Origin of the sequence: Nocardioides sp. HDW12B (assembly GCF_011299595.1) — a bacterium.
In the GTDB taxonomy this organism is placed as follows: domain Bacteria; phylum Actinomycetota; class Actinomycetes; order Propionibacteriales; family Nocardioidaceae; genus Marmoricola_A.
On the sequence record NZ_CP049867.1, the window covers coordinates 2,283,634 to 2,398,334 of the forward strand.

The following is a 114,701-nucleotide window of genomic DNA, read 5'->3' on the forward strand; positions in this document are numbered from 1 at the left end:
TGCCGTTGACCATGGTGGTGTGGCTGTCGGTGCCGACGCAGGTGTCGGGGTAGGCCTGCAGCACCTTCTCGTCGGTCGCGCCTGTCGAGACCTCACGGGTGAAGACGGTGCGGGCGAGGTGCTCGATGTTGACCTGGTGCACGATGCCGGTGCCCGGGGGGACGACCTTGAAGTCGTCGAATGCGCCCTGGCCCCAGCGCAGGAACTGGTAGCGCTCCTTGTTGCGGTCGTACTCGATCTCGACGTTGCGCTCGAAGGCCTCAGGCGAGCCGAAGACGTCGGCGATGACCGAGTGGTCGATGACCATCTCGGCCGGGGCCAGCGGGTTGATGCGCGAGGCGTCGCCGCCCAGCTCCTCCATGGCCTCGCGCATGGTGGCCAGGTCGACCACGCACGGCACGCCGGTGAAGTCCTGCATGATCACGCGGGCGGGCGTGAACTGGATCTCCTTCGACGGGTCGGCGTCGGCGTCCCAGCCGGCGAGCGCCTTGATGTCGTCGGCGGTGATGTTGGACCCGTCCTCGGTGCGCAGGAGGTTCTCCAGCAGCACCTTGAGGCTGTAGGGCAGCGACGCGACGTCCAGGCCCTCACCCTCGACGGCGTCGAGCCGGAAGATCTCGTACCCCTTCCCGTCCACGTCCAACGTGGCCTTCGCCCCGAAGCTGTCCTGGCTCGCCATCAACCGTCTCCTCGTCGTCTGGTGCTGCTCGGTGGTCCATCTTGCCGCTCGTGGCCGGTCGCGGCGACCGGTCCGGGCTTTCGTATTTATCTTGACGTCAAGATACCTGACGTCGAGACGTTTTTCCAGCGTCTCCGGCCGCGTCGCTCACCCCTGGGCGAGCTCGGCGACGGGCTGCCACTCCTCCCACGTCGCCAGTCGCCGCTCGTAGTCGGCCTTCGCGATCGACAGCGGCGAGGCGCCGAAGAACACGCGCAGCGGCGGCTCGTCGGCGTCGACGACCGCGAGGATCGCCTGCGCCGAGGCGGTCGGGTCGCCCGGACCGCTGGTGGCGCGGGCCTTGCGGTCGACCTCGACCTGGTCGCGGACCCCGTCGTACGCCGGCACCGGCTCGCTGCGGCGCGCCGACAGTCCGGCCCAGTCGGTGGCGAACCCGCCCGGCTCGACGAGCGTCACGTGGATGCCCAGCGGGCCCACCTCGGCCGCCAGGGACTGGCTCAGCCCCTCGAGCGCCCACTTCGAGGCGTGGTAGGCGCCGATGCCGGCGAAGGCGGAGATGCCACCGATCGACGAGACCTGGACGAGGTGGCCGGAGCCCTGCTCGCGCAGGAGCGGCAGCGCCGCCTGGGTGACCCACAGCGCGCCGAAGAAGTTGGTCTCCATCTGGTCGCGGACCTCGCCCTCGGTCAGCTCCTCGACGAAGCCGAAGTGGCCGTAGCCGGCGTTGTTGACCACGACGTCGAGGCGGCCCAGCCGCTCGTGGGCGGCCACCACGGCGGCGTGGCAGGCGACCCGGTCGGTCACGTCGAGCTCCACCGCCAGCACCGCCTCGCCGAAGCGCTCGACGAGGTCGTCGAGCGCCGTGACGTCGCGGGCGGTCGCGGCCACCCGGTCCCCGCGCTCGAGGGCGGCGGCGGCCCACTCGCGGCCGAACCCCCGGGAGCAGCCGGTGATGAACCAGGTCTTCGCGTCGCTCATGCTGCGAGGCTGTCCGCCGCCGGGGCGGACCAAACCAGGCTCAGGCGCCGGGGACGAGCAGGCCGACGGTCTCCACGTGGTGCGTCATCGGGAACAGGTCGAAGGCCCGCACCTGCTCGAGCTCGTAGCCGCTCTCGGCGAACAGCGACACGTCGCGGGCGAACGCCGCCGGGTCGCAGCCCACGAGCACCACGGCGCGCGGCGTGCGGCCCACGACCTGCTCGACGACCGCCCGCTTGGCGCCCTCGCGCGGCGGGTCGAGCACGACCACGTCGCACCGCCCGGACACCTCGGGGCCGGCCAGCACCTGCGCCACGGACCCGGCGTGCAGGTGCGCCCACGGGTACGCCGCCACGTTCTCGCGACCGTGCGCCACCGCCCGGGCGTCGCCCTCGACACCGTCGACACGGCCCTGCGGTCCCGCCGCGTCGGCCAGGAACACCGTGAACAGCCCCACCCCGGCGTACAGGTCGAGCACGCGCTCGCCCGGCCGCACCGCGGCGTACGACGTCACGGCCGTCAGCAGCGCCTCCGGGGCGTCGCGGTGGACCTGCCAGAACCCGTCGGTGGCGACGTCGAAGGAGTGACCGCGGACCATCTCGGTCACCTCGGCGCGCTCGGGCTGCTCCCCCTCGACCACGACGACGGCCTCGGGTGCCTCGACGGGACAGTCGGGGACCGGTACGACCCGGTCCGAGCGGCTGGCGCGCAGACCGAGGCGCCCGTCGGGGAGACGGTGGTAGCGCATCCGGGTGCGCCAGTGCAGACCCGCTCCCTCGCCCGCGACGTCGGAGGGCAGGTCGGAAGGCAGGGCCTCGACGACCACCTCCCGCTCGAGGTGGGCGATGCGGCGCAGCTGCTCGGCGACGACCTCGCCCTTGAGCCGCCGCTGGGCGGCCAGGTCGACGTGCTGGAGGTCGCAGCCGCCGCAGCGGTCCGGCCCGGGCCCGGCCAGCGGGCACGGCGGGGTCACCCGGTCGGGTGAGGCGGTGAGGACCTCGACGGCGTCGCCGCGCAGGAAGCGGGAGCCGACCTCGCCCTCGGTCAGCGCCACCACCACGCGCTCGCCGGGCAGGCTGTGGCGCACGAAGACGACCGTGCCGGCGAGCTCGCCCGCGTCGTCGCCGAGCCGGGCCACGCCGAAGCCGCCGTGGCCGAAGCGGTCGACCTCGACGGTGAAGCGCTCACCGACCAGGGAGCGCCCCCGGGGAGCCTTGGGTCGCGTGTGGCGGCCGCGCGCGCGGCCGGCCCGCCCGCCCCGGCCCTGGTCGCGGCTCAATCGAGCTCCTCCTTGGGCTCGGCGTAGCCGGCGAAGCCCCGGCTCGACTTGGCCTGCTCGTCCTGGCGCATCACGCGCTCCTCGCCGATGTGGGAGGACCGCAGCTGGTAGGGCACCGAGGTGACCATCACGCCGGGGGTGAACAGCAGCCGGCCCTTGAGGCGCAGGGCGGTCTGGTTGTGCAGCAGCTGCTCCCACCACCGGCCGACGACGTACTCCGGGATGAAGACGGCGACGACGCCGCGCGGCTGGGCGTCCTTGATAGCGCGGGTGTACTGCACGATCGGGCGGATCACCTCGCGGTAGGGCGAGTCGAGGATCTTGAGCGGGATGTCGATGCCCCGGGCGTCCCACTCGTCGATGATCTTGTCGCGCTCGGCCGGCTCGGTGGCCACCATCACGCCCTCGAGCACGTTGGGGCGGCTGGCCTTGGCGTAGGCCAGCGCGCGCATCGTGGGCTTGTGCAGCTTGGACACCAGCACGATCGCGTGCACCCGGGTCGGCAGCAGCTGGTCGGTGTCCTCGATCTCCAGCTCCTCGCCCACGTTGTCGTAGTGGCGGCGGATGCTCTTCATGATCATGAAGAAGGTGCCCATGGCCAGGATCGCGATCCAGGCACCCTCGAGGAACTTGGTGACCAGCACGATGACGAGCACGACGGCGGTCATGGTCAGCCCGAAGGCGTTGATGAGCCGCGAGCGCATCATCCGGCGACGCTCGGCCGGGTCGGACTCGGTCTTCAGGTGCCGCGTCCAGTGCCGGATCATGCCGAGCTGGCTGAGGTTGAAGGAGACGAAGACGCCGACGATGTAGAGCTGGATCAGGCGCGTCACCTGGGCGTCGAAGGCCACGATGAGCACGCAGGCCATGCCGGCCAGGATCAGGATGCCGTTGCTGTAGGCGAGGCGGTCGCCACGCGAGCCCAGCTGGCGCGGCAGGAAGCCGTCCTTGGCGAGGATCGAGCCGAGCACCGGGAAGCCGTTGAAGGCGGTGTTGGCTGCCAGCACCAGGATGACGCCGGTCATCGCGACGACGAAGTAGAAGGCCGGGTCGAAGCCGTCGAAGATGCCGCGGGCGAGCTGGGAGATCACCGTGTGCTGCTCGTAGGACTCGGGCAGCGGCGAGCCGTCGGGCAGGCGGAGCCGGTCGAGCTCGCGCGGGTCGACGTACTTCAGGCCCGTCTCGCGGGCCAGGTTGATGATGCTCATGATCATCGTGATCGACAGCACGCCCAGCAGCAGCAGCGTGGTGGCGGCGTTGCGGCTCTTGGGCTTCTGGAAGGCCGGCACCCCGTTGGAGATCGCCTCGACCCCGGTCAGCGCCGCGCACCCGGAGGAGAAGGCCCGCGCCAGCAGGAACACCAGGGCGAAGGTGGTGATCGTGCCCTCGTAGCCCTCGGCCTCGATCAGGCGCAGGTCCGCCGACTCCACCTCGGGGGTGTCGCCGATCGCGATGCGCACCGCGCCCCAGGCCGCCATGCCGAAGACCGCGATCATGAAGCCGTACGTCGGGATCGCGAACCAGCTGCCCGACTCCTTGACCCCGCGGAGGTTGAGCGTGGCCAGCAGCGCGACCAGCAGGACGGCGTAGAACGCCTCGTGGCCGTTGACGAACGGGATCGCGGCGGCCGCGTTGTCGATGCCGGCCGAGATCGAGACCGCGACGGTCAGGACGTAGTCGACCAGCAGCGCGCTGGCCACGGTGACGCCGGCGGTCTGCCCGAGGTTGACCGAGGCCACCTCGTAGTCGCCGCCGCCGCTGGGGTAGGCGTGCACGTTCTGCCGGTACGACGCGATGACGGCCAGCATGACGACGGCCACCCCGATGGCGATCTGCCACGACCACGTGAAGGCGATCCCCGAGCCGGCGAGTCCCAGCATGAGGAAGACCTCGTCGGGGGCGTAGGCGACCGACGAGAGCGCGTCGCTGGCGAAGACCGGGAGGGCGATGCGCTTGGGGAGCAGCGTCTCCCCGAGCTGGGACGACCTGAGCTTCTGGCCCAAGACGATGCGCTTGGAGACGTCACCTAAACCCACGACAGGCAAGGCTAGGGCATGGCACGCACGGGACCGGCCTTCCGGGGCCTTCCACCGGTGTAGCGTTCGGCGCGTGCATGTGGTGATCATGGGATGCGGCCGCGTCGGCAGCACGCTTGCCCGCAGTCTCGAGGAGCGCGACCACACGGTCTCGGTCATCGACAGCAACGCCGACTCGTTCCGCCGCCTGGGTCCCGGGTTCGGAGGTCGCAAGGTGATGGGGGTCGGATTCGACCGCGAGGTCCTCACCGAGGCCGGCATCGACCGGGCCGATGCCTTCGCCGCGGTCTCCAGCGGCGACAACTCCAACATCATCGCCGCCCGCGTGGCCCGCGAGACCTTCGGCATCCAGCGCGTCGTGGCCCGCATCTACGACCCGGGCCGCGCCGAGGTCTACCAGCGGCTCGGCATCACCACGGTGGCCACCGTGAAGTGGACCGCCGACCAGGTGCTCCGACGGCTGCTGCCGGTCGGCGCCGAGCCCGACTTCCGCGACCCCAGCGGCACGATCCGGCTCGACGCGATCATGGTCAACGAGCGGTGGACGGGCCACCGCACCGTGCAGTTCCAGGAGCAGAGCGGCTCCCGCATCGCCTGGATCGACCGGCTCGGCGAGGGCATCCTCCCGACCCGCGAGAGCGTGATGCAGGAGGGCGACCTGCTCCACCTGGTCATGCGCGAGGAGAACGCCCAGCACGTCTTCGACGTGTTCGAGCAGGGACCGGAGGCAGACTGATGCGCGTCGCCATCGCCGGGGCGGGTGCCGTCGGGCGCTCCATCGCCCGGGAGCTCATCGAGAACGGTCACCAGGTGCTGCTCATCGACAAGGAGCCGCGCGCCATCAGCCCCGACCGGGTCGCCGACGCCGAGTGGCTGCTGGCTGACTCCTGCGAGCTGTCGTCGCTCGAGGAGGCCCGGCTCGAGACCTGCGACGTCGTGATCGCCGCCACCGGCGACGACAAGGCCAACCTCGTCACCTCGCTGCTCGCGAAGACCGAGTTCGCCGTCCCCCGCACCGTCGGCCGGGTCAACCACCCCTCCAACGAGTGGCTGTTCACCGAGGCCTGGGGCGTCGACGTCAACGTCTCGACGCCGCGCATCATGTCCGCCCTGGTCGAGGAGGCGGTGACGATCGGCGACGTGGTCCGGCTCTTCACCTTCCGCCAGGGCAACGCCAACCTCGTCGAGATGACGCTGCCCCCGGGCTCGCCGTACGTCGGGAAGCCGTGCGGCCTGATCCCCTGGCCGGAGAACTGCGCCCTGGTGACCATCCTGCGCGACGGCCAGGTCTACACCCCGACCTCGGAGCAGCCGATCGAGGACGGCGACGAGCTGCTCTTCGTCGCCTCGCCGGAGTCCGAGTCGGAGATCGAGCACCTGCTCAACCCCGACCACGAGACCAGCCGCTGACCCCTCAGGTCGCGGGGCGGGCCGGGCTGGTGCCTGGGTCCGTGACCGGCGTCCGGTCACGGGTGAGCAGCCACGCCATCAGTGCCAGCGCGGAGAGCTGCAGCGGCCAGCCCATGACCACCTTGGCCAGGCCCAGCGCGGTCACGTAGGGGTCGGCGTCGTCGGCGGCCCGGCCCCCGAGGTAGATCGGCAGCTGCACGGCGACGCGGATGACGCACGGCATCACCAGCACCCAGGTCAGGGTGCTGCACAGACGCACGATCTGCTTGTCCTTGCGCCAGGCGAGGGGGTCCTCGGAGACCGCGCCGACCATCAGGCCGACCGCGGGCGTGCGCGTGAGGATGCTCAGCACCATGAGTCCGGCGTAGACGGCGTTGTAGATGATGCCGGGCACGAAGTAGGCCAGGGCCTGCTGGGAGGCGTCCCCGCCGTTGCGCCCGCCGAGCCACACGAAGAGGCATCCGACGCCGATGCCGACGAGCGCGTTGAGCACGAACTGCACGCTGCTGCGCTGCACGAGGCGCACCACGAGCAGCGCCAGCGCGATGGTCACGCTCAGCCCGATGGCGAGGCGGAGGTCCTTGGTGGTGACGAAGGTCAGCGTGAAGGTGATGGTGGGCGCGGCGGCCTCGAGCATGCCGCGCCGTCCGCCGAGCGCCCGGGACAGCTGCTGACGCACGACCGCCTCGACGGTGCCGACGTCGACGTGGTGCTCCCCCGCGGCCGTCTCCCCCGGGCCGGTGCCGGGATCGTGCGTCGTCGCCCCGGTCGGCGTGGTCGAGGAGTCCGTCATCAGGCGCGGAGCTCGTAGCGCGGGTTGAACATGACGCGCTTGCGGTCCTGCAACCCGAGCCGGCCGATCACCTTGATCGAGCGTCCCGGCTCGACGCCCGTGATGCGTCGGCGGCCCAGCCACACCAGCGTGATGGTGCCGCTGCCGTCGTACATCTCGGCCTCGAGGGCGGGGACGCCGCCCCGGGGACGGAGCGTGACCGTGCGCAGCGTGCCCTGGAGCATCACGCGGTCGCGGTCGGTGGCGTCGGAGATCGGGCAGCAGCCGGCCTTGACCGTCGTGGTCCGCAGCTCCTTGGCGTCCTTCGACGTGGGGCTGGCCCACCGGTTCAGGGTGCTGCGCAGGCTCGCACGTGGGGTGCCCGATCGCTGGCTCATGCTGTCCACTTTACTGACCCCGTGTCAGGACGGGGAGGGCCCTGGGTCACGGTCCGAGGCTTGGTCAGCACCCTGGTCGGGCGCGCGGCGCGCGGTCGGCGGCAGCCGCAGCGGCAGGGCGTCCCCGGGGGGCATCGGGCCCGTCCCGCGGACCACGACGACCTCGCGCAGCGCACGCTCCAGGGAGCCGTCCTCGTCGAAGCGCTGGGCCGGCCGACCGAATGCCGTCACCCGCAGCAGCCACCGGGGTCCCGCGACGCCCCACACCGCCGACCGCTGGGTCACGCCCGCCCCCTGCTCGTCGGTGGTGCTCAGAACGAGCTGGAGCGCCGGGCCGAACGGTCCCTCGACCTCGGTGGCGGTGCCGCCCCGGCGGGCGGCGTCGGCCGCGAGGCGGGGGCGCAGGTCGGCCCACATGTCCTCGTTGCGCGGGGCGGCGAAGGGGCGCAACTCCATCGCGCCGTCCTGGGCCACGAGCATGACGGCGATGACCTGCTGCGAGGCCTCGTCGACCTGCAGGCGCACCTCCAGGGACGGGTCGCCCTTGACGAGCAGCCCGCCGAGGTCGATGCGGTCGGTGTCGCCCTCGACCGAGCGCTCCGAGGAGTCCCACGGTCCGTGGGCCCGGTGGTCCGGCGCCGCGGTGGGGTCCACCGGTGCGGCACCCTCTCCGGTCGTCGGGTCCAGGGCCCCCTCCGGGGTCACCTCGTTCTTGCGGCGCCGTCTCATCGGTCTCCTCGCGCGATCGGTCCAGCGGTGGGGTCGGTGCCGGACGCAGGGGTGGGTGCAGGAACAGGTGCGGGGGTGCTTGCAGGGGTGGCGGTGAAGCCGCCGGTCGAGCCGTGTCCGCCCTCGCCGCGCGCGGAGCCGGGCAGCTGGTCGGTCTCGACGAAGCGGGCCCGGTCGACGCGCTGGACGACCAACTGGGCGATGCGGTCCCCGCGGCGCAGCTCGATGGCCTCGTGGTGGTCGAGGTTGACCAGGGCGACCTTGATCTCGCCGCGGTAGCCGGCGTCCACGGTGCCGGGGGCGTTGACGATCGACAACCCCGACCGGATCGCCAGCCCCGAGCGGGGGTGCACCAGCCCGACGTACCCGTCCGGCAGCGCCAGCGCCAGGCCTGTGGGCACCAGGGCGCGCTCGCCGGGGGCGAGGCGGACGTCGATGGTGGTGGTCAGGTCGGCGCCGGCGTCGCCGGGGTGCGCGTACGTCGGCAGCGGCACGTCCGGGTCGAGGCGGCGCACCGGGACGGGCACGGCGACGCCGGCACCGTCCGGGGGTCCCTGGGGCGTCGACATGGGTCACACCCTAGGCCTGCCGAGCAGGGTGACAGACTTCGACCCATGGAGGAGGCGTACGTCGAGCGGCTGTCGGTGCCGCTGCGGTGGTGGGCCCTCGCGGTGATGTTCTGGGCCACCCTCCTGCTCGCCTTCCTCATCGCGATGCCGCCGCTGGCGGCGGTCGCCCTGGTCGCGGCGCTGACCGCGCTGAACGCCCTGTTCTTCCTGTCGTGGGGGCGCGCGGAGGTCAGCCTCCTCGACGGTGTCTTCCGCGCCGGGCGGGCCTCGATCCCCGCGCACCTGCTGGGCGGCGCCGAGCCGCTGGACGAGGAGGCCACCCGCCGGGTGGTGGGGGTCGACGCCGACGCCCGGGCCTACCTGCTGCTCCGTCCCTACGTCGGCCGCGCGGTGCGGGTGCGGGTCGAGGACCCGGCCGACCCGACGCCGTACTGGGTGGTCGCGACGCGCCACCCCGGCACCCTGGCCGCCTGCCTCAACGGCACGGCCTGACCCCTGGCCGGTCCGGTGGGGCGCGGTTCGTACCAGCGCACCCGGGGCAGGGTCACAGGACGGGACGGAGTGGCAGACTCGTCGCCGTTCCCCCGTCACGACCGCGACGTACCGCGGCCCCCACCCCTCAGCCCTCGGGCGACTGAAAGGAACTCGATGTCCGGCAAGAGTCAGAACGCGGCAGCACTGGTCATGACCCTCGGCGCGACCGCGGCGGCGAAGAAGGTCGCCGACAGCGTCTGGAAGGCGGGGTCCAAGGGCAAGACGCCCCCGACCGACCCGACCGATCCCGACGTCGAGCTGCGCGAGGCCATCCTGTTCGCCGTCATCAGCGGCGTCGTGGTGAGCGTCGCCCGCACCTTCCTGGCGCGCAAGCTGGCGGCGCGTGAGCGTCGCGAGCTCCGCGCGGAGCGCTCGGCCCTGCCCCAGCGCTGACGGGCCCCGAGAAGCGTGGAGCCCGGGTCCGTCACGGACCCGGGCTCGCGTGCGTGGATCAGGCGCAGTCCTTGCAGATCATCTTCTTCTCGTCCGCGAGCTGGCTGCGGTGGTGCACCAGGAAGCAGCTCATGCAGGTGAACTCGTCCTCCTGGCGCGGGCGGACCTCGACGGCCAGCTCCTCGTGGGACAGGTCGGCGCCGGGCAGCTCGAAGGCCTCGGCGGCCTCCGTCTCGTCCTCGTCGACCTTGCCCGAGTTCTTGTCGTGCCGGCGTGCCTTGAGCTCCTCGATGCTCTCCTCGCTCGACTCGTCGTCGGTCTTGCGGGGGGCGTCGTAGTCGGTTGCCATGACGGTGTCTCCTGACCCGGGTCACCGGGTTCTCGAACGTGGGTGGTTCCTGGGGGCTGCGCGAGGCCCGGGTGCAGGCCCTGGTGGGTGGCGCGGTGTCACCCTAGAGCATCGGGCAAGCCCTCCGGACCACCCTCAGGGCGGCGGTCGTCCACCGGCGCCAGGAAGCCGCACTCGGTGATCACCGCCAGGGTGTCGTCGTGGCCGTCGGCAGGCGTGCAGAGCACCGCCTCCATGCCCCCGACCCCCGTGTGCAGGCTCACACGGGCGCCGGCCTCCTCGGCCACCAGCGAGGCGGCGGCGCGGTCCCACAGGTGCAGCCCCTCCTCGATGTAGGCGTCGGCCCGGCCGGCGGCGACGGTGCACAGGTCGAGGGCGGCCGAGCCCTGCCGGCGGACGTCGCGGACCCGGCTCAGCAGCTGCCGCACGGCGTCGCCCTGGAGCTCGCGGATGCGCTGCTGGTACTGGAAGCCGGTGACCACGAGGCGCTCGTTCATCGGGGCGACCTCCCGGACCGCGAGCGGGACGCCGTCCAGGGTGGCGCCCTGCCCCCGGGCCGCCGCGTAGAGCTGGTCGCGGGTCACGTCGAGCACGGCGCCGGCCAGGGAGACCTCGTCGTCGTCGACCGCGGCCACGCACACGGCGTACTGCGGGATGCCGTAGAGGAAGTTGACGGTGCCGTCGATGGGGTCGACGACCCAGGTGATGCCGGTGGCCGACGCGCGCTGGCCACCCTCCTCGCCGAGGAACCCGTCGTCGGGCCGCAGCTCGCGCAGACGTCGTCCGAGCAGCTCCTCCGCAGCGTGGTCCGCCGCGGTCACCACGTCGGTGCGGCTGGTCTTGCGGTCCGCGACGCTGACCGGCTGGGCGGCGTGCTCGCGCACGAGCGCGCCGGCCTCGCGGGCGACGGTCTCGGCCACGCGACGCAGCTCGGCCAGCAGGGCCGGGTCGGTGAGGTCGGGCCGGGCGTTCACCGGGTCGCTCCGGCGTCGGAGCCGCACAGTGCCGGCCGTCCGGGCTGGCGGGCGTTGGCGCAGCAGCCCGGCGGGCAGGTGTCCCAGGAGGGACCCAGGGTGCCGAGCGCGGGGCGCTCGGGCTCCTCCCCCCGCTCGACGGCCGCCCGCTCGAGGACGAGGCGGCGCACCATCGTGACGAAGCGGGGGTCGACGCCCGCGGTGGCGGCCCGGACGAACGCGACGCCGGCCTCCTCGGCCGCCTCGGCGGCCTCCACGTCGAGGTCGTAGATGACCTCCATGTGGTCGGCGACGAAGCCGATCGGCACGACGACCACGGCCTTGACGCCCTCGGCGGCCAGCTCGTGGATGCGGTCGCCGACGTCGGGCTCGAGCCACGGGACACTCGGCGGACCGGAGCGGGAGCAGTAGGTCAGCTCGGCCGGGTAGCGGTGGCCGCTGGCGCTGCGGAGCCGCTCCACGACGAGGTCGACCACGCTCTGGTGCTGCTGGACGTAGGCGGCGCCCCCGAGGCCGGCGCCGGGCTGCTCGGAGCGGCCGCTGGCGTCGTTCATCGAGGTCGGGATGGAGTGGGTGACGAACAGGAGGTGGGCCTCGTTGCGGTCGGCGGCCGCCAGGTTGGACAGCGCGTTGAGGGTGGCGTCGACCATGGTCTCGACGAAGCCGGGGTGGTTGAAGTAGTGCCGCAGCCGGTCCAGCTGCGGTCCCGCGCCCCCCGTGTCAGGACGGGTGTCGGGGAGCGCGGCGACGGCGTCGGCGAGGTTCTCGCGGTACTGCCGGCAGCCGGAGTAGCTGGAGTAGGCGCTCGTCAGCAGGCAGGCTGCCCGCTGGACGCCGTCGGCGCGCATCTGCGCCAGGGTCTCGGTGAGGTAGGGGTCCCAGTTGCGGTTGCCCCAGTAGACGGGCAGGTCGAGGCCGGCCCCGGCGAAGTCCTCCCGGACGGCGGCGAGGAACTCGCGGTTCAGGTCGTTGAGCGGGCTGCGTCCGCCGAAGCGGTAGTAGTGCTCGCCCACCTCCTCCAGCCGCTCCCGCGGGATGCCGCGGCCGCGGGTGACGTTCTCCAGGAAGGGCACCACGTCCTCGGGCTTCTCGGGGCCGCCGAAGGAGACCAGCAGCAGCGCGTCGTACGGCGAGGGATCGGGCATGGGGCTCATCCTAGGGAGACCTACCATGGTCTCTCGTGCCGGCAATGCTCTCGACCTACCGTCGCGCCCTCGCGACCCCCGGCGCACTGCGCTTCAGCGCGAGCGGTGCCCTGGCCCGCATGCCGATCTCGATGACCGCCCTCGGCATCGTCATCCTGGTCTCCGACCGGACCGGCTCGTACGGCGTGGCTGCCGGGGTCTCCGCGGCCTACGTGGTCGCCAACGCGGTCGGAGGCATTCCGCTCGCCCGCCTCGTCGACCGGCGGGGGCAGCGTCGCGTCCTGGCGCCGACCGTGGCGCTGTCCGTGGTCGCGCTGGTTCTCGTCGTGGTCGCCGTCGAGGCCGACGCCGCCGCCCCGGTGCCCCACCTGCTGGCGGCGCTGTCGGGGGTGACGATGCCCAACATCGGCGCCGCGGTGCGGGCCCGGTGGTCGTTCGTGGCCGCCGACCGGCGGGTGCTCGACACGGCCTTCGCGCTGGAGGCCGTCAACGACGAGATCGTCTTCATCGTCGGTCCGACCCTCGTCGCGCTGCTGTCGGCGGCCTGGCACCCGTGGGCCGGACTGGCCACCGCGGCGGTGTTCGCATCCGTCGGGACCGCCCTGCTGGTGGCGCAGCGCAGGACCGAGCCGCCGTTGACGCGGGCCGAGAGCGTCCACCGGTCCCCGATGCCCTGGCGCGCCGTCGCCCCGCTGGCGGTGAGTGCCCTCTCCCTGGGCGCCCTGCTCGGTGCCTGCGAGATCGCGACCGTGGCCTTCACGGAGGAGCAGGGCCGCAAGGCGCTGGCCGGAGTCCTGCTCGCGGTCTGGGCGCTCGGCAGCCTGCTCGCCGGCCTGGTCGTGGGTGCGATGACCTTCCGGCGCAGCCCGGCCCAGCGCTATCGGGCGGGCAGCCTCGCCCTCGTCGCGCTCGTGCTGCCGCTGCCGTTCGTGGACAGCCTGCTGATGCTCGGGTTCTTCCTCCTGCTGTGCGGCTTCGCGATCTCCCCCACGCTGATCGCGGCGATCTCGTGGACCGAGTCGCTGGTGCCGACGGACCGGCTCAACGAGGGCATCGCGGCGGTCACGACCGGGCTCGTGGCCGGCATCGCCCCCGGCGCGGCGCTGGTCGGCGTCGTGGTGGACGCCCACGGGGCGTCGGCGTCGTACTGGGTGCCGGTGGGGATCGCCGCGCTCGGGGTGCTGGTGGGGTGGTCGGCGCAGCGGTTGTCCCCGCCCCCGGGCCCGCGTGTGTCGGCCCCGGGGCCGGTGTCGGCCTGAAGTACGGTGGGGGCTCGGCGACCGATTCTGCTGTGTTGGAGATGTGAGAGATGGACAGCGTCCTCCGCCCGCGCGACATCCAGGCCCGGATCCGTTCCGGCGAGAGCCCGGAGACCGTGGCCGCGGCTGCACAGACCTCGATCGAGAGGATCATGACGTTCGCCTCCCCGGTCCTGGCCGAGCGGGCGTTCGTGGCCCAGCAGGCGCTCAAGGCCTCGGTACGCCGACGCACCGGCGACGGTGCGCCCGGCCAGCTCGGGGCCGCGGTCGCCGAGCGGCTCTCCGGTGAGCACCTCGACGCCGACGACGTGGAGTGGGACGCCTGGCGCCGTGAGGACGGCCGCTGGACCCTGGTCGCGGAGTACGACGCCCCGTCCGGCGCCGAGCGCGCCGAGTTCGTCTACGACACCGCCGGCCGCTACGTCACCGCCACCGACGAGCAGGCCCGCTGGCTCGTGGGCGAGCGCGTGACCGCCAACCCGGCCGGCCCGGGGCCCGCCCAGATGCACCTCGGCGACGACGCCATCGAGCTGGTCACCGGCCGCCGTCCGGCTCCGCCCGCCGACCTCGAGCCCTCGCAGGACCACCCTGCAGCCGCGTCCGGGCCGACCGGTCAGCGCGTCACGTCCCTGCGACCGGTGCCGCACCCCGTCGACGCGCTCGTCGACCGGGCCGACGCCGCACCCGCCGAGCCCGCTGGGCCCGCTGGGCCCGCTGGGCCCGCTGGGCCCGCTGGGCCCGCTGAGCCCGCTGAGCCCGCTGAGCCCGTCGCTCCGGCAGCCCGGGCCTCCGAGCCCGACGAGATCACCGTCGACCTGACCGAGTCCGCCGACGCGGCCCGTGCCGGCCGACCCGGCCATCCCGGCCGAGGGCCGCGGCCCGCCCGACCGGCTCGACCGATGGCCGACGCCGACTGGATGGCCACCCAGGCCAGCGAGCGCCCGGCCCGTGCTGCCGCACCCGCTGCCGCACCCCCTGCCGCACCCGCGGTCGAGACTGCTCCCGAGCCTCCGCCGGAGGCCGAGGGCCTGTTCGAGGTGCCGGCGGACGACGGCTCCACGACGCCCGAGGGCACCGAGGACGTCCCCGCCGACGAACCGGGTGCGAGCGCGCGCCCGGCGAAGCCGACCAAGAAGCCCGCCAAGGGCAAGTCGGCGAAGGGTCGCGCGGCGATCCCGAGCTGGGACGAGATCATGTTCGGCTCGTCGAACGACTGATCTTCGCCCGGTCCTCGGTCCTGCCTCGCTCGGCAGCCTGAGGTCCTAGGCTGACCGCCATGTCGTACTTCGTGACCGGCGCCACGGGATTCATCGGCCGCTACCTCGTGCAGGAGCTGCTCGACAACCGCGAGGGGCAGGTGTTCGTGCTCGTGCGCGGGCCCTCACGCCCCCGCATGGAGCGGCTGGTCCAGCAGTGGGGCCACGGTGACCGCGTCACCATGGTCACCGGCGACCTCTCCGAGGCGGCCCTCGGCGTCGATCCGGCGTGGGTCGAGGAGAACCGCGGCTCGATCGACCACTTCGTGCACCTGGCGGCGATCTACGACATGACCGCCAGCGACGAGCAGAACGAGACCCTCAACGTCGGCGGCACCCGCAACGCCATCGAGCTGGCGGCCGACCTCGACGCGGGGGTGTTCCACCAGGTCTCCTCCATCGCGGCCTCGGGCGACTACCAGGGCTTCTGGGACGAGACGATGTTCGACGTCGGGCAGCGGCTGCCGTCGCCGTACCACCGGACGAAGTTCGAGTCCGAGCGCATCGTGCGCGAGGAGTCAGCCGTGCCGTGGCGGATCTACCGTCCCTCGATGGTGATCGGCCACTCCGAGACCGGGGCGATGGACAAGGTCGACGGGCCCTACTACTTCTTCCCGATCCTCAAGCTGCTGCGCGACTTCCTGCCGACCTGGACGCCGCTGGTGGGCGTCGACCTCGGCGACACCAACGTGGTGCCGGTCGACTACGTCGCCTCGGCCATGGACCACCTCATGCACCTCGAGGAGCGCGACGGCGAGGCCTTCCACCTGGTCAACCCCGAGCCCCAGCGCACCGTCGACGTCATCAACCTGTTCGCCGACGCGGCCAAGGCGCCGCAGTTCGCGACCCCGATCGACCGCGACGTCACCGGGCTGGTGCCCACCGGTCTGCTGCCGCGCGCGGTGCGTCCGGGCACGCTGTTCAAGGGCGCGCTGCGGACCCCGCCGGGCAAGCTGGCCCTGCGCGAGACCGTGGGCCGGCTCGGCCTGCCCTCCGAGGTGGTCGAGCACGCCGGCTTCCCGACCGTCTACGGCAGCTCCATCACCGAGCAGGCACTCGCCGGGTCCGGGCTGTCGGTGCCGGACCTGGAGTCCTACGCCCCGGCGATCTGGAACTTCTGGGAGGAGCAGCTCGACGACTCCCTGGCCAACGACAAGAAGACCGTCGAGGCGCTGCGCGGCAAGACGGTGGTCATCACCGGGGCCTCCTCCGGCATCGGCATGGTGACGGCCTTCAAGGTCGCCCAGGCCGGTGGCATCCCGGTGCTGGTCGCCCGCGGCAAGGAGAAGCTCGAGGGGGCGAAGGCCGCCATCGAGCACCGCGGCGGCACCGCGCACGTCTTCCCGTGCGACCTGTCCGACCTCGAGGCCATCGACGACCTCGCCCGCCGGCTGACCGAGGAGCTGGACTCGGTCGATTACCTGGTCAACAACGCCGGCCGCTCGATCCGCCGCTCGGTCAAGCTCAGCCACGACCGCTTCCACGACTTCGAGCGCACCATGCAGCTCAACTACTTCGGCGCGATCCGCCTGGTCATGGGGCTGCTGCCGGCGATGCGCGCGCAGCGCAGCGGCCACATCGTCAACATCAGCTCGATCGGCGTGCAGACCAACCCGCCGCGGTTCAGCGCCTACGTCGCCTCCAAGGCGGCCCTCGACGCGTGGAGCAACGTGGTCAGCTCCGAGGTGGTCGGCGACGGCATCAGCTTCACCAACATCCACATGCCGCTGGTCAAGACGCCGATGATCGCCCCCACCAAGATCTACGACAAGTTCCCCACGATCAGTCCGGCCCAGGCCGCCGACATGGTGGTGCGCGCCCTGGTGGACCAGCCCCACGAGATCAACACCACCCTCGGCACGGTCGGCGCGCTGGCCCACACGCTCGTGCCCCGCACCGCCTTCAAGGTGTTGCACCTGGCCTACCGGGTCTTCCCGGACTCGACCGCGGCCAAGAGCGGCGGCAAGCCGAGCGAGCCGCAGCCGACGAGCCAGCAGCAGCAGATCCTGGCCCGCCTCACCAAGGGCGTGCACTGGTAGGAGACGCGGGACCATCGGCGCAACCTTTCCGCGTCGTACGGCGTCATAGTGGTGACACGTCCGTCATCACAGGGGAGGGGGACGCCATGGGCGCCCTGCCAGGTCACACCCGTCCGTCGCGGCTGCTCGGGGCCGCGCTCAGCATCGGGCTGCTGGCCAGCCCGGCCGCGCTGCTCACGACCTCGTCGGCCGTGGCCGAGGCAGCGGCCGAGACCCCGACACCGTCGATCCGGCTCTTCAGCAGCAACGACCGGGTCATCGAGTACACCCGGCCCGCCGGGCGCCGGGCCTGGCTGCCGGTGCCGGTGTGGGCGACCCCGACCGGTGAGGGCGCCTTCGACCTGAGGGTCCGCCGACCGAACTTCGCCACCGCGATCACGGCCACCCAGCTCGTGCACCACGCCGACGGCTCGACCACCCAGGTCGCGCGGCCCGACCTGCCGATCGACGGCTGGCGCGGGCTCCCCGGGTTCTTCGACCTCACGGTCACCAACGGCGCCGGCCAGGTCGTGAAGCGCGCGTCCCAGCGCTACTGCCCCAACGCCGGGCAGCAGCAGCGGCTGGACCCCGCCGGCCCGGACACCGCGACCTTCCCCGAGGGCTGCGGGGGCATGCCGTTCACCTACGGCACCCGGTGGGGCATCGACGACGGCTGGGCCAACGGCGTGGGCGAGGGCCTGGTCCTCAACGTCCCGGCCGGGCGCTACACCGCCACGATCCGGGTCACCGAGGCCTACCGCTCGGCGCTCGGCATCGCCCCCGCGGACGCCACCGCCACGGTCCGCTACCGCCTGGTCGACGGCCCGTACGGCGAGCACGCGCGTGCGGCGAACCGGACCTCGGACGAGCCCGCTCCGGTGCAGGCCCGTGCCTCGGCCCCGATCGTGACCCAGCCCGACGCGGCGTACCTGCCGGACCTGCGGAGCCTGCCGGCCTTCGGCATGGAGACCAGCCGCCAGGGCGGCAAGGACTGGCTGTCCTTCGGGGCGAACGTGTGGATCGGCGGCAACTCGCTGCTCGACATCGAGGGCTTCCGCCGCCAGGACGAGGAGGTCATGGACGCCTGGCAGTACTTCTACGACGGCGACGAGCCGGTGGGCCGCGCCCCCGTCGGGACCATGGAGTACGACACCCGGGACGGCCACTTCCACTGGCACCTCCAGCAGTTCGCGCGCTACCGCCTGCTGACCCAGGACAAGCAGCGGGTCGTGGTCAGCAGCAAGCAGTCGTTCTGCATCGTGCCCACGGACCCGGTCGACCTGTCCCTCGCCAACGCCGAGATGCGGCCCTACGCCACCGGGCTGGACTCCGCCTGCGGCGAGCGCGACGCGCTGTGGATCCGCGAGACGCTGCCGGTCGGCTGGGGTGACACCTACTACCAGGGCAAGGGCGGCCAGGCCTTCGACATCACCGGGGTCCCGAACGGCACCTACCTCGTGGCCGTCGAGGCGAACCCCGAGCGCACGCTCTTCGAGACCAACCGTGCCAACAACGCCTCCTACCGCACGGTGATCCTCAAGGGCCGCCCCGGCGCCCGCAAGGTCTGCGTGCCTGCCCTGCACGGCATCGACGCCCACGGGACCTGCTGAGCCCGATCGGCCCGCGCCGTCCTGTCAGTCCCCCGTGCCCGGGGCGCCGGTCTCCACCGGTCGCCCCGGGTCACGGATCCACGCGCTCCACGAGCCGGGGTAGAGGGCGGCGCGGACCCCGAGCAGCTCGAGCGCGAGCAGGTCGTGGGCGGCGGTGACCCCCGAGCCGCAGTACGCCGCCACCGGTCGGCCCTCGCGGTCGGCGGCCACGGCCGCGGCGTACACCTCGGCGAGGCGGTCGAGGTCGGCGAAGCGGCCGGTGCCGGGGTCGAGGTTCAGCGAGGTCGGGACGTTCAGCGCCCCGGGGACGTGGCCGGCCACCGGGTCGACCGGCTCGACCTCGCCGCGGAACCGCTCCGGAGCGCGGGCGTCGAGGAGCGCGCCGTCGCGCGCGACCCGGGCGGCGGTATCGGCGTCGACCACCGGGCGCCGGCCCGGAACGGGCACGAAGTCGCCGGCCTCGGGGCACACGGGCCCGCTCTCGGTGGGCAGTCCCGCCTCCCGCCAGGCCGGCCAGCCGCCGTCGAGCAGCCGCACGTCCGGGTGGCCGGCGTCGGCGAGCAGCCACCACGCCCGGGCCGCCGCGACGCCCCCGACGGCGTCGTAGACCACGACCGGGCGGTCGCCGCGCACCCCGGCCGCCCGCAGCGCCGTACCGAGGACCGCGGGGTCGGGCAGCGGGTGGCGCCCGCCGTCCCCGGGCGGGCCGGCGAGCGCCTCGTCGAGGGAGACGTACGCCGCGCCCGGGACGTGACCGGCGGCGTGCTGCTCGGCGCCGTCGGTGCGCCCGAGCTGCCACCGGACGTCGAGGAGCGTGACGCGCGCGCCGCCGGCGAGGAGGTCGGCGAGCTCCGCGACGGACACGAGGGGGCGGGGCGGCGAGGAGGGGGTCGGCATGCCGCCGAGGATAGGGGCCGGCAGCCACCCGGCCGGACTCGTGGCAGGATGCCTGACCGTGGCGGAGCTGACCTTCTGGACCGGGACGATGGACGCCGGCAAGTCGACCCTCGCGCTGCAGACGAACCACAACCACGCCTCGCGGGGCCGGGTCGGGCTGATCTTCACCTCCCACGACCGGGCCGGCGAGGCCGTGGTGTCCTCGCGGCTGGGGCTGACGCACGACGCCCTCGAGGTGACCGACGACTTCAGCTTCTGGCGCTTCGTCGTCGACCGGCTCACCCAGGGCGGCCGGATCGACTACCTGGTGTGCGACGAGGCGCAGTTCTACACCCCGACCCAGGTCGACGACCTCGCCAAGATCACCGACGAGCTGCAGATCGACGTCTTCTGCTTCGGCATCCTCACCGACTTCCGCACCTCGCTCTTCCCCGGCTCGGCCCGGCTCGTGGAGCTGGCCGACCGCACCGAGGTGCTGCAGGTCGAGGCGCTGTGCTGGTGCGGGCGCCGCGCCACCCACAACGCGCGCACCGAGAACGGCGTGATGGTCACCGAGGGCGACGTCGTGGTCGTGGGCGACGTGGAGGAGGAGCCGGTGCCCCTCGACGCCGCGGCCGCGGAGCCCGTCGTGGCCTACGAGGTGCTCTGCCGCCAGCACCACCGCCGCCGGATGACCGCGGCCCGCGCTCGCGCGGTCTCCCTGGTCTCCGAGCCGCTGCCCTTCGGATGACGGGCGCTCCGCATCCCGCCCCGCCGCTGAGGATGCCGGTGGCGGAGCAGGAGGTGGACCGCGACCGGGCGGCGCGGGTCCTGGAGGCCTACCCGGAGATCGCGGGTGAGGACCTGCGGCTGCTGGGCGTCGGCTGGGACAACACGGTGTGGCTCGTCGACGAGCGGTGGACGCTCCGGCTCCCCCGGCGCGCCGCCGCCCTGCCGCTGCTGGAGCGGGAGCTGACGGTGCTGCGCGCACTGGCGGGCCGGCTGCCGCTCCCCGTCCCGGAGCCGGCGTACGTCGTCGGGCCGGCGGCCGACTTCCCCTGGCCGTCCTGGGCCGCCCCGGTGGTGCCCGGGGTTGAGCTCGCGCACGCCGGGATCGCCGACGAGGACCGGGTCGACCTCGGCGCGCAGGTGGGCGGGTTCCTCGCCGTGCTGCACGCCCAGACACCGCCCCCCGGGCTCCCCCACGACCCCAACCGGCGCGCCGACATGGCCGTCCGGGTGCCGTGGGCGCGCGAGGCGGTCGCGCGGGCCGTCGGGCAGGGGCTGGTCGGTGCCGCACCCGACGGCTTCGAGGCGCTCGCCACCGAGGCCGACGCACTCCCTCCGACCGAGCGGACGGTCCTCTGCCACGGCGACCTGCACCTGCGCCACGTCCTCGTCGCCCTGAGAAGCGGCGGGCGCGGCACAGCCGACACAGCCGACACAGCCGCCGCGCCCGGCGGATGGGCGGCGGCCGGGGTCATCGACTGGGGCGACGCCTGCCTGGCCGACCCGGCCCTCGACCTCTCGTTCGCCTACGCGGCCTTGACCGGTGCGGCGCGGGAAGCCTTCCTCACGGGCTACGTCGACGGCGGCGGGACGGCTCCAGACCGGCCCACCGAGGTCCGGGCCCGCCTGGTCGCCGCCGGGCTGTGCGCCATGCTCGCGACCACCGGTGCCGAGGGCGGCGACCCTGCTCTGGTCTCCGAGAACGTCCGCGGCATCGCGCGCGCCCTGGCCTGACCCACCCTGCGGCCGCCCTCCCGGACCGCGAGCCCGTCAGCCAGTCAGCCGGTCAGCCGACGAGGACCGGCACCAGCATCTCGGCGGCGGTCAGCGACCCGTGCATGCCGACCAGGCGGGGCTCGACCGGGAAGTCGGCGCGCGACAGGATCGCGTGGTCGCCGGTGCAGGCGACGACGACGTCACCGACCCGGGGACGCGCCAGCGCGGTCTCGCGCCCGAACCAGCCGCGGGCGAAGGCCTCGTCTCGGGTGAGCACCTCGGCCCGCTCACCGAGCACGGATCGCCAGGTGGCGGCGACGTCGTCCACGGCGCCGCCGCGGCAGTAGAGGTGGCGGAAGCGGGCCTCGCCGCCGAGAAGCGCCACCCCGTCCCGCAGGCCGGGGACGTCGTCGACCTCGAGGCGGTGCTCCTCCGGCGGGTCGACCATGCCGTGGTCGGCGACCACGACGAGACGCGTCGCGGGGTCGAGCATCTCGCGCAGCTGCAGGGTGCTGGTGTCGATCGCCTCCAGCTCGGCCCGCCACTGCGCGGAGTCGACGCCGTAGCGGTGGCCGGTCCAGTCGAGGTCGGGGTCGTAGAGGTAGGTCAGCGACGGGCCGGACCCGGCGCTGCCCTCGACCGCGGCGACGAGCCGCTCCCCGACCCGGTCGGCGCCGACGTACTCCGCGCCGCGGGTGCTGGCCCGCGTGAGGCCGGAGTCGGCGAACTCGCGCTTGTTCACCGCCCGGGCGTCGACCCCGGCGGCGGCCAACCGGGCGAAGGCGGTGGTGTGCGGCTGCCACTCCACCGGGTCGACGGACTTCGACCACTGCAGGGCGTTGAGCAGACGGTCGGTGCCCGGCACCCGGGTGGTGTAGCCGAGCACGCCGTGGTGACCGGGCGTCAGCGCCGTGCCGAGGCTGGTCAGGCTGGTCGCGGTCGTCGACGGCACCCCGGCGGTCGCCGGCGTCGAGGCGAGCAGCAGCTCGTGGAGGAAGGGGGCGTCCTCGGGGTGCTCGCGGAGCAGCTCGTGACCGAGCCCGTCGACGAGCAGCACGACGTACGCCGGTGCCTCCGGCAGGACGAGGTCGGTGGGCCGGTCGTCGACGAAGGCGTGGCCGGCCCCGAGGGCGTGGGCGACGGCAGGCAGCACGTCGCCGAGCGAGCGGACGCCGTACGCCGGCTCGACGAACCCCGTGGCCGCAGGGGCGACGCTCACCGACCGGTGCGGGCCGAGAGCGCCCCGGCGAAGGTCAGCAGCTGGGCCACCGCGTCGGGGCCCTCGGCCGCGGCCGAGACCCGGATGGAGAAGTCGCCGGGGCCGACCATGCCGGTGTAGCCGTGGTCGGCGTCGCACTCGGGGTCACCGCAGCCGGCGGGCTCCAGGTCGATGCGGCTGACGCCGTTCCACCCGAGGGACAGCACCACCTCGTTGGCGCCGGGGGCGGGCACGCGCTTGCCGGCGTACGACGCGGGGTTGGCGACCATGCGCGTCACCGCGACCGTGACGATCGCGCTCAGGGCGACGGCCTCGGTGCTCGTGGAGGTGTACGGCGCCGGCAGCACCTCGTCGGCGGCGTGCTCGTCGGTGTGGGCGACGATGAGCCGGCTCGGGGTGAGCACCAGCACGGTCACGTGGCGCACGACCTCGTCGCGCTCGTCGAGCGTGGGCTCGTGGTGGACCAGGTGGGCCTCGACGGGCTCACCGGCCACCGCGGCGAAGACGCCGTCGGCGACCACGTCGGGGTAGTAGCCCGAGGCCTCGATGGCCGAGCGGAGGTCGGAGGAGCGGTCGATCACGTCGCGCATGCCGGTCAGTGTGTCACGGGCGCACGGAGGGGCCGGTCGGTCAGGCCCTCAGTCGGGCATGGTCTCGGCGAGCGAGGCCATGCGCCGGGCGAACCAGTCCGAGCGGGCGTCCACGGCGGGCTCGACCCGGGCCGAGGCGGTCAGCACGGTGACGCCGACGCTGCCGACGATGACCAGCGACAGGTCGAGCTCGCGGACCTCGGCGAAGTCGTTCTTGAGCTGCGCGACGGTCAGCAGCAGCCGCTCGACGGCCGCGATGTCGACCGGCTCGCTGCCGCGGTAGCCCAGCAGCAGCGGCGCGGCCTTGATGTCGCGGGCCATCTCGGTGGCGTCGAGGGCGGTCATCGGCGGGATCCGGTAGGCGCGGTCGCCGAGCAGCTCGGTCGCCGGGCCGGAGACGCCGTACGACACCACGGGGCCGAAGAGCGGGTCCTCGACGCCGCGCACGGAGACGGGGACGCCGACGGGGGCGACCCGCTGCACCACGAAGCCGGGCTCCTCCCGGGTCTCGACGAGGCGCTCCATGGTGGTCTCCCAGGCGTCGCGCATCTCCTCCTCGTCGTCGATGTTGCGCCACACGTGCGTCATGTCGGCGCGGTGGCGGACGTGGTCGGCGGTCGCCTTGAGCACCACGTCCCAGCCGAGCCGCTCCCCCGCGGCGACGGCCTCCTCCTCGGTGGTGACCGGGATCCGCTCCCAGAGCTTCACGCCGTACGCCGCCAGCAGCTCGCCGAGCTCGTCGTCGCTGAGGGGCCGGCCCTCCGGCTGCCCGACGAGGGCGCCGGTGACGACCGCGCGGGCGCGCGCCCGGTCGGGCTCCTCCCCGACTGCGTCGGCGTCGTTGGGGCGGTCCAGCCAGGCGGCGTACTCGACCGCGCGGCCCAGCGCCCGCATCGCGGAGTCGGGCGACTGGTAGCTGGGCACCGAGCCGCGGCCGGCGGTGCTGCCGGCGGCGTCGGGCACCCGCAGCAGCTCGGGCACGCCCTCGGCGGCCAGGAACGTCGAGAGCACCGGCTTGTCCGACTGCTCCCCCACCACGGCGAGCACGTCGGCGACCTCGGCCCCGCTGGTGTTGACCGGCGGGATGAACACCGCCAGCACCGCGTCGACGTCGGGGTCGTCGAGGGCGGTGTCCAGCGCGGTCTCGAAGTCCTCGCCGCTGGCCTCGGCGCCCAGGCCGGGCGCGGGGCGGGTCTCCAGGCCGGCGGCGACCGCGGCGTCGGAGGCCATGAGGGCCAGGGCGTCGGAGTTGCTGACGATCGCGACCCGGTTGCCGCGCGGCAGCGGCTGGTGCGCGAGCAGCTGGGCGACGTCGAACATCTCGTCGAGGGTGTCGACCTGGATGACGCCGGCCTGGCGGAACATCGCGTCGACCGCGGCCTGCCCCGACTCGCTGGCCCGCACCGAGTGGCCCATCGGGACGCCCTGGGTGGCGCGGCCGGACTTCACCGCGATGACCGGCTTGCGCCGCGAGACGCGGCGCGCGATCCGGCTGAACTTGCGCGGGTTGCCGATCGACTCCAGGTAGAGCAGCACGACCCCGGTGGTCTCGTCGTCCTCCCAGTACTGCAGCAGGTCGTTGCCGGAGACGTCGGCGCGGTTGCCGGCGGACACGAAGGTCGAGAGCCCGAGACCGCGGCGGGCGACGTTCTCGAGGATGGCGAGGCCGAGCGCGCCGGACTGGCAGAAGAACCCGGCCCGCCCGCGCGGCGGCATGACCGGCGACAGGGACGCGTTGAGCGCGTGGTCGGCGGCGGTGTTGATGATCCCCAGGGCGTTGGGGCCGATGAGGCGCAGCCCGTAGGTGCGGCACATCCGGACCAGCTGGCGCTGCAGCCGCCGACCCTCGTCGCCGGTCTCGGCGAAGCCGGCGGAGACCACGACGAGCCCGTGGACGCCCTTGTGGGCGCAGTCGAGCACCACGTCGGCCACGGCGTCGGCCGGCACGGCGACCACGGCGATGTCCACGTCGTCGGGGATGTCGCTGACCCGGTCGTAGGCCGGCATGCCGGCCACCGCGTCGGCCGCCGGGTTCACGACGTACACCCGGCCCTGGAAGTCGCCCATGACGAGGTTGCGGACCAGCCGCTGCCCGACGGTGGTGGTGCGGCGGCTGGCGCCGACGACGGCAACGCTGCGGGCGTCGAAGAAGCGGTGGATCGAGGCGGTCTCGGCGCGGTGCTCGCGGGCCGACATCACCTCCTGCGAGGTCACGGTCGGGTCGATGGAGAACTGCAGCTCGACGACGCCGTCGGCGAAGCCGCCACCGACGCTGTAGCCGGCGTCGCGGAAGACCTGCTGCATGCCGGTGTTCTCCGGCAGGATCTCGGCCACGAACCGCTTGACGCCCAGCTCACGGCCGATCTGGGCGAGGTGCTCGAGCAGCAGCTGGCCGATGCCGCGGTGCTGGTGGGCGTCCTGGACGAGGAACGCGACCTCCGCCTCGGTGCCGAGGTCGTCGGGACCGCCCGGGCCAGGCAGCCGCTCGAACTGGCCCAGCGCGATGATCTTCTCGGCCAGCATCAGCACCAGGCCGACCCGGCGGTGGTTGTCGACCCCGACGGTGCGCTCGATCTCGCGCTCGGTGAGCTGCGGCATCGCGGAGAAGAAGCGGTAGTACTTCGAGCGCGACGACGCGCCCTCGTAGAACTCGACGAGCGCCTCGGCGTCGCCGCGCCGGATCGGGCGCAGGTGGCCCGAGCCGCCGTCGCGCAGCAGCACGTCGGCCTCCCAGTGCCCGGGCGAGGCCTGAGGGTCCGTTGCCGAGGTCACGGAGGGAATCTATCTCCTCGCGCCGACCGGCGAGCCCGCCCGCTCCCGGAGGCGTCCGTCGGGAGAGAATGCCGCCGTGGCACCCCCGAGCAGACGATCCAGCAGCCGACGCGGCTCCCGCGAGCCTCTCCCCGAGGACTTCGAGGAGCACATCGTCGACATCGACGTCGGCGAGGAGATGCGCACCAGCTTCCTCGAGTACGCCTACTCCGTCATCTACAGCCGCGCCCTGCCCGACGCGCGCGACGGCCTGAAGCCGGTCCAGCGCCGCATCCTGCACACCATGGCCGAGATGGGCCTGCGCCCCGACCGCGGCCACGTGAAGTCGGCGCGCGTGGTCGGCGAGGTCATGGGTCGCCTGCACCCGCACGGCGACGGCGCGATCTACGACGCGCTGGTCCGCATGGTGCAGCCGTGGTCGCTGCGGCTGCCGATGGTCGACGGGCACGGCAACTTCGGCTCGCCCGACGAGGGCCCGGCCGCCATGCGCTACACCGAGTGCCGGCTGGCGGCCGCGGCGATGCCGATGACGACCTCGATCGACGAGGACACCGTCGACTTCAAGCCCAACTACGACTCCCGGGAGATGGAGCCGACCGTCCTGCCGGCGGCGATCCCCAACCTGCTGGTCAACGGCGCGGCCGGCATCGCGGTCGGCATGGCCACCAACATGGCGCCCCACAACCTCGTCGAGGTCGTGCAGGCGCTGCGGCACCTCATCACCCACCCGACGGCCGACCTCGACGCGCTCATGCGCTTCGTGCCGGGTCCGGACCTGCCCACCGGCGGCAAGATCATCGGGCTGTCGGGCATCCGCGACGCCTACGAGACCGGACGCGGCACGTTCAAGATGCGCGCCACCGTCCGCGTCGAGAACGTCACCCCGCGCCGCAAGGGCCTCGTCGTCACCGAGCTGCCGTACGGCGTCGGGCCCGAGAAGGTGATCGAGCGCATCAAGACGCTGGTCCTGGCCAAGAAGCTGCAGGGCATCTCCGACGTCAAGGACCTCACCGACCTCGCGAACGGGCTGAACCTCGTCATCGAGGTCAAGAACGGCTTCAACCCCGAGGCGATCCTGGAGCAGCTCTATCGGCTGACCCCGATGGAGGACTCCTTCGGCATCAACGCCGTCACGCTGGTCGACGGCCAGCCCCGGACGCTGGGGCTCAAGCAGCTGCTCGAGGTCTACCTCCAGCACCGGTACGACGTGGTGCGGCGGCGCTCGTCGTACCGGCGCGCCCGGGCGGCCGAGCGGCTGCACCTGGTCGAGGGCCTGCTCGTCGCGATCCTCGACATCGACGAGGTCATCCAGCTCATCCGCTCCAGCGACGACGGGTCGGAGGCCAAGGCGCGCCTGATGAGCGTCTTCGACCTCGACGACCCGCAGGCGACGTACATCCTCGACCTGCAGCTGCGTCGGCTGACGAAGTTCTCCCGCATCGAGCTGGAGAAGGAGAAGGACGAGCTCGAGCAGCGCATCGCCGCGCTCGACGAGATCCTCAACGACGAGAGCAAGCTGCGCGCCGTGGTCTCCGACGAGCTCGCCGAGATCGCCAAGGCGCACGGGACGCCCCGGCGGACCGTGCTGCTGCAGTCGGCGGGGCAGCCGTCTGCCGCCGCGATGTCCCTCGAGGTCACCGACGACCCGTGCTTCGTCTTCCTGTCCTCCGCCGGGCTGCTCGCGCGCTCGCAGAGCGACGAGACACCGGGCTCCGGCGAGGGTCGCAGCGGTCACGACGTGATCGTCAGCGCGGTCCGCGCCACGGCCCGCGGCCAGGTCGGCGTGGTCACCACCGGCGGGCGCGTGGTGCGCCTCGAGGTCGTCGACCTGCCGGCTCTGCCGCCGACGGCGAACGCCCCCCACCTGCAGGGCGGCGCCCCGCTGAGCACCTTCCTGCAGCTCGAGGGCGACGAGCGCGCGCTGGCGCTGACGACGCTGACCGACCAGGGGCCGGGGCTGGCGCTCGGCACCCGGCAAGGCGTCGTCAAACGGGTCAACCCCGAGCTGCTCGCGCGCGACGCCTGGGAGGTCGTCCGCCTCGCCGACGGCGACGAGGTCGTGGGGGCGGTGGAGCTGACCACCGGTGAGGAGGAGCTCTGCTTCGTCACCAGCGACGCCCAGCTGCTGCACTTCGGCGCGTCCGCGGTGCGCCCACAGGGCCGCAGCGGCGGCGGCATCGCCGGCGTCCGGCTGGCCGCGGGCGCCCACGCGGTGTTCTTCGGTGCGTTCACCGCGGACGAGGACGCCGTGGTCGTCACCGTCTCCGGCTCGAGCACGGCGCTGCCCGGCACCGAGCCGGGCTCGGTCAAGGTCACGCCGTTCGCCGAGTACCCGGCGAAGGGGCGCGCTACCGGCGGCGTCCGGTGCCACCGCTTCCTCAAGGGCGAGGACACGATCGTGCTCGCCTGGGTCGGTCGCGGACCGGCGATGGCCGCGGCCGAGTCGGGCTCCCCCGTTGACCTGCCGCCCGCCGAGGGGCGCCGCGACGGCTCGGGCACACCGGCTCCGCAGGCGGTCGTCGGTGTCGCCTCACCGGTCCATGACAGGCTGGTGCCATGACGACGTACGTGACGCGGGCCCGGGGGCGCCGCGGTCTGGTCCCGGCGCTCGCCGTACCGCTCGCCCTGCTGCTGACCACCACCGCCTGCAGCGGTGACTCCGGCGGGGAGTCCGGCGACGACCCGGCCGCCCAGCTGGCCGAGGCGAAGGCGGCCCTGGACGAGACGCCCGGGGTGACGCTGAGCCTGACCACCGACGAGCTGCCCAAGGGCGTGGACGGCGTGCTGTCCGCGACCGGGATCGGCACCCACGCGCCGGCCTTCGAGGGCGACATCAAGGTCGTGGTCAACAGCATCACCGTCGACGTGCCCGTGGTCGCCGTCGAGGGCGACGTCTACGCCACGCTGCCCTTCACGAACCAGTTCGTGCCGATCGACGCCGAGGACTACGGCGCCCCGGACCCGGCCGACCTGCTCGCCACCGACGGCGGCGTGTCCTCCTGGCTGACCGAGGTCACCGACGTCACGGTGGGCGACGAGGTCCGCGACGGCGACCAGGTGCTCACCAGCTACGCCGGCACGCTGCCCGGCTCCGCGGTGGACTCGGTGATCCCGTCGGCCGACGAGAAGGCCGACTTCCCCGTCACGTTCACGATCGACGACGACGGCCGGCTCGCCGCCGCAGACCTCACGGGGCCGTTCTACGGCAGCGAGGGCGACGTCGACTACCGCCTCGAGATCTCCGACTACGGCACGGAGAAGGACATCCAGGCCCCGTGATCGCCCCATGAGCCCGGCCGACCCGGTCGCGCCGGCGGGTCCTGCGCCCGACCGCGCCAGCCGGGCCCTGCTGGGACTGGCCGCGGTCGCGGTCGCGTTCGCGGCCGCCGACACCTACGTGGTGGTGCTGGCGCTGCCCGACATGATGGCCTCGGCCGGGCTGTCGGCCGACGAGCTGCAGCGCGCGGCCCCGATCGTCTCGGGCTTCCTGCTCGGCTACGTCGCCGTGCTGCCGCTCATCGGTCGCATCGCCGACGTGCGCGGCCGGGTGCCGGTGCTCGTCGGCTCGCTGCTGGTGTTCGCGCTGGGGTCGCTGGTGACCGCGGCGGCCTACGACCTGCCCTCGATGGTGGCCGGCCGCTTCCTCCAGGGCGTCGGCGGCGGCGGCCTGGTGCCGGCCACGCTCGCGCTGGTCGCCGACCTCTACCCGCCGCACCGCCGCGGGATGCCGCTGGGCGTGGTCGGCGCCGTGCAGGAGATCGGCAGCGTGCTCGGCCCGTTGTACGGCGCGGTGGTGCTCGCGCTGGGCTCCTGGCGGGCCATCTTCTGGGTCAACCTCGCCGTCGGGCTGGTGCTGGCGGCCGTGCTGCACCACCGCCGGCCGCGCTCGGGCGCGCTACCGGCGTCGGGGCGGGTCGACCTGGTCGGCGTCGGGCTGGTGGCGCTGGTGCTGGTCGGGGTGCTGCTGGTCATGTCCGAGCCGGAGGTGCTGGTCACCGACGTCACGCTCGGCCTCGGGTTCCTCCCGGTCGTGGGTGAGAGCCGGTGGCTGTCGCCGGTCGCCCTGGTCACGCTGGGGCTGCTCGTCGCGCTGGTCGTCTGGTCGCTGGTGGCCACGCGTCCCCTGCTCGACGTCCGGTCCTGGCGCGCGGTGGCGAGCGAGGTCGACGTACCGGGGGCGCTGCTGCTGTCGCTGGCGCTCGCGGGCATCGTGCTGGCCTTCGCCACCGCCGACCCCGAGGTCCAGGTCTTCTCCCCCGCCGGCCCCTGGTTGCTCCTGGGCAGCGCGGTGGCGAGCGTCGGCTTCTGGGCGCGCAACCGGACCTCGCGCCACCCGCTCGTGCCCGCGTCGGCGCTCCGGCCGTCGGCCGCTTGGGGCGCGCTCGTCGTCAGCTTCTTCATCGGCAGCGCCCTGATCGCGGCGCTGGTCGACATCCCGGTGTTCGCCCGGGTCACCGTGGCCAACGACGACCAGCTCGAGGCGGCACTGGTGCTGGTGCGGCTGCTGGTCGCACTGCCGGTCGGCGCGGTGGTCGGCGGCTGGCTGACCCACCGCGCGCCCGCGGGCGTCGTGACCGCCGGCGGGATGGCGGCGGCGACCGTCGGCTTCCTGCTCATGGCCCGGTGGGACCTGACGTCGTTGGAGAGCTGGACGGCGACGATCCCGCTGGTGCTAGCGGGGCTCGGCTTCGGCCTCGCCCTGGCGCCGGTCAACGCCGCCCTGCTGGCCGCCACCGACGACGCGGTGCATGGCGTGGCCAGCGCGCTGCTCGTCGTCGCCCGCATGGTCGGGATGCTCGTCGGGATCAGCGCGCTCACCACGCTCGGGCTGCGCCGCTACTACGCCGAGCAGACCGACCTGCCGACCCCGATGGAGGTGTGCGGCGAGGGCGTCAGCCGGTGCGCCGAGTTCTCCCGAATCCTGCAGGAGGCCGGCCTGACCCAGCTGCAGACCGTGTTCGTGGGGGCGGCGATCTGCAGCGCCGTCGCCGGCGTGGTCGCCTTGGTGGTCTTCCGCCGCTCCGACACCCGCCAGGTGCGCACGCCCGCCTTCTCGGGGGTGGGCGGATGAGCAGCGCCGGCGCACCTCCCGGGCTCTGCTCGGCGCTCTCGGCGCTCGCCGGCGAGCCGCTAGCCGGGTCGGCCGCCGACGCCCGCGGCTGGGTGGCGCTGGAGCAGCCGGGAGCCTGGGGCGCGAAGGCGTTCAAGGCCAGCGACCTCGACCCTGCGACCGGCAAGGCGCTGGACTCCGCCGCCTCGAAGCACGGGCTCCGTCCGGTGCTCATCCGGCGGCCGGGCCGCACGGCCGGCGCCGGTCGTGACGGCGCGCGCCGGGTGCTGGTCGCCCACTCGCTGCCCGGTCGGACGTGGCTGCTCGGCGGCTGGGTGGCCGACCCGGCCGCCGTGCTCGACCTGGACTGGGCCGCGATCGCGTCGGGTGACGTCGACGCCGTGCGCGCGAGCCTGCCGGGTCTGGTCGTCGAGGAGGCGCCGCACCTGCTGGTGTGCGCCAACGGCAAGCGCGACGCCTGCTGCGCCGTCGTGGGTCGGCCGGTCGCCGCGGCAGCCGCGGAGACCCATCCCGACCGGGTCTGGGAGACCACCCACCTGGGCGGCCACCGCTTCGCCCCGACCGCGGTCACGCTGCCGTCGGGGTGGACCTTCGGCCGTCTCACCCCCGAGAACGCCGGCCCGACGCTCGAGGACGTGGCCGCCGGGGTCGTCGACCTCGAGGGTGCGCGAGGACGGTCCGTCTGGCCCGGACCCGCCCAGGTGGCCGAGCTCGCCGTACGCCGTGAGCTCGACGCCCGCGGCGTTGACGACGTCACCGCGGTCGTGCGCGCCGACACGGACGTCCGCGGGGAGTGGGTGGTCTCGCTGCACGACGGTCGGCGCTGGCAGGTGAGCGTCGAGCGGCGGGCCACCGGCGCGAGCCGGCCCGAGTCGTGCGGCAAGAAGGCCGCGTTGGTGGAGCCGTACGTCGCCAACGGGCTCGTGGAGCTGTCCGCCGACCCGACCTGAGCGAGGGTCACCACCGGGCAGCGGTCACGCGACCTCGAGCAGGACCCGCCCCATCGTCACCTCGAGGCGACTGCGGTCTCCCGGGCCGGGCGCAGCGGTGCGTCGCTGGCGCAGGATCTCGGGCTCGCTGCGACCCAGGGGCGTGGTGCCGAGGTGGTCCACGCGGTACCAGTAGCCGCTGGGGATCCGCCACAGGAACAGGCCCGGCAGCGGCTGGAAGCACTGCCAGCCGTGGTGGGTCTTCAGGTTGTGGTGACGCCGCGAGAGCGGCCCCAGGTTGTCCGGTCGGGTCTGGCCCGGTGGTGGCGCCTCGTCCGGGGGATCTCGGTAGGGCTCGGTGTGGTCGAGGTCGCAGCGCATGCTCGGGGCGGTCCCCCACGGGAAGACCTCGTACGGCGACATCGCCTCGACGGCCTCCCGCATGTCCGGCGGTACGTCGTACGCGTCCACCGGCTCCTGACCCATCGGGTCGAGCACCGGTCGCACCACGATCCGGTCGCTCAACGGGCGCGGGTCCGTCCCCTCCGACGACCCGGCGCGTTGCAGCAGCCGGGCGAGGCGCGCCGGCAGCTGGTCGGCCACCACGTCACGCAGCTGCTCGAGACCCACTGGGCCGAGCGGCCCGCGTCCGTCCTCGAGCCGGGCCACGAGCGACTCGTCCCCGACCGCACCGCACTCGCGGCAGGCCTCCGAGCGCGCCAGTGCGGACTCGGACAGGTGGAGCACCAGGGAGGTGCGCGGTCGCAACCGGCGCCAGACCTCCCCGCGCCCGTGACGAGCCAGCACGCGACCGAACGCCTCGGCGAGCTCGACGGCCGTCGCCGGCGCAGCCTCGCGGGGGTCCGGCGGAGCGATCGCGTCCTGCTCGGCCGGATCCAGGTCGTCCCACGCGTCGGTCGCGGCATCGCCCTGCGGGACGACGTCGCGTCCGTCCACCGTGGAGTCGGCTGCTGCAGGGGCTGCGTCAGGGGCGTCATGGGTTGCGGCGTCGGCGGCGTCGGCAGCGGCGTCCCGCTCCGCCTGAGTCAGACGCTCCTCGCGTGCATCACGTTCGTCGCGCGCCGCGGCCAGCATCGCGCAGACCTGCGCGGGGTTCGCGAGGAGACCGAAGGCCTTGAAGCGTCGGACCTGGAGCGGCTCGACGTCGCCGTGGTGCTGGAGCAGCGTGGCGAGGTGTTCTACCAGCGCGTCGATGCGCGCGATGTCGCCGACCGGCCCCTGCGCCACCAGCGTGCGCATCCCGGAGGCGTTCGTGCCGCGGTAGCGGCCCGCCGAGACGTAACGGCGGCCCTCCGCGTCCTTCCGGCGGGCTTCGTGCAGCTCCGGGTCGGCCCTGATCACCGCGGCCTCGACGGCGTCGGACGCCCGCCCCCACGGCACGTCGCCGACGAGGTCAGCGGTGGCGGCGTCGACCTCGCGCGCCTGCTCCCACGTCAGCTCGGCCGCGAGCCGCGCGACGCGCTTGGCCTGCCAGTCCGGCACCTCGGCGTCCATGACTTTCGCCCACAGGCGCGGGTGCCGGTGCCGAAGGTCGAGGGCATCGCCGAGCAGGATCGAGGCGGACGTCGTCGTGATCTCCAGCAGCACGCCGAGCTCGCACACCCCGGACCGCGTGACCGCAGGGGTCCCGTCGTGGCCGGGCCAGCAGCACTCGCGCCGACCTCGCCGACGCTGCGAGGCAGTGGCGAACTGGCAGGAGCAGTCTGCTCGACCCTCGGTCGACGCGCTGACCGTCGCGTCGCGACTGGCGACCTGCAGCTCCCGACCGACGCCGGACCACGCCCGCCCGTGCTGACAAGCCGGGACGTGCAGGTCCGCCCAGTCGGTGATCCGCCGCAGCGTCTCGGCACCGAGCCGACGGGCGCGCAGGGGCAGGTCGTGAAGCGCCACTTCCACCGCCTCCCGTTGCTCGATCATACGTTCGATTGTAGACGATAATCACCGACTGCTCAAGAGGTTGCTGCGTCTCATCTCGCGGATTTCTGGACGGTCGCCACGCCCGCCGGCCCTGGGGTTCGCTAGCGTTCTCGGCGTGAACGACGACGCCTTCGACGACCTCATCGCCGCCAACCGCGCCTTCGCCGACGACTTCGCCCTCGGCGGCTTCGACGGCGTCGCCCATGCCGGCGTGGCCATCGTGACCTGCATGGACTCGCGCATCGACCCGTTGCGTCTCGTCGGGCTCCAGCCCGGCGACGCCAAGATCTTCCGGAACCCGGGGGGCCGGGTCACCGAGGCGGCCCTCGAGGCGCTGGTCCTCGGCGCGCACCTGCTCAACGTGCAGCGCATCCTCGTGGTCCCGCACACCCGGTGCGCGATGGCCTCGGCCACCGAGGCCGAGCTGCGCGAGCGGATCTCGGCCTCCGCCGGCACCGACGCCACCTGGCACCGTTTCCACGTCGTTGACGATCAGGACGCCGCGCTGCGCGAGGACGTCCAGCGCGTCCGCACGCATCCCCTCATCCCCGACACCGTCTCGGTGGGCGGGTTCATCTACGACGTCGACACCGGGCTGCTCGAGCGCCGCGTCTGAGAGGCTGGCCGACGTGGCCGAGCTCCTGCGCACCAACGACCCCGCCCTCATCTCCGTGGTGGAGAGCATCCTCATGGAGGAGGGCATCGACTACCACGTCGCCGACTCCACCATCAGCGTGATGGAGGGCTCGATCGGCGCGTTCCAGCGTCGCCTGCTCGTGCACGACGAGGAGCTGGAGGCGGCACGCACCGCCCTCACCGAGGCGGACCTGGGTCACTGGCTCCCGCCCCTGCGCGTCAGGCGTCGATGAGCTCGGCGTCGATCTCGTAGGCCCCGGCCACGATGAACTCCTTGCGAGGCGCGACCTCGCTGCCCATGAGCAGCTCGAAGACCTCGGTCGCACCGGCGGCGTCGTCGACGGTGATCCGCCGCAGCGTGCGGTGCCGCGGGTCCATCGTGGTCTCGGCCAGCTGGTCGGCGTCCATCTCCCCGAGGCCCTTGTAACGCTGCACCGGGTCCTTCCAGCGCATGCCCTTCTTCGTCAGCTCGGCCAGCTTCCGCTGGAGCTCGGCGTCGGAGTAGGTGTAGAGGTACTTGCCCATCCCCTTCTTCGGGTTGGTGAGCTCGATGCGGTGGAGCGGCGGCACGGCGCTGAAGACGCGGCCGGACGTGATGAGTTCAGGCATGTACTTGAAGAACAGCGTGGCCAGCAGGCACCGGATGTGGGCACCGTCGGAGTCGGCGTCGGCCATGAAGACGATGCGCCCGTAGCGGACCTGCTCGAGGTCGAAGGTCCGCCCCGACCCGGCGCCGACCACCTGGATGATCGAGGCGCACTCGGTGTTCTTGAGCATGTCGCCCACGGACGCCTTCTGGACGTTGAGGATCTTGCCGCGGATCGGCAGCAGTGCCTGGAACTCCGAGTTGCGGGCCAGCTTCGCCGTACCGAGGGCGGAGTCGCCCTCGACGATGAAGAGCTCGGTGCGGTCGTTGTCGGAGGAGCGGCAGTCGGCGAGCTTGGCCGGCAGCGCGGAGGACTCGAGCGCGTTCTTGCGGCGCTGGTTGTCTCGCTGCTGACGCGCGGCCAGCCGGGTCCGTGAGGCGTTGGCGATCTTCTCCAGCAACGGCTTGGCCTGCGCCTTGTCGGTGCGCTTGCTCGAGGTGAGGAAGTCCTTGAGCTCCTTGCCCACGACCTTGCGCACGATCGAGCGCGCCGCCGGGGTGCCGAGCACCTCCTTGGTCTGACCCTCGAACTGCGGCTCGGCCAGGCGCACGGTCACGACCGCGGTCAGCCCCTCGAGCGCGTCGTCCTTGACGACGTCGGGCTCGGCGACCTTGAGCGTCTTGGACTCGCGCAGCACGTCGTTGAACGTCTTGGTCAGCGCCGACTCGAAGCCACCCACGTGGGTGCCGCCCTTGGGAGTGGCGATCACGTTGACGTAGGAGCGGACCTCGGTCTCGTAGCCGCTCCCCCACCGCAGCGCGACGTCGACGAACAGCTCGCGCTCGACGTCCTGCGGGATCATGTGGCCCTTGTCGTCGAGCAGCGGGACCGTCTCGGTGAAGTGGTCGCTGCCCTGCAGCCGCAGCACCTCGGTCACCGGCTCGCCGGTGGACAGGAAGTCGCAGTACTCCGTGATGCCGCCGTCGTGGCGGAAGCTCTCCTCGACCGGCTCCTCACCGCGCAGGTCGCGCAGCACCAGCTCGAGACCCGGGACGATGAACGAGGTCTGGCGCGCTCGCGTGACGAGCTCGTCGTACACGAAGCCGGCGTCCTTGGTGAACATCTGCCGGTCCGGCCAGAAGCGGATCCGGGTGCCGGTGACCGTCTTGGCCACCCGCTTGCCCTTGTGCAGGCCCGACTGCGGCTCGAACCCGGCGTCGGGGCCCTCGCCGTCGAAGACGCCGGGGACTCCGCGGCGGAACGACATCGACTGCGTCGCCGGCGACCGGTCGACCGCGACGTCGAGACGGGCCGACAGCGCGTTGACGACGGACGAGCCGACGCCGTGGAGGCCGCCGGTGGCGTTGTAGGAGCCGCCGCCGAACTTGCCGCCGGCGTGCAGCTTGGTGAAGACCACCTCGACACCGGACAGCCCGGTCTTGGGCTCCTTGTCCACGGGGATGCCACGGCCGTTGTCGTGGACCTCGGCCGAACCGTCGGGGTGCAGCGTCACGTCGACGCGGGTGCAGACGCCGGCCAGCGCCTCGTCGACGGAGTTGTCGATGATCTCCCACAGGCAGTGCATGAGCCCGCGGGCGTCGGTGGAGCCGATGTACATGCCCGGACGCTTCCGGACCGCCTCGAGCCCCTCGAGGACGAGGAGGTGCTGGGCGTTGTAGGTGTTGTCGATGACGAGCCTCCCGACGGCGTGGTGCGCGAGCGCAATCTACCCGGCACCGTCGACGGAACCCCGACGCCACGACGATCGTCACGCAGACGTCATCGACCGGTCCGGTCCGGACCTCCTGGCGGCCACCGAAAGCAGACTCGCCGGGGCGGTTCACCACCTCCCGGCTTGGGCGGGGGGTCACACTGGAGGAGATCACCCGGTCACACCGATCCCCACCCCCTCGATGTGAGCACCGACACCCCGGTCTCATAGCGCGAAGGTAGGTGTCGGGGGAACAGACCGCCGTGTTTGGATTGTTGACCTGAGGTGAGACTCACCGAACCGGACCGACACCGTCGCGAAGGCCCCGTGGAGTCCAGGAGTACGACAGGAAGAGAGGCCGCCGTGACTACTGCCGTTGCACCCAGCCCCCTGACCGCCAGCGACCGATGTGACCGTTGCGGCGCCCAGGCCTACCTCCGTGTGGAGCTCACCAGCGGCGGTGAGCTGCTGTTCTGCGCCCACCACGCCCGTGAGCACGGTGACAAGCTCCGCAAGGTGGCCGTCAACGTGCACGACGAGACCAGCCGACTCCTCGACCCCCCGGTCGCCGACGTCCGCTGATCCACCCGAACCACCGACGAGGCCCCGGCTCCTGCCGGGGCCTCGTTCGCGTCCGCAGCCCGTACGTCGCTCCCGAGGCGGTGAGCGCGCCGCCGGGAGGTCCCGCTCAGGCGGGTCGGCGGGCGAGGAGCACGGAGTCCTCGACGTCCATGTCGTGGCCGTCGTGGACCTGGCGGCGCGGCCGCTGGTCCACGGTGACGACGTCGAGCCCGGTGCCCTCGAGCCCGGGCACCAGGTCCGCGGCCCGGAACATCGCGGAGGTGCGCCAGCTCGGCCCGGGCATGTCCGGCACCGGCGCGTGCCCGACCACGAGCAGGTGACCCCCCGGGGCCACTGCGTCCGCGAGCCGGCGCACGACGGCGACCATGCCGCCGTCGGCGGGGTGGAGGAAGTGGGTCGTGACGAGGTCCCAGGTCCGCCCGTCGGCGTCGAGGTCGCGGGCGTCGACCTGCCACCAGTCGCACTGCCCGGCCGCGCCGGCCTCCTCGGCGTGGGCGCGCGCCCGCTCGAGGCCGGCCTGCGAGAAGTCGGCCCCGGTGACGTGCCAGCCCTGCTGGGCCAGCCAGACCACGTCACCGCCCTCGCCGCAGCCGAGGTCGAGCGCGGTCCCGGCGGCTCCCGCGGCACGGGGGGCCAGCCGCCCCGCCTCGGTGACGAGCTGGGCGTTGGGACGCCCGCTCCAGGTGCGACCCGACCCGGCGTACCGCTCGTCCCAGCCCTCCGGCTCGAACAAGGCGCGGAACTCCTCGGCCGGGTCGACAGCCCGGTCGGTGCCGTCGGCGGCGTGGTCGTGGGGGGCGTGGTCGTACGGCGCGGGTGTGGTCATGCTCCGACGGTGCTCCAGCACTCGCGGTTCTGACAAGTTTCTTTGCCGATGTGGCAAACTCGGGGACATGACCGAGACGACGAGGATCCCGACCGGGGCCGGCGGCGAGATGCACGAGGTGCTCGAGAACGTCGGCCCCCGGCTCAAGGCCCTCCGCCTCGAGCGCGGCGCCACGCTGAGCGCCCTGGCGACGACCACCGGCATCTCGGTGAGCACCCTGTCCCGGCTGGAGTCCGGTCAGCGCAAGCCGACCCTGGAGCTGCTGCTGCCGCTCGCCCGCGCCCACCAGGTGCCGCTGGACGAGCTGGTGGACGCGCCCGAGACCGGTGACCCCCGGGTGCACGCGAAGCCGATCAAGCGGCACGGGCAGACGATCATCCCGCTGACCCGCCGCCCCGGCGGGTTGCAGGCCTACAAGCTGGTCATCCCGCCGCGCTACCCCGCCGAGCGCGACCGCCGGCTGCGCACCCACGAGGGCTACGAGTGGCTCTACGTGCTCTCCGGCAGCCTCCACCTGCACCTCGGGGCGAAGGTCTTCGACCTCGGCCCGGGCGAGGTCGTGGAGTTCGACACCCGGGTGCCGCACCTGGTCGCCAACCACGCCGCCGTACCGGCCGAGGCGCTGGCGCTCTTCGGGCCGCAGGGCGAGCGGATGCACGTCCGCAACGACTGAGCGCGGCTACCGCTTCGGCGGGAGCGGCACGAAGAACGAGACCCGCTGCTGGTAGTCCCGGTAGGCCGGGCGGTCCTGCATGCGCCGCTCCGTGCGCTTGGCGCCGGTGGCGTAGACGAGGAAGTACGACATCGCCAGCGGGGCGGGAAAGGTCCACGCGGCGGGCGCCGATGCGGCGGCCGCCAGCCAGGCGCCGTCCCAGACCAGCGAGTCGCCGAAGTAGTTGGGGTGCCGCGACCACCCCCACAGCCCGGTGTCCAGCACGTCAGGCGTCTCCTCGCCGCGCTCCTTCGCCGCCGACTTCTGCGCCATGAAGGCTGCCTTCTGGCGGTCCGCCGTCGCCTCGACGACCGCGCCGACGACCATCAGCGTGACGCCGGCCGGGAACAGCCAGGCGCGCGGTCCGCGCGGCAGCCGGCTGGCGGCCGCGACCTGGAGCGGGACCGACACGAGCAGCTGGGCGACGGCCTGGGTGCCGAAGACCTTGGCCACCACGGCCGGGACGGAGTCGCCCTCGAGGAACTCGCTGTAGCGGGCGTCCTCCTCGTCGGTGCCGCGGAGCCGGTCGGCCATGACCTTGCCCAGCCGCGCGGCCCAGCCGGTGGTGGCCGCCGCGAGCGCCCAGCGCCGAGCCGGGTCGCCGTTGCCGGCGACGGCCCCGGTGAGGGCGACGGCGGCCAGGCCGGGTCCCCACACGCCGTCCGCGTAGTCGCGCCGCCCGGCCCGCACGCCGACCACGGCGGTGCCGACCTGCAGCGCGGTGACGACGGCGGCGGAGGCTCCGGCCACGCGGCGCAGGTTGCTGGTGTCGAGGCTCATGGGCCCATCCAACTCCGCGCGACCAACTCTGAGAGGGTGGCGCGATGGAAACCGTGGACGTCGTCGCCGGCCTCGTCGTGCTGGTCGGACTGGTCGGTGTGGTGGTGCCCGTCCTGCCGGGCGGCCTGCTCATCGGTCTCGCGCTGCTGGGGTGGGCCCTGGCCGTCGGCACCGGCCAGGCGTGGCTGGTGGCCGTGCTCGGCGGCGCGATCCTGCTGGTCGGCGCCGTCGTGAAGTACGCCGTCCCGGGTCGCCGGATGCAGCAGCAGGGCGTCCCGGGGCGGACGCTGGCCGCGGGCGCGGTCCTCGGCGTGATCGGCTTCTTCGTCATCCCCGTGATCGGCCTGCCGATCGGCTTCGTGGGCGGCATCTACCTCTCCGAGCTGCAGCGGCTCGGGCCGGACCGGGCGTGGCCGGCCACGAAGGTCGCGCTGCGGGCCGTCGGGCTCGCCGTCCTCATCGAGCTGAGCGCCGCCGTCCTCGCCACCCTGGTCTTCGTCGTGGGCGCGGCCACCACGTGACGACCGTCCTGCTCGCGCTCGCCGCCGCACTCGCCTACGGCTCCTCGGACTTCATCGGCGGTCTCGTCAGCCGCCGCGGCTCGGCCTGGTCGGTGGCCGTCGTCGTCCAGCTCTCCTCCGCGGTCGTCGCGACCGTCGCCGCGCTGGTGCTCGGCGGCGCACCGAGCGCCGCCGACCTGACCTGGGCGGTGCTGGGCGGCGTCGGCTCCGGCGTCGGCGTCGGGTTCCTCTTCCGCGGGCTCGGCTCCGGCCGGATGGCCGTGGTCGCCCCGGTCAGCGCGGTCGGCGCCGCGCTCCTGCCGGTGGCGGTGGGCATCCTCCTCACGGGGTGGCCGCCGCTCGCGGTGGTGCTGGCGGTCGCGACCGGCATCCCCGGCATCTGGCTGGTCTCGCGCGTCGCGGACGCCCCGGACCCGGCCGGCGCGCACGGCGGATCCCGGGGGTCGGGCCTCACCGACGGGCTGCTGGCCGGCGTCGGCTTCGGCGTGCTCTTCGCCGCGCTCGACCAGGTCTCCGACGGCGCCGGGCTGTGGGCGACCGCCACCACGCAGGCGGCCTCGACGGTGACCGCCGCCGGGCTGGCCGTCGCGACCGGCAGCGTCTGGTGGCCGCTCCCGCGGACCATCTGGGCGGCGGCCTGGGCCGGGCCCCTGAGCTCGGTGGCGCTGCTGTGCTTCCTGATGGCGACCCAGCAGGGATCGCTCACCGTGGCCGCCCTGCTGAGCTCGCTCTACCCCGCCACGACCATCGTGCTGGCCGTGCTGGCCCTGCGCGAGCGCATCCACCGCGCCCAGCTGCTCGGGCTGCTGCTGTGCGGCGTGACCGTCGGGCTGGTCGCCGTCGGCTGACGGACCCGGCGGTTCAGCCTCCGGAGCCACGTCCAGCACCTACGCTGACACAGACACCGCAGGCCCCTTCTTTCTCCCCCGCCCCTGGTTCCTGCACCGAGGAGAACGTCGTGCTCCGCTCGGACGCCTTCTTCCGGAGGCTCGTCGAGTCCTCCGGCGATGGCATCTGGGTGTTCGACGACGCCGGCCGCACGATCACCGTGAACGCCCGCATGGCCGAGCTGCTCGGCTACACGCTGCCGGAGCTGCAGGCGATGTCACGCACGGACGCCCACGACGAGCAGGGGCGCAGGGAGTTCCTCGCGCACCTCGAGGAGCTGCGCCGCCACGGCCCCAACAGCAGCGACGTGGAGTGCACCTACGTCCGCAAGGACGGCTCCTTCGTCCCGCTGATGATCGGGGAGAGCGCGCTGCGCGACGAGGACGGTGAGACCGTCTACGTGCACCGGGTCACCGACGACCGCCAGCGACGCGAGCTGATGCACGAGCTGTCCCGCAGCCGCAGCCAGCTCGACGAGGCCCAGGTGATCGCACGGCTCGGCAGCTACGAGCTCGACCTCCACACCGCCGAGCTCACGACCTCCCGGCAGATGCACCACCTGCTCGGGCTCGACCCCGACCTGCGGACCATCGAGCCGCGCGACTTCTGGGACCGTCTCGTCGACGCCGACCGCCCGGCCGTCCTGCGCGCGATGCGGGAGGCGCAGCGCACCCGCACCGACTTCACCTTCGACACCCGGTTGCGCCGCGACGACGAGTCGATCGTCTGGCTGCGCGGTCTGGGTCGCTACGTGCTGGACTCGCAGGGCCGCTCCGTCCGCGTCAGCGGGACCCTCCAGGACGTCAGCGACGTCAAGGAGGCCGAGCTCCAGCTGCTCGACGCCGCGGTCCTCAACGGACTGATGCAGGTGATGGCCACCGCCGCCAACGAGGCGCAGACCCTGGTCGAGGCCTGCGAGGTGGTGCGCCACCAGCTGCTCGACCAGGACGACTGGACCCGGGCCGTCGGGTGGACCGTCGACCCGCTGGGACGCCTCACGCCGTACCTCGGCCCGGACCCCGGTCCGGACCGCACCCCCGTCGAGCACGAGCTGCGCCTGGCCGAGCGGATCCTGGAGACCCGCGAGACGGTCTTCGACGAGACGTCCCACCCGCTGCAGCCCTCGGTCGGGTTCCTCATCACCCACGCCGGCCGGCCGCTCATGGTCTTCGTCATCACCACCGCGACGCCCTTCGAGCGCCACGAGCTGGTCACGAGCATGCTGCACCAGGTGGCCGGCCAGCTCGGCACCGTGGCCGACCGCGAGCACGCGACCCAGGAGCTCGCCGAGGCCCGGGACGACGCGATGCAGGCGTCCCGGCTGAAGTCGGAGTTCGTGGCGATGATGAGCCACGAGATCCGCACCCCGATGAACGGCGTGATCGGGCTCAACGACCTCCTGCTTCGCACCGACCTCGACACCCACCAGCGGCGTCTGGCCAGCGGGGTGCAGACGGCCGGTCGCAGCCTGCTCGGCGTCATCAACGACATCCTCGACTTCTCCAAGATCGAGGCCGGCCAGCTCGAGCTCGAGACCGTCGAGTTCGACCTGCGGAGCGTGCTCGACCAGACGCTCGAGATCCTCTCCGGCGTGGCCAGCGACAAGCAGCTGGAGATCCGCACCCACGTCGACCCCGCCATCCCGCGGGTGCTCGTCGGTGACCCCACGCGCTTCGGCCAGGTGATCGCCAACCTGGTCTCGAACGCCGTCAAGTTCACCCACGACGGCCTCGTCGAGATCGAGGCCCGGCTCGACTCCCCCACGACGGACGGCGTCACCCTGGTCGTCGAGGTGACCGACACGGGCGTCGGCATCGACCCCGCGGTGCGGCCCCACCTCTTCGAGCCGTTCCGGCAGGCCGACGCCTCGACCACCCGGACCTTCGGCGGCACCGGCCTGGGCCTCGCGATCTGCCACCAGCTGGTGGGGGCGATGGGCGGCCGCATCGGCGTGCAGAGCACGCCCGGCGAGGGCTCGCGCTTCTGGTTCACCGTCGGGCTGGGGCTCGGGAGCAGCCCGGCCGCGCCCGCCACCCCCCACGCCCCCGCGTCGACCCCGTCGGGCACGACGCACCCCCGCGGGCGGGTGCTGGTGGTGGAGGACAACGACATCAACCAGCTCGTCGCCCTGGGTCTGCTGGAGGCGCTCGGCTACTCCGCCCACGTCGTCGACAACGGTCTCGACGCCGTCCGCGCGGTGGCGGCCGGCCCGTTCGACGCCGTCCTCATGGACATCCAGATGCCCGGCATGGACGGGTACGCCGCCGCACGCGGCATCCGCGACGCCGAGCCGGAGCGGCGTCGTACGCCGATCATCGCGATGACGGCCTCCGCCCTGCAGGGCGAGCGCGAGCGGTGCCTGGCCGCCGGCATGGACGACTACCTCTCGAAGCCGGTCGCCAGCAACCGGCTCGAGGCCGTGCTCGCGCACTACCTGGGCTCGACCGCGGCCGGGCCGATGGTCCCCGAGGCCGACCCCGTGGCCCCCGGGGTGGGCGTGGACCTCGACACCGGCCGCCTCGAGGAGCTCGACGCCCTCGGCGAGGGCGCCGCCGCCCTGGTGACCCGCGCCATCACCAACTTCATCGGTCAGGCGCCGCGCACCCTGCAGGACCTCGAGGAGGCGGACCGCCGCGGCGACGTCGAGCAGGTGGCCGCGCTGGCGCACCGGCTCAAGGGCAGCGCCTGGAACCTCGGCGCGGTCCGCGTCGGCGACCTCTGCGAACGCCTGGAGCGCGAGGCGCGGGCGGAGGACCTGACCGACGTGGCCGGACAGCTCGCGGCGGTCCGGGCAGCGTACGACGACGCGACCCGCGCCCTGCGCGCCTACCGCGACCTCGACGACGAGCCCGTCGTCGCGGCCCCCGCCGGCCGCACCGGCTGACCCTCCTCCCGACGCGGTCGCACGCCCGAAAAGGCGTCGACCGGGTTGAGCCCCCCGCTTTCGGGGCACGTGATGACTGTCAGCACCCCTCGCGTCGCCCTCCCAGGCCCCGTGTCGAGTTCTCTCGGGCCAGAGGAGATCGCCGTGCCCCCACCGTCACCCGTCATCCACGACCGTTCCGTCGCCCAGCTGGCGCACGACGTCGTCGTCGAGCCGTGGGAGGCGGCCAAGCCGCACCTGCGGGGCTGGCTGCACGCCGGGGTCAGCCCGCTCGTGCTGGCCGCCGGCATCGTGCTGGTGTGCCTCGCCCCCACCCCGGCGTCCCGCTGGGCCGCGGCGGTCTACTCGGTCGCGGGGATCACGCTGTTCGCGACCAGCGCGCTCTACAACGTCGGGACCTGGGGCCCGCGCGGGCACGCGATCCTGCAACGCATCGACCACGGCAACATCTACCTGATCATCGCCGGCACCTACACGCCGGTCGCGACCCTGGCGCTGGCCGGGTGGAAGGAGGACCTGGTAGTCATCGGCGCCTGGGTCGCCGCGACCCTGGGTGTCGCCTTCCGCGTGCTGTGGATCGGCGCGCCGCGCTACCTCTACACCGGCCTCTACATCGCTCTCGGCTGGTCGATCGCGCCGTTCATGGGCGACATCTTCGCGGCCAGCACCGCCGTCGGCACGCTCACGCTCGCCGGCGGCCTGCTCTACACGGTCGGTGGCGTCGTGTACGCCGTGAAGCGACCGGACCCGCGTCCCACCTGGTTCGGCTTCCACGAGATCTTCCACGCCTTCACGATCGGCGCCTGGGCGTGCCAGTACATCGCGATCTCGGTGCTGACCTACCGGGCCTGACCCGCCCGCGTCAGGGCACGGACGTCACGAGGACGTTGTCGTACCGCGCCTGCACGGGAGCGTTCGTCGCGCTGCCGGACAGGTACGGCGACAGCCCGATGCCGCCGGGCGCCTGGAGGACGGCCGTCGCGTCGGTGCGCGCGATCGTCCAAGCGGCCGGCTCGGGCGCCCCGAGCTTCCAGACCTTGAGCACGAGGTTCGTCGGGCCGACGCCGGTGCTCCGGGCCTTCACGAGGAGGGTGTCGCCGGCGGCGTACGTCAGGCCGGGAACCGAGACCTGCGCACCGACCCCGGTGGTCCCGGACCCGGCCACGAAGCGGGCGAAGTCGACGAACACGACACCGTCGGACCGGACACGCACCAGGGCGCGGTAGTCCCCGCTCGTGGTCCGCCGCAGGAAGAGCGTGTGGTCCACCCGCGCGTTGGTGCCCGCCGGCACCTTGTCGAGGCCGAGCTCGAAGGACACCTCCACGTCGCGGCCCTGGGCACCCGGCAGGAGCGAGACCGGGCCGCGGCCCGGCGCTCCCATGACGCTGCGTCCCTTGCCTCCGGACACCGAGGACACCCCGGGCGTGGTGGCGACGGTCCAGGGTCCGCCGACGTCCGCGCTGCCCCAGGTGTTGGTCAGGCTGCGTTCGAACGGGTCACGCGCCACCACCTGCTCCGCGGCGACGACCACCTGGCGCGTGACCGAGTGGGTGGCCCCGGCGTCGTCGGTGACGGTGAGGGTGACGTCGTAGGTCCCCGGACCCGGGTACGTGTGCCTCACCGTCACCCCGGCGCCCGTCCGGCCGTCGCCGAACGCCCAGTCGTACGTCGCCACCCTGCCGTCGGGATCGGAGGACCCGGAGGCGTCGAGATCGACGGTGAGAGCGCTGGTACTCGAGGTGAACCTGGCGGTCGGAGCCTGGTTGGGGGGCGCGGCGCCGCGCGTCAGCGTGAACGCGTCGGAGAAGGTGCCCCCGGCTGCGCGCACGAATCGCACGGTCATCGCGTCCGGCGTGACGTCGAAGTCACCGAACCCGAACGTGGGGTTCTGGTTCGCACCCGACGTGGCCGCGAAGTAGGGCGCCTCCGGGTCGTTGCTGTTGACGTCGCGTAGCGCGATGCCACCCGTCCCGAGGACGCCGAACACGGTGCCGGCGCCGGCCGTCATGGAGCTGTCCGCGTCGACGACGCAGGCGGCGTTGTAGCCACCGATCGTCAGGGACGTGCACCCGGCCCCGAGCCCGATCTGCTTGCTCCGCATGTAGGAGTGCTCGTGACCGCTCAGCACGAGGTCCACCTTCTTGGTCAGCAGCATGTCGACCAGCCCGGCGCCGACCTCGCACCCGTAGACGCCGACGGACAGGCACGGCTTGTGCATGCCGACGACGACCCAGGGGATGTCAGCCGCCCGGGCGCCGTCGATGGCCGACGCCGTCCAGCTGTAGCGCGGCGTGCCGGGGGCGTAGCTCCAGGTGGTGCCGTCGGGGAAGGGCAGCGCCGGCGAGATCATCACGAAGCGGATCAGCGGGTCGTCCTGCGGGACGTCCACGAAGTACTGGCGCCCGTAGGTCCCGACGAGGCCCGGGAGCTGGTTGGGCAGGCACGCGGAGAAGTCGTTGATGTTGCCGTTCAGGCCGTTGCTCTCGTGGTTCCCGGCGAGCAGCTCGACGGGGAACCCCGGGCCCACCCGGTCGGTGACGAAGTCGCACCAGCCCTGCTCCGCGCCGGTCGCTCCGTAGGAGAGGTCACCCAGCGCGAAGTGCGCGTCCGGGTCGGCCGTGGCGAGCTGGTCGAGGACCGGACCGGTGGTCGTCACGGATCCGCCGATGTCGCCCACCGCCGTGAAGTGGACGTGGGTCGGGCTCGGCGCCCCGACCGCCGCCGACGAGAGGGCGAGCAGCATGGTCACACCGAGGAGGAACGCCGTACGCCGGCCCATGGCAGCGACTCTAGGACGCTGCCGCCTCCGTGAGCCGGTCCAGGCGTCCCCCGTCCCCCTGGCTTTGGTCCCTGCCCGGTCGTGACGACCCTGCCGCGGTGCCCCTAGGCCGACGGTGGGTCGACCGGCGCGGTCCAGTACTGCTGCCGTGACTCGTAGGAGACCGTGCCGTACAGCGGCAGGTACTCCTCGTAGCGAGCACGGTCACCGAACACGGCGGACGGGTCCTGGCCGGCCGCCTCGAACTGCTCGACCGCGTCGGCCGAGTCCAGCTGCACCCCGCGCGCGACGACCAGCTGCGGCACCTCGCGGCCCTCCACCCAGTCCGCCCCGAACTGACCGAGACCGAACCCCATCAGCTTCCAGGCGAAGGCGATGCTGAGCTTGTAGGCGCCGCCCTGCTTGATGAGCGCCAGCGCCTCCCTGTCCCCGTCGACGCCGGACAGGAACATGTCGTCGGTGAGCTTCCCCTGCTCGGCCAGCGCCTTGTGAGCGCCCACGACGATCGTGTCCCCTCCGAGCACGACCTTGATGTCGGAGTAGCGCTGCAGCGCCGACGTCATCGTGTTGAAGCCCGACGTGGTGCTGATCTCGGCGACCGTGATGTCGCCGACCACCTCGATGCCGCCACCGCCTGTCTTCAGGCCGTCGAGCACCCCGTCGTGCCGGAGCCTCAGCTGCGGCGACGCACTGTCCAGGTTGAAGTACAGCACCTGCGCGTTCCCGCCGAGCTCGGCGACGCAGTAGTCGGCGGCCGCCTTCCCCTGGTCGTAGCCGATCTGGTACTGGCTGGCGACGACCTGCATCGTGCTGGGCGCGGTGATGATCCCCTGGGTGCAGACCCCGCGGTCGATGGCCCGCTGCAGCACGACGGCGTCGGCGTCGGGGCTGAGCGGCTGCATCGCGAGCGCACCGACCCCCTGGTCGAGGAAGCCGTTCATCTGGTCGACGTGCAACCGGGGATCGTTCCCCGACGTCGCCGTGACGTAGTCGAAGCCACGCTCGGTGGCCGCCAGTCGCATGCCCTGCCCGAAGGCGAGGAAGAACTCCGAGTCGGCGGTGGGCGCCCACGCCAGACGCTCGGGGAGACCGGTCCCGCCGTCACGCGATCCGGATGGCTCGAAGGGATCCAGCGCGTCGGGGTCGAGCTCACCACTGCCGGGGCTGCTGCTGCCACCGCACGCGGCGAGCAGCTCGGAGGCGATGAGGCCACCGGCAGCCACGGCGCCGACCTTCAGCGCGCTTCTTCGGGTGAGATTCGACAAGGCAGCAACCTCCGCGGGGGCGGCCCGATGCTACTCGTACGGCGGGCTCACCGGGACGGAAGGCGCACGACGGTGACGAAGAAGTCGTCGATCGCACGGACGGCGGCCACGAACTGCTCGAAATCGACGGGTTTGCGCACGTACGCGTTCGCGTGCAGGTCGTAGGCCGCGATGACGTCCTCCTCCGCCTCGGAGGTCGTGAGGATGACGACGGGGATCCGCCGCAGGTTCGGGTCGCCCTTGATGTCGGAGAGCACCTCACGCCCGTCGCGACGTGGCAGGTTGAGGTCGAGGAGCACGAGGTCCGGGGTCCGCGCGTCCGCGAACCGGCCCTGCTGCCGCAGGTAGGCGATCGCGTCCTCGCCGTTCGAGACGACCTCGAGCCGGTTCGCGACCTTGTAGTCCGCGAAGGCCTCACGGGTCATCAGCACGTCACCGGGGTCGTCCTCGACGAGCAGGATCTCGATGGGCTGCGGCGCCGGCTGGTCAGACATCGGTCGCGGTCTCCTCGGGTGGAAGGGTGAAGGACATGCAGGTGCCGCCGCTCTGCGACGCTCGCACCTCGATCGTGCCGCCGTGGAACTCGACGACCTTCTTGGCGAGCGCGAGCCCGATCCCGGTCCCGCCGTACTCGTCGCGGCCGTGCAGCCGCTGGAAGATGACGAACACCTTCTGTGCGTACTCATCCGGGATCCCGATGCCGTTGTCGGCGACGTCGACCCGGACCATCTCCCCCTCGGGCGCCGCCGTCAGACGCAACGACGGGGCCTCGTCCGGTCGGCGGTACTTGAGGGAGTTGGCGAACAGGTTGGTGAGCAGCATGCGGAGCAGCGCTGGGTCGCCGTGGATCTGCGCGGCCCCCGGTACGACGTCCACGTCGAGCGTCGCGCCGGTGCTCCGCGCCTGGTCCTCGAGCGTCTCCCACGCCGTGGCGGCGACCGCGACGAGATCGACGGCGACGAACCCCTCGCTCGTGCGACCGACCCGGCTGAAGGTCAGCAGGTCGGTGATGAGCAGCTGCATCCGTTTGGCGCCGTCGACGGCGAAGGCGATGTACTGGTCCGCACGGTCGTCGAGCTGTCCGGCGTACCGCTGCTCGAGCAGCTGGCAGAAGCTGGCGACCTTGCGCAGGGGCTCCTGGAGGTCGTGGGACGCGACGTAGGCGAATTGCTCGAGGTCCGCGTTGGAGCGTGCGAGCTCGGCTGCGCGTCGCTCCAGGCCGCGACGCTGCTGCTCCACCTCCGCCAGCACACCCACGAGCTCCAGCCGCATGGACTCGACGTCGTCACCGATCTCGCGGAGGTCGGGCGGGCCGGTCGGCTGGATCGGGACGCCGTGCCCGCCGCGGGCCACCACCCGCACCTGCTCCCCGAGGCGCCGCAGCGGCCGGAGGACCGAGGTGCTCAGCGCGCGCGAGAGGGCCGCCACGGCGACGGCGACGGTGAGCGCCATGAGGGCGAGGGTGACGACCACGACGGTGCGCGCGCGGTCCGCTTCCTCCTGCGCCGTCGTCAGCTCGTCCTCGAGCTCGGCGTCGAGGGCGGCGTTGCTGCGACGCACCCGCTCGAAGAGCTGGCGCCCGAACTCGATGGTCCTGTCGACGCCGGGGCCTTCCGCGCTGTCGGTCCGCAACGACGCGTACTGACCGCGCCACGCCGTGATCGCAGCATCCACGGAGAGCAGGTCGACCCGGGCGTCGTCCCCGGGGCGGATCAGACGCCCCAGCTCGCGGCGGGCACGTTCCTCCTTGAGAAGACCCTGGCGGTAGGGCTCGAGGAAGGCCTCGTCGCCGGACAGCGCGTAGCCGCGGAGCCCGGTCTCCTGGTCCACGAGCGAGGTCAAGAGCTGGCTCGCGGCGAGACGAGCCGGGACGGTCCGTTCCACCTGCTCGGAGGTCGCCTCGTCGGCCCGCCGGAGCGCGACCGTGAGCGCCACCCCTGCCAGCAGGAGGAGCACGAAGAGGCCGACGAGCGTCACCCGCAGCCGCCGGGCCAGCCTCCAGTCCGACCACGCACCCCCGGTCATCGCGTCAGGACCACCATCCCGCAGTGCCGACGAGCAGCGCAGCGACGTCGTCGGCGAGCGGCCCTCCGTTCGCCCCCTCCACGGCGGCGAACAGCGCGGACGCCAGGGCGTCTCGCGGTGTGTCGTTCGCGACCAGCGAGCTGAGCTGCCGCACGAGCCCGTCCGTCCCCAGCCGGGTCGTCGCGCCCGGCGCGGCCCGCCCCTCGAAGAGCCCGTCGGTGAACAGCAGCAGGCCCCAGTCGTCGTCGAGGTCGACAGCGAACGGCTCGATCGCGTGACCGTCGAGGAGCGTCAGGATCGGCAGCCGACTGCCGTCGATCTCGTCGACGGCGCCGCCCCGGACCAGCAGCGGCGAGGGGTGGCCGCAGAGCAGCACCTCCGCGCGCGCCAGCGAGCTGTCGAGCGACACGGTGGCGATGGTGGCGAACCGGTCGTCGTCGTGCCGCTCCGCGAGCAGCACCTGCTCGACCCCGCGCACGACGTCCGCACCCGTGTGCCCGGCCAGCACCAGCGTGCGCCACGCGATCCGCAGCGCCACCCCCAGGGCCGCCTCCTCGGGACCGTGACCGCTGACGTCCCCGATCAGCAGGTGCACACCCGTCGAGGTCTGGACCACGTCGAAGAAGTCGCCGCCGAGCAGCGCCCGCCCGCCTCCGGGTCGGTAGAAGCTCGCGACACGGAGCTCGCTGGTCCCGATCAGCGGGCTCGGCAGCAGGCCGCGTTGCAGGCGGGCGTTCTCCTGCGCGATCAGCTCGGCCGCCACGAATCGGCGACGGTCGAGCGCGGCCCGGCCCCGCTCCACCGCGTACCGCACCGAGCGCTCGATCGCCGTACCGTCCACCTGGCCCTTGACGAGGTAGTCCTGCGCACCCGCAGCGAGCGCCACGCGCCCGATGCCGTCGTCGATGCGGCCCGTGAGCACCACGATGGGCACGTCGGGCACCGCAGCGCGCAGCCTCTCGAGCGCGGAGAGCCCCATGGCATCGGGAAGGCCGAGGTCGAGCAGGACGCACTCGGTGTCGGGCGGCCACGCGTCGAGCGTCGCCTGCAGGGTGGCGAAGCAGGTCAGGTGGATGTCGGGGGCGACACCCTCGAGCATGTCGGTCACCAGGAGCCTGTCGCCCGCGTCGTCCTCGATCAGGACCAGGGAATGGTGACTCATCACCCGCTCCCTCCGGCTGCGCTCCACGGCTCACGTCGGCCCGTCGCGTCGGCAGCATACTGGAGCGGTCGCCCGGCACGGCTGCTCCCGCTCGGCCCCGCGCGTGGACGCGAGGTCAGGAACGGTGCTGGTCAGTGACGTCGTGGCACGGGTCAGGAGTCACAGCCGATGCCGTCGCCGTCCGCGTCCAAGCCGTAGGGGTCGGAGCCGGTGCTGCGGATCGGGCCGTCGACGTCGTCGCAGTTCAGGTCCGCGACACGGGGCAGGCACGGGCTGTAGCCGGCCGTGCAGCTGCCGTTCGCGCTGCCGCCGCTGCCGCCCATGAGCGGTTGGGGCTTCGGCGACGGCGGTGCCGGGGGTGGTGCCTGCTGACCGGTCTGCATGGGGCACAGATTGCGCGCGCCCCGGTCGTTGGCGACGTAGACCGTCTCGCGCGGGTGGAAGCCGTAGCCGTCGCGGGAGTCGTAGGCGGCGATCGCGCGGCCGTTCTTGATGAGCCGGAGCCCGGCGTCCATGTCACCGAGATCGACGTAGCGCAGCAGGCGGCCGTAGCTGTCCCGGTCCTCGTCGGACTCCCCCAGCGACACCATCTCGCCCAGGACCAGGTTCGACAGGTTCGCGGCAGCAGCCTCGAAGCCGCACTCCCCCACCTCCGGGGTGTCGATACCGACCAGGCGCACCGTCTCGCCGTTGCCGAGCTCGATGGTGTCGCCGTCGATGATGCGGGAGACGTAGAACGTGGGCTGCCTCGGCACCGGGGGCTTCGCGGACCGTTCCGCTCGGGGCTTCTTCCCCGGGACCGGGCCCGGTGCCCGGTCGCCTCGATCACCGCCGGCAGTGCTCGACCTCGTCGTGGCGCCCGGTGGCGACCCGGTCGCCGACCGGTCGTCGGGCTCCTGGTCGGCGTCGACGGGCTCCTGCTCGGGCTCGGCGTCTGCAGCCGTCGCGGACAGCGTGGAGCTCGTGGGGCCGTCCTCCGACGGGAGCCACGATCCGACGAGAGCCAGGGCCAGCAGCACGATGACGGTCGTCAGGACCTTGTGGCGTCCTACCCACGCGGAGGTGGGGGACGCGTGCTCGAGGCTGAGCGCCCCGGGAGGTGCTGCGACGCGGTAGTCGGTCCACCGATGCCCGTCGAAGTAGCGCAGGTGCCCGGGAGGCTGTTCGGTGTCCTGGTACCAGCCTGGCTTGTGATTCATCCCTGACCTGTCATCTCGTCGAAGTCCACGGCGTCAAGAAGAGTGCCGAGGTCAGGCTGCTGGGTGACGTCGAGCGGCTGGAGCTCCTTGGACACCCCCCGTTGGGTGGCCACCAGCTCGCTCGCCGCGTCCGAGAGGATCTGCGCGGCGTCGACGCTCTGCCACCGCACCCCCGCGAGCGCCGAGCGGCTCACCCGCGCGGCCATCACCGCCTCGGGACGTCGGCGTCCGTCGTCCCCGTGCCCGGCCGCCCGCACGGCGACGATGCGTGCGCTCGAGATGCCCGGCGCGGTCGCGAAGCACTCCTTCAAGGTGGCGAGCACGTGACCGCACACCACGAGCTTGTAGACGTCGGCGGTCTCCCGCTTCGTGAGCTTCTTGAGCGACAGGTTCCCCTTCGCGGTGGTGGTCGGCTTGCGCTCGGGCACCACCTCGACGCCCGGCACGACGGCGATGAGGCTGACTTCCTCGTGCAGCACGCCCACCGCCGCTGCCGCCGCCTGGTTGTCCTCGAAGGCCGACGCGAGTCGCGACAGGACGATCCGCGGCTCGTTGGCCCGCAGTCCCCTCCACTCGCCCTCGATCTCGCGCTGCCACTCGAGCTGCCGTTGGGCGAGTGTCTCCTCCAGTGACCGGACCTCGGTCTCCGCGCCGGCTCGTGCACCCACCCGGGCGGTCCTGCGCGCCGCGCGATCGAAGACGCTGACGCCGGCACGCGCCTGCTGCGCATGACGCCGCAGGATCGCCCGGGCATCGACCTCGGGCAGCGGCGGCGGCACGCCGGGCTCAGCGGCCGGGAACTCCCGTCGGGGCAGGTCCGTGATGGCCTGCAGCGCATCGAGCAGCCGCTGTGCTTCGGCCGCCTTCTCCTGCGCCGCCGGTGACGGCGCCGAGGCCGACCGCTGCCCCCGTGCGCTCGTTGAACTGCTCGAGCGCGGACGCCCGCTCAGGGGCGTGTAGTACCCCACCGGCCCGACTCCCGTGGACACCCCAGCTCGACCCGCACCGACGTGCACGCGCGCAGCGCGCGGCCCGAGACTCGTCCTCACGCCCCTGCTCGAGGCGCGCACGCGGACACCGGGCGCCACTCGCACGGAGAACCCCACCGCTCCATCCCCCCGTTCGGCCGACCCTCGCTGTGGCTCAGGCCTTCTCGCAGGCGATGCGGTCGTTGTCACGGTCCAGGTCGCCGTTGTGACGCTCGGCCGCCCAGTAGATGTCGTTGCTGCGCTTGAAGCTCGTGACCGGCGTACCCGAGGTGCGGTCGCGAGCGGCACGGGTGCCGACGCCGTGCGGGAACTTCTTGTTGAAGTTCGTGCAGTTGTCGTGGATGCCGACGGAGTGGGCCTCGGCGGTCGTCGTGACGGCGACCGCGCTCCCCAGGACCAGGCCGACCGAGCCGATGAGTGCAGCAGTACGCGACTTCATGTTCACGAGATTCCCCGTCGTCGAGCGGCGCCTTCCCCGATGAACGGCGCGCGTCGCCACAGTAGGCATCTGGCGGCACATCTGTCCCGGGCAATTGGTCCTTGTCTCCTAAACGAGATCAAGGACCCAAATCGGTTCGAACGGTGTCACGGGGGCAGACAGGGCAAAGGCCCCGCACCCGGTGGTGGGTGGGGGCCTTCGTCGTGGTGCAGCGCGGGTGGGCGACTCTCAGTCGAGGTAGTCGCGCAGGACCTGCGAGCGGCTGGGGTGGCGCAGCTTCGACATCGTCTTGGACTCGATCTGGCGGATCCGCTCGCGGGTCACGCCGTAGACCTTGCCGATCTCGTCGAGGGTCTTGGGCTGACCGTCGGTCAGGCCGAAGCGCATCGACACGACACCGGCCTCGCGCTCGGAGAGCGTGTCCAGCACGGCGTGCAGCTGCTCCTGGAGGAGCGTGAACGAGACCGCGTCGGCGGGGACGATGGCCTCGGAGTCCTCGATGAGGTCACCGAACTCGCTGTCGCCGTCCTCGCCGAGGGGCGTGTGCAGCGAGATGGGCTCGCGACCGTACTTCTGGACCTCGATGACCTTCTCGGGGGTCATGTCGAGCTCCTTGGCGAGCTCCTCCGGGGTGGGCTCGCGCCCCAGGTCCTGGAGCATCTGGCGCTGCACGCGGGCCAGCTTGTTGATGACCTCGACCATGTGCACCGGGATGCGGATGGTGCGGGCCTGGTCGGCCATGGCGCGGGTGATGGCCTGGCGGATCCACCAGGTCGCGTAGGTGGAGAACTTGTAGCCCTTGGTGTAGTCGAACTTCTCGACCGCACGGATCAGGCCCAGGTTGCCCTCCTGGATGAGGTCGAGGAAGAGCATGCCGCGGCCGGTGTAGCGCTTGGCCAGCGAGACGACGAGGCGCAGGTTGGCCTCGAGCAGGTGGTTTTTGGCGCGACGACCGTCCTCCGAGATCCACTCGAGCTCCTCGAGGACCTTCGGGGTGATCTTGCCGCCCTTGGCGAGCTTCTCCTCCGAGAACAGGCCGGCCTCGATGCGCTTGGCAAGCTCGACCTCCATCTCGGCGTTGAGGAGGGGGACCTTGCCGATCTGCTTGAGGTAGTCCTTGACCGGGTCGGCGGTGGCGCCGGCCACCATGACCTGCTGCTCGGGCTCGTCGGTGTCGTCCGCCGCCGAGATGACGAAGCCCTTCTTCTCGTCCTCCTTGATCGTCGGATCTTCCTTGACGTCCTTCTCGAACTGCTCGTCCGGGATGTCGGGGAGGACCTTCTTGCCGTCGGGGCCGATCACGACGGGCGCGACGTCGGAGGGAGCGGCGGTCTTCTTGGCCGTCGCCTTCTTGGCGGGGGCCTTCTTCGCCGGGGCCTTCTTGGCGGGCGCCTTCTTGGCAGCTGCCGCCTTCGTCGCCGGGGCCGGCGACTCCGTCTCCTCCGCAGGCGCCGCAGCGGCCTTCTTCGCCGCCGCGGTGGTCACCTTCTTGGCGGTGGAGGTCGCGGCCAGAGTGCGGCCGCGGGGGGTGGGTGCTTGGGGCGTGGATCCTGACGTGCTCGAGGACACGAACTACCTCTCGTCCAGAGTGATGGGCGCGGCAGAGCCCGTTGTCGTCAAGTGCCGCCGGGGTCCATTGTGGCACGGTCCTGGTGAGAACAGAGAACCGGCTGGGGCCCTTCAGCCACGGCCCGCCTTGGCCGCAGCCTTCTTCTGCTGCTTGAACTCCCGCACCTTGACCAACGAGTCCGCGTCGACGACGTCGGCCACCGAGCGGTGGCCCTCGAGGGCGTAGTCACCGGCAGCCTCCTCCCAGCCGTCGGGACGCACGTCGAGCTGCTTGGCCAGCAGGGCGGTGAAGATCTGCGCCTTCTGCTTGCCGAACCCGGGCAGCGCCTGGAGCCGCTTGAGCAGGTCGTCGCCGCTGCTCGCCTCGGTCCAGATCCGCGTCGTGTCGCCGTCGTGGTCGTCGACGACCTGCTGGGCGAGGGCCTGGATCCGCCCGGCCATCGAGCCGGGGAAGCGGTGCACCGCGGGCGTGCGCGCGCAGGCCTCGGCGAACTCCTCGGGGTCCATGGCCGCGACGGTCGCGGGGTCGAGGGAGCCCAGTCGCTCGACGAGCTTGCCTGGGCCGGCGAAGGCCCGCTCCATCGGGAACTGCTGGTCGAGCAGCATGCCCACCAGCAGGGCGAAGGGCGACTCGGAGAGCACGCGGTCGGCGTCGGCGTCCTGGGCGATCTGGATCGTGGCCATGGCGCCATCCTGCCCCACCGCGGCGGCGGTACGCCGCCCCTGTGGACAACGCGAGCGGCCCGCCCGGCCACCGGGTGAGGATCAGCCGGTGACCCCCTCCCCGACCGACCTGGCACCCGGCCGCGACGCCCGTGGCAGCGCCCGGCGCGAACGGCTGCTGCGCGCCGAGGTCGCCGCGCTGCGCCGCCGCGAGCAGCGGCGGATCTTCCCCGCGCGTCTGTGCCTGGGTCCCGGCCCCGAGCAGGGCCCGGGTCACGCGCTGGCCTGGCCGCCCCGGGACCCGCCCGACGTCGGGCTGGTCTTCGACCTCGTCGACTCGTTGCTCGACGCCGGCGGCGAGCCGGGCGAGGCCGGCACCGGGAGCGGCGGCGACAGCCGTCTGTGGCTGGTGCGGCCCGGCCACCCCGAGGTCCACGACCTCGACCTCCGGGTGGCCTCGGTGGCGCTCCGGGTCGCGGCGGCGCGCGGTCCGGCGTACGGCGCCGTGTGCGGGCCGATGGTCGTCCTCACCCGCTACGGCTGGCTCGACCCCCTCACCGGGGAGTCGCGCCGCTGGAAGCGGCTGCGGCTCCAGGACCGCTGACGCGGCCGAGCGCTACTGCTCGCCCCAGGTGTGGACGGGCGCGTTGTCGTGCATGCGGGCGCGGTAGTCGGTCAGCACCCGGGCGATGACGCGCTCGCGGTCGCCCTCCCCCGCCCGCGCGGCCACCTGGTCGACGAACCAGGACGCCCCGTTGACCCCGGTGACGCAGCGTCGCTCGATGATGTCGAGCAGCTGCCCGGACTCCTCGTCGCTGACGCCCCAGGCGCTGAGCCCCTGCGCGGCCAGCGGCAGCAGGCGTCGTACGACGAGCTCGGTGGCGGGGACCTGCCCCACGCCGGGCCAGTAGACGCGCGCGTCGATGCCGGCGATCGCCGCGGCGTGGAAGTTCTCCTCCGCCGCGGGGAACGACATCTGCGACCAGATCGGCCGGTCCTGCTCGGCCAGCGCGCGCACCAGCCCGAAGTAGAAGGCGGCGTTCGCCATGGTGTCGACGACCGTCGGGCCGGCGGGCAGCACCCGGTTCTCGACCCGGACGTGCGGCACGTCGTCGACGACGGCGTACACCGGGCGGTTCCAGCGGTAGACCGTGCCGTTGTGCAGCTTGAGCTCGTCGAGCTGAGGGGTGTGGCCGGCGTCGAGGACCGCAGCCGGGTCCTCGTCGGAGAGCACCGGGAGCAGCGCCGGGAAGTAGCGCACGTTCTCCTCGAACAGGTCGAAGATCGAGGTGATCCAGCGCTCGCCGAACCACACGCGCGGGCGCACGCCCTGCGCCTTCAGCTCGTCGGCTCGGGTGTCGGTGGCCTGCTCGAAGAGCGCGATGCGCGTCTCGCGCCACAGCTCCTTGCCCAGCAGGTACGGCGAGTTCGCGCCCACCGCGAGCTGCAGGCTCGACATGACCTGGGAGGCGTTCCAGTACGACGCGAAGTTGTCGGGGCTGACCTGCACGTGGAGCTGGGTGCTCGTGCACGCCGCCTCCGGGGCGATGGAGTCGGCGGTGACCCGCAGGCGCTCGGGGCCCTGGATGTCGAGGACGATGTCCTCCCCCCGGGCGGCGAGGATCTCGTCGCTGAGCAGGTGGTAGCGCGGGTTGGCGCTGAGCACGTCCTGGGTCAGGTGCTGCTCGCCGAGCGTGGGCAGGATGCCGATCATGACCAGGTGGCCGCCGGAGGCGTTGGCCGCCTTCTCCGCGGTGTTGAGGCTGGCCCGCACGCCGTCGCCGAACGCGCTGACACCGTTCACCGCGAGCTTCTTGGGCGCGACGTTGATCTCGAGGTTGAACTTCGCCAGCTCGGTCTGGAAGTCCGGGTCGCCCAGCGCCTCGAGGACCGCCATGTTCAGCATCGCCGGCTGCTCGTCGTCGTCGACGATGTTGAGCTCGATCTCCATGCCCGTGGCGGGGTCGTCGGCGTCGAAGCGCGACTCGGTGAGCATCCGCTCGAGCACGTCGAGGCAGTCACGCACCTTGCGGCGGTACTTCGTGCGGTGCTCCCGCGTGAACTTCTGCTGCTCGACTTCCTCGCCCATCGCCCCACTCTAGGGTGAGACATGGCCAAGTCCCGCGCTGTCGTCCGCCCCGTGACCGGTTCCGTCGTCCTCGTCACCGGCGCCGCCCGCGGCATCGGTGCCGCACTCTCCCGACGGCTCGTCGGCCAGGGCGCGCAGGTGCTGATGCTCGACGTCGACGTCGAGCCCCTCGAGGCGCTCGCCTCCGACCTCGGTGAGGCGGCGCTGGCGGTGCGCGCCGACGTCACCGACCTCGCCTCGCTGGAGGCCGCCGTCGCGCAGGGCGTCGAGCGGTTCGGCGGCATCGACACGGTCGTCGCCAACGCCGGGATCGCCAGCTACGGGTCGGTCCTCAGCGTCGAACCCGCCGCCTTCCGACGCGTCGTCGACATCAACGTCACCGGCGTCTTCCACACCGTCCGGGCCGCGCTCCCCCAGGTCATCGAGCGGCAGGGCTACGTGCTGGTCGTCTCGTCCCTGGCCGCCTTCACCGCGGCTCCGGGCATGGCGGCGTACAACGCGAGCAAGGCGGGGGCGGAGAACTTCGCCAACGCCCTGCGCCTGGAGGTGACGCACCTCGGCGTGGCCGTCGGCAGCGCCCACATGTGCTGGGTCGACACCCCGATGGTGCGCGAGGCGCGCGCCGACCTGCGCTCCTTCGACACCATGATCGACAAGCTGCCGCCGCCGCTCAACCGCACCACCAGCGTGGAGTCCTGCGTCGACGCGTTCGTCACCGGCATCGAGAAGCGCAACCGCCGGGTCTACGTGCCGGGCTGGGTGGGCGCCATCGCCAAGGGCCGGGCGCTCATGAACTCCCCGCTCGGTGAGCGCGAGACGCTGCGCAGCGCCGCCGCCATGGTGCAGGTGATGGACGACGAGGTCGCCGCGCTCGGTCGGTCCACCTCCGCGCGCTACTCCGTCGACTGACGCTCAGGCGGGCCGCGCACGCTTCGCGGGGCCCGGTGGGTCCAGGGCGGCGAGCCGCTCCAGCGCGTCCGGCGGGACCGCGTGCACGAGCAGGTCGGCCACCAGGCGGGCCAGGGAGTGCGCCGGGTCGACCTCGAGGGCACGCTCGACCCCGCACCACGCGAGGGCACCGTCTCCCTCGCCCCACGCAGCGAAGCCGAGCAGAGCGGCCGGCGCCGCCACCGCGTGAGCGGGCGCCAGCCGGACCACGCGTCGCCAGACGCGGACCCAGAAGGCCGCGCTCGGCCGGTCCACGGCGTGGAGCGCGACGTCGCGGACGTTGCCGATCCGGACTGCCCGCAGCACGCGCGCGACGGTCGCCGGGGCCCACGTCTCCGGCGCTTCACCCAGCACACGCCCCAGCCACTCGGCCTCGCCGAGCAGGGCACCCGTGTCGTCGGCATCGAGCTCACCGAGCTCCACGAGCGCGGCGGCCACCGCGTCCGCCTCCGGGCCGGGCGCCGGGTCCAGGGTGTGCACCAGCGCGTCGCGGTCGGCGAGCATCACCTCCCCGCGCAGCACCATCCGGGCCATGAGCGGGTGGGCGGTGAGGTCGAAGGCGACCCCGCCCCGGGTGGCGGACGAGGGCTGGCCCGACGCCGGGAACCACCGCCCGTCGTGCACCCGCAGCCGCATCGCCACGGAGCACCCGGCCGCGCGCAGCGCCCGGGACGTGGCCCTGAGGTGCTGGCGGGACCGGCGCTCGTCGGCGGTGAAGGTGACCAGGAACGTCGTACGTCCGCCGTTGCGCGCCCCGGCGTCCAGCAGCGAGTCGACCACGCCGCGCACGTGCACGGCGGACGGCGCCAGGTCGCAGCGGGCCTGGAACATCCGGCCCGCCTCGTCGACGCACACCATCACGATCGACTCGGTGGGGTGGAAGCCCAGGGTGGTGACGACCAGGGCGACCAGGTCGGTCTCGTTGCGCAGCCGGAAGCGCTCGGGAGGCGCGTCGTGGGCCGGGATGTCGGGGTCGAGCCAGGGATCGATGCTGTCCATGTCCCGACCCTCGGCCCGTCGCGAGCCGCGCGGGAGGGCCGACGACGCATCGGTGGAGAGCGGCCGGGTCAACCGCCCTGGGGACGGGTTCCGGCCCGGCGGCGGGTCATGATGGGCGGGTGCGCAGCGAGCCGACGATCCTCCACGTCGACCTCGACGCGTTCTTCGCCTCCGTCGAGCAGCGGGACAAGCCGTCGCTGCGGGGCAAGCCGGTCGTGGTCGGCGGCACCGGAGGTCGCGGCGTGGTGGCCACCGCGTCCTACGAGGCCCGGGTCTTCGGCGTCCGCTCGGCGATGTCGACGCGGGAGGCCCGCTCACGCGCACCGCACGCGGCGTACCTCTCGGGTCGCCACCACGTCTACCGCGCCGCCTCCGCGGTCGTCATGGCGCGGCTGCGCGAGCTGTCGCCCCTGGTCGAGCCGCTCTCGCTCGACGAGGCCTTCGTCGACCTCGCCGCCGGCGACCTGCCCGACGCGCGGGCGGCGACCCTGGTGGAGTTCGCCCTCGACCTCAAGTCCGACCTGGCACGGCTGACCGGGGGCATCACCGGCTCCGTGGGCATCGGCACATCCAAGCTGGTGGCCAAGATCGCCAGCGACCTGCACAAGCCCGACGGGCTGGTCGTGGTGCCGGCCGGCACCGAGGCGATGATCCTGCACCCGCTCCCCGTCACCGCCATCCCCGGCATCGGTCCCGCCACCGCGGACCGGCTGCGCCGCGTCGGCGCCACCCACGTGCGCGACCTCGTCACCATCTCCCTCGACGAGATGGTGCGGCTGCTGGGCCAGGCGGTGGGGTCGGGCATCTACCGCCTGGCGCGCGCGGACGACGACCGGCCGGTGGTGGCGGAGCGCGAGGCGAAGTCGATCAGCGTCGAGGACACCTACGACACCGACCTGGTCGACCGGCGCCTGCTCGAGGGGCTGCTGGAGCGGCAGACCCGCAAGGTCGCGGAGCGGCTGCGGGCGGCCCGGCTCTCCGGGCGCACCGTGACGGTGAAGGTGCGCGCTCACGACTTCACCACCCACACCCGCTCCTCCACCCTCGGCGTGCCCACCGACGACCCCGTCGCGCTGGTGCGTCGCGCCAAGGCGCTGCTCAAGGAGTTCGACACCTCCGACGGGGTGCGGCTGCTCGGGGTGGGCGTCTCGGGACTGGCCGACTGGATCCAGGACGAGCTGTTCGACGATCTCGAGGCCGACCTCCCGGTGAGCACGAAGGCGGCGGAGGGACCGGCGGGCGAGTCGGCGTCGGGCCCGCTCGAGCTGCCCGACGGCCCCACGGCCGACGAGCTGCTCGCCCAGCGCTCGCGCGACCAGCGGCGGTGGCACCCCGGTCACGACGTGCTGCACGACGAGCACGGTCCGGGCTGGGTCTGGGGCGCCGGGGTGGGGCGGGTGACGGTGCGCTTCGAGACGGCCGAGACCGGACCGGGGCCGGTGCGGACCTTCGCCGAGGACGACCCCGCGCTGCACCCGCGCGACCCGGTCAGCCCCGAGGTCAGCCCCGACGGAACCTGACCGCGTCCCCCGGGCGCAGCTGCGCGACCCGGTCGAGGTCGTCGCGGTGCACCACCGCGACGACCGGGTAGCCCCCCGTGGTCGGGTGGTCGCGCAGGAACACCAGCGGCTGCCCGTCGGCGGGCACCTGCACCGCGCCGAGGACGAGGCCCTCGCTGGGCAGCTCCGCGGTCACGCTCCGCGCCAGGCACGGCCCCTCGAGCCGGACGCCGATCCGGTCGGCCTCCCCCGCCACGGTGTACGGCGCGCCGCCCAGCAGCGCGTCGAGGCCGTCGACGAACCAGTCCGCCCGGGGACCGGGACCGACCCGCAGCATCGTCGTCGTGGCAGTCGGGGCAGAGGTGCCGACGCGGCCCGGGGTGTCGAGGGCGGCCGGTGGTCCGGGGGCCGGCCCGACCGGCAGCTCGTCGCCCGCGGCCAGCGGGGCGGGCCCGATCCCCGACAGCGTGTCGGTGGAGCGCGACCCCAGCACGGTCGGGACCCGGACCCCGCCGGCCACCGCCAGGTAGGACCGGACGCCGGACGTGGGTCTCCCCAGGGCGATCGTCGCGCCGGCCGCGACGGTGACGGGCTCGGCGTACGCGACGGGGCGGGAGTCGACGCGCAGGTCGACCGGCGCGCCGGTCAGCGCCACGGTCAGCGCCGTGCGCGTGCGCAGGGCGAGCCCGCCGCCGAGGCACTCCAGGAGCGCCTCGCCGGGGCCGCCGTCGGGCCCGTCGAGGTCAGGGTTCCCCACGAGCCGGTTGGCCAGCCGCGCCGACCCGGCGTCGAGCCACCCGGAGCGCGGCACGCCGAGGTGCGCCAGGCCCGGCCGACCGGCGTCCTGCACGGTCGTCAGCATCCCGGCGTCGAGCACGTCCAGGGCGCGGCCGCCGCTCACCGCACCTCCGTGAAGCGGACCCGGGTGCCGGGGGCGAGCAGCGCCGGCGGCTCGGCCGTGACGTCGAACAGCGTGAGGTCGGTGACGCCGATGAGCTGCCACCCTCCGGGCGACGCGGTCGGGTAGACGCCGGTGAACTCGCCGGCCAGCCCGACGGAGCCCGCCGGCACGCGGGTGCGCGGCGAGGGCCGGCGGGCCACGTGCAGCCGCTCGGGCAGGCCGGTGCAGTAGGCGAAGCCCGGCGCGAAGCCGCAGAAGGCGACGACGAAGGCGGTCCCGGTGTGCGTGGCGACCACCTCGTCGCGGCTCATCTCCCACAGTCGCGCCACGTCGTCGAGGTCCTCCCCGTCGTAGCGCACGGGCACCTCGACCTCGCCCGCGTCGGAGTCGCCGGTCGCGGCCGGACCACCCACCCGGTCGAGCCCTCCCCCCACCAGCTCGCGCAGCCGGTCGAGGTCGGTGACGTCGTCGAAGAAGATCGTGCGCGCCGCCGGCACCACGTCGCCGGCCAGCTCCCGGCAGACCGGGTCGAGACCGGCGTACGCAGCGGTGACCTCGGCCGTGCTGCCGAGCTCGAGGAGGAGACCGTGCGGACCGGCCGGCAACCACCTCACACGAACCCCTCCAGGTCGTGCCCGGCCGCCTCGAGCGCGGCGCGCACGCGCCGGGCGGTGGCGACCGCGGTGGCGCCGTCGCCGTGCACGCAGACCGAGTCGATCCCGCCCCGGGAGGCCAGGTCGACCGCCCGGCGCGCGATCGCGTCGGGGTCGTCCAGGACCGCGCCGGGCTCGGAGCGTGGCAGCAGGCGGGCCACCCCGTCGTCGGCCTCCGGCCGGTAGCCCCGGTCCGGGAACCCCTCCCGGTACGTCGCCCGTCCGGCCTCGGCCGCGAGCCGCAGCAGCCGGCCGCCCGGCAGCCCGAGCACCGGCAGGGCGCCCGACCCGGCCAGCACCGCGGCGGCCTGCTCCTCGTCGTCGACGACGCGGTTGTAGAGGGCGCCGTGGGGCTTGAGGTAGACGACGTCCAGCCCGGCTGCGCGCGCCGCGTCGGCCAGGCGACCCACCTGGTCGGCGACCTGCTCGCTCAGCACGTGCGGGGCGACGTCGAGCGCCCGCCGCCCGAAGCCCTCGCGGTCCAGGTAGGACACCTGGGCGCCCACCCGCACGCCCCGCTCGGCGGCCAGGGCGCACACCTCGCGCATGAGCGCGTCGTGACCGGCGTGGTAGCCGCAGGCGACGTTGGCGGACGTGACGACCTCGAGGAGCGCCCGGTCGTCGGTCACCTCCTCGGCCAGGTCGGCGTTCAGGTCCATCCCCCGATCATGCCGCGTCTCGCCGCGGTCGTAGGGTCGGCGCCATGGCCCAGACCCCGACCTCCCCCGCTCCTCCGGTCGCGCGCACCGTCCCGCACCGTCGCGAGCACCACGGCGACGTGTTCGTCGACGACTACGAGTGGTTGCGCGACAAGGAGTCACCGGAGACGATCTCCTACCTCGAGGCCGAGAACGCCTACACCGAGGCCCGCACCGCGCACCTGGGCGACCTGCGCGAGACGCTGTTCGAGGAGATCCGCTCCCGCACCCTCGAGACCGACCTGTCGGTGCCGGTCCGGATCCGGGGCTACTGGTACTACGGGCGCACCCACGAGGGCAAGCAGTACGGCACCAGCTGCCGCCGCCCGGTGCTCGACCCGGAGTCGTGGCTGCCGCCGACCGTCGACCCGTCGGAGGTCCCCGACGACGAGGAGGTCGTCCTCGACAGCAACGAGCTCGCCGAGGGTCACGAGTTCTTCTCGCTGGGGGCGAGCTCGATCAGCCCCGACGGCCGCCTGCTCGCCTTCAGCACCGACACGGTCGGCGACGAGCGCTTCCTGCTCCAGGTCAAGGACCTGCAGACCGGTGAGCTGCTGCCCGACCAGGTGCGCGACACGTCGTACGGCGCGACCTGGGACCTGGCCGGCGAGCACCTCTTCTACACCACCGTCGACGCGGCCTGGCGACCCGACAAGGTCTGGCGCCACCGCGTCGGCACCGACCCGGCCGAGGACGTGGTCGTCCACCACGAGCCCGACGACCGCTTCTGGGTCTCGGTCGGTCGCTCCCGCTCGCAGCGCTTCCTGCTCATCGGCTGCGGCAGCAAGGTCACCACGGAGTACCGCATCCTGGACGCGGCCGACCCCACCGGCGAGCCCCGGGTCGTGGCGCCGCGCCGCCAGGGCGTGGAGTACGGCGTCGACCACCTCGTCGTCGACGGGGAGGACCGCCTGCTCGTCCTGCACAACGACGGCGCGGAGAACTTCGCCGTCGCCCTGGCCCCGGTCACGGCCACCTCGCACGAGGAGTGGGAGCCGCTGCTGCCCCACGACCCGGCCGTGCGCATCGAGGACGTCGACTGCTTCGCCGACCACCTCGTGGTGAGCCAGCGCAGCGAGGGCCTGACCCAGATCCGGGTCCTGCGCCTCGGCGACGGCGGTGTCGCCTCCGACGAGCTGCTGGACATGGAGCACCCGATCTACACCGTCGGCGTCGGCTCGAACCCGGAGTTCACCCAGCCGGTGCTGCGCTTCGGCTACGTCACGATGGCGACCCCGAGCGCCGTGCTCCAGGTCGACCTGCGCACGGGCGAGCGCACCCTGCTCAAGCAGTCGCCGGTGCTCGGCGACTTCGACCCGGAGGCCTACGAGCAGCACCGCGAGTGGGCGACCGCGTCCGACGGCACCCAGGTGCCGATCTCGATCGTGGTCCCGCGGGGGACGCCGCGCGACGGCAGCACACCGTTCCTGCTCTACGGCTACGGCTCCTACGAGCACTCCGTCGACCCGTTCTTCACCATCGCCCGGCTGTCGCTGCTCGACCGCGGCATGGGCTTCGCCATCGCCCACGTGCGCGGCGGCGGCGAGATGGGGCGCGCCTGGTACGACCAGGGCAAGATGCTGCACAAGCGCAACACGTTCACCGACTTCGTGGCCTGCGCCGAGCACCTCGCCGCGACCGGCTGGACCGCGGCCGACCGCCTGGTCGCCGAGGGCGGCTCGGCCGGCGGGCTGCTCATGGGCGCGGTCGCGAACCTCGCGCCCGAGGCCGTCACCGCGATGGTGGCCGACGTGCCGTTCGTCGACGCCCTCACGAGCATCCTCGACCCCGACCTGCCGCTCACCGTCATCGAGTGGGAGGAGTGGGGCGACCCGCTGCACGACCCCGAGGTCTACGCCTACATGAAGTCGTACACGCCCTACGAGAACGTCGAGGCGAAGCGCTACCCCGCGATCCTCGCGGAGACCTCGCTCAACGACACCCGCGTGCTGTACGTCGAGCCGGCCAAGTGGGTCGCCCGGCTGCGGGCCACGGCCGTCGAGCCCGACGTGCTGCTGAAGACGGAGATGCAGGCCGGCCACGGGGGTGTCTCGGGCCGCTACAACGCGTGGCGCGACCGGGCCTTCAGCTACGCGTGGGTGCTCGACCAGGTCGGCCTGGCCTGAGCGAGGCGCACCGGTCCGGGACCTGCCCTCCCGGCCGGTGTTGTGGAGGTCTGGGGGTTCTGTCGTGATGCCCCGGCAGAGCCCTGGAGGTTCCTCGCGAACCAGACTGAAAGTTCGCTGAGATCACGCTTGAGGCGGCAACGATCGGGGCACCTCCTGCGTAGTACTGAGTGACAGGCGCACACCGGGAACGACCCGGGAATGCCACCACGAGTCCGCAGGTTGGGACTCCCAGGGAGTCATTCGGGTGACTCTCTCCGTACGAAGGGCAGCCAGGTGACCACTACCGTTTCGCAGCAGCGCGAGATCGAGGGACGCGACAGCGTCGGCCTCTACCTCGACGAGATCGCACGCACGCCCCTCCTCGACGCCATCACCGAGGTCGAGCTCGCCAAGACCATCGAGGCCGGCCTCATGGCCGAGCACCTGCTGGCCACCGGACGCGTCGGACGCCGCAAGGGCGGCGCCCCCAAGCGCGCGACCCAGGAGGAGCTCGAGTGGCTCGCGGCGGAGGGCCAGCGCGCCATCCAGCAGTTCATCACCGCCAACCTCCGCCTCGTGGTGTCCATCGCCCGCAAGTACGGCCGCAGCCAGATGCCGATGCTCGACCTGGTGCAGGAGGGCAACACCGGCCTCATCCGCGCAGTCGAGAAGTTCGACTACACCAAGGGCTTCAAGTTCTCGACCTACGCCACCTGGTGGGTGCGACAGGCCATCACCCGCGGCATCGCCCAGCAGGGCCGCGTCGTCCGCCTCCCCGTCCACGTGGTCGAGGAGATCAACCAGGTCAGCGCGGCGCGGCGCAACCTCGAGCGGCAGCTGGGCTACGACCCCGAGCCGTCCGAGATCGCGGCCGAGCTCGGCATGGACGTCGAGCGGGTCATCGACCTCATCTCGTGGGGTCGCGACCACGTCAGCCTCGACACCCCGGTGGACGAGGACGGCGACACCTCGCTGGGCGACCTGATCGCCCAGGAGTCGATGCCCGGTCCGGACCTCACGTTCCTGGACCAGGAGACGCGTGACCGCCTCAGCGCCCTGGTGGGCCGCCTGGACGAGCGCGCCGCCGACATCATCCGGTCGCGCTACGGGCTCGAGGACGGTCGGGTGCACAAGCTCGCCGACATCGGCGCCAAGCACGGCATCTCCGCCGAGAGGGTGCGTCAGCTCGAGCGCGAGGCCCTGCAGAAGCTCCGGACCTTCGGCGACCCCGACCTGGCCGCCTGAGCGTCCCCGCGGTCAGCGGGCGTGGAGGTCGGCCCAGACCTCCTCGACGCGGCGACGGAGGTCCTCGCGCGTCCCGGTGTTCTCCACGACGTGCGTCGCCACCGCGAGCCGGTCCTCGCGCGAGGCCTGCGCCGCGGCGCGGCTGCGCGCGTCGTCCTCGCTCCAGCCGCGGTCGCGCACCATCCGCTCGACCTGGGTCGCCAGAGGGGCGTCCACGACCACGACGGCGTCAAAGCTGTCGGCCCGGCCGGACTCGGCCAGCAGCGGGATGTCGTGCACCACGACCGCGCCGGGCGGGGCCTCGGCCTCCAGCCGCTGGATCTCCTCGTAGACCCGGGGGTGGACGATCCCCTCGAGCGTGCGGCGGGCGGCCTCGTCGCCGAAGACCCGGCTCGCCACGGCGGGCCGGTCCAGCTCACCGTCCGGCGTCAGGACGCCGGGACCGAACTCCTCGACCAGGGCCGCGAGCCCGGGGGTCCCGGGCGCCACGACCTCGCGCGCGAGCAGGTCAGCATCGATCACCAGCGCGCCGAGCTCCCGCAGGATCGACGACACCGTGCTCTTCCCCGAGGCGACGCCCCCCGTGAGTCCGATCCGCACCGGTCACCTTCCCTCTCAGCCGCGTCACCGTGGCCACCTCGGGCCGGCGCGCGAGCAGCAGCGACAGCCCGTGGTACTCGCACCACGTGAGGTCCTCGTAGCCGACGGACGCCACCAGGCGCTCGGCCTCGTCCTGGCTCATGGGGCCGCCGCCCAGCAGGTGGGAGGAGTGCTCAGACAGCGCCTTCTCGAACGAGCAGTCGCGCGTGGGCACGTTGAGGGGCATCACGAGCCACCCCTCCGGGCGCAGGGCGTGGCGCACGCGCTCCAGGCCCTCCTCCAGCGCGGCCGGGGGCAGGAACGGCTGGGGCAGCCACGCGAGGTCGAAGGTCTCCTCCTCGCCGAGCTCGGCGACGTCGAGGAGCCGCAGCTCGACCTGTCCGTCGTAGCCCCGGTCCGCGACCTCCCTGCGCGCCGCCTCCAGGACGTCGGGGAGGATGTCGAGGCCGACGGCGGTCGCGCCAGGGAAGAGCTCGCACATGCGCAGCGAGATCGCGGCGACACCGACGCCGACGTCGAGGAACCGGCCCCGACCGGCGGAGAACGCCTCGTGGGGGCCGGGCATGGCGCCCATCTGCTCGGCGATCATGTCGGCGGCCAGCGAGCTGGCACGGCCCTGGGCGCGGACCACGACGGGGTCCTCACCGGTCCAGCCCACGCCGCCGCGCTGGGCGTAGCGCAGGGCGCGCCGCAGGTCGGCGATGGTGCCGGAGGCCAGAGCCATCGGGTCCATGGGGTCGTGGTGGTGACCGTCGGGGTCGGCGAGGGCGAAGGCGTCGCCGTCGCGGACCAGGACGCCGGCCGCGGTGAGCAGCTCGGCGTCGACCAGGTCGTCGTCCTCCAGGGGCTCGCCCGCGAGCATCCGGGACCACCCTCCCTGGTGAGCGAGGCGGGCCTGCGCGGCGAGGACCATGGGGTGGAACCGTGCCGCAGGGTCGACCTCCCTCATCGACTCTCCTTCCGAGCTTCCCGGTGTGTCACGCCGTGTCCGTGACTCGTAGTCCATCACATCCGCCAAGGCCGCCTCCGGCATCCTGGCGCAATCCTGGCCCCTTCACAGCCGTTCGTCGGACCTCGCGAGGGCGTTCCTCAGGTCGTCGGACCGGTGCCGCTGCTCCGTGACCGGGCTGCGACGATGCTGCCGTGACCGACCCCTTGAGCCTGGCGCCCGGCTCGCGAGTCGCGCTCCGTGCCCCGGGTTCCCCGGCGTACGTCGACGTCGTGCTCGCGCTCCTGGCTCAAGGAGTGATACCCGTCCCGCTGGACCCCAACCTGACCCCGCGCGAGGTGGCCGTCGCGGAGGAGGTCACGAGCCCGGTGGCGGTGCTCGGTCCGGACGAGGTGACGGCGCTGGCAGCCCGCCGGCCCGACCTCGGCACGCCGCGGGCGCGCCCGCTCCACCTGACCTCCGGGACCACCGGACGGCCCAAGGCGGTCTGGTCGGGCCTGCTCGACGACGCCGCGGCCGCGGCGCTCGTGGCCGAGGAGCGCGACCTGTGGGGGTTCTCCCCCGACGACGTCCACCTGGTCCTCGGCCCGCTGCACCACTCGGCTCCGCTGCGGTTCGCGGTGGCCACCCGGCTGGCCGGCGGCCAGGTGCTCGCGCCCGGCCGCTTCGACCCCGCCGTGGTCACCGACCTGGTGCGCCACGAGCGGCCCACCACGACGTTCTGCGTGCCCACCCACCTGCGCCGGCTCGCGGACTCCTGGGGCGGCGCCCCGCCGCGGTGGGGCTCCCTGCGCCTGCTGGCCCATGCCGGCGCCGCCTGCCCGCCCGACCTCAAGCGGTGGCTGCTCGACACGCTGCCGCCCGGCACCACCTGGGAGTTCTACGGGTCCACCGAGGGCCAGTTCACCGCGTGCCGCAGCGAGGAGCAGGTGGACCGTCCCGGCACGGTCGGGCGGGCCCGTCCGGGCCGCCGGCTGCGGGCCGACCCCGACGGCACGTTGTGGTGCGCCGTGCCCGAGCACGCGCGCTTCACCTACCTCGACGACCCGGAGCGCACGGCGAGCACGTGGCGGGAGGGCCCGCACGGACCGGAGTTCACCGTGGGCGACCACGGGCGCCTCGACGAGGACGGCTACGTGTTCCTCGACGGTCGTCGTGAGGACCTCATCGTCAGCGGCGGGGTCAACGTCTACCCCGCCGAGGTCGAGCAGGTGCTGGCCGGCCACCCGGGGGTCCGCGAGGTCGCGGTCTACGGCGTACCGGACCCGCAGTGGGGTCAGCGGGTGTGCGCCGCCGTCGTCGGCGAGGTCGACCCCGACGTCCTGCGCGCCTGGGCCCGCGAGCGGCTGGCGCCGGCGAAGCGACCCAAGGACTACGTGGGGCGCGACGCCCTGCCGATGACGCGGACCGGCAAGGTCCGCCGGCACGAGCTCAGCTCGCCTCCTGGCCGAAGCGGCGACGGTACTGCTGCGGGCTGAGGCCACGCACGCGCGTGAAGTGGTGGCGCAGGGCCGCCGCTCCCCCGAAGCCGACCGCGTCCGCCACCCGCTCGACCGACAGGTCGGTGGTCTCCAGCAGCTCCTCGGCGCGGATCACGCGCTGCAGCGTCAGCCAGGCGTGCGGGGTGGTCCCGGTCTCGGCCCGGAAGCGCCGGGCGAAGGTCCGCTCCGACATCGAGGCGGTGCGGGCCAGCGAGGTGACGGTCAACGGCTCGTCGAGGTGCTCGAGCATCCAGACCAGCAGCCCGCCGAGGGTCTCCTCGTCGCAGGAGGGCACGGCGGAGCGGATGAACTGGGCCTGTCCCCCGTCGCGCTGCGGCGGCACCACCATCCGGCGGGCGACCGCCGAGGCGACAGCCGCGCCGTGGTCCTCGCGCCACAGGTGCAGGCAGGCGTCGAGCCCGGCCGCGGAGCCGGCCGAGGTCACGACGGTGCCCTCGTCGACGTAGAGGACGCCGGGGCGGACCTCGGCACGCGGGAACCGCTCCGCCAGCTCGTCGGTGTGCATCCAGTGGGTCGTGCAGGCGCGTCCGTCGAGCAGACCGGCCTCGCCCAGCACGAAGGCGCCGGTGCAGACCGAGAGCACCCGCGCGCCCCGCTCGACCGCGGCCTGCAGGGCGTTGATCACGCTCTCCGGCACCGGTGCGTGGCGGTCCATCCCGCCCACCGCGACCAGGTCGGCCTCGGCCACGCGCTCCATGCCGTGCTCCAGCGTCAGCGAGAAGCCCAGGGAGGAGCGTGCCTGCGGACTCGGCCCGCAGACGGCGAAGTCGACCGACGGCACCCCGTGCTCGCGGCGGTCGAGACCCCAGGCGTCGCAGAGCACGCCGAGCTCGAAGGGGGAGAACCCGTCCCACATGAGGGCGGCGACGTTGCGGGGCATGGGCCCAGGGTGACACAAAGTTGGCGGAAAATCGACGGGGAGGGGCATCACTGCCACTGGTGGCAGGAAAGCAATGGGCGCAGACTTACTGCCATGACCTCCTTCACCGCCCTCGCTGTCCTCGTCCTCCTGAGCGCCGCACTCCTCGCCGTCCTGGTGTGGGGCGGCGTGCACCTGGCCCGCTTCGTCGCCGCCGACGGCGCCACCGACCTGCGCGGTCGGCTCCGTCGCCCCGCCGCCTTCTGCCTGCCCAGCAGCCACCACGACCCGTTCCCCAGCCACCCGGCCGCGTTCCTGCGCTGAGCCCGCAAACGACGAACGCCCCCGACCCGTGAGGGTCGAGGGCGTTCGCTGCGTGCTGGCGTCAGTTGCCGCCGGTGAGCTTGTCGCGCAGGGCCTGAAGGGCCTCGTCGCTGGCGAGCGAGCCCTCCTTCTCCGGGACGTCGGAGGTGTACGACGTGGACTCGCCGGCCTCCGCCTCGGCCTTCTTGGCCTCCTCCTGCTGCTTGACGTGGGCCTCCCAGCGGGCGTGGGCCTCGGCGTACTGCTTCTCCCACTCGGCGCGCTGGTCGTCGTAGCCCTCGAGCCACTCACCCGTGTCGGAGTCGAAGCCGTCGGGGTAGATGTAGTTGCCCGCGTCGTCGTAGGTCGCCGCCATGCCGTAGAGCGTGGGGTCGAACTCCTCGACGTCACCCGCGGTCGCGGTCTCGTTGGCCTGCTTCAGCGACAGCGAGATCCGGCGACGCTCGAGGTCGATGTCGATGATCTTGACCATGACGTCGTCGTTGACCTGGACGACCTGCTCGGGGATCTCGACGTGACGCTCGGCGAGCTCGGAGATGTGCACCAGGCCCTCGATGCCCTCCTCGACCCGCACGAACGAGCCGAAGGGCACCAGCTTGGTGACCTTGCCCGGCACGATCTGGCCGATCTGGTGGGTGCGGGCGAAGTGCTGCCACGGGTCCTCCTGCGTCGCCTTCAGCGACAGGGAGACACGCTCGCGGTCCATGTCCACGTCGAGCACCTCGACGGTGACCTCGTCACCGACGGTGACGACCTCGCTCGGGTGGTCGATGTGCTTCCACGACAGCTCCGAGACGTGCACCAGGCCGTCGACGCCGCCGAGGTCCACGAACGCACCGAAGTTGACGATCGAGGACACGACGCCCTTGCGGATCTGGCCCTTCTGCAGCTGCGTGAGGAAGCCCTGACGGACCTCGCTCTGGGTCTGCTCGAGCCACGCACGACGCGAGAGCACGACGTTGTTGCGGTTCTTGTCCAGCTCGATGATCTTCGCCTCGAGCTCCTTGCCCACGTAGGGCTGGAGGTCGCGCACGCGACGCATCTCGACCAGCGACGCGGGCAGGAAGCCGCGCAGGCCGATGTCGAGGATCAGGCCGCCCTTGACGACCTCGATGACGGTGCCGGTGACGACGCCGTCCTCCTCCTTGACCTTCTCGATCGTGCCCCAGGCGCGCTCGTACTGCGCGCGCTTCTTGGACAGGATCAGGCGGCCTTCCTTGTCCTCCTTCTGGAGCACGAGAGCCTCGACCTGGTCGCCGACGGCGACGACCTCGGACGGGTCCACGTCGTGCTTGATGGAGAGCTCGCGGCTGGGGATGACGCCCTCGGTCTTGTAACCGATGTCGAGGAGGACCTCGTCGCGGTCCACCTTGACGATGGTTCCCTCGACGATGTCGCCGTCGTTGAAGTACTTGATCGTCTCGTCGATGGCGGCGAGGAAGTCTGCTTCCGACCCGATGTCGTTGACCGCGACCTGCGGGGTCTGGGAGTCGGGAAGAGCGAAAGTGCTGGTCATAAGGTGATGTGAACCTTCGGGTGGATGGAGTCGAGCGGCACGCGCGAAGCCGTTTTCACTACCGAGGGTCCGTGTCCGCCGGACGGCGCGGGCACAGGCCCGGCCGGGCGACGCAGCAAACGCTGCTGATAGCGAGCGGGAGCCATCTCTGTCCGTGGCGCAGCAGACTCCACACGCGCCTGCCAGGATACGCCGCCCGGCGGGCGCAGGTCCAACCGAGGTCCCCCGGGTTGCCCCGCGGGCGCCGATTGCGTACAAGTCAGGGGTGACCAGTCTCCCGGAGGGTGTCCATCCGGCCCGCCGGCCCGTGTCCGAGGCGGAGACGCTGCGCGCGAACCGCCGCGAGTGGGACGCCTACGCCGACGAGTACCAGGCCACCCACGGCGACTTCCTCGGCGACGTCGGCTTCGTGTGGGGGCCCGAGGGCCACCAGGAGGCCGACCTCGGGGTCCTCGGCGACCCCGCCGACCTCGTCGGGTGCGTGGCCCTCGAGATCGGCAGCGGCGCCGGCCAGTGCTCGCGCTGGCTGCGCACCCAGGGAGCGGTCGCGTTCGGTCTCGACGTCAGCGAGCGCCAGCTCCAGCACTCGCGCCGCATCGACGAGGCCACCGGCACCGTGGTGCCCTCCGTGCTCGCGACCGCGAGCCGGCTGCCCTTCGCCGACGCCTGCCTCGACCTCGTCTTCTCCTCGTTCGGGGCGCTGCAGTTCGTCGCCGACGGCGACCAGCTGCTCGCCGAGGTCGCCCGCGTGCTGCGCCCGGGCGGGCGCTTCGCCTTCTCCGTCACCCACCCCGTGCGCTGGTCGCTGCCCGACGACGACGGGGAGGCCGGCTTCCAGGTCACGAGCTCCTACTGGGACCGCACGCCGTACGTCGAGGAGCACGAGGACGGCACCGCGCAGTACGTCGAGCACCACCGCACCCTGGGCGACTGGGTCGCGCTGCTGGCCGGCGAGGGGTTCGCGCTGACCGCCCTGCACGAGCCGCAGTGGCCCGAGGGTCTGGACCGGATCTGGGGCGGCTGGGGTCCCGCACGCGGGCGGCTGCTGCCCGGCACGGCGATCTTCGTGGCGCGCCTGCTGCCGTCCTGACCCCGCCCCTAGGCTGAGGCGATGAGCCGCTCCTGGTCCCCCTCCCGGTTGCTGGCCAGCGGCGCCTCCATCGCCCTGGCCATCGCCGTGATGAACCTGGCGACCTACGCGTCGACGGTGCTGGCGGCGCGGCTGCTCGGCCCCCGGGAGTACGGCGGGTTCGCCGCGTTCACGGGCCTGCTGCTCGTCGTCGGGGTGCTCATGCTCGGTCTGCAGACCGCGGGCGCGCGCCGCGTCGCCGCCGACCCCGACCGGGTCGGCCAGATCGAGGGCATGCTGCTGCGGGTCACCTACCGCTGCGCCTGGGTCGTGCTCGGCATCTGTGCCCTGCTCACCCCGGTCTTCGAGATCGTGCTCGACCTGCGCAGCTGGGTGACCGCCGCCCTGGTGGCCCTGGTGGTCTGGCCGATGACGGTCGTCGGCGGCGTCTCCGGCATCCTCCAGGGCGAGCGCCGCTGGCCGCCGCTGGCGCTGCTCTACCTGACCATGGGCCTGTCACGGCTCGTGGCGACGCTGGTCCTGCTGTGGCAGCCGACCGAGACCGTCGCCGCGTTCAGCATGGTCGTCGGCTTCGCCGTCCCCGCCCTGGTGGGGTGGCTGGCGCTGCGCTCCGGCGCGGTCCGCCGCGACCCGTCGGGCACCGGGGAGCACACCTCGACGTCGGTGCTGCGCGAGGTCGGCACCAATTCGCACGTGCTGCTGGCGTTCTTCGCGCTGTCCAACGCCGACGTCATCCTCGTGCGCGCGGTCCTCGACAGCCACGACGCCGGCCTCTACGCCGGCGGCCTCATCCTGGTGAAGAGCCTGCTGTTCCTGCCCCAGTTCGTGATCGTGGTGGCCTTCCCCTCGCTGGCGACCGCCGAGGCTCGTCGTACGGCGCTGACGCGGAGCGTCGCCCTCGTGCTGGGCCTCGGGGCCGTGGGCACGGTGGCGGCCTGGGTGCTCAGCAGCGTCGCGCTGGTCTTCGTCGGCGGTCGCGAGTACGCCGAGATCCAGGACCGGCTGTGGCTCTTCGCGGTGCTCGGCACGGTGCTGTCGACGATCCAGCTGCTCATCTACAGCGTCGTGGCGCGGCAGTCGCGGCGCACCGTCTACCTGGTGTGGACCGCCCTGGCGCTGCTGGCGCTCGGGGTCAGCCAGGCCACCACGGTGACCGGGACCCTGGTCGTCGTCACCGCCGTGGACAGCGTGCTGCTCGTGCTGCTGCTGGCCATCAGCTGGTGGCGGCTGCGCGAGGACGACCAGGAGGCGCGGTCTGCGGCACGGGCTCGGCCCGAGCCCGCCTCGGCCTCGTAGCCCGGCTCAGTGCGCGGCCTCGTGCCAGCTGTGGCCGGTGCCGACCGAGACGTCGAGGGCGACAGTGAGGTCGGCGGCGGCCGCCATCTCGCGGCGCACCAGCGTCTCGAGCTGCTCGCGCTCCCCCGGTGCCACCTCGAGCACGAGCTCGTCGTGGACCTGCAGCAGCATGCGTGAGCCGAGGCCCTCGTCGGCGATCGCGGTGTCGACCTTGAGCATCGCGACCTTGATGATGTCGGCCGCCGAGCCCTGGATGGGGGCGTTGAGCGCCATCCGCTCGGCCATCTCGCGCCGCTGCCGGTTGTCGCTGGTGAGGTCCGGCAGGTAGCGCCGACGGCCCATGATCGTCTCGGTGAAGCCGGAGCGGCGCGCCTCCTCGACGATGCCGGCGAGGTAGTCGCGCACGCCGCCGAAGGTCTCGAAGTACTCGTCCATCATGCCGCGGGCCTCGGCCGGCTCGATCTTCAGCTGCTGCGACAGCCCGTACGCCGACAGCCCGTAGGCCAGGCCGTAGTTCATCGCCTTGATCTTGGCGCGCATCTCGCTGGTCACGTCCGCGGCCTCGACGTCGAAGACGCGCGAGGCCGTCGCGGAGTGGAAGTCCATGCCGGACCGGAAGGACTCGATGAGGGCGGCGTCCTCCGAGAGGTGCGCCATGATCCGCATCTCGATCTGGCTGTAGTCGGCCGTCATCAGCGACTCGTAGCCCGGGGCGACCACGAACGCCTCACGGATCCGCCGCCCCTCCTCGGTGCGCACCGGGATGTTCTGCAGGTTCGGGTCGGTGCTGGAGAGCCGGCCGGTGGCGGCGATGAGCTGGTTGAAGGTGGTGTGGATGCGGCCGTCGCCCTGCACGGTCTTGAGCAGGCCCTCGACGGTCTGGCGCAGCCGGATGACGTCGCGGTGGCGCAGCAGGTGCTGCAGGAACGGGTGCTCGGTCTTCTCGAAGAGCGAGGCCAGCGCGTCGGCGTCGGTCGTGTAGCCGGTCTTGGTGCGCTTGGTCTTCGGCATGTTCAGCTCGTCGAAGAGCACGACCTGCAGCTGCTTGGGCGAGCCGAGGTTGATCTCCTTGCCGATGACGTCGTAGGCCTCTTGGGCCGCGGTCCGCACGCCTTCGCCGAATCCGGACTCCAGCTCCTCGAGCCGGTCGGTGTCCACCGCGATGCCGAGCTGCTCCATCCGGGCCAGCACCGTGACCAGCGGCAGCTCCACGTCGGCCAGCAGGGCGGTGCCGCCGCGCTCGTCGAGCTCGGTGTCGAGGGCCTCGGCCAGGTCGAGGGTGGCGCGCGCGTGCACGGCCCCGATCTCGGCGTCGCGCGAGTCGCCGACGTCGAGGGTGAGCTGGTCGCCGTCGTCCTCGCCGCCGGCCTTCAGCTCCCGCTTGAGGTAGCGCAGGGTCAGGTCGGCCAGGTCGTAGGAGCGCTGGTCGGGCCGCGAGAGGTACGCCGACAGCGCGGTGTCGCGGTCCAGGCCGGCCAGCGTCCACCCGCGGGCCGCCAGGGCAAGCATCGGGCCCTTGGCGTCGTGGAGCACCTTGGGCTGCGCGGGGTCGGCCAGCCAGGAGGCCAGCGCCGCGTCGTCCTCGGGCGTGATCGACTCCGTCTCGACCCAGACGCTCTGCTCGGCGGTGGCGAGCGCGAGACCGGTGACGTCGCCGCTGCCCGCGCGCCACACGCCCTTGACGTGGACGCCGACGCGCTCGCCCGTCGTGGCGTGCTCCGTGAGCCAGCCGCCCAGCGCCCCGGGCTCGACCTCGGCCACGCCGACCTCGAACCCGTCGCCCTCGATCTCCTCCTCGGAGGTGAGGGTCTCGAACAGACGGTCGCGCAGCACCCGGAACTCCAGGCTGTCGAAGACCTGGTGGACCTCGGTGCGGTCCCACGGCTGCACCATGAGGTCGACCGGCTTGAGCGGCAGGTCGAGGTCGCAGACCAGGGCGTTGAGGCGTCGGTTGCGCAGGACGTCGGTGAGGTGCTCGCGGAGCGACTCGCCCTTCTTGCCGGTGATCTTGTCGGCGTTGGTGATGACGCCGTCGAGGTCGCCGTACTGCTTGATCCAGCGGGCCGCGAAGCCCGGGCCGACGCCGGGCACCCCGGGCAGGTTGTCGGAGGTCTCGCCCACGATCGCGGCGAGCTCGGGGTACTGATGGGGCGGGACGCCGTAGCGCTCCTCCACCGCGTCGGGGGTCATGCGCTTCATCTCCGACACCCCGCGCATCGGGTAGATGACGGTCGTGTGCTCGCCGACGAGCTGGAACGAGTCGCGGTCGCCGGTGCAGATGAGGACCTCGTAGCCCTCGTCGCGCGCCTGCGTCGCGAGCGTGCCGATGACGTCGTCGGCCTCGAAGCCGGGCTTCTCCACGTAGGGGACGCGCAGCGCGTCGAGCACCTCCTTGATCAGCGACACCTGGCCGTTGAACTCGCTGGGCGACGACGACCGGTTGGCCTTGTACTCGACGTACTCCTCGGACCGGAAGGTCTGGCGCGAGACGTCGAAGGCCACCGCGAGGTGCGTCGGGGCCTCGTCTCGCAGCACGTTGATGAGCATCGAGGTGAAGCCGTAGACGGCGTTCGTGTGCTGGCCGGTCGTGGTCGAGAAGTTCTCCACCGGGAGGGCGAAGAACGCCCGGTAGGCCAGCGAGTGGCCGTCGAGGAGCAGCAGCCGGGGGCGGTCGGCGGGCACGGCGGGAGTCGACATGCAGGCGATGCTAGTGCGGGTCGGGGACAGGACCCGCCGGGGTCACAGGCTGACGTCGCCCGCGCGGAGCCGACGCTGCGAGCGGCGCATGGCGACGACCTGACCGGTCCGTCGCGTGCCGCGGCTCAGCCCGCGTGGCGCGATGGTCTCCTCGCGCAGCAGCCGCGAGCGCAGGGCGACCGCGGTGGTGGCGCGGAGCACCCCGACCTGGCCCAGGCCCAGGCGCGCCAGGAAGCGGTTCGTGTCACGGTCGGACGCGGCGGAGCCGGCGAGCACCGTGCTCAGCCCGCGCTCCTCGGCCCAGCCCAGGGCGGCGTCGAGCAGCCCCGCGCCGACCTCGCCGGCGGCGTGGTCGTCGGCGACCTGGAGGTGGCTGACGTGCAGCGCGGGCTCGGCGTCCAGCGGGGAGACGTAGGCGACCCGCAGGTAGGCGCAGCCGGCGACCTCGCCCTCGACCTCGGCGACGACCACCCGGGTGTCGACCTGCTCGGCGTGGCGGGCGACCGAGCTGGCCACCCGCTCGCTGTCGGCGGTCTCCCAGAGGTCGACCAGCGCGGGGACGTCCTCGCTCCCGGCCTCACGCACCGTCACCTGGCCACGCGACACGGCACACCCCACGTCTTTCCACACGTCGTCCGAACCCGGTCGGGTGGCCGGCTCGGTCCTGCTCTCCCCCGCTTCTCCCAAACCCGGAGAGGATACCTGCTGCGCTGCGACTTCCCCACCTCGCGGAGCAGAACTGGTACATGCGACCCAGACGGATGAACAGCGGCCCGGGTCTGCATCGGTTGCGCCGCTGTGTGACAGCCAGGAAACGATTCGCGTGCCGATCTCGCCCCTCGGACGCCGACACCCTAGGGTGATCCACCAGGACCAGGGGTGGTGATCCACGCCACCCTCGCCTGCACGCGTCCGCCGAGGCCGAAGGAGCCGTATGCACGCCCGACACTCTCGGACCGTTGCCACCCTCGCCGTGTCCGTGATCGTCTCGCTGATGGGCGCGCTGCTGCTGCTGGCCGCCCCGGCGAACGCCGCGGCACCGAGCAGCACCGGTCCCGCGTCGTCCGCCTCGGCGGGCCCGTGCGTCCTGCCCAAGGCCAGCGACGACGACACGATCTCGATCATCGGCCGCATCTGCGACCGCCGGGAGTCACCGGCAGCGCCCGTCGAGGGCGTCGAATTCACCGTCGAGGACAGCAGCGGCAACCCCGTGGGCGAGGCCACCTCCGCCGCCGACGGCACCTTCGAGGTCCCGCTGCCGGGCACCTCGGTGGAGAACCTCGGCAAGGAGTTCGTCGTCCTCATCGACGAGGAGTCCCTGCCGGAGGGTGCCGCCCTCACCAACGGCGAGGACCTCGAGCGGTCGGTGCGCATCAGCTTCGACAACGACGTGTCGATCACCTTCCCCGTGGGCGAGAACCCCAACAGCGTCTCGGGGAAGATGACCCAGGCGGTGCAGCTGGTGGTCGGCGGGCTGGTGTTCTCGGTCCTGCTGGCGATGGCGGCGCTCGGCCTGTCGGTCATCTTCGGCACCACCGGCCTGACCAACTTCTCCCACGGTGAGCTCATCACGTTCGGCGCGGTGGTCGCCTACGCGGTCGACCAGCTGCCCGGCGCGATCCGCATCGGGGGCGTGAACCTGAGCGTGGTCTTCGCCGTGCTGGCCGCCTTCATCATCTCGGGCGCCTTCGGCTGGGTGAACGACGCCGCGCTCTGGAAACCGCTGCGTCGCCGCGGCACCGGCGTGATCGCGATGATGATCGTGAGCATCGGTCTGTCGATCTTCCTGCGCAACATCTTCCAGTACTTCTCCGGTGCGCAGAGCCGCAACCTCTCGCAGTACACCGCGGTGAACCCCTGGGAGATCGGCCCCATCCTCATCACCTCGCGCGACGTCATCGTGATCATCGTCGGCGTGCTCGTGCTGGTCGCCACCACCTCGCTGCTGCAGTTCACCCGGCTCGGCAAGGCCACCCGCGCGGTGGCGGACAACCCGGCACTGTCGGCCTCGACCGGCATCAACGTCGAGCGCGTCATCTCGGTGGTCTGGATCGGCGGCACGGCCCTGGCCGGGCTCTCCGGTGCGCTGCTGGCCCTCACCCAGGGCTTCGACTACCAGATCGGCTTCAAGATCCTGCTCCTGGTGTTCGCCGCCACCGTCCTCGGCGGTCTCGGCACCATCTGGGGCGCGATCATCGGCGCCTTCTTCGTCGGCATCTTCACCGAGCTCACGACGCTGTTCGTGCCGGCCGAGTTCAAGTTCGTGGGCGCGCTGCTGGTGCTCATCATCGTGCTGCTCATACGACCGCAGGGACTGCTGGGCAAAGCCCAGCGGGTCGGCTGAGGAAGGAAACCCATGGACCTCCAACAGATCCTCAGCCTGTCGCTGCAGCAGGCCCTCGGCCCCACCGCGGTGATCTACGCGCTCGCGGCCATCGGCCTCAACGTCCACTTCGGCTACACCGGACTGCTGAACTTCGGCCAGGCCGGCTTCATGATGGTCGCCGGCTACGCCTTCGTCTCCGTCTCCGTCATCTGGAGCGGCAACCTCTGGCTCGGCATCCCCATCGCCTTCGTGCTTACGATCGTCCTCGCGCTCCTGCTGGGTGTGCCGACGCTGCGGCTGCGCGCCGACTACCTGGCGATCGTCACGATCGCGGCGGCCGAGATCATCCGGCAGACGATCAGCGCGGCCAGCTTCTCCGAGACCTTCGGCGGCCAGGACGGCGTCACCGGCTTCATCACGCCGTTCCGCGACCTCAACCCGTTCAGCGGGACGATCGGCATCGAGGGCCTCGTGCAGTGGCGGGCCTACGACTTCTGGGTCATGACGGTCGGGTGGCTGCTGGTCGCCCTGTGCTGCCTCATCGTGTGGGCCCTCATGCGCAGCCCGTGGGGACGCGTGCTGAAGTCGATCCGCGAGGACGAGAACGCCGTGCGCTCGCTGGGCAAGAACGTCTACTCCTACAAGATGCAGTCCCTGGTCATCGGCGGCATGTTCGGCGGTCTGGCCGGCATCATGACCGCGCTGCGGTCCGCCTCCATCGGTCCGTCGTTCTTCGCCACCGACGTCACCTTCTTCGCCTACACCGTGCTGCTCATCGGTGGCGCGGCGCGCGTGCTCGGACCGGTCGTCGGCTCGATCATCTTCTGGTTCCTCATCACCGCCCTGGGCGTCTTCTTCGCCCAGGCCACCTCGGGCGCCGACCCGCTCATCCCGGCCTCGATCATGACCAACACCCAGGCCAGCCTGATGCGCTTCATCTTCCTGGGCCTGGGACTGATGCTCTTGATGATCTTCCGACCACAAGGGATCTTCGGAGACCGAAGGGAGCTGGCCCTCGATGCCCGCTGACGTCAACCTCACCCAGGACACCGGCGACAGCCCCTCGCGGGCGGCCCGTGACGCCCTCGCGGGCGTGCCGCACGAGCCCGGCGCACCCAAGCCGGACCCGATCGTCGTCGCCGACAACATCACCCGGCGCTTCGGTGGTCTCACCGCGGTCGACGTCCAGCACGTCGAGATCCAGCGCGGCGTCATCACCGGGCTCATCGGGCCCAACGGCGCCGGCAAGACCACGTTCTTCAACCTGCTGACCGGCTTCGACCGGCCCGACACCGGTGACTGGTCCTTCAACGGCAAGAGCCTCAAGGGCGTGCCGGCGTACAAGGTGGCGCGGCGCGGCATGGTGCGCACCTTCCAGCTGACCAAGGTGCTCTCGAAGCTCACGGTCATCGAGAACATGCGGGTCGGCGCGACCGGACAGAAGGGCGAGTCGGTGTTCGCCGCGCTCTTCGCACCGCTGTGGCGCTCGCAGGAGAACGCCAACACGGTCCGGGCCGACGGCCTGCTGGAGCGCTTCCTGCTGATCAAGAAGCGCGAGGACTTCGCCGGCTCGCTGTCCGGCGGTCAGCGCAAGCTGCTCGAGATGGCGCGCGCCCTGATGGCCGACCCCGAGCTCGTCATGCTCGACGAGCCCATGGCCGGCGTGAACCCGGCCCTCAAGCAGAGCCTGCTGGGCCACGTGAAGGCGCTGCGCGACGAGGGCCGCTCCGTGCTCTTCGTCGAGCACGACATGGACATGGTCCGCGACATCTCCGACTGGGTCATCGTGATGGCGCAGGGCAAGATCGTGGCCGAGGGCCCGCCGGACGCCGTCATGGCCGACCCGCGCGTCATCGACGCCTACCTCGGCGCCCACCACGACGCCGACCTCTCGGAGGAGCAGGAGCAGGAGATCCTGGCGGCCGCCGAGGCCGAGCTCGCCCGTGAGGCCGGCTCCGACACCGCCGCCACCAGCGACACGACCGAGGGAGACAAGGCATGAGCGAGACGACCCCCTCCCCTGCCCCGGACGCACCGCGGGAGACCGCCCTGACCGGCAGCGACTCCTCCGACGTGCCCGGGCGCGAGGAGCACCTCCGGGCGGCCGAGAACGCCGTGCTGCGGGCCGACGACCTCATCGCCGGCTACCTGCCCGGGGTGAACATCCTCAACGGCGCCGACCTCTACTGCCAGGAGGGCGAGCTCGTCGGCATCATCGGGCCCAACGGCGCCGGCAAGTCGACCCTGCTCAAGGCGCTGTTCGGCCTGGTGAGGATCAAGACCGGGACCGTCAAGCTGCGCGGTGACGACGTCACGAACGCGCGCGCCGACGTGCTGGTGGCCAAGGGCATCGGCTTCGTGCCGCAGACCAACAACGTCTTCCCGTCGCTGACCATCCAGGAGAACCTCGAGATGGGCGTCTACCAGCGCCCCAAGAGCTTCAAGAAGCGCTTCGAGTTCGTCGGCGAGCTGTTCCCCGCCCTGCTGGACCGCCGCGCGCAGCGCGCCGGCTCGCTGTCGGGCGGCGAGCGCCAGATGGTGGCCATGGGCCGTGCCCTGATGATGGAACCGTCGGTGCTGCTGCTCGACGAGCCGTCCGCCGGCCTCTCCCCCGTCATGCAGGACGAGGTCTTCGTGCAGACCCGGCGCATCAACCGTGCCGGCGTCTCCGTCGTGATGGTCGAGCAGAACGCCCGTCGCTGCCTGCAGATCTGCGACCGCGGCTACGTCCTCGACCAGGGCCGCAACGCCTACACCGGCACCGGCCAGGAGCTGTCGAAGGACCCCAAGGTCATCGAGCTCTACCTCGGCACCCTCGCCAAGGCCCAGTAGCACCACCCGTTCCCGGTGCCGGTTTCACTAGGTACCTGGTGAAACCGGCGCTTCCCGAGCGATGCATCGCTCGGGAAGCGCCGGTTTCGTTCGGGAAGCGCCGCACGTGACGAAGCGGCGCGTCGTCGTACCGGGCGGAGCGGCGCGCCCACACCCCGCACCCGGGTACGACGAAGGGCCCGGCCGCCGAAGCGACCGGGCCCTCGCGTGTGGAGCGTGGATCAGAGGGTCACGGCAGGACGCCGGAGACCGTGTCGATCTGCTCGTAGGTGTTGCCCTTCTTGTACTCGTTGATGCCGTACGTGCCGGCCTGCAGCGAGCCGCTGTCGTTCATGTCGGCCGGACCGCTGGCACCCTGGAAGTCGATGTCCTCACCGTCCTCGAGGAGCTGAGCGCACTCCTCGAAGGTGGTGCACTGGGTGCCCTCGGTGGTGACGTCGACGATGTTGGCGCCGATGGCCTCACCGCTGTCGTCCCCGGCCGCGACCGCCGCGAGAGCGGTGATGATCGTGGCGTCGTAGGCCTGCGGGCCGTAGCTGAAGTCCTTCAGCTTGGGGTCGACCTCGAGGAGACGGTCGTTGAAGCCCGGGTCGGGGTCGGCCGAGACCGGCACCGTGCCCTTGACGCCGGTGAGGTCGAAGCTCTCCGCCGAGTAGTCGGCCAGGTTGCCATCCACGAAGTAGATCTGGATGTCGTCGGGGCCGATGTTGTTGGCGATGAGCTGCGGGATGATCTTGGTCGTCTCGTTGAAGGCGACCAGGACCAGGGCGTCGGGCTTGCTGGCCGCGATCTTGGTGACCTCGGCGCTGAACTTCGTGGCGTCCGCGGCGTAGAGCACGAACTCGCTGACCGCAGCACCCTTCTCCTCGACCGAGTCACGCACGGTCTCGGAGAGGCCCTCGCCGTAGAAGTCCTGGCGACCCATGATGGCGACGTTCTCGAAGCCGTCCTCGACGACCAGGTTCGCCAGCAGCTGGCCCTGGAGCACGTCGGAGGGAGCGGTGCGGAAGTACAGACCGTTGTCCTCGTAGGTGTCGAAGCCCGCCGCGGTGTTGGCCGGGGAGAACTGGACGACGCCGGCACCGGTGATCTTGTCGATGACCGACACCGAGACGCCGGAGGCGGCCGCACCGATGATGGTGTCGACGTCCTCGCTGAGCAGGTTGTCGACCTCACCGCCGGCGATGTCGGGGGTGCCGTCACCGGAGTCGGCGTCGATCTTCTCGACCGGCTTGCCGAGCACGCCGCCGGCCTCGTTGATCTCGTCGACGGCCAGCTGGACGCCCGCGAACTCCGGGGGGCCGAGGAAGGCGAGGTCACCGGTCTGGGGCAGCAGCGTGCCGACCTTGAGGACACCGTCACCCGTGGGCTCGGCGGAGCCCTCGCTGGACGACGACTCCTCGCCGGCCGGGGTGTCGGACCCTTCGGTGCTGCTGGAGTCGTCGCCGCAAGCAGCGAGGACCAGAGCCGACGCGGCGCAGGCCACGGCGAAGCGCGAAGCGCGGTTCGGGCGTTTCATGGAGCCTCCGGAAAGTTGTGCCAGTGGAGCATGCCTTGCAGGGTCACTGGGCATGACTTGATATTGGGGTGCAACCTATCCACAAAAAGCCGCTGCGGAGCAGAGCGAAAGGCCCGAACGGGCCGTGTTGTTGCACATTCGTGATCGGGAGCTGGAAGTGTCCGGAAAAGCCCGGCTCCGCGAGCGTCAGTCCGCGCGGCCCGGAGGCTCCTCGGCGGAGGCGTCGCCGGCCGTGGTTTCCGCCCCCGTCCCCGTGCCGGTGCGCTCGACGAGCTCCGGGCCGTGGGTCAGGACGCCCTCGGCGACCTGCTTCATCGACAGCCGCAGGTCCATGGCGGTCTTCTGGATCCACCGGAAGGCCTCGGGCTCGGAGAGCTCGAGGCGCTGCTGCAGGACGCCCTTGGCGCGGTCGACCAGCTTGCGGGTCTCGAGACGCTCGGTGAGGTCGGCGACCTCCGACTCGACCTGGCGGAGCTCGGCGAAGCGGCTCAGCGCCATCTCGATGGCGGGCACGAGGTCGTTCTTGGTGAAGGGCTTGACCAGGTAGGCCATCGCACCGGCGTCGCGCGCCCGCTCGATCAGCTCGCGCTGGCTGAAGGCGGTCAGGATCACGACGGGGGCGATCCGCTCGGCCGCGATGGTCTGGGCCGCGGCGATGCCGTCGAGCCGCGGCATCTTGACGTCGAGCACCACGAGGTCGGGGCGGTGCTCCCGCGCCAGCTCGATCGCGGTCTCCCCGTCACCGGCCTGGCCGACGACCTCGAAGTCCTCCTCGACGAGCATCTCGGCGAGGTCCATGCGGATCAGCGCCTCGTCCTCGGCGATGACCACGCGTCGCCGTACGCCGGCGGCTTGCGACGCACGGGAGGGGCTGGCCGGCGACGGCGAGGGGGGCGGGGTCGGGGTCACGGCAGCCCAGGGTAGTGGCAGGTCAGGCGTGGCCGCGTCGCGGGGGCGCGATGTCGCCGTCCGAGGAGCCGTCGCGGTCCGCCCCGTCGAGGTCCGGACCGTCGTGACGGCCGGGGCCGTCGAGCTGGTCGAGGTAGAGGCGCACGTCCTCGCGCTCGACACGCTGGCGCGACAGCCGGGTGGCCTCGTGGCGGGCGTTGGTGATCGCGCGCGCCTGTCCGAACCGTGCCGCCGAGAGGTCGAGCCACGTCCGGGCGCTGCGCGCCAAGGCCTTGCTCACACCCACTCGTGCTCCCTCGTCGACATCCTTCGTGGAGGCCCCACCCTGCCACCGCGTCGTACGGATGTGAACCCTGGAGCCCCGCCGGTCCGCCGGCTGAGACCGAGGGCCACCCACCGCCCCGGTCCGGTCCCTCGTACGCCGTCGTGGTCGGCTACCGTGTGCCTGGCTCGACCGGTGCGCCCGGCTCGAACGGCCCCGGTAGCCCAATGGCAGAGGCAGTGGTCTCAAACACCATCCAGTGTGGGTTCGAATCCCACCCGGGGCACCGTCCCGCCTCGCGACGCACGTGCCGTCGCGCCGAGCGGGGTCAGGACCTGGAACCGCGGCGGTAGGCGGGCGCGACCTCGTTGATCGCGTCGCCCATCCGGTGGATGCGCAGCGCGTTGGTCGACCCGGGGATGCCGGGCGGGCTGCCGGCGATGATGACCACGAGGTCGCCCTCCTCGACGCGGCCGATCTTCAGCAGCGCCTCGTCGACCTGGCGCACCATCTCGTCGGTGTGGTCCACGGACGCGCCGATGAACGTCTCGACGCCCCACGACATGCACAGCTGCGAGCGCACGTGCGGGACCGGGGTGAAGGCCAGCACCGGGATCTCGCTGCGGTAGCGCGAGAGCCGGCGGGCGGAGTCGCCGCTGACGGAGAACGCGACGAGGTACTTCGCCCCCACCCGCTCGGCGACCTCGGCGGCGGCCTTGGCCACCACACCGCCGCGGGTGCGCGGCTGCCAGTCGATGGCGGCCATGCGCGGCAGCACGTGGTCCTCGGTGGACTCGATGATGCGCGCCATCGTGGAGACGGTCTCGATGGGGTACTCCCCCACGCTGGTCTCGCCGGACAGCATCACCGCGTCGGTGCCGTCGAGCACCGCGTTGGCGACGTCGGAGGCCTCGGCGCGGGTGGGCCGCGGCGCGCTGATCATCGACTCCAGCATCTGGGTGGCGGTGATGACCGGCTTGGCGTTGCGCCGGGTCAGCTCGATGACCTGCTTCTGCAGGAACGGGACGTCCTCGAGCGGGCACTCGACGCCGAGGTCGCCGCGGGCGACCATGCAGCCGTCGAAGGCACGCACGATCTCGGCGAGGTTGTCGATGGCCTGCGGCTTCTCGATCTTGGCGATGACGGGCAGGTGCACGCCCTCCTCGTCCATGATCGCGCGGACGTCGTCGACGTCGGCGGCCGAGCGGACGAACGACAGCGCGATGATGTCGGCGGTCAGCTTCAGCGCCCAGCGCAGGTCGTCCTTGTCCTTCTCGCTCATCGCCGGCACCGAGACCGCGACGCCGGGCAGGTTGATGCCCTTGTTGTCGCTGATGCGTCCGCCGCCGTTGCAGCGGCACAGCACGTCGGTGCCGTCGACCGAGACCACCTCGAGGCGCACCCGGCCGTCGTCGATGAGCACCTGGTCGCCGGCGGAGACGTCGCCCGGCAGCCCCTGGTACGTCGTGCTGACGACCTCGGCGTCCCCGGGGACGTCCCGGGTCGTGATGGTGATCTCCTGGCCGTCGGTCAGGTCGATCGGGCCGACCTTGATCTTGCCGAGGCGGATCTTGGGGCCCTGGAGGTCCACGAGGATGCCGACACCGCGCCCGGTGGCGTCCGAGGCGTCGCGAACCATCCGATAGACCTTCTCGTGGTCCTCGTAGGTGCCGTGGCTCAGGTTCAGCCGGGCGACGTCCATGCCGGCCTCGACCAGCTCACGGATGCGCTCGGGGGTGGAGGTCGCGGGACCCAGGGTGCAGACGATCTTGGCTCTACGCACGGTTGGACCCTACCGCTCCCCCGACCGGCCCAATCCTTCTCCTGGAACGTTCCAAGGAATTCACCCGACTGGAACGTACCGGTCCGGCGGCGCCCGGGGCCCGGGCGCCGTGCCTCAGACGACGAGCGGTCGCGCGGTCGGCGGGATCGGCGACGGCAGCGTCGTCGAGCCGCGCAGGTAGGTGTCCACCGCAGCCGCGGCGGCCCGCCCCTCGGCGATCGCCCACACGATGAGCGACTGCCCGCGCCCCGCGTCGCCGGCGACGTACACGCCCTTCGCCGACGAGGCGTACGTCGAGTCGCGGCGGACGTTCGTGCGGTCGTCGAGGTCGAGGCCGAGCTGGTCGACCAGCACGTCGCTCTCGGGACCCGTGAAGCCCATGGCGAAGAGCACCAGGTCGGCCGGGATCTCCTTCTCGCTGCCCTCGATCTCCTGGAATTTCGCGTCGACCTCCACGATCTGCAGCGCGCGGACCTTGCCGTCCTCCGTGCCGAGGAACTGCTTGGTCGAGGCGGAGTAGACGCGGTCGCCGCCCTCCTCGTGGGCCGAGGAGACCCGGAAGAGCATCGGGTACGTCGGCCACGGCTGGTTGCCGGGACGGTCCTGCCCGGGCTGCGACATGATCTCGAGCTGGGTGACCGAGGCGGCCTCCTGGCGCAGCGAGGTGCCCAAGCAGTCGGCGCCGGTGTCTCCGCCGCCGATGATCACGACGTGCTTGCCGGTGGCGGTGATCTGGCCCTCGACCTCCTCGCCGAGCGCGACGCGGTTGGCCTGCGGCAGGAACTCCATGGCCTGGTGAATGCCGTCGAGCTCGCGGCCCGGGACCGGCAGGTCGCGCGCGACCGTGGAGCCGATGGCCAGCACGACGGCGTCGAAGCGCTCGCGCAGCTGGGTCCAGCTGATGTCCGTGCCGACCTCGACGCCGTTGCGGAAGACCGTGCCCTCGCGCTCCATCTGGCGCAGCCGGCGGTCGAGGAAGCGCTTCTCCATCTTGAACTCGGGGATGCCGTAGCGCATCAGCCCGCCGGGCTTGTCCGCCCGCTCGTAGACCACGACCGTGTGACCGGCGCGGGTGAGCTGCTGGGCCGCGGCCAGGCCGGCGGGCCCGGAGCCGATGACGGCCACGCGGCCGCCGGACAGCCACTCCGGCGGCTGGGGACGGACCAGTCCGTCGTCCCAGGCACGGTCGGCGATGGCGACCTCGACGTTCTTGATCGTGACCGGGTCCTGGTTGATGCCCAGCACGCAGGCGGTCTCGCAGGGCGCGGGGCACAGGCGGCCGGTGAACTCCGGGAAGTTGTTCGTCGCGTGCAGACGCTCGACGGCCTCCTCCCAGTCGTCGCGCCAGACCAGGTCGTTCCACTCCGGGATCAGGTTGCCCAGCGGGCAGCCCTGGTGGCAGAACGGGATGCCGCAGTCCATGCAGCGACCGGCCTGCGTGGTGATGATCGGCAGCACCGCCCGTCCGGCGCTGTCGGGGTAGACCTCGTTCCAGTCCTTCACCCGCTCGTGGACCGGGCGACGGTCGGCGCCCTGCCGTCCCGCCTTCAGGAATCCGCGTGGGTCAGCCATGAAGCACCTCCATGATCCGGGCGTTCGCCTCGTCCTCGTCGAGACCCTCTTCCAGGGCCTCGGCACGGGCGTCCAGCACTCGCTTGTAGTCGCGTGGCATCACCTCGGTGAACCGCTCGACCGACGACGACCAGTCCGCCAGCAGCTTCTCGGCGACGGTGGACCCGGTCTCCTCGAAGTGGCGGCGCACGAAGCCCTCGAGCTCGGCGACGGCGTCGTCGGTGACCGCGTTGAGCTCGACGAGCTCGGGGTTGACGTTGCCCTCGTCGAGGTCGAGCACGAAGGCCACGCCGCCGGACATGCCGGCGGCGAAGTTGCGACCGGTCTGTCCGAGCACGACGGCCCGTCCCCCGGTCATGTACTCGCAGCCGTGGTCGCCCACGCCCTCGACGACCGCGACGGCGCCGGAGTTGCGCACGCAGAAGCGCTCGCCGACCTGGCCGCGCAGGTAGATCTCGCCGTCGGTGGCGCCGTAGCCGATGACGTTGCCGGCGATGATCTGCTCGGCCGCGTCGAAGGTCGCCGCCTGGTCGGGGCGTACGACGATGCGGCCGCCGGACAGGCCCTTGCCGACGTAGTCGTTGGCGTCACCCTCCAGGCGCAGCGTGATGCCGCTCGGCAGGAAGGCCCCGAAGGACTGCCCGGCCGACCCGAGGAACGTGATGTCGATGGTGCCGTCCGGCAGGCCCTCGCCCTTGTAGCGCTTGGTGACCTCGTGGCCCAGGATCGTGCCGACGGTCCGGTTGACGTTGCGCACCTCGAGCTGCGCCCGCACCGGCTCGCCCCGCTCCAGGGCGTCGGCGGCGATCTCGACCAGCTGGTTGTCCAGCGCCTTGTCGAGGCCGTGGTCCTGGCCGGTGGCGTTGTGCCGCGAGGCGCCCTCGGGCAGCGGCGGCACGTGCAGGATCGGCGTCAGGTCGAGGCCCGAGGCCTTCCAGTGGTCGACGGCCGGCGCGATGTCGATGGCCTCGACCATGCCGACGGCCTCCTCGAGCGTGCGGAAGCCGAGCTCGGCGAGCAGCTCGCGCACCTCCTCGGCGATGTACTCGAAGAAGGTGACGACGTACTCCGCCTTGCCGGTGTAGCGCTGGCGCAGCGTGGGGTTCTGCGTGGCCACGCCGACCGGACAGGTGTCGAGGTGGCAGACGCGCATCATGATGCAGCCCGAGACCACCAGCGGCGCGGTCGCGAAGCCGAACTCCTCGGCCCCGAGCAGCGCGGCGATGATGACGTCGCGGCCGGTCTTGAGCTGGCCGTCGGCCTGCACCACGATCCGGTCGCGCAGCCCGTTGAGCAGCAGCGTCTGCTGGGTCTCGGCCAGGCCGAGTTCCCACGGTCCGCCGGCGTGCTTGAGCGAGGTCAGCGGCGAGGCGCCGGTGCCGCCGTCGTGGCCGGAGATCAGCACCACGTCGGCGTGCGCCTTCGAGACACCCGCCGCGACCGTGCCGACACCCACCTCGGCGACCAGCTTCACGTGGACCCGGGCGGACGGGTTCGCGTTCTTCAGGTCGTGGATGAGCTGGGCGAGGTCCTCGATCGAGTAGATGTCGTGGTGCGGCGGCGGGGAGATCAGGCCCACGCCGGGCGTGCTGTAGCGGGTCTTGGCCACCCACGGGTAGACCTTGTGGCCCGGCAGCTGGCCGCCCTCGCCGGGCTTCGCGCCCTGCGCCATCTTGATCTGGATGTCGTCAGCGTTGGTGAGGTACTCCGAGGTCACGCCGAATCGGCCGGACGCGACCTGCTTGATCGAGCTGCGGCGCTCGGGGTCGTGGAGCCGGTCGGCGTCCTCGCCGCCCTCACCGGTGTTGGACTTGCCGCCGAGGCGGTTCATCGCGATGGCGAGGGTCTCGTGGGCCTCCTGGCTGATCGACCCGTAGGACATCGCGCCGGTGGAGAACCGCTTGACGATCTCCGAGACCGGCTCGACCTCGTCGATCGGGACCGGCGTGCGGCCCATCGCCTCGGCGCCCTTGAGCTGGAACAGCCCGCGCAGCGTCATCAGTCGCTCGGACTGCTCGTCGACGCGCTGGGTGTACTGCTTGAACACGTCGTACTTGCCGGTGCGCGTGGCGTGCTGGAGCCGGAAGACGGTCTCGGGGTCGAACAGGTGCGGCTCGCCCTCGCGGCGCCACTGGTACTCCCCGCCGACCTCGAGCGAGCGGTGCGCGGGCGGCAGCCCGTCGACCGGGTACGCCGTGGCGTGGCGGCGGGCGACCTCGAGCGCGACCGTGTCCAGGCCGATGCCGCCGAGCTTGCTGACGGTGCCGGTGAAGTAGTGGTCGACGAGGTCCTGCGACAGGCCGACGGCCTCGAAGATCTGCGCGCCGGTGTAGGACGCGACGGTCGAGACGCCCATCTTGCTCATCACCTTGAGGACGCCCTTGCCGAGCGCCTTGACCAGGTTGCGGACGGCCTTCTCGGGCTCGATGTCGACGAAGTGGCCGTCGCGGGCCATGTCCTCGACGGTCTCCATCGCCAGGTAGGGGTTGACGGCGGCGGCGCCGTACCCGATGAGCAGCGCGACGTGGTGGACCTCGCGGACGTCGCCGGCCTCGATGACCAGCCCGACCTGGGTGCGGGTCTTCTCGCGCACCAGGTGGTGGTGGACCGCGGCGGTGAGCAGCAGCGACGGGATCGGGGCGCGCTCGGCGTTGGAGTGGCGGTCCGACAGCACGATGATGCGCGCGCCGTTGGCGATGGCCTCCGAGGTCTCGCGGCAGATCTCCTCGAGACGGGTGGCCAGCGCCTGGCCTCCCCCGGTGAGGTCGTAGAGACCGCGGGAGACGTGGGTGATGAAGCCCGGCATGTCGCCGTCACGGTTGATGTGACGGATCTTGGCCAGCTCGTCGTTGTCGATCACCGGGAACGGCAGCACCACCTGGCGACAGGAGTGCGGGCTCGGGGTGAGCAGGTTGCCCTCCGGGCCGATGCTGCCGTTGAGGGAGGTGACGAGCTCCTCGCGGATGGCGTCGAGCGGCGGGTTGGTGACCTGCGCGAAGAGCTGGCTGAAGTAGTCGAACAGCAGACGCGGCTTGTCCGACAGCGCGGCGATGGGGGTGTCGGTGCCCATCGAGCCGATCGGCTCGGCGCCGGTCTTGGCCATCGGCGCGAGCAGGACGCGCTTCTGCTCCTCGGTGTAGCCGAAGACCTGCTGGCGGCGGGTGACCGAGGCGTGGGTGTGGATGACGTGCTCGCGGTCGGTGACGTCCTCGAGCTTGATGAGGCCGGCGTGCAGCCACTCGTCGTACGGGTGCTGCGAGGCGAGGTCGCCCTTGATCTCCTCGTCCTCGATGATGCGGTGCTCCTCGGTGTCGACGAGGAACATGCGGCCCGGCTGGAGCCGGCCCTTGCGCACCACGGTGGCGGGGTCGATGTCGAGGACGCCGACCTCGGAGGCGAGGACGACGAGACCGTCCTCGGTGACCCAGTAGCGGCTGGGGCGCAGGCCGTTGCGGTCGAGGACCGCGCCGACCTGGGTGCCGTCGGTGAAGGTCACGCAGGCGGGACCGTCCCAGGGCTCCATCACGGTGGAGTGGAACTCGTAGAACGCGCGGCGCTTCGCGTCCATGGTGGCGTGGTTCTCCCACGCCTCCGGGATCATCATGAGCACGGCGTGCGGGAGCGTGCGGCCGCCGAGGTGCAGCAGCTCGAGGACCTCGTCGAAGGACGCCGAGTCGCTGGCGCCGGTGGTGCAGATCGGGAAGATCCGCTCGAGGTCGCCGGGGATCAGGTCGCTGGCGAGCAGCGCCTCGCGGGCCCGCATCCAGTTGCGGTTGCCCATGACGGTGTTGATCTCGCCGTTGTGGGCGATGAACCGGAACGGGTGGGCCAGCGGCCAGCTCGGGAACGTGTTGGTGCTGAAGCGGGAGTGCACCACGCCGATCGCCGACTCGACGCGCTCGTCGACGAGGTCGGGGAAGAACCGGTCGAGCTGGTCGGTGGTGAGCATGCCCTTGTAGCCGAGGGTGCGCGAGGACAGCGTCGGGAAGTAGACCTCCGCCTCCTTCTCCGCCCGCTTGCGCAGCACGAAGGCGCGCCGCTCGAGCGCCATGCCGAGCTCGCCCTCGCGGGAAGCGACGAACAGCTGGCGGAAGGTCGGCATGGTGCCGTGCGCGATGGAGCCGAGCAGGTCGGGCGTGGTGGGCACGTCGCGCCAGCCGAGGACGGTCAGGCCCTCCTCCTCGGCGATGCGCTCGACGGTGGCCACGGCCTCGGCGGCCAGGTCGGCGGCCTCGCCGTCGTCGGTGGCCTGCGGGTCGGCGACGTCGGTGGCGGAGGCGTCCGGGGCCCCGACGCGGGGCAGGAAGGCGCAGCCCACGGCGTACGTGCCGGCGGCGGGGAGCTCGAAGTCGACGACCGCGCGCAGGAAGCGGTCGGGCACCTGCATGAGGATGCCCGCGCCGTCGCCGGAGTCCGGCTCGGCACCGACGGCGCCGCGGTGGTCGAGGTTGCGCAGCGCCTGGATCGCCTTGGCGACGATGTCGTGGCTGGCGACGCCGGTGAGGGTCGCGACGAAGGCGACACCGCACGCGTCGTGCTCGAACCGGGGGTCGTAGAGCCCTTCAGGGCCCTGCGGCGAGGAGAAGGCCCGCATGGCGCACCCTTTCGCGTCATCGACACCCGCCGCGCAGGGCCGGGTCCGCTGTGGAGCACGGGAGCCGGGCCATGAGGTGGACCCCGAGGGATCACCGTTGCAACGAGGGGTGCCATCTGTGCATGGCGGCGCGGGACGACGTTGGCCCAGTGCCGGAATCGTACCCCATCACATCACCTGGGCCCCGGTGTCGAGAAGGGGCGGACCGTTCGTGGACACGGGGCCGACGAGGGGTTTCTCACCCCGGGTGTCACCCGAGTCCGGCGCCCCCGACGAGGGACCCGAAGCCGTAGGTCAGCGCCGCTGCGGCGGCCCCCAGGATGGTCATGCGGGCACCGCCGTACCACCAGCTGCGCACGGTCACCTGGGTGACCAGGGCGCCGCAGGCGAACAGCGCCACCATCGTCAGCAGCAGGCCGGGCAGGATCGTGGTCGCGCCCAGGAAGTACGGGACCAGCGGCACGAGCGCGCCGAGCGCGAAGGCCACGAACGACGAGCCGCCGGCCAGCAGCGGGGAGGCCAGGTCGTCGGGGTCGATGCCGAACTCCTCCTTGGCGTGCACCGCGACGGCGTTGTCGAGGTCGTGGTGCACCTGGACCGCCATCTGCATCGCGAGGTCCTCGTCGATGCCCTTGGCGGCGTACATCGCGGCCAGCTCGGCGGTCTCGCCCGCGCCGTTGCGGGTGATCTCGCGGCGCTCCTTGGCGACCTCAAACTCGGCGGCCTCGGACTGGCTGGCGACGGAGTTGTACTCCCCCACCGCCATCGAGAAGGCGCCGGCGGCGAGACCCGCGAGACCGGCCAGCACGACGGCGGTCGAGGCGTCGCCGGAGCTGCTGGCCGCGGTGCCGCCCGCAACGCCCGCGATCAGCGCGACGTTGGAGACCAGGCCGTCCATCGCGCCGAACAGCGCGGGGCGCAGCCAGCCGCCGGTGACGTCGGCGTGCTCGTGCTGGATCTCCTCGACGACCTCCTCGTCGGAGAGTCCGGCCAGGTCGGGACGCACGTCGGCGAGGGCCGGCACGTCGGAGGGGTCGGCGGGCTGGCCGGCCTGGTCAGGGGATCGGGTGTCGCTCACGAGCCCACGGTAGCCAGGCGGGCCGGGCATTTCACCGAAGGTGAGGCTCACCTTCGTCGGGCTCGGAGGCCGTTCCGGACGTCCTGTCCGACGCCCGTACGGCGCCCTCGTCGGTGTCGGAGTCCTCGCCGTCGGCCGTCTCGGCGTCGGGGCCGTGCCCGGGCCGGTAGACCCGCTCCTCGCGACCGGGGTGCCGCCGGGAGGACCAGACGAAGAACGCGATCGCGGCGAGGCCGACGATGATCGAGGTCCACACGTTGAGCCGCAGCCCGAAGACGTCGTTGGCCTCGACCGGGTCGATGCGGAGGTACTCGATCCAGCCGCGGCCGGCGCAGTAGCCGGCGACGTACAGCGCGAAGACGCGACCGTGACCGAGCCGGAGGCGGCGGTCGAGCCAGATGATCAGCAGGGCGACGGCGACGTTCCAGACGGCCTCGTAGAGGAAGGTCGGGTGGAAGGTCTCGAACTGCTGGTAGCCCTCGGGGCGGCGGGCGACGTCGGGGATCTCGAGCGCCCACGGCACGTCAGTGGGCCGGCCGAAGAGCTCCTGGTTGAAGTAGTTGCCGAACCGCCCGATCGCCTGGGCGACCACCACGCCGGGCGCGAGCGCGTCGGCCATGGGGAGGAACTTGATGCCGGCCCGGCGGGCGCCGATGTAGGCGCCGAGCGCCCCGAGCGCGATGGCGCCCCAGATGCCGAGGCCGCCCTGCCAGACGTAGAGGATCCCCCAGGGACCCTTGTAGACGCCCTCGCAGCGGTCGGCGCCGCCGACGTAGCAGCCGCTGTCGGTGATGACGTGGTAGAGCCGGCCGCCGACGATGCCGAACGGCACCGCCCAGATGGCGATGTCGGCGATCTCGCCGGAGCGGCCGCCGCGGGCCACCCAGCGCCGGTCGCCGATCCAGACCGCCGCGATGACGCCGGCGATGATGCACAGCGCGTAGGCGCGCAGCGGGAACGGGCCGAGGTACCAGACGCCCTGCTCGGGGCTCGGGATGGACTGCAGGACCAGGTCGTTCACGTCAGCTCTCCTGCTCGGGGACGCCGTCGGTCAGGAGCACGGCGAGGTCGTCGGCCAGCTTCGAGGCCGAGGTGCCCTCGGTCCACAGGATCGGGACGCTACCGTCCGGGCGCACGGCCAGGATCGGGGTGCCGTGGTTGACCTCGTAGCCGCCGGTGGGCAGCTTGCGGCCCTGGTCGACGCCGACGTAGACGGTCTTGGCCAGCTGGGTGATCACGTCCAGGTCGCCGGTGAGGCCCTCGAAGCCGGGGTCGAAGCGGTCGAGGTACTCCCGCAGGGTGGCGGTGTCGTCCCGCGCCGGGTCGGTCGTGACGAACCACATCGCCACCTGGTCGGCCTGCTCGGCGTCGAGGCGGGCCAGCGCAGAGGTCACGTCGGCCATCACGGCCTGGCAGATGTCGGGACAGTTGGTGTAGCCGAAGAAGACCAGCGTCAGGGGCTTCTCCAGCGCCTGCCGCGTGTCGACGGCATCACCCGAGGTGGCGGTCAGCTCCGCGCTCCCCCAGGTGTAGGGGTCGTCGAGGACGGCGCCGTTCATGCCGTCGTCGTCGGAGGTGGTCAGGCCCTCGACCACGGCCCCGTCGGCGCCCTCGTCGGTGGCGCCGGAGCCGCAGGCGGTGAGCGCCAGGCCCGCGGCCGCGAGCAGCGCGGCGAGGGCGCGACGGCGGTGCCGCTCAGCCTGCTCAGCCACGCCGGACCCCGTCGGCGAGGTCGAGGGTCAGGGTCTCCAGGTCCTTCAGCGCGGTGGCCCGGTCGGGGGCGTCGAGCAGCGCTCGCACGAAGGCCGAGCCCACGATGACGCCGTCGGCGTAGCCGGCGATCTCGGCCGCCTGGTCGCCGTTGGAGACACCGAGGCCGACCCCGACGGGCAGGTCGGTGGCCTTCTTGGTGCGCGCCACGAGCGGCGGGGCGAGGTCGCTGGTCGAGCTCCGGGCGCCGGTGACGCCCATGACGGCGGCGGCGTAGACGAAGCCGCGGCAGTGCTCGACGGTGTAGGCGATCCGGGCCTCGGTCGAGGAGTGCGCGACGAGGAAGATCCGGTCGAGGTCGTGGGCGTCGGAGGCCTCGAGCCACGGGCCGGCCTCGTCGGGCGTCAGGTCGGGGGTGATGAGACCGGAGCCGCCCGCGGAGGCCAGGTCGGCGGCGAACCGCGCGACGCCGTACGCCTCGACGGGGTTCCAGTAGGTCATGACGACGGTGGCGACGCCGGTGTCGGCGACCGCCTCGACGACGCGCAGGACGTCGGTGGTGCGGGTGCCCTGGTCGAGCGCCTGCTGGGCGGCGGCCTGGATAGTGGGGCCGTCCATGACGGGGTCGGAGTAGGGCAGCCCGATCTCGATGACGTCGCAGCCGTTCGCCGCCATCGCCTTGATGGCCTCGATGGAGCCGTCGACGTCGGGGAAGCCGGCGGGCAGGTAGCCGACGAGGGCGGCGCGGCCCTCGTCGCGGGCGAGGGCGTAGGCCTGGGTGACACGGCTGTTCTCACTCATGGCTGTCACCCTCGCGCACGGGCTCGCCGCCGCCGGAGCCGGTCAGGCCGAACCAGTCCTTCGCCGTCTGCATGTCCTTGTCGCCGCGGCCCGACAGGTTGACGAGGTAGGTCTTGTCGGGGTTCTCCTTCGCCAGCCGCAGCGTGCCGGCGACGGCGTGGGCGGTCTCGATGGCGCAGATGATGCCCTCGGTGCGGGCCAGCAGCGACATCGCCTCCATGGCCTCGACGTCGGTGACCGACTCGTAGCGGGCGCGACCGGCGTGCGAGAGGTGGGCGTGCTCGGGGCCGACGCCGGGGTAGTCCAGCCCGGCGGAGATCGAGTGCGACTCCGCCGTCTGGCCGTCCTCGTCCTGCAGCACGTAGGTGCGCGCGCCGTGGAGCACGCCGATGCTGCCGCCGCTGATGGTGGCGGCGTGGCGCGGGGTGTCGACGCCCTCGCCGCCGGCCTCGAAGCCGACGATCTCGACGCTCGGGTCGTCGACGAAGCCGGCGAAGAGGCCGATGGCGTTGGAGCCGCCGCCGACGCAGGCGGTGACGACGTCGGGCAGCCCGCCGGTCATCGCGATGCACTGGGCGCGGGCCTCGTCGCCGATGCCGCGCACGAAGGAGCGGACCAGGCTGGGGAACGGGTGGGGGCCGGCGGCGGTGCCGAAGAGGTACGCCGTGTAGTCGACGCTGGCCACCCAGTCGCGCAGGGCCTCGTTGATGGCGTCCTTGAGGGTGGCCGAGCCGGTCGTGACCGGGATGACCTCGGCGCCGAGCAGGCGCATGCGGGCGACGTTGAGGGCCTGGCGCTCGGTGTCGACCTGGCCCATGTAGACGGTGCAGTCGAGCCCGAGGTACGCCGCCGCGGTGGCCGAGGCGACGCCGTGCTGGCCGGCGCCGGTCTCGGCGATGACGCGCTTCTTGCCCATCCGCTTGGTGAGCAGGGCCTGGCCCAGCACGTTGCGGATCTTGTGGGCGCCGGTGTGGAGCAGGTCCTCGCGCTTGAGCAGGATGCGGGCGCCGGCGTGCTCGGAGAGCCGGTGGGCCTCGTAGAGACGGCTGGGCGTGCCGGCGTACTCCCGCATGAGGCCGTCGAGCTCGGCGAGGAACTCGGGGTCGGCCATGGCCTCGCGCCAGGCGACCTCGAGCTCGTCGAGGGCGGCGATGAGCGCCTCGGGCATGAAGCGTCCGCCGAAGTCGCCGAAGTGGCCGGTGGCGTCGGGCAGCCAGGCGCTGACGAGGTCGGTCGTCTCGGGCGGGGGCGTCGTCTCGGTGCTCACGGTGTCTCCTGTCGGGGACGTCAGGATCGGGAGGGGCGGATGTCGGAGTGGCCGGCCTCGACCATGGCCGCGACCGCGGCGCGCGGGTCTCCCCCGCGCACGAGCGCCTCGCCCACGAGGACGGCGTCGGCGCCGGCCGCGACCACGCGGCGTACGTCGTCGGGGCCGGTGATGCCGGACTCGGCGACGGCGACCGCGTCGGCGGGCAGCGACGGCGCGATGCGCTCGAAGGCGGTGTCGTCGACCTCGAGGGTCTTGAGGTTGCGGGCGTTGACGCCGATGAGCGTGGCGCCGACGTCGAGGGCGCGCTGCACCTCGGCGGGGTCGTGGACCTCGACGAGCACGGTGAGGCCGAGCCCGCGGGCCTCGGCGTGCAGGTGCTCGAGGGTCGGCTGGTCGAGCCCGGCGACGATGAGCAGCACGAGGTCGGCGCCGGCGGCGCGGGCCTCCCACAGCTGGTAGCTGGTGACGATGAAGTCCTTGCGCAGCACCGGGATCGTGACCTGCTTGCGGACCGCGCGGAGGTCGTCGAGCGAGCCGCCGAAACGACGTTGCTCGGTCAGCACGCTGATGACGGACGCGCCGCCGGACTCGTACTCCGCGGCCAGCGCGGCAGGGTCCGGGATGTCGGCCAGGTCGCCCTTGCTCGGCGACTTGCGCTTGACCTCGCTGATGACGCTGACGCCGGGCGCCGCGAGCGCGGGCATCGGGTCGAGCGCCGGTGCGGCGTCGGCGACGAGGCGCTCCAGCTCGGCCAGCGGCGTGGTCGCCTCACGGGCGGCGAGGTCGACACGCACCCCCTCGATGATCTGGTCGAGGACGGACATGACTGACCTTTCGCGCGGACGAGTGCGGGGCTCGGACGACTCCGCCCGCAGGCGGGAAACCCCAGCTCCCAGCCTCTCACGACCCCCAACCCCCCTCCCAACCTGATGCCGCCAGTTCCAGTTACCGGAGGGGTGCCGGTTTCACTAGGTACCTAGTGAAACCGGCGCTTCCCCAACGATGCTTCGCTCGGGAAGCGCCGGTTTCGTTCGGGAAGCACGGGCCGGTACGCCGACTCAGGGCGCGAGCCAGCTCCCGGCCGATGTGTTGCGGGCGACCCAGAAGACGACCATCGCCACGAGGCCGATCCCCGAGGCGACGGCGACGAGGGGCGCAGGCAGGGGCCGACGCCGGTCCCGCCAGGTCTGGACGAGGCTGCGGGCCCAGAGGGCGGCCACGATCGGCAGCGCGGAGACCACCAGCAGGTTGCTGCTGGCGGCCGCGGCCACGTCACCGTGGGTCAGGTCGTTGATCGCACGGAGGCCGCCACAGCCCGGGCAGGCGGTGCCGGTCGACAACAGCCAGGGGCAGAAACCCCAGGAGCCCTGGTCGTGCGGGTCGCGCAGGTGCAGCGCGAGGCTCAGGAGCAGGACGACGCCGGCGAGGACCAGGTGCGGCCGGACGCGTCGCAGGCGGACCCGCCGTGACCCGGACCGTTCGGTCCCGGCGTCCGGCGCGTCCAGCAGGGTCACGAGCCGGCGGTGGTCTTGTTGTAGTCGTGCTCGAGCGGGGTGCCGCCCATGCCGGCCTTGCCCATGACGTAGCCGACGAGGCCACCGATCGGGCCGAGCGCGCAGCCGATCCAGAACATCAGCATGTTCTCCAGCACGAGGCCGAGGCCCGCGACGACGAAGCCGAGGAACACGACGGACACTCCGGTCCAGGCAGCAGGGGTGTTGCCGTGGTTGGCGCTCATCGCGTGGTCTCCTTCGGGGGCCGGGTCGGGACAGCCTCCATCGTAGGGGAGCCGGGCCTCCGTGGTCCGCACGGTCCTCGCGGCGGTGTCGCCAGGCTCACACCGGGACGGGTCGGTGTCGGCGGATCGAACCATCGCATCGGCGCCACAGGTTCCGGGCTCGGGATCTCGGCACGTTCTGGCGGCACCGGAGAGAGGAAGGGGTGACCGGTCGGGCCCCGTTAGCGTTCCGGGGTGATCACAACGTTCCTGGTCGAGCACCCGTAGCTGTCGCCGGCCGCGCTGGTCGCACTCGTCCTCCTCGGTCCGCTCGTCGGGCGACTGGTGGCCCACCGGCCGGGTGCGGCCTGGCTGCTCACTGGTCTCGGGACGCTCCCGGTGCTGGTGCTGACGATGCTCCCGACGGACCGGAGGGCGTTCGAACGCTGCGACGTCGCGTGGGCGCTGCCCACCGCCGGACGCGTCGAGCTCGCCGCCAACGTCGTGCTCTTCGTGGCACCGGCGCTGTTCGCCTCGGTGGCGACCCGGCGTCCCGCGCTGGTGCTTGTGGGCGCCAGCGCGACAGCCGCAATGATCGAGACGGTGCAGGCGCTGGTCCCGGCGATCGGACGGTCCTGCTCGACCAACGACTGGCTCTCCAACACGATCGGTGTCGCCATCGGTGTCCTGCTGGCGGTGATCGCGCTCCGGCTCGCTGGCCCTCCCAGGCACGCTGAGTGCCCCCAGGAGGTCGTGCCAGACGTCCGATTACGCCAGCCGGTGGTCGGCGCTCTTCGAGTTAACCGCTGGGGCGTGCAGCTCCAGCGTGGGGTCGCGATCCGTCGAGCCTGCCTGCGTCAGACCCGCTGCCGGGCGCGCACCGCTCCGCCGTCCGCTGTCACCGTCGGGACTGCGCGCGGCCAGGTCCAGGCCCACCGCACGATGAGGGCGAGCACGAACAGTTCCAGCGTGACGCCGAGGCCGTAGTAGTAGAGATAGGTCCCGCCCGCGAGGTTGAACACCGTGACCGGCACGTAGAGCGCGGCCACGCCGAGGGTGGTGGCTCGGGCCGCCTTCGCGGGGAGCGCCACGCTCAGCACCACCATGAGGATCGGGACCGACACCAGCGCCAGGGCCGAGACCGAGAAGGTCTGCGAGAGGGCGAACTCGAAGACGCGGCCGTCGAGGATCTCCTCGACCGTGCCGGGCGTGTAGAAGTTGAGGATGTCGACGTACGCGTAGAGCAGCGTGAAGCTCGTCCACGCCGCGGCGAGCTTGACCCGCGTCGGCAGCGGCGGGTCGTCCAGCGTGGCGGTGGTGGGTCGTGGGTTCATCTCGGGCTCCTGGTTCGTGGAGGGATCGGTTCGGTGACTCCACGATCGCCAGTCCCAGCGCTGGGCACATCCGCCCGGAGACTCCGACTCCCCCGGCCGATGGAACGGTCTGCCTCTCGTTCTTTCGGCCGGTACGCCGAAGCGCGCCGGTCCCTAGGCTGGAGTCGTGATCGACGTCGGGCGCTCCCTGTGGCACGAGCCGCGACCTGACGACGTCCCGCCCGTCGGTCGCCCCGACTGGCTGCTGGCCGGTGGGTTCGCCCTCGCCGCGGTGGTCGAGGGCGTCGTACGCCCGGACCTGACCTGGCGCCCGCTCATGATCGTGCTCGCCCTGGCGCTGGTGCCCGCGCTGCTCTGGCGGCGCGCCTCCCCCCTTGTGGCCACCCTCGTCGGGTGGGGCGTCGCCGGCGTGCTCTCGGTCGTCCAGCTTGCTGCGAGCACCGATGACCTCGGCCTCTTCTCCATGATGAGCGTGCTGGTCCTGCTCTACGCCCTGGTGCGGTGGGGCTCGGGACGCGAGATGGCGGCCGGTACGGCGTACGTGGCGCTCGTCGTGGCGCTCGGGATGTACGCCTCCGCCACCGGCTCCGCAGACGTGTTCGGGGGGATCGTGCTCCTGCTGCTGGTGGCCGCGCTGGCCGTCGTGTTCCGCTACCGCGCGGACCTCTGGCAGCGGCAACGACGCGAGATCCGCAACGAGGAACGGGTGGCGCTGGCGCGCGAGCTGCACGACACCGTGGCCCACCACGTCTCCGCCATCGCGGTGCAGGCGCAGGCCGGTGGCGCGGTCGCTAGCGTCCAGCCCGAGCGGGCGGTCGAGGTGCTGGCCGCGATCGAGTCCGAGGCGTCGCGCACGCTGGCGGAGATGAGGTCGATGGTGCGGGTGCTGCGCGAGGACGAGGCCGCCGTCTACGCGCCCGGGCCCGGTGTCGCGGACCTGTCCGCGCTGGCGCGCACCGACGCGACACCCACCGTCGAGGTCTCGCTGCACGGTTCGTTGACCCGGCTGGCGCGCCCCGTGGACACCGCCGTCTACCGGCTCGCCCAGGAGTCGTTGACCAACGCCGTCCGTCACGCCCGGAGCGCGACCCGCGTCGGGATCGACGTACGCCGTGAGGGGGGCTCGGTCCGGCTGCGCGTCACCGACGACGGGCACACCGCGTCGGGACCGACCACGGAGCCCGGCTTCGGCCTGCTGGGGATGGCCGAACGCGCCCACCTCCTCGGCGGATCGCTCTCCGCAGGGCCGGGGCCTGACGGCGGCTGGGTCGTCGAGGCCGTGCTGCCGGCGGAGACGGCATGAGCATCCGCGTCGTCGTGGCCGACGACCAGGATCTGGTCCGGACCGGGCTGGTGATGATCCTCGGCGTGCAGCCCGACATCGAGGTCGTCGGCGAGGCGGCCGACGGCCTCGCCGCGCTCGACGTGGCCAGGCGGCTGCGTCCCGACGTCCTGCTCGTCGACATCCGGATGCCGGGGCTCGACGGCGTCGAGGTGACGCGGCGCCTGGCCGGACCGGACGTGGCGGACCCGATGGCGGTCGTCGTGATCACGACCTTCGACCTCGACGAGTACGTCCTCGGCGCCCTGCGCGCCGGCGCCCGCGGCTTCCTGCTCAAGGACGCCGGACCGGAGCTCCTCGCGCAGGCCATCCGCGCGGCGGCTGCCGGGGACGCGCTGATCGCGCCCAACGTCACGCGCCGGCTGCTGGCGACCTTCGCCGACCAGGCACCGGCAGCGCCGTACCAGCCCGTCGACCCGCTCACCGAGCGCGAGGAAGAGGTGCTCCTCCTGGTGGCGCGGGGCCGGACCAACGCCGAGATCGCTGCCGAGCTCTACGTCGGCCTGAGCACCGTCAAGAGCCACGTCGCGTCACTGATGGCCAAGCTCGACGTGCGCAACCGCGTCGAGATCGCGATCTGGGCCCACGACACCAAGCGCGTGCGCGCCGAGAGACCGTAGTCCCAGATTCGTGCGCCTCGTCGACGAGCAGCGGCTCGAGTGGCGGGGCCGACGGGGTCGACCGCGATTGTGTGGTGTTTGTGCAGGCCTATGACCTGCAGAAACACCACACAATCGCGAGCCGGGCCTCTGGCCTGGTGTGCGCGCCGTGAGATCAGACGGTCGGGTCGCGGCCGTCGTCCATGGCGCGCCACTGGTCGGCCGGTGTCGCCGCGGTGGTGGTCGCGCCGTCGCGGTCGTAGCGACGGCTCATCTGCGGGTACGTCGCGCACCTCGCGAACGCGACCGCGAACGCGACGACGCAGCCGGCCAGGGCGACGGCTCCCACCCAGGGCCAGGCTGAGGTCGACGTACCACCGTCGGCGGTGCCGCTGAGCAGGTCCGTCGCGGCGTCGGTCGCGCCGCCCGCCGACAGCAGCGCGGCGGCGGCTCCTCCAGCGGCGGCCAGTGCGCCAAGGACGGCGACGACCCTGCGGCCGGGGGTGCGCAGCACGAGGAAGGCGCCCCAGCAGGCCAGCGCCACCAGACCGAGGGGCAGCATCACGGGCGCGACGTCGGTGCCCGCGACGGACACCTCACGGGGGCCGGGGGTGCCGGTGATCGCGGTGGCCCAGGTCCGGCCGGCGGCGAGGGTGCCGAGCCCGGCGGTGGCCAGCCCGGCGAGGAGGACCGTGCCGAACCCCGAGGTACGTCGCTCCCGCTGCGGTGCGGCGGTGGGTTGCGGGGCGTCAGGCATCGCTCAGCAGGCCGTCGTCGAAGCAGGTCCGGGCGCCGGTGTGGCAGGCGGGACCCTCCTGGTCGACCTTGACGAGCAGGGTGTCGCCATCGCAGTCGAGGCGGACCTCCTTGACGTGCTGGCGGTGCCCGGAGGTCTCGCCCTTCACCCAGTACTCCTGGCGCGAGCGGCTCCAGAACGTCCCGCGCCCGGTGGTCAGCGTGCGGTGCAGGGCCTCGTCGTCCATCCAGCCGACCATCAGCACCTCGCCGGTGTCGTGCTGCTGGATCACCGCGGTCACGAAGCCCTGGGGGTCGCGCTTGAGACGGTCGGCGATGGCGGGGTCGAGGGAGCTCACGGCCCCTAGTATCCGCGCCACCAATCGGCGTCCGAAATCGGCGCGTCAGGCAAACCCTCCGCGTGGCACCCAGCCCTCGCCCACGGCCTTCGCCAGGTCCTTGACGGCCGAGAAATCGTAATCAGCCTCGGGCATGAAGTCGTGGAACATGAGGACCAGCTCGTCGAGGATCGCCTCCTCGTCGCGGCCCCGGCGCGCGAGGTCCCGCACCGCCGTTCTGAACTGGCTTTGGACCGACTCCATGGCCGGCAGGAGGGCTCGTGCAAGCGGGTCGAGCTGAAGCAGTGCAGCAAAGTCGGTCATGGGACGCTCCTTGATCGATGGTCTGAGAACCACATCAGGGAGCTCCGACACGACCTCGGTCCGAGGCCACGGTCTGTGGATACGTCAGCCCGTGGACATCTGCGCGGTCCACGACGCGTGGAGGCGGCCGTAGACGCCGCCCTCGGCGACGAGCTCGGCGTGACGGCCTTGCTGAACGACCCGTCCGGCGTCCATGACGACGACGAGGTCGGCCCGCTCGGCGGTGCTCATCCGGTGGGCGATGGTGACGGCCGTGCGGCCCGAGGTGAGCCGGTCGAGCGCCGCGGAGATCCGCATCTCCAGCGCGGGGTCGACGGCGCTGGTGGCCTCGTCGAGCACGAGGATGTCGGGGTCGGCCAGCTGCGCGCGCACCAGCGCGACGAGCTGCCGCTCCCCTGCTGACAGCGACTCGCCGCGCTGCCCGACCTGGCTGTCGAGACCGTGCGGCAGCGTCGCCAGCCAGTCGCCGAGCCCCAGGTCCGTGACGGCCGCGAGCAACGACGCGTCGGAGGCACCGGGAGCGCCGTACTGGAGGTTCTCGCGCAGCGTGGCGTCGAAGAGGAAGCCCTCCTGCGGCACCAGCACGATGTGGGTGCGCAGGCTGGAGAACGCGACCGTGCGCAGGTCGGTGCCGCCGATGAGGACGCGGCCCTCGTCGGGGTCCATGAGCCGGGTGAGGATCTTGGCCAGTGTGGTCTTGCCCGAGCCGGTCTCCCCCACGATCGCGACGCGGGTGTGCGGCTCGAGGGTGAGCTCGACGTCGCTGAGCACCGGGCGGCCGGCGGTGTAGGAGTAGCCGACGTGCTCGAAGTGGATCGGCACCGGTACATCAGGCAGCTCGACGCCGTCCTCGGGGTCGGAGACGTCGGCGGGGGTGTCGAGGATGCCGATGACGCGGCGCCAGCCGGCGAACGCGTTCTGGGCGTCGGTGAGCACCTGGGTGCCCATCTGCACCGGGCCGACGAACAGGGTCACGAGGAACGCGAAGGCGAGGACAGTGCCGGCCGACAGGTCGCCGGCTACGCCGAGGAGCACGCCGATCACGACGATGCCGGCGTTGGCCAGGCCGGCGGAGATGCCGCCGAGCGAGAAGGAGAACGCGGTCAGGCCCTGGGCCCGGCTGCTGGCGGTCAGGTGGCGCTGGACGGCGGTGTCGATGCGGTCCTGGGTGCGCTCCTGCACGGCGTAGCTGCGGACGGTGGCCGCGCCGACGACGGGCTCGGAGATGGCCGAGAGCAGGGCGCCGACCTGTTGGCGCACGACGGCGTACGCCGCGGAGAGTCGCTTCTGGAAGTAGCGCAGGCTCAGGAACAGCGGCAGGAAGCAGATCCACACCACCAGGGCAAGCTGCCAGCTGTAGACGACCATGACGACGGTGGCGAGCACGATCTGCCCCACGCTGACGATGGCAATGACGCCGCCGAAGACGAGGAACTGCGAGACCTGGTCGACGTCGCTGGTGACGCGCGAGACCAGGGCGCCGCGGCGCTCGGTGTTCTGCGTCAGCACGGGCAGGTCGTGGACGTGGCGGAAGGCCTTGACGCGCAGCGTGGCCAGGCCGGTCTCCGCGGTGCGGAACAGCCGCGCGGTCATGAACGCCGACGCCAGGCCGGTGACGAGCAGACCGATACCGATGACGGTCACGACGAGCGCGACGAAGCCGCGGTCGACGCCGCCGGGGGCGGACAGGCCGCGGTCGACGCCCTGCTGGACGGCGATCGGCACGAGCACGCGGCCGACGGTGGCCAGGATCGCGAGCGCGACAGTGACGCCGAGGCCCTCGCGCAGCTGCGGTGACAGCTCGAGGCCGCGGCGCAAGGTGTCCATCGCGGTGGAGGCCTCGCCTGACAGGACGCTGGTGCCGCTGGAGGTGCGCGCGGCGTTCGTGGTGTCGGTGCGGTCAGTGGTCGTGCTCATCGGGACACCCCCGCAGCGTCCGCAGCGTCGGCGGCCGCCTCGGCGGCGGCGTCCTCGTAGGCGTTGACGAGCGAGGCGTACGCCGGGTTGCGTCTCAGCAGCTCGGCGTGGGTGCCGCGGTCGGCGATCTTGCCGTCGGCCACGAAGACGACCTCGTCGGCCAGCGCGATGGTGGCCTTGCGGTAGGCGACGACCACGACGGTGCTCTCGCCCGACGAGGCGCGCAGGGAGGCGAGAATGCGGGCCTCGACCTCGGGGTCGACCGCGGAGGTGGCGTCGTCCATGACGAGCAGTCGCGGGTTGCCGACCAGGGCGCGGGCGAGCGAGAGCCGCTGGCGCTGGCCGCCGGACAGCGACGTGCCGCGCTCCCCCAGCCGGGCGTCGAGGCCGCCGTCGAGGGCGGCGACGAAGCCGTCGGCCTGCGCGGTGCGCAGCGCGGCCCAGACCTGCTCGTCACTGACGTCGCGGTCGAGGGTGACGTTGCCGCGGACGGTGTCGTCGAAGAGGAAGGCCTGCTGCGGCACGAGCGCAGCCTGGCGGGCCAGGGAGCCGTGGGCGAGCTCGCGCAGGTCCTGGCCGTCGACGAGGAAGCGGCCGCGGTCGGGATCCACGAGGCGGAACATCAGCGTGGTGAGCGTGCTCTTGCCGGCGGCGGTGGCGCCGACGATGGCGAGGGTGCGTCCTGGCGGTACGTCGAACGTCACGCCGTCGAGGACCGGGTCGCCCTCGACGTACGAGAAGGCGACGTCCTCGACGCGCAGACCGGCGCCGCCGCGGCTGCTGGGCAGCCGGTCGGGGCCGAACTCCATGTGGCCGTCCTCGCCGAGCACCGACCGGACGCGGCTGAAGCCGACGACCGAGCGGGGGAACTCGCCGAGCAGCCAGCCGATGGAGCGGATGGGGAAGGCGACGACCATGAGGAGGTAGCAGATGTTGACGACGTCGCCGGGCGCGCTGGTGCCGGCCTCGACGCGACCGACGCCGACCATGAGGACGGCGAGCACGCCGAGGCTGGGCAGCGACTCGAGGACGGGGTCGAAGACGGCGCGGACGGTGCCGGCCTTGATGCTGGTGTCGCGCAGCTTCTCGGCCTTGCGGGCGAAGCGATCGGTCTCCTCGGTCTCGCGGCCGAGCGACTTCACGACGAGGGCGCCGTCGAAGGACTCGTGGGCGACCTCGCTGAGCTCGGCGCGCAGCGCCTGCACTCGGGTCATGAGCGGCGACTGGATGCGCTGAAAGATCAGGTTGCTGATGATGACGAGCGGGAAGACGAGCAGCCCGACGAGGGCCAGGATCACGTCGGTCAGCAGCATCTGGCCGACGGCGATGACCATCATGGCGATGGTGCCGACGGCCATCGGCAGCGGCGCGATGGGCGCCCAGGCGGCCTCGACGTCGCTGTTGGCGTTGGAGAGCAGCTGGCCGGTGGGGTGGCGGTGGTGCCACTCGAGCGGGAGGTCGAGGTACTTGCGGGTGACGTCGCGGCGGTCGTGGGCCTGCATGCGGTACTGCATCAGCCCGGCGCCCCAGCGGCGCATGACGATGCTGACGCCGCGGACGATGGCGACGCCGATGAAGAGCGCGGCGGCGGTGATCAGCCCGCCGGCGGGGGCCACGCCGTCCTCGAAGCCGGGCAGGATGACGTTGTCGGTCGACCAGCCGAGCACCCAGGCGTCGGCGACCGTCAGCGCACCGAAGACGACGGCGCCGAGGGTGGAGATGGCGAACATCCGGGGCTCGCGCTTGATCGCGACCCCGAGGACGCGCAGTCCCGCGCGCATCGTCCCGACCTGTGCCGTCGCCACACTTCTCCAATCGTTGGTCGAGCTCGTCGAGACCCCCCGGTGGTCGAGCAGGTCGCGCAGCGACCGATGTCGAGACCCGGTGAGGTCAGCAGGTAGTTCATTCGGCGGTCGAGCTTGTCGAGACCCGAGCCCGTCAGGACCTAACACCGCCCGCGCCGAAAGCCTTCCCCACAGTACGGACACAACGGTTATCCCGGACCTCCGGCATCCCGCTTCCGTAGGCTCCCCGCGTGACCTCCTTCGCCCGCCACGAGCGCACGCTGCTCGCCGCCCTCGCCCAGCAGCTCGGCCCCGACGCGCCCACCCTGTGCGGCGACTGGACGACCAAGGAGCTGCTGGCCCACCTGGTCATCCGTGAGGGTCGCCCGGCGGCCGCGGGCGTCTTCGTGCCGCAACTCGAGGGCTGGCTTGAGAACGCCACAGAGCACCAGCTGGCGCGGCCGTACGTCGACCTGGTCGACGCCGTGCGCCACGGGCCGCCGCTGTGGTCGCCGTTCCGGCTGCCGAAGGCCGATGCGCTCGGGAACCTGGTGGAGTTCTTCGTCCACCACGAGGACGTACGTCGCGCGCAGCCAGACTGGGCGCCGCGTGACCTGTCGCGCGCTCGACAGGACACGTTGTGGCGGGCGCTCGGCGTGGCCGGGAGGCTGCTGGCCCTCCGCTCCCCCGTGCCGCTGGCGGTCACCCGCAGCGACACCGGAGCTTGTACGACGCTGAAGCGTCGGCGCGGGGCTGTGTTGACCGGGCTCCCGTCGGAGGTGCTGCTCTTCCTCTACGGCCGGCAGGACCACGCCGAGGTCGAGGTCACCGGCGACAACACCGCAGTCGCGAAGATACGCCGCGCCAACTTGGGCATATGAGGCAGCTGGCCCGTTCCTTCGGCGTCGGACGCTTCCGAATCGCTCCGCTTATGTGGTCCGAGACGAACGAACCTCAATCCGTCTAGCGCCCCGGTCGCGTCAAGTAGTCACGAGTTCACTGTAAGCATCAGGTTTCACCCAATGCGCCGGTAGCGGTGCCTCGCTGAGGGCGGCGGTTGTTAGATGACGACAATTGATTCTAGAGTCCAGGTACGAACGCACCTCCGGCCCTGACAGCCAACTTGCGAGTTCTCGACAGGTCCTGGCGCTCCCGTCGAAAGGGCGGAGAACAAGTAAGTGGTTCTCCACCGCCGTTGCCTCGTCGCCATCGACGGTCACGGCCACCGCACGACGGCCGTGGGTTGATGGCCGATCGGTGCGACGGACAACCACGAACGGCGGATCGAAGACCCGGCCCGCGTAAGGCCGTCGCTGCGCGGCCTTCGTCACAGTCCCGCTCTGAGGCAGTTCATGTGCCATCAAGAATGGCCTCTCAGGACCCAGCCGCGGGTCGCGGGTCTGCACAACAGGGCCGACGCGGACCTCGAAGAAGTCACCGACTCGCAGCGAACCGCCGGGCGGCGACTTCGTCAGCCAAGTGTTCGCGACTGGAGTCGACGTCTCCACGATTGAGTGGCCCCCTGACTGCGTGCGAGTCCCGACCAGAATAAAAACGTCCACGTCCGTCCAACGATCGAACTGGCCTACCGGAATCACTTCCTCTACGGCCATCAGTCCGTCGATCACGCGTCGGAACCTTGCTGAGTTTGACCCGCTGCGAAGCACATCCGGCAAGATCGCAACCACCTTCGAACCAGCGGCGACATTCCTCAGGGCAGACTCGAGGAAGATGGCCGCGCGAGGGACGGAGCCCGACCCCCATGTGCAGTCCGCTGGAGCGTGTTGCCTGCCGAAAGGAGGATTGATCAACAACGTCCCGGGTTGGGTTGCTAGAGCCATCGCCCTTGTACCGTCCCCAACCGAGACCCCCCGGAAGAACTGCTGACTGAGTTTCGTCTGGCAGAGCCCGTGGCGAGCAAGCGCGGCCAACTGCAGGCGCAGCCGCGCAGCCGAAACGAAACTGTTTGTGATGTCACGGCCGCGGAGTTGCGAACTCCACATTGCCATTGTGCCGACCGTCGTGTCGTGCGCCTCCAGGGTCGTCGCTGCAGTCAGCAAGAGGTCTCCGGCGCCGCAAGCCGGATCGAAGTACGGTTCGACGCCATGCTCGCGCACAGCATCAGCGAACTGCGCCCGTACATGAGAAGCCGTGAAGAAGGCGCCATTTGCTCGTCGCGTCGCCGCCGGCACGAGGCGGCGCAGTTCGCTGGACGCCTGGCCGTCCAGGCTCGCCGCCACACGTGGGTCGTCTGGGCTCAACTTCCCGGAGAGCACCGCACGCGCCGTCGATCGCAGGGCGGTCACATACTCGTCGTACGCGGCCATCGGCGCCGATGACGACACGAGCTGCCTCCCAACCGATGGATCACTGACCGGGATCGTAGCCCGTGGAAGACTCAGCTCGGACGGGGTGGTCTGAGTTGTGGAGGGGAGCCAAGATGGGAGCGGAACACCTACGGTTCGCGCCTGAAATCTTACGGCGCCTCGGCGAAGAACTCGTGCCGCATGCTGACCTAGGAATTCTTGAGCTTGTGCGCAACGCGTACGACGCCGACGCCTCTTTTTGTGTTGTGTCGCTCGACGGCGTTGAAGAAACCGGCGGCACCGTCGTCATTCGCGACGACGGCGATGGTATGTCTGAGGCAGATATAAAGTCGGGTTGGCTGTTACTCGGAAAATCCGCGAAAGTCGGCGAGAGGTTCACCCCGGGAGGTAGGCGGAAGGTGGGCGAGAAAGGCCTCGGTCGACTTGCTGCGCTTCGCCTAGGGCGCCACGTAACTTTGACCACCCGACGCGAACTTCCCCCATCGGCGGCCGCGAGTCTTGCTGACCCAGTGGCACAAATCAAAGGATCGGCTACGGTCGAGTCCAAACTATCTATCGATTGGGACCTTTTTGAGGATGTCGAGTCGGTAGATCAGGTACCATTATCCATCCAAACTCGGTCATCTAACGAACCAAAGGGTTCGGAAATCAGCATTTCTGATCTCCGAAAGCCGCTGAGCAAGCCCGACGTACGACGCCTGGCACGATCGATGGTCCTCCTCACGGGACCTTTCCCCGCTCCGAACATATTTCGAGCGCGATTGGATGCCCCAGGTTTTGAAGAGATGGAGCGCTTAGTACTCGACGGATACTTCGAAGAGCACGACTACATAATTAGAGCAAAGGTTGATTCGCAGGGGTGGGCGACCGCCATACTCATTGACTGGAATGGACAGATCCTCGGCACTGCGTCTCACGACGATCTTGCAAACAACGGATCAGCGTACGAATGCCCTCCTGCTGACTTCGAACTATGGGTCTTCACGTTGAGCAAGGCGAGTTTTGACGTCAGAAACTCGACGCAACCGGTTTCGGCGGTTCAAAATTGGTTGCGCGAAATCGGCGGCGTTCACCTCTTTCAGCGCGGCTTGCGCGTTCATCCCTACGGCGACGCGGGGCATGACTGGCTTGACATGAATCTCCGGCGCGCGCGCAGCCCCGAAATGCGACCGTCGACGAACACTTCTATTGGCCGAATCGTGGTTCACGATGATGGTGATCAGCTGACGCCAAAGACCGACCGCACTGGGTTCATTGAGAATGCCTCGTTCGCCGACCTACGGCAATTCGGTGGTGACGTACTCGATTGGGCCGCCGAGGTTCGTTTGCGCCTCCGCGAGGCGGAGCGCCTAACCGATCGAGAAAAGAATCAGAAGGCATTGACGAGAGCCACGACGAAGGTCTCGAAGGCCCTAAAGAATGTACCGGAGGACGTACGACCGACTGTCGAGAACGCCATTGTGGAGTACCAGGCAGCTTTTAATAGGCAGTTGAGATCTACCGAGGATGACTTGCTGTTGTACCGGACGCTCGGCACGGTCGGGACAATGACCGCCGTCTTTGCCCACGAGACGTTGCGGCCAGTAGCAACTATCCAACAAATGGCGTCGTCCATTCGAGTTCGCATTCATCGTGCGGTCGGGACTGCGGAGTACGATAGGACATTTGCCGTCCCGATTGACCGGATTGAGAACTCATCCTTATCGTTGCGAACCTTCGCAGAGTGGCCGTTGCATTTACTTTCGCGAAGTAAACGTCGGCGCGGTGTAGTCGACGTCGCAAGGACGGCGCGTGACGTACTTAACCTCTTTGACCCCTATCTGCGAGACACGGGTGTGAGCGCACGCGTCGAGGACCGAGAAGGCGAGCGAGCGCTGGTCGCTGGCACTCGGGCCTCCTGGGAAGCTGTCTTCGCAAACCTGCTTGCGAACTCTGTCTACTTTCTAGGACAGGCGCCGACCTTGAGCAACCGAGAGGTGCTGGTGACCATCGATACGTCCGAGAAGAACGTGATCGTCACCGTGTCGGACTCAGGGCTCGGCCTGGTCGACATCAGCCCGAGCGACGTTTGGCTTCCCGGGCGAAGCACGCGCGAGGACGGCACCGGATTGGGTCTAACGATCGTCCGGGATGCAGTTCGCGACATGGGTGGCACGATCTCGGCCGTCGCAAACTGCGAACTGGGCGGAGCGGAGTTTCGTTTGATTATGCCGAAGGCCGAGGATGACGGAGCCCTCCCCGGGCTTGAGGAGCGATGAGGTTCGAAGTGGTCAGCTTGCTTCAGGATGGGTCGCACGTTGCGGTCGTCGACGATGTCGATAGCGATGCGCAGACCACAAGCACTGTCCTCGAAGACGCTGGGCTCGTTCCTGTAACCGTGAACATTCCTAGCGGTGCGGACGAGTTGGTGGATTCTCTGGTGGGACATTTCGCAGGTGTCGTGTGCGACCACCGATTACACGGAAAAGCCGATTACTTTGGCGCGCAGATCGTTGCGAAGTGCATGCAGCGTGGACTGCCAGCCGTTCTACTCACGACATTCGCCGACCCTAGAGACAATGCACTGATCCAAACGTATCGCCCCCAGATTCCTGCCCTACTAATGCGTGGCCTGGATTCCACTGGCTCAAACATTCGTAAAGCACTCGAGTACGCCGAGGCCGAAACTCACGGAAACTATCGGATCACGCGGGAACCGCACCGCACTGTTGCCAGGGTGACCGCTCGACACGACGACCCTCCGCAGACCATCGAGCTTCTGATACCCGCCTGGTCCACGAGTCAGGTGGTCAGCGTGCCTACAAACTCTCTGGGCGACGCTGCTGGCATCGCTCGAGTCGGACAGCGCTTCCTGGCAGACGTGAACATCTACGCTGACTCACATCTGGATCTTTATGCGGCGAACTTTGAGTCAATACCGGACGCATCCTTCGACGACTTGGTGAATGACCTGTGATTGCTGAGACGGGCGAGAGCCGCGCGGAAGACGGAATGGAACTAATTATTCTTGACGTCGGACACGGCAACACCGCACTAATTAGGTCCACTTCGACAATTGTTGTTGACGCTGCGCCACGGCGAACTTTACTCGACGAATTGGAGCGGGAACCCGTAGCGCGAATCGACCACTTGCTGCTCTCTCACTCGGACAATGACCACATCGGCGGGGCGGTCGCAGCCCTATCCCATGCCGAATTTCGGGTGCGCAACCTGTGGTTGAATCCAGATGGCGAGAAAGATTCAGACGTGTGGGGAGACCTCATCGCATTCGCATCGGCATTGCGAAAGGCGGGTGAGCTCCGGGTCGTCCTGTCACTCAACGTTGGAACGAGCCCGATAGTACGAGACGATGATCTCACCGTGGAGGTGTTGCACCCCAGCATCGAGCTCGCTGCTCGTGGACCCGTCCGGCCCGCCAAAGCAGGGAGCCTTGCTGTGTCGTCAAACGGGGCGTCGGCGGTAGTTAAGGTCTCAAGTGCGGGACGCGCAATCGCACTGTTGCCCGGTGACGCTAACGAGTCAGCGCTTCGATCGATGCTGGAGTCCGAGCATGACTTGAAAGCGGCCGTGCTCGTTTTCCCCCACCATGGTGGCCGGTGTGATGGGGACGAGTATCGGTTCGCGAAACTTCTTACTGAGGTGGTCCGACCCGACCTCGTGGTCTTCTCTCTAAGCCGTTCGGGACTGCGCAACCCGCTGCCGGAGATAGTCCGTGGAGTGCGGGAAGGCGCACCAGACGCCCGAATCGCATGTACCCAGTTGAGTTCGCGGTGCCGACCTGATGATGAATATTTGAATGAGGCCGCCAGACACGCGAGCCACCTCTCAGAGCATCCTGCGGCCGGTCGCCAAAGGAGCGCGTGCTGCGCTGGAACGGTGAGGGTTAAGGTCAGTGGTGGGAATGTGGACTTCTCTCCAAGCGTCGCGGCA

The 114,701-nt window shown here is 71.9% G+C and carries 101 protein-coding genes and 1 tRNA gene (1 of these 102 running past the window's edge); 41 read left to right on the plus strand and 61 right to left on the minus strand.

Going from position 1 to position 114,701, the window contains the following annotated elements; all coding sequences use genetic code 11:
* The 4 genes from G7072_RS10715 to G7072_RS10730 form a co-directional block, all read right to left on the minus strand.
* Positions 1–679 carry the 5' end (the start) of an aconitate hydratase gene (locus G7072_RS10715; protein WP_166086194.1) on the minus strand. It extends 2,186 nt beyond the left edge of the window, so only the first 679 of its 2,865 coding nucleotides appear in the window; the start codon lies at positions 677–679; the stop codon falls past the left edge of the window.
* Between the two features lie 147 nt (positions 680–826).
* Positions 827–1,657 (minus strand): SDR family oxidoreductase, encoded by an 831-nt coding sequence (locus G7072_RS10720; RefSeq protein ID WP_166086196.1) that lies wholly within the window; start codon positions 1,655–1,657, stop codon positions 827–829.
* A gap of 40 nt (positions 1,658–1,697) precedes the next feature.
* A complete protein-coding gene (locus G7072_RS10725; protein WP_166086198.1) occupies positions 1,698–2,936 on the minus strand; it encodes a TRAM domain-containing protein in 1,239 nt (412 codons plus the stop codon).
* A complete protein-coding gene (locus G7072_RS10730) occupies positions 2,933–4,972 on the minus strand; it encodes an APC family permease (protein ID WP_240916878.1) in 2,040 nt (679 codons plus the stop codon). Before G7072_RS10730 ends, G7072_RS10725 begins: the two co-directional genes overlap by 4 nt.
* Before the next feature lie 73 nt (positions 4,973–5,045).
* Between G7072_RS10730 and G7072_RS10735 the strand changes: the two genes are divergently transcribed.
* Both G7072_RS10735 and G7072_RS10740 read left to right on the plus strand, forming a co-directional pair.
* Entirely contained in the window at positions 5,046–5,708 is a 663-nt protein-coding gene (locus G7072_RS10735) for a TrkA family potassium uptake protein (protein ID WP_166086200.1), read from the plus strand.
* Positions 5,708–6,382, plus strand: coding sequence for a TrkA family potassium uptake protein (locus tag G7072_RS10740; protein WP_166086202.1), 675 nt, complete (start codon positions 5,708–5,710; stop codon positions 6,380–6,382). The genes G7072_RS10735 and G7072_RS10740 overlap by 1 nt, the downstream gene beginning before the upstream one ends.
* A gap of 4 nt (positions 6,383–6,386) precedes the next feature.
* Here G7072_RS10740 and G7072_RS10745 read toward each other — a convergent pair whose 3' ends face one another.
* From G7072_RS10745 to dut, 4 genes are read right to left on the minus strand one after another with little or no spacing between them, the layout of a single operon-like run.
* Positions 6,387–7,175 (minus strand): DUF3159 domain-containing protein, encoded by a 789-nt coding sequence (locus G7072_RS10745; RefSeq protein ID WP_166086204.1) that lies wholly within the window; start codon positions 7,173–7,175, stop codon positions 6,387–6,389.
* Entirely contained in the window at positions 7,175–7,552 is a 378-nt protein-coding gene (locus G7072_RS10750) for an OB-fold nucleic acid binding domain-containing protein (RefSeq protein ID WP_166086206.1), read from the minus strand. Before G7072_RS10750 ends, G7072_RS10745 begins: the two co-directional genes overlap by 1 nt.
* A 24-nt stretch (positions 7,553–7,576) precedes the next feature.
* Positions 7,577–8,281 (minus strand): DUF3710 domain-containing protein, encoded by a 705-nt coding sequence (locus G7072_RS10755; protein ID WP_166086208.1) that lies wholly within the window; start codon positions 8,279–8,281, stop codon positions 7,577–7,579.
* Entirely contained in the window at positions 8,278–8,850 is a 573-nt protein-coding gene (gene dut / locus G7072_RS10760) for a dUTP diphosphatase (protein WP_166086210.1), read from the minus strand. The genes G7072_RS10755 and dut overlap by 4 nt, the downstream gene beginning before the upstream one ends.
* Positions 8,851–8,895: 45 nt before the next feature.
* Here dut and G7072_RS10765 point away from each other — a divergent pair, with 45 nt between their 5' ends.
* Positions 8,896–9,342 carry a DUF3093 domain-containing protein gene (locus G7072_RS10765; RefSeq protein ID WP_166086212.1) on the plus strand — a complete coding sequence of 149 codons (447 nt, stop codon included), beginning with the start codon at positions 8,896–8,898 and terminating at the stop codon, positions 9,340–9,342.
* Between the two features lie 156 nt (positions 9,343–9,498).
* Positions 9,499–9,777 carry a DUF4235 domain-containing protein gene (locus G7072_RS10770; RefSeq protein WP_166086215.1) on the plus strand — a complete coding sequence of 93 codons (279 nt, stop codon included), beginning with the start codon at positions 9,499–9,501 and terminating at the stop codon, positions 9,775–9,777.
* A gap of 58 nt (positions 9,778–9,835) precedes the next feature.
* Here the strand turns inward: G7072_RS10770 and G7072_RS10775 are convergent, their stop codons facing one another.
* From G7072_RS10775 to G7072_RS10785, 3 genes are all read right to left on the minus strand, one after another.
* Complete coding sequence (locus tag G7072_RS10775) at positions 9,836–10,126, minus strand: DUF4193 domain-containing protein (RefSeq protein ID WP_166086217.1); 291 nt, start codon at positions 10,124–10,126, stop codon at positions 9,836–9,838.
* Between the two features lie 98 nt (positions 10,127–10,224).
* Complete coding sequence (locus G7072_RS10780) at positions 10,225–11,100, minus strand: inositol monophosphatase family protein (protein WP_166086220.1); 876 nt, start codon at positions 11,098–11,100, stop codon at positions 10,225–10,227.
* Positions 11,097–12,245 carry a ferrochelatase gene (locus G7072_RS10785; RefSeq protein WP_206063082.1) on the minus strand — a complete coding sequence of 383 codons (1,149 nt, stop codon included), beginning with the start codon at positions 12,243–12,245 and terminating at the stop codon, positions 11,097–11,099. The genes G7072_RS10780 and G7072_RS10785 overlap by 4 nt, the downstream gene beginning before the upstream one ends.
* A 44-nt stretch (positions 12,246–12,289) precedes the next feature.
* Between G7072_RS10785 and G7072_RS10790 the strand changes: the two genes are divergently transcribed.
* The 4 genes from G7072_RS10790 (at position 12,290) to G7072_RS10805 (ending at position 18,388) form a co-directional block, all read left to right on the plus strand.
* A complete protein-coding gene (locus G7072_RS10790) occupies positions 12,290–13,504 on the plus strand; it encodes an MFS transporter (protein WP_240917278.1) in 1,215 nt (404 codons plus the stop codon).
* A 50-nt stretch (positions 13,505–13,554) separates the two neighbouring features.
* Complete coding sequence (sepH, locus tag G7072_RS10795) at positions 13,555–14,721, plus strand: septation protein SepH (protein ID WP_166086226.1); 1,167 nt, start codon at positions 13,555–13,557, stop codon at positions 14,719–14,721.
* Between the two features lie 59 nt (positions 14,722–14,780).
* Positions 14,781–16,799: an SDR family oxidoreductase gene (locus G7072_RS10800; protein ID WP_166086228.1), complete on the plus strand. Its 2,019-nt coding sequence runs from the start codon at positions 14,781–14,783 to the stop codon at positions 16,797–16,799.
* A gap of 86 nt (positions 16,800–16,885) precedes the next feature.
* Positions 16,886–18,388 (plus strand): lysyl oxidase family protein, encoded by a 1,503-nt coding sequence (locus G7072_RS10805; protein WP_166086230.1) that lies wholly within the window; start codon positions 16,886–16,888, stop codon positions 18,386–18,388.
* Between the two features lie 24 nt (positions 18,389–18,412).
* Here the strand turns inward: G7072_RS10805 and G7072_RS10810 are convergent, their stop codons facing one another.
* Positions 18,413–19,285 (minus strand): sulfurtransferase, encoded by an 873-nt coding sequence (locus G7072_RS10810; protein ID WP_166086232.1) that lies wholly within the window; start codon positions 19,283–19,285, stop codon positions 18,413–18,415.
* Between the two features lie 52 nt (positions 19,286–19,337).
* Between G7072_RS10810 and G7072_RS10815 the strand changes: the two genes are divergently transcribed.
* Together G7072_RS10815 and G7072_RS10820 are read left to right on the plus strand one after the other, a co-directional pair.
* Positions 19,338–20,015, plus strand: a complete 678-nt coding sequence (locus tag G7072_RS10815) for a thymidine kinase (protein ID WP_240917279.1) — start codon at positions 19,338–19,340, stop codon at positions 20,013–20,015.
* Positions 20,016–20,053: 38 nt separating this feature from the next.
* Complete coding sequence (locus G7072_RS10820) at positions 20,054–21,007, plus strand: phosphotransferase (protein WP_206063083.1); 954 nt, start codon at positions 20,054–20,056, stop codon at positions 21,005–21,007.
* A gap of 52 nt (positions 21,008–21,059) precedes the next feature.
* On the opposite strand, the gene G7072_RS10825 is transcribed toward G7072_RS10820, so the two are convergent.
* Genes G7072_RS10825 through G7072_RS10835 form a run of 3 tightly spaced genes read right to left on the minus strand, consistent with a single transcriptional unit; the run spans position 21,060 to position 25,570 of the window.
* The gene (locus G7072_RS10825; protein WP_166086236.1) at positions 21,060–22,208 is read right to left on the minus strand and encodes a nucleotide pyrophosphatase/phosphodiesterase family protein; all 1,149 of its coding nucleotides are present in this window, start codon (positions 22,206–22,208) and stop codon (positions 21,060–21,062) included.
* The gene (locus G7072_RS10830; RefSeq protein WP_166086238.1) at positions 22,205–22,798 is read right to left on the minus strand and encodes a DUF5998 family protein; all 594 of its coding nucleotides are present in this window, start codon (positions 22,796–22,798) and stop codon (positions 22,205–22,207) included. Before G7072_RS10830 ends, G7072_RS10825 begins: the two co-directional genes overlap by 4 nt.
* A gap of 48 nt (positions 22,799–22,846) precedes the next feature.
* A complete protein-coding gene (locus tag G7072_RS10835; protein WP_166086240.1) occupies positions 22,847–25,570 on the minus strand; it encodes a GNAT family N-acetyltransferase in 2,724 nt (907 codons plus the stop codon).
* A gap of 178 nt (positions 25,571–25,748) precedes the next feature.
* Between G7072_RS10835 and G7072_RS10840 the strand changes: the two genes are divergently transcribed.
* From G7072_RS10840 to G7072_RS10855, 4 genes are read left to right on the plus strand one after another with little or no spacing between them, the layout of a single operon-like run.
* Complete coding sequence (locus G7072_RS10840) at positions 25,749–28,130, plus strand: DNA topoisomerase IV subunit A (RefSeq protein WP_166090002.1); 2,382 nt, start codon at positions 25,749–25,751, stop codon at positions 28,128–28,130.
* Positions 28,127–28,849 (plus strand): LppX_LprAFG lipoprotein, encoded by a 723-nt coding sequence (locus G7072_RS10845; protein ID WP_166086242.1) that lies wholly within the window; start codon positions 28,127–28,129, stop codon positions 28,847–28,849. Before G7072_RS10840 ends, G7072_RS10845 begins: the two co-directional genes overlap by 4 nt.
* Positions 28,850–28,856: 7 nt before the next feature.
* Positions 28,857–30,641 carry an MFS transporter gene (locus G7072_RS10850; protein WP_166086244.1) on the plus strand — a complete coding sequence of 595 codons (1,785 nt, stop codon included), beginning with the start codon at positions 28,857–28,859 and terminating at the stop codon, positions 30,639–30,641.
* Complete coding sequence (locus tag G7072_RS10855) at positions 30,638–31,591, plus strand: sucrase ferredoxin (protein ID WP_166086247.1); 954 nt, start codon at positions 30,638–30,640, stop codon at positions 31,589–31,591. Before G7072_RS10850 ends, G7072_RS10855 begins: the two co-directional genes overlap by 4 nt.
* Positions 31,592–31,615: 24 nt before the next feature.
* Here G7072_RS10855 and G7072_RS10860 read toward each other — a convergent pair whose 3' ends face one another.
* The gene (locus tag G7072_RS10860) at positions 31,616–33,508 is read right to left on the minus strand and encodes an HNH endonuclease signature motif containing protein (protein WP_166086249.1); all 1,893 of its coding nucleotides are present in this window, start codon (positions 33,506–33,508) and stop codon (positions 31,616–31,618) included.
* Positions 33,509–33,623: 115 nt separating this feature from the next.
* On the opposite strand from G7072_RS10860, the gene G7072_RS10865 reads away from it, so the two are divergent.
* Together G7072_RS10865 and G7072_RS10870 are read left to right on the plus strand one after the other, a co-directional pair.
* Positions 33,624–34,124: a carbonic anhydrase gene (locus G7072_RS10865; RefSeq protein ID WP_166086251.1), complete on the plus strand. Its 501-nt coding sequence runs from the start codon at positions 33,624–33,626 to the stop codon at positions 34,122–34,124.
* 13 nt (positions 34,125–34,137) lie between these two features.
* Positions 34,138–34,377 carry a DUF2007 domain-containing protein gene (locus tag G7072_RS10870; protein WP_166086253.1) on the plus strand — a complete coding sequence of 80 codons (240 nt, stop codon included), beginning with the start codon at positions 34,138–34,140 and terminating at the stop codon, positions 34,375–34,377.
* Here the strand turns inward: G7072_RS10870 and G7072_RS10875 are convergent.
* A complete protein-coding gene (locus G7072_RS10875; RefSeq protein ID WP_206063438.1) occupies positions 34,364–36,457 on the minus strand; it encodes a DNA topoisomerase IV subunit B in 2,094 nt (697 codons plus the stop codon). The genes G7072_RS10870 and G7072_RS10875 overlap by 14 nt on opposite strands.
* Positions 36,458–36,805: 348 nt before the next feature.
* Here G7072_RS10875 and G7072_RS10880 point away from each other — a divergent pair, with 348 nt between their 5' ends.
* Positions 36,806–37,024, plus strand: a complete 219-nt coding sequence (locus G7072_RS10880) for a hypothetical protein (RefSeq protein WP_166086255.1) — start codon at positions 36,806–36,808, stop codon at positions 37,022–37,024.
* A gap of 106 nt (positions 37,025–37,130) precedes the next feature.
* Here G7072_RS10880 and G7072_RS10885 read toward each other — a convergent pair whose 3' ends face one another.
* Positions 37,131–37,850 (minus strand): class I SAM-dependent methyltransferase, encoded by a 720-nt coding sequence (locus G7072_RS10885; RefSeq protein ID WP_166086257.1) that lies wholly within the window; start codon positions 37,848–37,850, stop codon positions 37,131–37,133.
* Between the two features lie 67 nt (positions 37,851–37,917).
* Between G7072_RS10885 and G7072_RS10890 the strand changes: the two genes are divergently transcribed.
* Positions 37,918–38,523 carry an XRE family transcriptional regulator gene (locus tag G7072_RS10890; protein WP_166086259.1) on the plus strand — a complete coding sequence of 202 codons (606 nt, stop codon included), beginning with the start codon at positions 37,918–37,920 and terminating at the stop codon, positions 38,521–38,523.
* Positions 38,524–38,529: 6 nt separating this feature from the next.
* Here the strand turns inward: G7072_RS10890 and G7072_RS10895 are convergent, their stop codons facing one another.
* The gene (locus G7072_RS10895) at positions 38,530–39,342 is read right to left on the minus strand and encodes a DUF1295 domain-containing protein (RefSeq protein WP_166086260.1); all 813 of its coding nucleotides are present in this window, start codon (positions 39,340–39,342) and stop codon (positions 38,530–38,532) included.
* A gap of 44 nt (positions 39,343–39,386) precedes the next feature.
* On the opposite strand from G7072_RS10895, the gene G7072_RS10900 reads away from it, so the two are divergent.
* The 4 genes from G7072_RS10900 to G7072_RS10915 all read left to right on the plus strand — a co-directional run bounded on the left by G7072_RS10900 (position 39,387) and on the right by G7072_RS10915 (position 44,487).
* Complete coding sequence (locus G7072_RS10900; RefSeq protein WP_166086262.1) at positions 39,387–39,863, plus strand: DUF456 domain-containing protein; 477 nt, start codon at positions 39,387–39,389, stop codon at positions 39,861–39,863.
* On the plus strand, positions 39,860–40,711 hold the full coding sequence (locus G7072_RS10905) for an EamA family transporter (RefSeq protein WP_166086264.1): 852 nt from the start codon (positions 39,860–39,862) through the stop codon (positions 40,709–40,711). The genes G7072_RS10900 and G7072_RS10905 overlap by 4 nt, the downstream gene beginning before the upstream one ends.
* A 110-nt stretch (positions 40,712–40,821) precedes the next feature.
* Positions 40,822–43,635 carry an ATP-binding protein gene (locus G7072_RS10910; protein WP_166086266.1) on the plus strand — a complete coding sequence of 938 codons (2,814 nt, stop codon included), beginning with the start codon at positions 40,822–40,824 and terminating at the stop codon, positions 43,633–43,635.
* A gap of 144 nt (positions 43,636–43,779) precedes the next feature.
* Complete coding sequence (locus G7072_RS10915) at positions 43,780–44,487, plus strand: hemolysin III family protein (protein WP_240916880.1); 708 nt, start codon at positions 43,780–43,782, stop codon at positions 44,485–44,487.
* A 10-nt stretch (positions 44,488–44,497) separates the two neighbouring features.
* Here the strand turns inward: G7072_RS10915 and G7072_RS10920 are convergent, their stop codons facing one another.
* From G7072_RS10920 to G7072_RS10965, 10 genes are all read right to left on the minus strand, one after another.
* Positions 44,498–46,414 carry a PKD domain-containing protein gene (locus G7072_RS10920; protein ID WP_166086270.1) on the minus strand — a complete coding sequence of 639 codons (1,917 nt, stop codon included), beginning with the start codon at positions 46,412–46,414 and terminating at the stop codon, positions 44,498–44,500.
* A gap of 104 nt (positions 46,415–46,518) precedes the next feature.
* Positions 46,519–47,637 (minus strand): sugar ABC transporter substrate-binding protein, encoded by a 1,119-nt coding sequence (locus tag G7072_RS10925; protein ID WP_166086272.1) that lies wholly within the window; start codon positions 47,635–47,637, stop codon positions 46,519–46,521.
* 89 nt (positions 47,638–47,726) lie between these two features.
* Positions 47,727–48,173, minus strand: coding sequence for a response regulator (locus G7072_RS10930; protein WP_166086274.1), 447 nt, complete (start codon positions 48,171–48,173; stop codon positions 47,727–47,729).
* A complete protein-coding gene (locus tag G7072_RS10935) occupies positions 48,166–49,704 on the minus strand; it encodes a sensor histidine kinase (RefSeq protein ID WP_166086277.1) in 1,539 nt (512 codons plus the stop codon). Before G7072_RS10935 ends, G7072_RS10930 begins: the two co-directional genes overlap by 8 nt.
* A gap of 4 nt (positions 49,705–49,708) precedes the next feature.
* Positions 49,709–50,866: a SpoIIE family protein phosphatase gene (locus G7072_RS10940; protein ID WP_166086280.1), complete on the minus strand. Its 1,158-nt coding sequence runs from the start codon at positions 50,864–50,866 to the stop codon at positions 49,709–49,711.
* 152 nt (positions 50,867–51,018) lie between these two features.
* Positions 51,019–52,065 carry a DUF2510 domain-containing protein gene (locus G7072_RS10945; RefSeq protein ID WP_166090006.1) on the minus strand — a complete coding sequence of 349 codons (1,047 nt, stop codon included), beginning with the start codon at positions 52,063–52,065 and terminating at the stop codon, positions 51,019–51,021.
* Positions 52,062–53,033 carry a hypothetical protein gene (locus G7072_RS10950; protein WP_166086282.1) on the minus strand — a complete coding sequence of 324 codons (972 nt, stop codon included), beginning with the start codon at positions 53,031–53,033 and terminating at the stop codon, positions 52,062–52,064. Before G7072_RS10950 ends, G7072_RS10945 begins: the two co-directional genes overlap by 4 nt.
* Positions 53,034–53,208: 175 nt before the next feature.
* Entirely contained in the window at positions 53,209–53,493 is a 285-nt protein-coding gene (locus tag G7072_RS10955) for an excalibur calcium-binding domain-containing protein (RefSeq protein ID WP_166086284.1), read from the minus strand.
* A 228-nt stretch (positions 53,494–53,721) separates the two neighbouring features.
* Positions 53,722–55,062, minus strand: coding sequence for an RNA polymerase sigma factor (locus G7072_RS10960; RefSeq protein WP_166086286.1), 1,341 nt, complete (start codon positions 55,060–55,062; stop codon positions 53,722–53,724).
* 111 nt (positions 55,063–55,173) lie between these two features.
* Complete coding sequence (locus tag G7072_RS10965) at positions 55,174–55,746, minus strand: HhH-GPD-type base excision DNA repair protein (protein ID WP_166086288.1); 573 nt, start codon at positions 55,744–55,746, stop codon at positions 55,174–55,176.
* Between the two features lie 88 nt (positions 55,747–55,834).
* On the opposite strand from G7072_RS10965, the gene G7072_RS10970 reads away from it, so the two are divergent.
* Positions 55,835–56,329 carry a hypothetical protein gene (locus tag G7072_RS10970; protein ID WP_166086290.1) on the plus strand — a complete coding sequence of 165 codons (495 nt, stop codon included), beginning with the start codon at positions 55,835–55,837 and terminating at the stop codon, positions 56,327–56,329.
* A gap of 12 nt (positions 56,330–56,341) precedes the next feature.
* Here G7072_RS10970 and G7072_RS10975 read toward each other — a convergent pair whose 3' ends face one another.
* Positions 56,342–57,814 carry a glutamate--cysteine ligase gene (locus G7072_RS10975; protein WP_166086292.1) on the minus strand — a complete coding sequence of 491 codons (1,473 nt, stop codon included), beginning with the start codon at positions 57,812–57,814 and terminating at the stop codon, positions 56,342–56,344.
* A gap of 21 nt (positions 57,815–57,835) precedes the next feature.
* Here G7072_RS10975 and G7072_RS10980 point away from each other — a divergent pair, with 21 nt between their 5' ends.
* Complete coding sequence (locus G7072_RS10980) at positions 57,836–58,723, plus strand: SDR family oxidoreductase (protein WP_166086294.1); 888 nt, start codon at positions 57,836–57,838, stop codon at positions 58,721–58,723.
* Between the two features lie 3 nt (positions 58,724–58,726).
* On the opposite strand, the gene G7072_RS10985 is transcribed toward G7072_RS10980, so the two are convergent.
* Positions 58,727–59,761 carry a DUF4192 domain-containing protein gene (locus G7072_RS10985; protein WP_166086296.1) on the minus strand — a complete coding sequence of 345 codons (1,035 nt, stop codon included), beginning with the start codon at positions 59,759–59,761 and terminating at the stop codon, positions 58,727–58,729.
* A 119-nt stretch (positions 59,762–59,880) separates the two neighbouring features.
* On the opposite strand from G7072_RS10985, the gene G7072_RS10990 reads away from it, so the two are divergent.
* A complete protein-coding gene (locus tag G7072_RS10990; RefSeq protein WP_166086298.1) occupies positions 59,881–61,281 on the plus strand; it encodes a DNA polymerase IV in 1,401 nt (466 codons plus the stop codon).
* On the opposite strand, the gene G7072_RS10995 is transcribed toward G7072_RS10990, so the two are convergent.
* The 3 genes from G7072_RS10995 to G7072_RS11005 are packed head-to-tail and all read right to left on the minus strand — an operon-like array spanning position 61,262 to position 63,473.
* A complete protein-coding gene (locus G7072_RS10995) occupies positions 61,262–62,161 on the minus strand; it encodes a biotin-dependent carboxyltransferase family protein (protein WP_166086300.1) in 900 nt (299 codons plus the stop codon). The genes G7072_RS10990 and G7072_RS10995 overlap by 20 nt on opposite strands.
* On the minus strand, positions 62,158–62,775 hold the full coding sequence (pxpB, locus tag G7072_RS11000) for a 5-oxoprolinase subunit PxpB (RefSeq protein ID WP_166086302.1): 618 nt from the start codon (positions 62,773–62,775) through the stop codon (positions 62,158–62,160). Before pxpB ends, G7072_RS10995 begins: the two co-directional genes overlap by 4 nt.
* Positions 62,772–63,473 carry a 5-oxoprolinase subunit PxpA gene (locus G7072_RS11005; protein WP_166086304.1) on the minus strand — a complete coding sequence of 234 codons (702 nt, stop codon included), beginning with the start codon at positions 63,471–63,473 and terminating at the stop codon, positions 62,772–62,774. The genes pxpB and G7072_RS11005 overlap by 4 nt, the downstream gene beginning before the upstream one ends.
* Before the next feature lie 44 nt (positions 63,474–63,517).
* On the opposite strand from G7072_RS11005, the gene G7072_RS11010 reads away from it, so the two are divergent.
* Both G7072_RS11010 and G7072_RS11015 read left to right on the plus strand, forming a co-directional pair.
* The gene (locus G7072_RS11010; RefSeq protein ID WP_166086306.1) at positions 63,518–65,638 is read left to right on the plus strand and encodes a S9 family peptidase; all 2,121 of its coding nucleotides are present in this window, start codon (positions 63,518–63,520) and stop codon (positions 65,636–65,638) included.
* 276 nt (positions 65,639–65,914) lie between these two features.
* Positions 65,915–66,865, plus strand: a complete 951-nt coding sequence (locus G7072_RS11015) for a sigma-70 family RNA polymerase sigma factor (RefSeq protein WP_240916881.1) — start codon at positions 65,915–65,917, stop codon at positions 66,863–66,865.
* A gap of 12 nt (positions 66,866–66,877) precedes the next feature.
* Here the strand turns inward: G7072_RS11015 and coaE are convergent, their stop codons facing one another.
* Together coaE and G7072_RS11025 are read right to left on the minus strand one after the other, a co-directional pair.
* A complete protein-coding gene (coaE, locus tag G7072_RS11020; protein WP_240916883.1) occupies positions 66,878–67,420 on the minus strand; it encodes a dephospho-CoA kinase in 543 nt (180 codons plus the stop codon).
* Positions 67,374–68,414, minus strand: coding sequence for a class I SAM-dependent methyltransferase (locus G7072_RS11025; protein WP_166086311.1), 1,041 nt, complete (start codon positions 68,412–68,414; stop codon positions 67,374–67,376). The genes coaE and G7072_RS11025 overlap by 47 nt, the downstream gene beginning before the upstream one ends.
* A gap of 194 nt (positions 68,415–68,608) precedes the next feature.
* Here G7072_RS11025 and G7072_RS11030 point away from each other — a divergent pair, with 194 nt between their 5' ends.
* Entirely contained in the window at positions 68,609–69,892 is a 1,284-nt protein-coding gene (locus G7072_RS11030; protein WP_166086313.1) for a class I adenylate-forming enzyme family protein, read from the plus strand.
* On the opposite strand, the gene G7072_RS11035 is transcribed toward G7072_RS11030, so the two are convergent.
* A complete protein-coding gene (locus G7072_RS11035) occupies positions 69,846–70,796 on the minus strand; it encodes a helix-turn-helix domain-containing protein (RefSeq protein ID WP_166086315.1) in 951 nt (316 codons plus the stop codon). The genes G7072_RS11030 and G7072_RS11035 overlap by 47 nt on opposite strands.
* A 93-nt stretch (positions 70,797–70,889) precedes the next feature.
* Here G7072_RS11035 and G7072_RS11040 point away from each other — a divergent pair, with 93 nt between their 5' ends.
* Positions 70,890–71,099, plus strand: a complete 210-nt coding sequence (locus G7072_RS11040; RefSeq protein WP_166086317.1) for a hypothetical protein — start codon at positions 70,890–70,892, stop codon at positions 71,097–71,099.
* A 61-nt stretch (positions 71,100–71,160) separates the two neighbouring features.
* Here the strand turns inward: G7072_RS11040 and rpsA are convergent, their stop codons facing one another.
* Positions 71,161–72,615 (minus strand): 30S ribosomal protein S1, encoded by a 1,455-nt coding sequence (rpsA, locus tag G7072_RS11045; RefSeq protein WP_166086321.1) that lies wholly within the window; start codon positions 72,613–72,615, stop codon positions 71,161–71,163.
* Positions 72,616–72,880: 265 nt separating this feature from the next.
* Here rpsA and G7072_RS11050 point away from each other — a divergent pair, with 265 nt between their 5' ends.
* Positions 72,881–73,705: a class I SAM-dependent methyltransferase gene (locus G7072_RS11050; protein ID WP_166086323.1), complete on the plus strand. Its 825-nt coding sequence runs from the start codon at positions 72,881–72,883 to the stop codon at positions 73,703–73,705.
* A 21-nt stretch (positions 73,706–73,726) separates the two neighbouring features.
* Complete coding sequence (locus G7072_RS11055; RefSeq protein WP_166086325.1) at positions 73,727–75,001, plus strand: oligosaccharide flippase family protein; 1,275 nt, start codon at positions 73,727–73,729, stop codon at positions 74,999–75,001.
* 6 nt (positions 75,002–75,007) lie between these two features.
* Here the strand turns inward: G7072_RS11055 and polA are convergent, their stop codons facing one another.
* Together polA and G7072_RS11065 are read right to left on the minus strand one after the other, a co-directional pair.
* A complete protein-coding gene (gene polA / locus G7072_RS11060; protein ID WP_206063085.1) occupies positions 75,008–77,698 on the minus strand; it encodes a DNA polymerase I in 2,691 nt (896 codons plus the stop codon).
* Between the two features lie 42 nt (positions 77,699–77,740).
* A complete protein-coding gene (locus G7072_RS11065; protein WP_166086327.1) occupies positions 77,741–78,289 on the minus strand; it encodes a GNAT family N-acetyltransferase in 549 nt (182 codons plus the stop codon).
* Positions 78,290–78,671: 382 nt separating this feature from the next.
* Here G7072_RS11065 and G7072_RS11070 point away from each other — a divergent pair, with 382 nt between their 5' ends.
* The 4 genes from G7072_RS11070 to G7072_RS11085 are packed head-to-tail and all read left to right on the plus strand — an operon-like array spanning position 78,672 to position 82,856.
* Positions 78,672–80,042 carry a branched-chain amino acid ABC transporter permease gene (locus G7072_RS11070; RefSeq protein ID WP_166086329.1) on the plus strand — a complete coding sequence of 457 codons (1,371 nt, stop codon included), beginning with the start codon at positions 78,672–78,674 and terminating at the stop codon, positions 80,040–80,042.
* 12 nt (positions 80,043–80,054) lie between these two features.
* The gene (locus G7072_RS11075; RefSeq protein ID WP_166086331.1) at positions 80,055–81,053 is read left to right on the plus strand and encodes a branched-chain amino acid ABC transporter permease; all 999 of its coding nucleotides are present in this window, start codon (positions 80,055–80,057) and stop codon (positions 81,051–81,053) included.
* Positions 81,043–82,026, plus strand: a complete 984-nt coding sequence (locus G7072_RS11080; protein ID WP_166086333.1) for an ABC transporter ATP-binding protein — start codon at positions 81,043–81,045, stop codon at positions 82,024–82,026. The genes G7072_RS11075 and G7072_RS11080 overlap by 11 nt, the downstream gene beginning before the upstream one ends.
* Entirely contained in the window at positions 82,023–82,856 is an 834-nt protein-coding gene (locus G7072_RS11085; RefSeq protein WP_166086335.1) for an ABC transporter ATP-binding protein, read from the plus strand. Before G7072_RS11080 ends, G7072_RS11085 begins: the two co-directional genes overlap by 4 nt.
* A gap of 229 nt (positions 82,857–83,085) precedes the next feature.
* On the opposite strand, the gene G7072_RS11090 is transcribed toward G7072_RS11085, so the two are convergent.
* The 3 genes from G7072_RS11090 to G7072_RS11100 all read right to left on the minus strand — a co-directional run bounded on the left by G7072_RS11090 (position 83,086) and on the right by G7072_RS11100 (position 85,564).
* Positions 83,086–84,375, minus strand: coding sequence for an ABC transporter substrate-binding protein (locus tag G7072_RS11090; protein WP_166086337.1), 1,290 nt, complete (start codon positions 84,373–84,375; stop codon positions 83,086–83,088).
* A 186-nt stretch (positions 84,376–84,561) separates the two neighbouring features.
* Positions 84,562–85,206: a response regulator gene (locus G7072_RS11095; RefSeq protein WP_346766231.1), complete on the minus strand. Its 645-nt coding sequence runs from the start codon at positions 85,204–85,206 to the stop codon at positions 84,562–84,564.
* 100 nt (positions 85,207–85,306) lie between these two features.
* The gene (locus G7072_RS11100; RefSeq protein ID WP_166086341.1) at positions 85,307–85,564 is read right to left on the minus strand and encodes a hypothetical protein; all 258 of its coding nucleotides are present in this window, start codon (positions 85,562–85,564) and stop codon (positions 85,307–85,309) included.
* 195 nt (positions 85,565–85,759) lie between these two features.
* Between G7072_RS11100 and G7072_RS11105 the strand changes: the two genes are divergently transcribed.
* Positions 85,760–85,832 (plus strand) — tRNA-Leu (locus G7072_RS11105).
* 42 nt (positions 85,833–85,874) lie between these two features.
* Here the strand turns inward: G7072_RS11105 and pyk are convergent.
* From pyk to G7072_RS11165, 12 genes are all read right to left on the minus strand, one after another.
* Positions 85,875–87,329, minus strand: coding sequence for a pyruvate kinase (gene pyk / locus G7072_RS11110; protein WP_166086343.1), 1,455 nt, complete (start codon positions 87,327–87,329; stop codon positions 85,875–85,877).
* Between the two features lie 114 nt (positions 87,330–87,443).
* Positions 87,444–88,901, minus strand: coding sequence for a glutamate synthase subunit beta (locus tag G7072_RS11115; RefSeq protein WP_166086345.1), 1,458 nt, complete (start codon positions 88,899–88,901; stop codon positions 87,444–87,446).
* The gene (gene gltB / locus G7072_RS11120) at positions 88,894–93,495 is read right to left on the minus strand and encodes a glutamate synthase large subunit (protein WP_166086347.1); all 4,602 of its coding nucleotides are present in this window, start codon (positions 93,493–93,495) and stop codon (positions 88,894–88,896) included. The genes G7072_RS11115 and gltB overlap by 8 nt, the downstream gene beginning before the upstream one ends.
* A 250-nt stretch (positions 93,496–93,745) precedes the next feature.
* Positions 93,746–94,573 carry a VIT1/CCC1 transporter family protein gene (locus G7072_RS11125; RefSeq protein ID WP_240916886.1) on the minus strand — a complete coding sequence of 276 codons (828 nt, stop codon included), beginning with the start codon at positions 94,571–94,573 and terminating at the stop codon, positions 93,746–93,748.
* Positions 94,574–94,604: 31 nt separating this feature from the next.
* On the minus strand, positions 94,605–95,594 hold the full coding sequence (lgt, locus tag G7072_RS11130; RefSeq protein WP_240916888.1) for a prolipoprotein diacylglyceryl transferase: 990 nt from the start codon (positions 95,592–95,594) through the stop codon (positions 94,605–94,607).
* A 1-nt stretch (position 95,595) separates the two neighbouring features.
* On the minus strand, positions 95,596–96,285 hold the full coding sequence (locus G7072_RS11135; RefSeq protein ID WP_166086351.1) for an SCO family protein: 690 nt from the start codon (positions 96,283–96,285) through the stop codon (positions 95,596–95,598).
* Positions 96,278–97,084 carry a tryptophan synthase subunit alpha gene (gene trpA, locus G7072_RS11140; RefSeq protein ID WP_166086353.1) on the minus strand — a complete coding sequence of 269 codons (807 nt, stop codon included), beginning with the start codon at positions 97,082–97,084 and terminating at the stop codon, positions 96,278–96,280. Before trpA ends, G7072_RS11135 begins: the two co-directional genes overlap by 8 nt.
* Positions 97,077–98,297 carry a tryptophan synthase subunit beta gene (gene trpB, locus G7072_RS11145; RefSeq protein WP_277343415.1) on the minus strand — a complete coding sequence of 407 codons (1,221 nt, stop codon included), beginning with the start codon at positions 98,295–98,297 and terminating at the stop codon, positions 97,077–97,079. Before trpB ends, trpA begins: the two co-directional genes overlap by 8 nt.
* Positions 98,298–98,371: 74 nt before the next feature.
* A complete protein-coding gene (gene trpC / locus G7072_RS11150) occupies positions 98,372–99,178 on the minus strand; it encodes an indole-3-glycerol phosphate synthase TrpC (RefSeq protein WP_166086355.1) in 807 nt (268 codons plus the stop codon).
* A 234-nt stretch (positions 99,179–99,412) separates the two neighbouring features.
* Positions 99,413–99,868: a DUF2752 domain-containing protein gene (locus G7072_RS11155; protein WP_206063086.1), complete on the minus strand. Its 456-nt coding sequence runs from the start codon at positions 99,866–99,868 to the stop codon at positions 99,413–99,415.
* Positions 99,865–100,092, minus strand: coding sequence for an HGxxPAAW family protein (locus G7072_RS11160; RefSeq protein WP_166086358.1), 228 nt, complete (start codon positions 100,090–100,092; stop codon positions 99,865–99,867). The genes G7072_RS11155 and G7072_RS11160 overlap by 4 nt, the downstream gene beginning before the upstream one ends.
* Positions 100,093–100,928: 836 nt before the next feature.
* Positions 100,929–101,405 (minus strand): DUF6326 family protein, encoded by a 477-nt coding sequence (locus G7072_RS11165; protein WP_166086360.1) that lies wholly within the window; start codon positions 101,403–101,405, stop codon positions 100,929–100,931.
* A gap of 166 nt (positions 101,406–101,571) precedes the next feature.
* On the opposite strand from G7072_RS11165, the gene G7072_RS11170 reads away from it, so the two are divergent.
* Both G7072_RS11170 and G7072_RS11175 read left to right on the plus strand, forming a co-directional pair.
* The gene (locus G7072_RS11170) at positions 101,572–102,708 is read left to right on the plus strand and encodes a sensor histidine kinase (protein ID WP_166086362.1); all 1,137 of its coding nucleotides are present in this window, start codon (positions 101,572–101,574) and stop codon (positions 102,706–102,708) included.
* Entirely contained in the window at positions 102,705–103,367 is a 663-nt protein-coding gene (locus tag G7072_RS11175) for a response regulator transcription factor (protein ID WP_166086364.1), read from the plus strand. Before G7072_RS11170 ends, G7072_RS11175 begins: the two co-directional genes overlap by 4 nt.
* 154 nt (positions 103,368–103,521) lie before the next feature.
* Here G7072_RS11175 and G7072_RS11180 read toward each other — a convergent pair whose 3' ends face one another.
* From G7072_RS11180 to G7072_RS11200, 5 genes are all read right to left on the minus strand, one after another.
* The gene (locus tag G7072_RS11180; protein ID WP_166086366.1) at positions 103,522–104,103 is read right to left on the minus strand and encodes a Trp biosynthesis-associated membrane protein; all 582 of its coding nucleotides are present in this window, start codon (positions 104,101–104,103) and stop codon (positions 103,522–103,524) included.
* The gene (gene hisI / locus G7072_RS11185; protein ID WP_206063087.1) at positions 104,096–104,440 is read right to left on the minus strand and encodes a phosphoribosyl-AMP cyclohydrolase; all 345 of its coding nucleotides are present in this window, start codon (positions 104,438–104,440) and stop codon (positions 104,096–104,098) included. The genes G7072_RS11180 and hisI overlap by 8 nt, the downstream gene beginning before the upstream one ends.
* A 45-nt stretch (positions 104,441–104,485) precedes the next feature.
* Entirely contained in the window at positions 104,486–104,743 is a 258-nt protein-coding gene (locus G7072_RS11190; protein WP_166086372.1) for a hypothetical protein, read from the minus strand.
* An 84-nt stretch (positions 104,744–104,827) separates the two neighbouring features.
* Positions 104,828–106,660, minus strand: a complete 1,833-nt coding sequence (locus G7072_RS11195) for an ABC transporter ATP-binding protein (RefSeq protein WP_166086375.1) — start codon at positions 106,658–106,660, stop codon at positions 104,828–104,830.
* The gene (locus G7072_RS11200) at positions 106,657–108,441 is read right to left on the minus strand and encodes an ABC transporter ATP-binding protein (protein ID WP_166086377.1); all 1,785 of its coding nucleotides are present in this window, start codon (positions 108,439–108,441) and stop codon (positions 106,657–106,659) included. The genes G7072_RS11195 and G7072_RS11200 overlap by 4 nt, the downstream gene beginning before the upstream one ends.
* 254 nt (positions 108,442–108,695) lie before the next feature.
* Here G7072_RS11200 and G7072_RS11205 point away from each other — a divergent pair, with 254 nt between their 5' ends.
* The gene (locus G7072_RS11205; protein WP_166086379.1) at positions 108,696–109,325 is read left to right on the plus strand and encodes a TIGR03085 family metal-binding protein; all 630 of its coding nucleotides are present in this window, start codon (positions 108,696–108,698) and stop codon (positions 109,323–109,325) included.
* A gap of 99 nt (positions 109,326–109,424) precedes the next feature.
* On the opposite strand, the gene G7072_RS11210 is transcribed toward G7072_RS11205, so the two are convergent.
* Complete coding sequence (locus tag G7072_RS11210) at positions 109,425–110,684, minus strand: N-6 DNA methylase (RefSeq protein ID WP_166086381.1); 1,260 nt, start codon at positions 110,682–110,684, stop codon at positions 109,425–109,427.
* 200 nt (positions 110,685–110,884) lie between these two features.
* Here G7072_RS11210 and G7072_RS11215 point away from each other — a divergent pair, with 200 nt between their 5' ends.
* Entirely contained in the window at positions 110,885–113,029 is a 2,145-nt protein-coding gene (locus tag G7072_RS11215) for an ATP-binding protein (RefSeq protein ID WP_166086383.1), read from the plus strand.
* Positions 113,026–113,727 carry a hypothetical protein gene (locus G7072_RS11220; RefSeq protein WP_166086385.1) on the plus strand — a complete coding sequence of 234 codons (702 nt, stop codon included), beginning with the start codon at positions 113,026–113,028 and terminating at the stop codon, positions 113,725–113,727. Before G7072_RS11215 ends, G7072_RS11220 begins: the two co-directional genes overlap by 4 nt.
* Positions 113,728–114,701 lie beyond the last annotated feature (974 nt).

Bases quoted from the DNA above. Each gene is read 5' to 3' on its own strand.
- G7072_RS11080 (WP_166086333.1), top strand. From the start codon at position 81,043: ATGCCCGCTGACGTCAACCTCACCCAGGACACCGGCGACAGCCCCTCG.
- G7072_RS10855 (WP_166086247.1), top strand. From the start codon at position 30,638: ATGAGCAGCGCCGGCGCACCTCCCGGGCTCTGCTCGGCGCTCTCGGCG.
- G7072_RS11180 (WP_166086366.1), bottom strand. From the start codon at position 104,103: ATGCCTGACGCCCCGCAACCCACCGCCGCACCGCAGCGGGAGCGACGT.
- G7072_RS10920 (WP_166086270.1), bottom strand. From the start codon at position 46,414: ATGGGCCGGCGTACGGCGTTCCTCCTCGGTGTGACCATGCTGCTCGCC.
- G7072_RS10830 (WP_166086238.1), bottom strand. From the start codon at position 22,798: ATGCGCGACGTGATCGACCGCTCCTCCGACCTCCGCTCGGCCATCGAG.
- G7072_RS10885 (WP_166086257.1), bottom strand. From the start codon at position 37,850: ATGACCACACCCGCGCCGTACGACCACGCCCCCCACGACCACGCCGCC.
- G7072_RS10785 (WP_206063082.1), bottom strand. From the start codon at position 12,245: ATGCCCGATCCCTCGCCGTACGACGCGCTGCTGCTGGTCTCCTTCGGC.
- G7072_RS11160 (WP_166086358.1), bottom strand. From the start codon at position 100,092: ATGAGCGCCAACCACGGCAACACCCCTGCTGCCTGGACCGGAGTGTCC.
- G7072_RS10740 (WP_166086202.1), top strand. From the start codon at position 5,708: ATGCGCGTCGCCATCGCCGGGGCGGGTGCCGTCGGGCGCTCCATCGCC.
- G7072_RS10940 (WP_166086280.1), bottom strand. From the start codon at position 50,866: ATGAGTCACCATTCCCTGGTCCTGATCGAGGACGACGCGGGCGACAGG.
- G7072_RS11195 (WP_166086375.1), bottom strand. From the start codon at position 106,660: ATGAGCACGACCACTGACCGCACCGACACCACGAACGCCGCGCGCACC.
- G7072_RS11215 (WP_166086383.1), top strand. From the start codon at position 110,885: ATGGGAGCGGAACACCTACGGTTCGCGCCTGAAATCTTACGGCGCCTC.
- G7072_RS10745 (WP_166086204.1), bottom strand. From the start codon at position 7,175: ATGACGGACTCCTCGACCACGCCGACCGGGGCGACGACGCACGATCCC.
- G7072_RS11220 (WP_166086385.1), top strand. From the start codon at position 113,026: ATGAGGTTCGAAGTGGTCAGCTTGCTTCAGGATGGGTCGCACGTTGCG.
- G7072_RS11040 (WP_166086317.1), top strand. From the start codon at position 70,890: ATGACCTCCTTCACCGCCCTCGCTGTCCTCGTCCTCCTGAGCGCCGCA.
- G7072_RS10980 (WP_166086294.1), top strand. From the start codon at position 57,836: ATGGCCAAGTCCCGCGCTGTCGTCCGCCCCGTGACCGGTTCCGTCGTC.
- G7072_RS10775 (WP_166086217.1), bottom strand. From the start codon at position 10,126: ATGGCAACCGACTACGACGCCCCCCGCAAGACCGACGACGAGTCGAGC.
- G7072_RS11090 (WP_166086337.1), bottom strand. From the start codon at position 84,375: ATGAAACGCCCGAACCGCGCTTCGCGCTTCGCCGTGGCCTGCGCCGCG.
- G7072_RS10935 (WP_166086277.1), bottom strand. From the start codon at position 49,704: ATGACCGGGGGTGCGTGGTCGGACTGGAGGCTGGCCCGGCGGCTGCGG.
- G7072_RS10755 (WP_166086208.1), bottom strand. From the start codon at position 8,281: ATGAGACGGCGCCGCAAGAACGAGGTGACCCCGGAGGGGGCCCTGGAC.
- G7072_RS11200 (WP_166086377.1), bottom strand. From the start codon at position 108,441: ATGCGCGCGGGACTGCGCGTCCTCGGGGTCGCGATCAAGCGCGAGCCC.
- G7072_RS11005 (WP_166086304.1), bottom strand. From the start codon at position 63,473: ATGGACCTGAACGCCGACCTGGCCGAGGAGGTGACCGACGACCGGGCG.
- G7072_RS10985 (WP_166086296.1), bottom strand. From the start codon at position 59,761: ATGGACAGCATCGATCCCTGGCTCGACCCCGACATCCCGGCCCACGAC.
- G7072_RS11115 (WP_166086345.1), bottom strand. From the start codon at position 88,901: ATGGCTGACCCACGCGGATTCCTGAAGGCGGGACGGCAGGGCGCCGAC.
- G7072_RS11165 (WP_166086360.1), bottom strand. From the start codon at position 101,405: ATGAACCCACGACCCACCACCGCCACGCTGGACGACCCGCCGCTGCCG.
- rpsA (WP_166086321.1), bottom strand. From the start codon at position 72,615: ATGACCAGCACTTTCGCTCTTCCCGACTCCCAGACCCCGCAGGTCGCG.
- trpA (WP_166086353.1), bottom strand. From the start codon at position 97,084: ATGAGTGAGAACAGCCGTGTCACCCAGGCCTACGCCCTCGCCCGCGAC.
- G7072_RS10930 (WP_166086274.1), bottom strand. From the start codon at position 48,173: ATGTCTGACCAGCCGGCGCCGCAGCCCATCGAGATCCTGCTCGTCGAG.
- G7072_RS10720 (WP_166086196.1), bottom strand. From the start codon at position 1,657: ATGAGCGACGCGAAGACCTGGTTCATCACCGGCTGCTCCCGGGGGTTC.
- G7072_RS10895 (WP_166086260.1), bottom strand. From the start codon at position 39,342: ATGAGCCTCGACACCAGCAACCTGCGCCGCGTGGCCGGAGCCTCCGCC.
- G7072_RS11055 (WP_166086325.1), top strand. From the start codon at position 73,727: ATGAGCCGCTCCTGGTCCCCCTCCCGGTTGCTGGCCAGCGGCGCCTCC.
- G7072_RS10890 (WP_166086259.1), top strand. From the start codon at position 37,918: ATGACCGAGACGACGAGGATCCCGACCGGGGCCGGCGGCGAGATGCAC.
- G7072_RS11075 (WP_166086331.1), top strand. From the start codon at position 80,055: ATGGACCTCCAACAGATCCTCAGCCTGTCGCTGCAGCAGGCCCTCGGC.
- G7072_RS11190 (WP_166086372.1), bottom strand. From the start codon at position 104,743: ATGACCGACTTTGCTGCACTGCTTCAGCTCGACCCGCTTGCACGAGCC.
- polA (WP_206063085.1), bottom strand. From the start codon at position 77,698: ATGTCGACTCCCGCCGTGCCCGCCGACCGCCCCCGGCTGCTGCTCCTC.
- G7072_RS10860 (WP_166086249.1), bottom strand. From the start codon at position 33,508: ATGATCGAGCAACGGGAGGCGGTGGAAGTGGCGCTTCACGACCTGCCC.
- dut (WP_166086210.1), bottom strand. From the start codon at position 8,850: ATGTCGACGCCCCAGGGACCCCCGGACGGTGCCGGCGTCGCCGTGCCC.
- G7072_RS10850 (WP_166086244.1), top strand. From the start codon at position 28,857: ATGAGCCCGGCCGACCCGGTCGCGCCGGCGGGTCCTGCGCCCGACCGC.
- trpC (WP_166086355.1), bottom strand. From the start codon at position 99,178: ATGTCCGTCCTCGACCAGATCATCGAGGGGGTGCGTGTCGACCTCGCC.
- G7072_RS10900 (WP_166086262.1), top strand. From the start codon at position 39,387: ATGGAAACCGTGGACGTCGTCGCCGGCCTCGTCGTGCTGGTCGGACTG.
- G7072_RS10845 (WP_166086242.1), top strand. From the start codon at position 28,127: ATGACGACGTACGTGACGCGGGCCCGGGGGCGCCGCGGTCTGGTCCCG.
- G7072_RS10765 (WP_166086212.1), top strand. From the start codon at position 8,896: ATGGAGGAGGCGTACGTCGAGCGGCTGTCGGTGCCGCTGCGGTGGTGG.
- G7072_RS10790 (WP_240917278.1), top strand. From the start codon at position 12,290: ATGCTCTCGACCTACCGTCGCGCCCTCGCGACCCCCGGCGCACTGCGC.
- G7072_RS11175 (WP_166086364.1), top strand. From the start codon at position 102,705: ATGAGCATCCGCGTCGTCGTGGCCGACGACCAGGATCTGGTCCGGACC.
- G7072_RS10750 (WP_166086206.1), bottom strand. From the start codon at position 7,552: ATGAGCCAGCGATCGGGCACCCCACGTGCGAGCCTGCGCAGCACCCTG.
- G7072_RS10800 (WP_166086228.1), top strand. From the start codon at position 14,781: ATGTCGTACTTCGTGACCGGCGCCACGGGATTCATCGGCCGCTACCTC.
- G7072_RS11085 (WP_166086335.1), top strand. From the start codon at position 82,023: ATGAGCGAGACGACCCCCTCCCCTGCCCCGGACGCACCGCGGGAGACC.
- G7072_RS10840 (WP_166090002.1), top strand. From the start codon at position 25,749: ATGCGCACCAGCTTCCTCGAGTACGCCTACTCCGTCATCTACAGCCGC.
- G7072_RS11025 (WP_166086311.1), bottom strand. From the start codon at position 68,414: ATGAGGGAGGTCGACCCTGCGGCACGGTTCCACCCCATGGTCCTCGCC.
- G7072_RS11035 (WP_166086315.1), bottom strand. From the start codon at position 70,796: ATGCCCCGCAACGTCGCCGCCCTCATGTGGGACGGGTTCTCCCCCTTC.
- G7072_RS10770 (WP_166086215.1), top strand. From the start codon at position 9,499: ATGTCCGGCAAGAGTCAGAACGCGGCAGCACTGGTCATGACCCTCGGC.
- G7072_RS10810 (WP_166086232.1), bottom strand. From the start codon at position 19,285: ATGCCGACCCCCTCCTCGCCGCCCCGCCCCCTCGTGTCCGTCGCGGAG.
- G7072_RS10945 (WP_166090006.1), bottom strand. From the start codon at position 52,065: ATGAATCACAAGCCAGGCTGGTACCAGGACACCGAACAGCCTCCCGGG.
- G7072_RS10805 (WP_166086230.1), top strand. From the start codon at position 16,886: ATGGGCGCCCTGCCAGGTCACACCCGTCCGTCGCGGCTGCTCGGGGCC.
- G7072_RS11010 (WP_166086306.1), top strand. From the start codon at position 63,518: ATGGCCCAGACCCCGACCTCCCCCGCTCCTCCGGTCGCGCGCACCGTC.
- G7072_RS10965 (WP_166086288.1), bottom strand. From the start codon at position 55,746: ATGGCCACGATCCAGATCGCCCAGGACGCCGACGCCGACCGCGTGCTC.
- G7072_RS10955 (WP_166086284.1), bottom strand. From the start codon at position 53,493: ATGAAGTCGCGTACTGCTGCACTCATCGGCTCGGTCGGCCTGGTCCTG.
- gltB (WP_166086347.1), bottom strand. From the start codon at position 93,495: ATGCGGGCCTTCTCCTCGCCGCAGGGCCCTGAAGGGCTCTACGACCCC.
- G7072_RS10975 (WP_166086292.1), bottom strand. From the start codon at position 57,814: ATGGGCGAGGAAGTCGAGCAGCAGAAGTTCACGCGGGAGCACCGCACG.
- sepH (WP_166086226.1), top strand. From the start codon at position 13,555: ATGGACAGCGTCCTCCGCCCGCGCGACATCCAGGCCCGGATCCGTTCC.